The 113,598-nt window shown below is 54.6% G+C and carries 108 protein-coding genes, 1 other RNA gene and 1 riboswitch (2 of these 110 cut by a window edge); of the genes, 75 read left to right on the forward strand and 34 right to left on the reverse strand.

Annotated elements, in window-relative coordinates; genetic code table 11:
* Positions 1-93, reverse strand: partial view of a putative urea ABC transporter substrate-binding protein gene (locus tag ACXUPB_RS08150; RefSeq protein WP_179914792.1) — the 5' portion only. Its footprint begins 999 nt before the window's first position; only the first 93 of its 1,092 coding nucleotides appear in the window; its start codon is at positions 91-93; the stop codon falls past the left edge of the window.
* A gap of 57 nt (positions 94-150) precedes the next feature.
* Positions 151-273, reverse strand: a riboswitch (guanidine-I (ykkC/yxkD leader).
* Positions 274-484: 211 nt separating this feature from the next.
* Positions 485-1,519 (reverse strand): EF-P beta-lysylation protein EpmB, encoded by a 1,035-nt coding sequence (gene epmB, locus ACXUPB_RS08155; RefSeq protein ID WP_179914793.1) that lies wholly within the window; start codon positions 1,517-1,519, stop codon positions 485-487.
* Positions 1,520-1,669: 150 nt separating this feature from the next.
* On the opposite strand from epmB, the gene efp reads away from it, so the two are divergent.
* Together efp and epmA are read left to right on the forward strand one after the other, a co-directional pair.
* Entirely contained in the window at positions 1,670-2,236 is a 567-nt protein-coding gene (gene efp, locus ACXUPB_RS08160; protein ID WP_133730405.1) for an elongation factor P, read from the forward strand.
* 87 nt (positions 2,237-2,323) lie between these two features.
* Positions 2,324-3,304 (forward strand): EF-P lysine aminoacylase EpmA, encoded by a 981-nt coding sequence (gene epmA / locus ACXUPB_RS08165; RefSeq protein ID WP_179914794.1) that lies wholly within the window; start codon positions 2,324-2,326, stop codon positions 3,302-3,304.
* Here the strand turns inward: epmA and asd are convergent.
* Genes asd through rsgA form a run of 3 tightly spaced genes read right to left on the reverse strand, consistent with a single transcriptional unit; the run spans position 3,301 to position 6,025 of the window.
* Positions 3,301-4,134 carry an archaetidylserine decarboxylase gene (gene asd, locus ACXUPB_RS08170; RefSeq protein WP_179914795.1) on the reverse strand — a complete coding sequence of 278 codons (834 nt, stop codon included), beginning with the start codon at positions 4,132-4,134 and terminating at the stop codon, positions 3,301-3,303. The two genes, epmA and asd, sit on opposite strands and share 4 nt — an antisense overlap.
* Positions 4,135-4,144: 10 nt before the next feature.
* Entirely contained in the window at positions 4,145-4,987 is an 843-nt protein-coding gene (locus tag ACXUPB_RS08175; protein ID WP_472956177.1) for a sulfurtransferase, read from the reverse strand.
* Positions 4,988-5,005: 18 nt separating this feature from the next.
* Entirely contained in the window at positions 5,006-6,025 is a 1,020-nt protein-coding gene (rsgA, locus tag ACXUPB_RS08180) for a small ribosomal subunit biogenesis GTPase RsgA (RefSeq protein ID WP_472956178.1), read from the reverse strand.
* Positions 6,026-6,189: 164 nt separating this feature from the next.
* Here rsgA and orn point away from each other — a divergent pair, with 164 nt between their 5' ends.
* Complete coding sequence (gene orn / locus ACXUPB_RS08185) at positions 6,190-6,795, forward strand: oligoribonuclease (RefSeq protein ID WP_472956180.1); 606 nt, start codon at positions 6,190-6,192, stop codon at positions 6,793-6,795.
* 4 nt (positions 6,796-6,799) lie between these two features.
* Here the strand turns inward: orn and queG are convergent, their stop codons facing one another.
* A complete protein-coding gene (gene queG, locus ACXUPB_RS08190; RefSeq protein ID WP_472956182.1) occupies positions 6,800-7,927 on the reverse strand; it encodes a tRNA epoxyqueuosine(34) reductase QueG in 1,128 nt (375 codons plus the stop codon).
* A 97-nt stretch (positions 7,928-8,024) separates the two neighbouring features.
* Between queG and ACXUPB_RS08195 the strand changes: the two genes are divergently transcribed.
* The 11 genes from ACXUPB_RS08195 to ACXUPB_RS08245 all read left to right on the forward strand — a co-directional run bounded on the left by ACXUPB_RS08195 (position 8,025) and on the right by ACXUPB_RS08245 (position 21,169).
* On the forward strand, positions 8,025-9,497 hold the full coding sequence (locus tag ACXUPB_RS08195) for an NAD(P)H-hydrate dehydratase (RefSeq protein WP_472956703.1): 1,473 nt from the start codon (positions 8,025-8,027) through the stop codon (positions 9,495-9,497).
* An 11-nt stretch (positions 9,498-9,508) separates the two neighbouring features.
* The gene (gene tsaE, locus ACXUPB_RS08200; RefSeq protein ID WP_472956184.1) at positions 9,509-10,024 is read left to right on the forward strand and encodes a tRNA (adenosine(37)-N6)-threonylcarbamoyltransferase complex ATPase subunit type 1 TsaE; all 516 of its coding nucleotides are present in this window, start codon (positions 9,509-9,511) and stop codon (positions 10,022-10,024) included.
* Positions 10,015-11,478, forward strand: a complete 1,464-nt coding sequence (locus ACXUPB_RS08205; protein WP_472956186.1) for an N-acetylmuramoyl-L-alanine amidase — start codon at positions 10,015-10,017, stop codon at positions 11,476-11,478. Before tsaE ends, ACXUPB_RS08205 begins: the two co-directional genes overlap by 10 nt.
* Positions 11,479-11,496: 18 nt before the next feature.
* Positions 11,497-13,404: a DNA mismatch repair endonuclease MutL gene (gene mutL / locus ACXUPB_RS08210; protein WP_472956705.1), complete on the forward strand. Its 1,908-nt coding sequence runs from the start codon at positions 11,497-11,499 to the stop codon at positions 13,402-13,404.
* A 54-nt stretch (positions 13,405-13,458) separates the two neighbouring features.
* Positions 13,459-14,397 (forward strand): tRNA (adenosine(37)-N6)-dimethylallyltransferase MiaA, encoded by a 939-nt coding sequence (gene miaA, locus ACXUPB_RS08215; RefSeq protein WP_035566416.1) that lies wholly within the window; start codon positions 13,459-13,461, stop codon positions 14,395-14,397.
* Positions 14,398-14,562: 165 nt separating this feature from the next.
* Entirely contained in the window at positions 14,563-14,811 is a 249-nt protein-coding gene (hfq, locus tag ACXUPB_RS08220) for an RNA chaperone Hfq (RefSeq protein WP_007114649.1), read from the forward strand.
* 37 nt (positions 14,812-14,848) lie between these two features.
* Positions 14,849-16,159 (forward strand): ribosome rescue GTPase HflX, encoded by a 1,311-nt coding sequence (hflX, locus tag ACXUPB_RS08225; RefSeq protein ID WP_035566413.1) that lies wholly within the window; start codon positions 14,849-14,851, stop codon positions 16,157-16,159.
* A 147-nt stretch (positions 16,160-16,306) separates the two neighbouring features.
* Positions 16,307-17,581: an FtsH protease activity modulator HflK gene (hflK, locus tag ACXUPB_RS08230; protein WP_035566412.1), complete on the forward strand. Its 1,275-nt coding sequence runs from the start codon at positions 16,307-16,309 to the stop codon at positions 17,579-17,581.
* Positions 17,582-18,478: a protease modulator HflC gene (hflC, locus tag ACXUPB_RS08235; RefSeq protein ID WP_035566410.1), complete on the forward strand. Its 897-nt coding sequence runs from the start codon at positions 17,582-17,584 to the stop codon at positions 18,476-18,478.
* Between the two features lie 199 nt (positions 18,479-18,677).
* Positions 18,678-19,874, forward strand: a complete 1,197-nt coding sequence (locus ACXUPB_RS08240) for an ATP phosphoribosyltransferase regulatory subunit (RefSeq protein ID WP_179914799.1) — start codon at positions 18,678-18,680, stop codon at positions 19,872-19,874.
* Positions 19,874-21,169 (forward strand): adenylosuccinate synthase, encoded by a 1,296-nt coding sequence (locus tag ACXUPB_RS08245; RefSeq protein ID WP_008958623.1) that lies wholly within the window; start codon positions 19,874-19,876, stop codon positions 21,167-21,169. Before ACXUPB_RS08240 ends, ACXUPB_RS08245 begins: the two co-directional genes overlap by 1 nt.
* A gap of 83 nt (positions 21,170-21,252) precedes the next feature.
* Here ACXUPB_RS08245 and cobO read toward each other — a convergent pair whose 3' ends face one another.
* A complete protein-coding gene (gene cobO / locus ACXUPB_RS08250) occupies positions 21,253-21,852 on the reverse strand; it encodes a cob(I)yrinic acid a,c-diamide adenosyltransferase (protein ID WP_472956189.1) in 600 nt (199 codons plus the stop codon).
* Between the two features lie 254 nt (positions 21,853-22,106).
* Between cobO and ACXUPB_RS08255 the strand changes: the two genes are divergently transcribed.
* The 4 genes from ACXUPB_RS08255 to ACXUPB_RS08270 all read left to right on the forward strand — a co-directional run bounded on the left by ACXUPB_RS08255 (position 22,107) and on the right by ACXUPB_RS08270 (position 27,155).
* Positions 22,107-22,592, forward strand: coding sequence for a YajQ family cyclic di-GMP-binding protein (locus ACXUPB_RS08255; protein WP_035566403.1), 486 nt, complete (start codon positions 22,107-22,109; stop codon positions 22,590-22,592).
* Between the two features lie 74 nt (positions 22,593-22,666).
* Positions 22,667-25,297 (forward strand): aminopeptidase N, encoded by a 2,631-nt coding sequence (gene pepN / locus ACXUPB_RS08260; RefSeq protein ID WP_472956190.1) that lies wholly within the window; start codon positions 22,667-22,669, stop codon positions 25,295-25,297.
* Between the two features lie 56 nt (positions 25,298-25,353).
* On the forward strand, positions 25,354-26,313 hold the full coding sequence (gene yegS / locus ACXUPB_RS08265) for a lipid kinase YegS (protein WP_472956192.1): 960 nt from the start codon (positions 25,354-25,356) through the stop codon (positions 26,311-26,313).
* A 44-nt stretch (positions 26,314-26,357) separates the two neighbouring features.
* Positions 26,358-27,155 (forward strand): hypothetical protein, encoded by a 798-nt coding sequence (locus ACXUPB_RS08270; protein WP_472956194.1) that lies wholly within the window; start codon positions 26,358-26,360, stop codon positions 27,153-27,155.
* An 80-nt stretch (positions 27,156-27,235) separates the two neighbouring features.
* Here ACXUPB_RS08270 and ACXUPB_RS08275 read toward each other — a convergent pair whose 3' ends face one another.
* Positions 27,236-27,439: a cold-shock protein gene (locus tag ACXUPB_RS08275; protein ID WP_007114660.1), complete on the reverse strand. Its 204-nt coding sequence runs from the start codon at positions 27,437-27,439 to the stop codon at positions 27,236-27,238.
* 135 nt (positions 27,440-27,574) lie between these two features.
* Between ACXUPB_RS08275 and ACXUPB_RS08280 the strand changes: the two genes are divergently transcribed.
* The gene (locus tag ACXUPB_RS08280) at positions 27,575-28,231 is read left to right on the forward strand and encodes a LysE family translocator (RefSeq protein ID WP_472956195.1); all 657 of its coding nucleotides are present in this window, start codon (positions 27,575-27,577) and stop codon (positions 28,229-28,231) included.
* Between the two features lie 30 nt (positions 28,232-28,261).
* Here ACXUPB_RS08280 and ACXUPB_RS08285 read toward each other — a convergent pair whose 3' ends face one another.
* Complete coding sequence (locus ACXUPB_RS08285) at positions 28,262-30,211, reverse strand: transglycosylase SLT domain-containing protein (protein ID WP_472956196.1); 1,950 nt, start codon at positions 30,209-30,211, stop codon at positions 28,262-28,264.
* A gap of 137 nt (positions 30,212-30,348) precedes the next feature.
* Here ACXUPB_RS08285 and ACXUPB_RS08290 point away from each other — a divergent pair, with 137 nt between their 5' ends.
* From ACXUPB_RS08290 to sixA, 4 genes are all read left to right on the forward strand, one after another.
* The gene (locus ACXUPB_RS08290) at positions 30,349-30,681 is read left to right on the forward strand and encodes a YkvA family protein (RefSeq protein ID WP_071692793.1); all 333 of its coding nucleotides are present in this window, start codon (positions 30,349-30,351) and stop codon (positions 30,679-30,681) included.
* A gap of 135 nt (positions 30,682-30,816) precedes the next feature.
* On the forward strand, positions 30,817-32,751 hold the full coding sequence (gene htpG / locus ACXUPB_RS08295; protein ID WP_472956198.1) for a molecular chaperone HtpG: 1,935 nt from the start codon (positions 30,817-30,819) through the stop codon (positions 32,749-32,751).
* 166 nt (positions 32,752-32,917) lie between these two features.
* Positions 32,918-34,021, forward strand: a complete 1,104-nt coding sequence (locus ACXUPB_RS08300) for an NAD(P)H-dependent glycerol-3-phosphate dehydrogenase (protein ID WP_472956200.1) — start codon at positions 32,918-32,920, stop codon at positions 34,019-34,021.
* A complete protein-coding gene (gene sixA, locus ACXUPB_RS08305) occupies positions 34,014-34,496 on the forward strand; it encodes a phosphohistidine phosphatase SixA (RefSeq protein WP_472956202.1) in 483 nt (160 codons plus the stop codon). Before ACXUPB_RS08300 ends, sixA begins: the two co-directional genes overlap by 8 nt.
* Before the next feature lie 71 nt (positions 34,497-34,567).
* Here sixA and gatB read toward each other — a convergent pair whose 3' ends face one another.
* From gatB to gatC, 3 genes are all read right to left on the reverse strand, one after another.
* Complete coding sequence (gene gatB, locus ACXUPB_RS08310; RefSeq protein ID WP_335596846.1) at positions 34,568-36,022, reverse strand: Asp-tRNA(Asn)/Glu-tRNA(Gln) amidotransferase subunit GatB; 1,455 nt, start codon at positions 36,020-36,022, stop codon at positions 34,568-34,570.
* On the reverse strand, positions 36,022-37,482 hold the full coding sequence (gene gatA / locus ACXUPB_RS08315) for an Asp-tRNA(Asn)/Glu-tRNA(Gln) amidotransferase subunit GatA (protein ID WP_472956203.1): 1,461 nt from the start codon (positions 37,480-37,482) through the stop codon (positions 36,022-36,024). The genes gatB and gatA overlap by 1 nt, the downstream gene beginning before the upstream one ends.
* Before the next feature lie 71 nt (positions 37,483-37,553).
* The gene (gatC, locus tag ACXUPB_RS08320) at positions 37,554-37,841 is read right to left on the reverse strand and encodes an Asp-tRNA(Asn)/Glu-tRNA(Gln) amidotransferase subunit GatC (RefSeq protein WP_008958637.1); all 288 of its coding nucleotides are present in this window, start codon (positions 37,839-37,841) and stop codon (positions 37,554-37,556) included.
* 228 nt (positions 37,842-38,069) lie between these two features.
* Between gatC and ACXUPB_RS08325 the strand changes: the two genes are divergently transcribed.
* From ACXUPB_RS08325 to tldD, 7 genes are all read left to right on the forward strand, one after another.
* Positions 38,070-39,107: a rod shape-determining protein gene (locus tag ACXUPB_RS08325; protein ID WP_008958638.1), complete on the forward strand. Its 1,038-nt coding sequence runs from the start codon at positions 38,070-38,072 to the stop codon at positions 39,105-39,107.
* A 23-nt stretch (positions 39,108-39,130) separates the two neighbouring features.
* Complete coding sequence (mreC, locus tag ACXUPB_RS08330; RefSeq protein WP_339933884.1) at positions 39,131-40,060, forward strand: rod shape-determining protein MreC; 930 nt, start codon at positions 39,131-39,133, stop codon at positions 40,058-40,060.
* A complete protein-coding gene (gene mreD, locus ACXUPB_RS08335; RefSeq protein ID WP_008958640.1) occupies positions 40,060-40,548 on the forward strand; it encodes a rod shape-determining protein MreD in 489 nt (162 codons plus the stop codon). Before mreC ends, mreD begins: the two co-directional genes overlap by 1 nt.
* Complete coding sequence (locus tag ACXUPB_RS08340) at positions 40,545-41,126, forward strand: Maf family protein (RefSeq protein WP_472956205.1); 582 nt, start codon at positions 40,545-40,547, stop codon at positions 41,124-41,126. Before mreD ends, ACXUPB_RS08340 begins: the two co-directional genes overlap by 4 nt.
* Positions 41,127-41,193: 67 nt before the next feature.
* The gene (gene rng / locus ACXUPB_RS08345) at positions 41,194-42,657 is read left to right on the forward strand and encodes a ribonuclease G (RefSeq protein ID WP_176303076.1); all 1,464 of its coding nucleotides are present in this window, start codon (positions 41,194-41,196) and stop codon (positions 42,655-42,657) included.
* A 2-nt stretch (positions 42,658-42,659) separates the two neighbouring features.
* A complete protein-coding gene (locus ACXUPB_RS08350; RefSeq protein WP_472956209.1) occupies positions 42,660-46,514 on the forward strand; it encodes a YhdP family phospholipid transporter in 3,855 nt (1,284 codons plus the stop codon).
* A complete protein-coding gene (tldD, locus tag ACXUPB_RS08355) occupies positions 46,511-47,962 on the forward strand; it encodes a metalloprotease TldD (RefSeq protein WP_176303078.1) in 1,452 nt (483 codons plus the stop codon). The genes ACXUPB_RS08350 and tldD overlap by 4 nt, the downstream gene beginning before the upstream one ends.
* Before the next feature lie 37 nt (positions 47,963-47,999).
* Here the strand turns inward: tldD and yjgA are convergent, their stop codons facing one another.
* On the reverse strand, positions 48,000-48,521 hold the full coding sequence (gene yjgA / locus ACXUPB_RS08360; protein WP_008958645.1) for a ribosome biogenesis factor YjgA: 522 nt from the start codon (positions 48,519-48,521) through the stop codon (positions 48,000-48,002).
* A gap of 108 nt (positions 48,522-48,629) precedes the next feature.
* On the opposite strand from yjgA, the gene pmbA reads away from it, so the two are divergent.
* A complete protein-coding gene (pmbA, locus tag ACXUPB_RS08365; RefSeq protein ID WP_472956211.1) occupies positions 48,630-49,970 on the forward strand; it encodes a metalloprotease PmbA in 1,341 nt (446 codons plus the stop codon).
* 3 nt (positions 49,971-49,973) lie between these two features.
* Here the strand turns inward: pmbA and ACXUPB_RS08370 are convergent, their stop codons facing one another.
* The 10 genes from ACXUPB_RS08370 to ACXUPB_RS08415 all read right to left on the reverse strand — a co-directional run bounded on the left by ACXUPB_RS08370 (position 49,974) and on the right by ACXUPB_RS08415 (position 57,157).
* Positions 49,974-50,243: an HPr family phosphocarrier protein gene (locus ACXUPB_RS08370; protein ID WP_008958647.1), complete on the reverse strand. Its 270-nt coding sequence runs from the start codon at positions 50,241-50,243 to the stop codon at positions 49,974-49,976.
* Positions 50,244-50,288: 45 nt separating this feature from the next.
* The gene (gene rapZ, locus ACXUPB_RS08375; RefSeq protein ID WP_472956213.1) at positions 50,289-51,221 is read right to left on the reverse strand and encodes an RNase adapter RapZ; all 933 of its coding nucleotides are present in this window, start codon (positions 51,219-51,221) and stop codon (positions 50,289-50,291) included.
* Between the two features lie 89 nt (positions 51,222-51,310).
* Positions 51,311-51,781, reverse strand: a complete 471-nt coding sequence (locus tag ACXUPB_RS08380; protein ID WP_008958649.1) for a PTS sugar transporter subunit IIA — start codon at positions 51,779-51,781, stop codon at positions 51,311-51,313.
* A gap of 4 nt (positions 51,782-51,785) precedes the next feature.
* The gene (gene hpf, locus ACXUPB_RS08385; protein WP_007114683.1) at positions 51,786-52,094 is read right to left on the reverse strand and encodes a ribosome hibernation-promoting factor, HPF/YfiA family; all 309 of its coding nucleotides are present in this window, start codon (positions 52,092-52,094) and stop codon (positions 51,786-51,788) included.
* A 98-nt stretch (positions 52,095-52,192) separates the two neighbouring features.
* Positions 52,193-53,608, reverse strand: a complete 1,416-nt coding sequence (locus ACXUPB_RS08390) for an RNA polymerase factor sigma-54 (RefSeq protein WP_472956217.1) — start codon at positions 53,606-53,608, stop codon at positions 52,193-52,195.
* A gap of 123 nt (positions 53,609-53,731) precedes the next feature.
* The gene (lptB, locus tag ACXUPB_RS08395; protein ID WP_472956218.1) at positions 53,732-54,481 is read right to left on the reverse strand and encodes an LPS export ABC transporter ATP-binding protein; all 750 of its coding nucleotides are present in this window, start codon (positions 54,479-54,481) and stop codon (positions 53,732-53,734) included.
* An 11-nt stretch (positions 54,482-54,492) separates the two neighbouring features.
* A complete protein-coding gene (gene lptA / locus ACXUPB_RS08400) occupies positions 54,493-54,984 on the reverse strand; it encodes a lipopolysaccharide transport periplasmic protein LptA (protein ID WP_335597201.1) in 492 nt (163 codons plus the stop codon).
* A gap of 11 nt (positions 54,985-54,995) precedes the next feature.
* Complete coding sequence (gene lptC / locus ACXUPB_RS08405) at positions 54,996-55,565, reverse strand: LPS export ABC transporter periplasmic protein LptC (protein ID WP_336272951.1); 570 nt, start codon at positions 55,563-55,565, stop codon at positions 54,996-54,998.
* On the reverse strand, positions 55,565-56,107 hold the full coding sequence (locus tag ACXUPB_RS08410) for a KdsC family phosphatase (RefSeq protein ID WP_472956220.1): 543 nt from the start codon (positions 56,105-56,107) through the stop codon (positions 55,565-55,567). The genes lptC and ACXUPB_RS08410 overlap by 1 nt, the downstream gene beginning before the upstream one ends.
* 63 nt (positions 56,108-56,170) lie before the next feature.
* Positions 56,171-57,157: a KpsF/GutQ family sugar-phosphate isomerase gene (locus ACXUPB_RS08415; RefSeq protein WP_179914817.1), complete on the reverse strand. Its 987-nt coding sequence runs from the start codon at positions 57,155-57,157 to the stop codon at positions 56,171-56,173.
* Between the two features lie 317 nt (positions 57,158-57,474).
* Between ACXUPB_RS08415 and ACXUPB_RS08420 the strand changes: the two genes are divergently transcribed.
* The 9 genes from ACXUPB_RS08420 (at position 57,475) to hisD (ending at position 64,370) form a co-directional block, all read left to right on the forward strand.
* Entirely contained in the window at positions 57,475-58,296 is an 822-nt protein-coding gene (locus ACXUPB_RS08420; RefSeq protein ID WP_336272949.1) for an ABC transporter ATP-binding protein, read from the forward strand.
* Positions 58,297-58,332: 36 nt separating this feature from the next.
* Positions 58,333-59,133: a lipid asymmetry maintenance ABC transporter permease subunit MlaE gene (gene mlaE / locus ACXUPB_RS08425; protein WP_336272948.1), complete on the forward strand. Its 801-nt coding sequence runs from the start codon at positions 58,333-58,335 to the stop codon at positions 59,131-59,133.
* Positions 59,134-59,149: 16 nt separating this feature from the next.
* On the forward strand, positions 59,150-59,614 hold the full coding sequence (gene mlaD, locus ACXUPB_RS08430; protein WP_179914819.1) for an outer membrane lipid asymmetry maintenance protein MlaD: 465 nt from the start codon (positions 59,150-59,152) through the stop codon (positions 59,612-59,614).
* Between the two features lie 74 nt (positions 59,615-59,688).
* On the forward strand, positions 59,689-60,330 hold the full coding sequence (locus ACXUPB_RS08435; protein WP_339886034.1) for an MlaC/ttg2D family ABC transporter substrate-binding protein: 642 nt from the start codon (positions 59,689-59,691) through the stop codon (positions 60,328-60,330).
* Positions 60,327-60,665, forward strand: a complete 339-nt coding sequence (locus ACXUPB_RS08440; RefSeq protein WP_472956224.1) for an STAS domain-containing protein — start codon at positions 60,327-60,329, stop codon at positions 60,663-60,665. Before ACXUPB_RS08435 ends, ACXUPB_RS08440 begins: the two co-directional genes overlap by 4 nt.
* Positions 60,666-60,773: 108 nt before the next feature.
* A complete protein-coding gene (locus ACXUPB_RS08445) occupies positions 60,774-61,025 on the forward strand; it encodes a BolA family protein (RefSeq protein ID WP_007114696.1) in 252 nt (83 codons plus the stop codon).
* Between the two features lie 10 nt (positions 61,026-61,035).
* On the forward strand, positions 61,036-62,298 hold the full coding sequence (murA, locus tag ACXUPB_RS08450; protein WP_472956225.1) for a UDP-N-acetylglucosamine 1-carboxyvinyltransferase: 1,263 nt from the start codon (positions 61,036-61,038) through the stop codon (positions 62,296-62,298).
* A 76-nt stretch (positions 62,299-62,374) separates the two neighbouring features.
* A complete protein-coding gene (gene hisG / locus ACXUPB_RS08455) occupies positions 62,375-63,028 on the forward strand; it encodes an ATP phosphoribosyltransferase (RefSeq protein ID WP_472956226.1) in 654 nt (217 codons plus the stop codon).
* A 13-nt stretch (positions 63,029-63,041) separates the two neighbouring features.
* The gene (gene hisD, locus ACXUPB_RS08460) at positions 63,042-64,370 is read left to right on the forward strand and encodes a histidinol dehydrogenase (protein ID WP_472956228.1); all 1,329 of its coding nucleotides are present in this window, start codon (positions 63,042-63,044) and stop codon (positions 64,368-64,370) included.
* A gap of 41 nt (positions 64,371-64,411) precedes the next feature.
* Here hisD and ACXUPB_RS08465 read toward each other — a convergent pair whose 3' ends face one another.
* On the reverse strand, positions 64,412-65,677 hold the full coding sequence (locus ACXUPB_RS08465) for a Do family serine endopeptidase (protein WP_176303093.1): 1,266 nt from the start codon (positions 65,675-65,677) through the stop codon (positions 64,412-64,414).
* 129 nt (positions 65,678-65,806) lie between these two features.
* Between ACXUPB_RS08465 and ACXUPB_RS08470 the strand changes: the two genes are divergently transcribed.
* The gene (locus ACXUPB_RS08470; protein ID WP_472956230.1) at positions 65,807-66,568 is read left to right on the forward strand and encodes a Nif3-like dinuclear metal center hexameric protein; all 762 of its coding nucleotides are present in this window, start codon (positions 65,807-65,809) and stop codon (positions 66,566-66,568) included.
* A 62-nt stretch (positions 66,569-66,630) separates the two neighbouring features.
* On the opposite strand, the gene ACXUPB_RS08475 is transcribed toward ACXUPB_RS08470, so the two are convergent.
* Positions 66,631-67,089: a ZapG family protein gene (locus tag ACXUPB_RS08475; RefSeq protein ID WP_035587068.1), complete on the reverse strand. Its 459-nt coding sequence runs from the start codon at positions 67,087-67,089 to the stop codon at positions 66,631-66,633.
* Between the two features lie 208 nt (positions 67,090-67,297).
* Here ACXUPB_RS08475 and zapE point away from each other — a divergent pair, with 208 nt between their 5' ends.
* From zapE to ACXUPB_RS08515, 8 genes are all read left to right on the forward strand, one after another.
* Positions 67,298-68,482, forward strand: a complete 1,185-nt coding sequence (gene zapE, locus ACXUPB_RS08480) for a cell division protein ZapE (protein WP_336272944.1) — start codon at positions 67,298-67,300, stop codon at positions 68,480-68,482.
* A gap of 185 nt (positions 68,483-68,667) precedes the next feature.
* The gene (rplM, locus tag ACXUPB_RS08485) at positions 68,668-69,096 is read left to right on the forward strand and encodes a 50S ribosomal protein L13 (RefSeq protein ID WP_008958668.1); all 429 of its coding nucleotides are present in this window, start codon (positions 68,668-68,670) and stop codon (positions 69,094-69,096) included.
* A 13-nt stretch (positions 69,097-69,109) separates the two neighbouring features.
* Positions 69,110-69,499 (forward strand): 30S ribosomal protein S9, encoded by a 390-nt coding sequence (gene rpsI / locus ACXUPB_RS08490; RefSeq protein ID WP_008958669.1) that lies wholly within the window; start codon positions 69,110-69,112, stop codon positions 69,497-69,499.
* Positions 69,500-69,708: 209 nt separating this feature from the next.
* On the forward strand, positions 69,709-70,308 hold the full coding sequence (gene petA / locus ACXUPB_RS08495; protein WP_176303096.1) for a ubiquinol-cytochrome c reductase iron-sulfur subunit: 600 nt from the start codon (positions 69,709-69,711) through the stop codon (positions 70,306-70,308).
* On the forward strand, positions 70,308-71,567 hold the full coding sequence (locus ACXUPB_RS08500; RefSeq protein WP_176303097.1) for a cytochrome b: 1,260 nt from the start codon (positions 70,308-70,310) through the stop codon (positions 71,565-71,567). Before petA ends, ACXUPB_RS08500 begins: the two co-directional genes overlap by 1 nt.
* A complete protein-coding gene (locus ACXUPB_RS08505; RefSeq protein ID WP_008958672.1) occupies positions 71,567-72,334 on the forward strand; it encodes a cytochrome c1 in 768 nt (255 codons plus the stop codon). Before ACXUPB_RS08500 ends, ACXUPB_RS08505 begins: the two co-directional genes overlap by 1 nt.
* 149 nt (positions 72,335-72,483) lie before the next feature.
* Positions 72,484-73,110: a stringent starvation protein SspA gene (gene sspA / locus ACXUPB_RS08510; RefSeq protein WP_008958673.1), complete on the forward strand. Its 627-nt coding sequence runs from the start codon at positions 72,484-72,486 to the stop codon at positions 73,108-73,110.
* A 67-nt stretch (positions 73,111-73,177) separates the two neighbouring features.
* Positions 73,178-73,669 (forward strand): ClpXP protease specificity-enhancing factor, encoded by a 492-nt coding sequence (locus tag ACXUPB_RS08515; protein WP_472956235.1) that lies wholly within the window; start codon positions 73,178-73,180, stop codon positions 73,667-73,669.
* A 51-nt stretch (positions 73,670-73,720) separates the two neighbouring features.
* Here the strand turns inward: ACXUPB_RS08515 and ACXUPB_RS08520 are convergent.
* The 5 genes from ACXUPB_RS08520 to ACXUPB_RS08540 form a co-directional block, all read right to left on the reverse strand.
* Positions 73,721-74,940 (reverse strand): IS3 family transposase gene (locus ACXUPB_RS08520; RefSeq protein WP_336274203.1). Its coding sequence is split into 2 segments (ribosomal slippage): positions 73,721-74,590 and positions 74,593-74,940, totalling 1,218 coding nucleotides; the frame shifts between segments, so codons are not numbered across the junction.
* 127 nt (positions 74,941-75,067) lie between these two features.
* Entirely contained in the window at positions 75,068-75,640 is a 573-nt protein-coding gene (locus ACXUPB_RS08525; RefSeq protein ID WP_336269319.1) for a BON domain-containing protein, read from the reverse strand.
* Between the two features lie 86 nt (positions 75,641-75,726).
* Positions 75,727-76,317 carry a phosphoheptose isomerase gene (locus ACXUPB_RS08530; protein WP_008958676.1) on the reverse strand — a complete coding sequence of 197 codons (591 nt, stop codon included), beginning with the start codon at positions 76,315-76,317 and terminating at the stop codon, positions 75,727-75,729.
* 48 nt (positions 76,318-76,365) lie between these two features.
* The gene (locus ACXUPB_RS08535) at positions 76,366-76,737 is read right to left on the reverse strand and encodes a YraN family protein (RefSeq protein WP_336269317.1); all 372 of its coding nucleotides are present in this window, start codon (positions 76,735-76,737) and stop codon (positions 76,366-76,368) included.
* A complete protein-coding gene (locus ACXUPB_RS08540) occupies positions 76,727-78,232 on the reverse strand; it encodes a penicillin-binding protein activator (RefSeq protein WP_472956239.1) in 1,506 nt (501 codons plus the stop codon). The genes ACXUPB_RS08535 and ACXUPB_RS08540 overlap by 11 nt, the downstream gene beginning before the upstream one ends.
* Positions 78,233-78,346: 114 nt before the next feature.
* On the opposite strand from ACXUPB_RS08540, the gene rsmI reads away from it, so the two are divergent.
* The 17 genes from rsmI to lpxC all read left to right on the forward strand — a co-directional run bounded on the left by rsmI (position 78,347) and on the right by lpxC (position 97,402).
* Entirely contained in the window at positions 78,347-79,204 is an 858-nt protein-coding gene (gene rsmI / locus ACXUPB_RS08545) for a 16S rRNA (cytidine(1402)-2'-O)-methyltransferase (RefSeq protein ID WP_472956241.1), read from the forward strand.
* Positions 79,205-79,236: 32 nt separating this feature from the next.
* Positions 79,237-79,607, forward strand: an RNA gene (gene rnpB / locus ACXUPB_RS08550) — RNase P RNA component class A.
* A 67-nt stretch (positions 79,608-79,674) separates the two neighbouring features.
* Entirely contained in the window at positions 79,675-80,631 is a 957-nt protein-coding gene (rsmH, locus tag ACXUPB_RS08555) for a 16S rRNA (cytosine(1402)-N(4))-methyltransferase RsmH (protein WP_336272939.1), read from the forward strand.
* 14 nt (positions 80,632-80,645) lie between these two features.
* Positions 80,646-80,981 (forward strand): cell division protein FtsL, encoded by a 336-nt coding sequence (gene ftsL / locus ACXUPB_RS08560; protein ID WP_101146228.1) that lies wholly within the window; start codon positions 80,646-80,648, stop codon positions 80,979-80,981.
* Positions 80,978-82,684 (forward strand): peptidoglycan D,D-transpeptidase FtsI family protein, encoded by a 1,707-nt coding sequence (locus ACXUPB_RS08565; RefSeq protein ID WP_176303104.1) that lies wholly within the window; start codon positions 80,978-80,980, stop codon positions 82,682-82,684. The genes ftsL and ACXUPB_RS08565 overlap by 4 nt, the downstream gene beginning before the upstream one ends.
* Positions 82,685-82,702: 18 nt before the next feature.
* The gene (locus tag ACXUPB_RS08570) at positions 82,703-84,196 is read left to right on the forward strand and encodes a UDP-N-acetylmuramoyl-L-alanyl-D-glutamate--2,6-diaminopimelate ligase (RefSeq protein WP_179914832.1); all 1,494 of its coding nucleotides are present in this window, start codon (positions 82,703-82,705) and stop codon (positions 84,194-84,196) included.
* Positions 84,196-85,548 (forward strand): UDP-N-acetylmuramoyl-tripeptide--D-alanyl-D-alanine ligase, encoded by a 1,353-nt coding sequence (locus ACXUPB_RS08575; protein ID WP_179914833.1) that lies wholly within the window; start codon positions 84,196-84,198, stop codon positions 85,546-85,548. The genes ACXUPB_RS08570 and ACXUPB_RS08575 overlap by 1 nt, the downstream gene beginning before the upstream one ends.
* 14 nt (positions 85,549-85,562) lie before the next feature.
* The gene (gene mraY / locus ACXUPB_RS08580; protein ID WP_472956244.1) at positions 85,563-86,645 is read left to right on the forward strand and encodes a phospho-N-acetylmuramoyl-pentapeptide-transferase; all 1,083 of its coding nucleotides are present in this window, start codon (positions 85,563-85,565) and stop codon (positions 86,643-86,645) included.
* 58 nt (positions 86,646-86,703) lie between these two features.
* Positions 86,704-88,092, forward strand: a complete 1,389-nt coding sequence (gene murD, locus ACXUPB_RS08585) for a UDP-N-acetylmuramoyl-L-alanine--D-glutamate ligase (protein ID WP_179914834.1) — start codon at positions 86,704-86,706, stop codon at positions 88,090-88,092.
* Positions 88,089-89,270 carry a putative lipid II flippase FtsW gene (ftsW, locus tag ACXUPB_RS08590; protein WP_281662129.1) on the forward strand — a complete coding sequence of 394 codons (1,182 nt, stop codon included), beginning with the start codon at positions 88,089-88,091 and terminating at the stop codon, positions 89,268-89,270. The genes murD and ftsW overlap by 4 nt, the downstream gene beginning before the upstream one ends.
* Before the next feature lie 36 nt (positions 89,271-89,306).
* On the forward strand, positions 89,307-90,401 hold the full coding sequence (murG, locus tag ACXUPB_RS08595; protein WP_472956707.1) for an undecaprenyldiphospho-muramoylpentapeptide beta-N-acetylglucosaminyltransferase: 1,095 nt from the start codon (positions 89,307-89,309) through the stop codon (positions 90,399-90,401).
* 53 nt (positions 90,402-90,454) lie between these two features.
* Positions 90,455-91,867 (forward strand): UDP-N-acetylmuramate--L-alanine ligase, encoded by a 1,413-nt coding sequence (murC, locus tag ACXUPB_RS08600; RefSeq protein WP_472956709.1) that lies wholly within the window; start codon positions 90,455-90,457, stop codon positions 91,865-91,867.
* Positions 91,864-92,805 carry a D-alanine--D-alanine ligase gene (locus ACXUPB_RS08605; protein ID WP_472956245.1) on the forward strand — a complete coding sequence of 314 codons (942 nt, stop codon included), beginning with the start codon at positions 91,864-91,866 and terminating at the stop codon, positions 92,803-92,805. The genes murC and ACXUPB_RS08605 overlap by 4 nt, the downstream gene beginning before the upstream one ends.
* A gap of 24 nt (positions 92,806-92,829) precedes the next feature.
* On the forward strand, positions 92,830-93,543 hold the full coding sequence (locus ACXUPB_RS08610; RefSeq protein ID WP_101146220.1) for a cell division protein FtsQ/DivIB: 714 nt from the start codon (positions 92,830-92,832) through the stop codon (positions 93,541-93,543).
* A gap of 314 nt (positions 93,544-93,857) precedes the next feature.
* Positions 93,858-95,147, forward strand: a complete 1,290-nt coding sequence (gene ftsA, locus ACXUPB_RS08615) for a cell division protein FtsA (RefSeq protein ID WP_101146219.1) — start codon at positions 93,858-93,860, stop codon at positions 95,145-95,147.
* A gap of 34 nt (positions 95,148-95,181) precedes the next feature.
* A complete protein-coding gene (gene ftsZ / locus ACXUPB_RS08620; RefSeq protein ID WP_101146218.1) occupies positions 95,182-96,357 on the forward strand; it encodes a cell division protein FtsZ in 1,176 nt (391 codons plus the stop codon).
* Positions 96,358-96,490: 133 nt separating this feature from the next.
* Complete coding sequence (lpxC, locus tag ACXUPB_RS08625) at positions 96,491-97,402, forward strand: UDP-3-O-acyl-N-acetylglucosamine deacetylase (RefSeq protein WP_101146217.1); 912 nt, start codon at positions 96,491-96,493, stop codon at positions 97,400-97,402.
* A 178-nt stretch (positions 97,403-97,580) separates the two neighbouring features.
* Here lpxC and ACXUPB_RS08630 read toward each other — a convergent pair whose 3' ends face one another.
* Positions 97,581-98,045, reverse strand: a complete 465-nt coding sequence (locus tag ACXUPB_RS08630) for a DUF721 domain-containing protein (RefSeq protein WP_176303110.1) — start codon at positions 98,043-98,045, stop codon at positions 97,581-97,583.
* A 113-nt stretch (positions 98,046-98,158) separates the two neighbouring features.
* Between ACXUPB_RS08630 and ACXUPB_RS08635 the strand changes: the two genes are divergently transcribed.
* The 4 genes from ACXUPB_RS08635 (at position 98,159) to ACXUPB_RS08650 (ending at position 103,719) form a co-directional block, all read left to right on the forward strand.
* Positions 98,159-98,521, forward strand: coding sequence for a hypothetical protein (locus ACXUPB_RS08635; RefSeq protein ID WP_101146215.1), 363 nt, complete (start codon positions 98,159-98,161; stop codon positions 98,519-98,521).
* Between the two features lie 104 nt (positions 98,522-98,625).
* The gene (gene secA, locus ACXUPB_RS08640) at positions 98,626-101,358 is read left to right on the forward strand and encodes a preprotein translocase subunit SecA (protein WP_176303111.1); all 2,733 of its coding nucleotides are present in this window, start codon (positions 98,626-98,628) and stop codon (positions 101,356-101,358) included.
* Between the two features lie 54 nt (positions 101,359-101,412).
* Entirely contained in the window at positions 101,413-102,642 is a 1,230-nt protein-coding gene (gene argJ, locus ACXUPB_RS08645; protein ID WP_176303112.1) for a bifunctional glutamate N-acetyltransferase/amino-acid acetyltransferase ArgJ, read from the forward strand.
* Positions 102,643-102,762: 120 nt separating this feature from the next.
* On the forward strand, positions 102,763-103,719 hold the full coding sequence (locus ACXUPB_RS08650; protein WP_472956249.1) for a Nudix family hydrolase: 957 nt from the start codon (positions 102,763-102,765) through the stop codon (positions 103,717-103,719).
* Positions 103,720-103,815: 96 nt separating this feature from the next.
* Here the strand turns inward: ACXUPB_RS08650 and ACXUPB_RS08655 are convergent, their stop codons facing one another.
* Positions 103,816-104,718, reverse strand: coding sequence for a carbon-nitrogen hydrolase (locus tag ACXUPB_RS08655; protein WP_472956251.1), 903 nt, complete (start codon positions 104,716-104,718; stop codon positions 103,816-103,818).
* Positions 104,719-104,728: 10 nt separating this feature from the next.
* Positions 104,729-105,796 (reverse strand): agmatine deiminase family protein, encoded by a 1,068-nt coding sequence (locus ACXUPB_RS08660; RefSeq protein ID WP_472956252.1) that lies wholly within the window; start codon positions 105,794-105,796, stop codon positions 104,729-104,731.
* 180 nt (positions 105,797-105,976) lie between these two features.
* Here ACXUPB_RS08660 and ACXUPB_RS08665 point away from each other — a divergent pair, with 180 nt between their 5' ends.
* Entirely contained in the window at positions 105,977-107,218 is a 1,242-nt protein-coding gene (locus tag ACXUPB_RS08665) for a lipoprotein-releasing ABC transporter permease subunit (RefSeq protein WP_472956253.1), read from the forward strand.
* A 25-nt stretch (positions 107,219-107,243) separates the two neighbouring features.
* Positions 107,244-107,972 carry an ABC transporter ATP-binding protein gene (locus ACXUPB_RS08670; protein ID WP_101146208.1) on the forward strand — a complete coding sequence of 243 codons (729 nt, stop codon included), beginning with the start codon at positions 107,244-107,246 and terminating at the stop codon, positions 107,970-107,972.
* A gap of 23 nt (positions 107,973-107,995) precedes the next feature.
* Here ACXUPB_RS08670 and ACXUPB_RS08675 read toward each other — a convergent pair whose 3' ends face one another.
* Positions 107,996-108,547 carry a DUF2062 domain-containing protein gene (locus ACXUPB_RS08675; RefSeq protein WP_008956819.1) on the reverse strand — a complete coding sequence of 184 codons (552 nt, stop codon included), beginning with the start codon at positions 108,545-108,547 and terminating at the stop codon, positions 107,996-107,998.
* Positions 108,548-108,644: 97 nt separating this feature from the next.
* Between ACXUPB_RS08675 and ACXUPB_RS08680 the strand changes: the two genes are divergently transcribed.
* The 3 genes in view from ACXUPB_RS08680 to lpxK are tightly spaced (at most 56 nt apart) and all read left to right on the forward strand, a layout consistent with a single transcriptional unit that may run on beyond the window.
* The gene (locus ACXUPB_RS08680; protein WP_472956255.1) at positions 108,645-110,912 is read left to right on the forward strand and encodes a DNA internalization-related competence protein ComEC/Rec2; all 2,268 of its coding nucleotides are present in this window, start codon (positions 108,645-108,647) and stop codon (positions 110,910-110,912) included.
* Between the two features lie 56 nt (positions 110,913-110,968).
* Entirely contained in the window at positions 110,969-112,705 is a 1,737-nt protein-coding gene (gene msbA / locus ACXUPB_RS08685) for a lipid A export permease/ATP-binding protein MsbA (protein ID WP_176303118.1), read from the forward strand.
* Positions 112,702-113,598, forward strand: partial view of a tetraacyldisaccharide 4'-kinase gene (lpxK, locus tag ACXUPB_RS08690; protein ID WP_339885555.1) — the 5' portion only. It continues 132 nt past the right edge of the window; 897 of the gene's 1,029 nt are visible here — the first part of the coding sequence; the start codon lies at positions 112,702-112,704; its stop codon lies beyond the right edge, outside the window. The genes msbA and lpxK overlap by 4 nt, the downstream gene beginning before the upstream one ends.

The raw sequence follows: 113,598 nt of genomic DNA on the forward strand, positions 1-113,598 counted from the left end.
GACAAGGGTCGTTGCCAGCAGAGTGGTAGAGAGCGCGGCTGAAAGTGTAGCGAGGGGGAAGTGCTTTGGGGAAGTATGATTGCAACGGGTCATGGCAGCCTCCAGCGGCTAAGGGAAAACTCGGGGGCATCGGCGCATCACTGCACCTTGTCCTCCCGGGCTTTTGTCCCGCCGTGTAACCTAGCGCCTTGGCGTTAGGTCGATTGCTCTCGGACCAGCCACATCCATCAGGGGTTATGCGTTGATGGTGTCGGAACCCTAGCGATCTATTGGAAGCTAAATTGTCTAGCAGCGTTCGCTGCCGATACCCCGTTTGTAACACTTAGATATGGAGCAAAATCGTGACCGTTTCGAAGTAACTTTTTTTGTTTCAGAGAATTACAGTACATTCGCCTTCAAAGCAGCTGCGACACTAGCTCGCTTCATGCATCTTGATGGTGCGCAAAAGTCGCTATCTGCACTGATTTGTACCGTTTAATAAGCGCTATAGCGGCGTTTTGCTCGCTTTGCCGGGAATTTCACGTACCAGGCGTGGCATTAAGAAACCCGGTAAGTGATCGCGCAGTCTAGCAACAAGCTCGCGGGCTTCACTATCCGGCACATCAAAATGGGCGGCACCCTGCACCGGGTCTAATACATGTAAGTAATAGGGCAGAATGTCTGCTTCAAATAGCCGTTCCGACAGTGTCGCTAAAGTTGCCACGTCATCATTGACGCCGCGCAGCAGCACGCTTTGATTAAGCAGCGTAGCGCTTGTTTGTTTAAGGCGCGCGCAGGCATCTACCATGGCTTGGTCGACTTCATTGGCGTGGTTAATATGCAGCACCACCACTTTTTGCAGGCGTGTGGCGGAGAGCCAACCAAGCAGGGCGTCATCGACCCGGTCGGGAATTACCACCGGTAGGCGGGTATGAATCCGCAGCCTTTTAAGATGCGGGATGCTTTCTAGCTGTTCTACCAGCCATGCCAGCTGGCGATCGCTGGCAGCCAGCGGGTCACCGCCGGAGAGAATCGCCTCGTGAATAGTGGTGTCGCTTCGTAAGTAGTCGAGTGCTTCCTGCCACTGTGCTCTGGAGGGGGAGTTGTCGCTATAGGGAAAATGGCGGCGAAAGCAGTAGCGGCAGTTGATGGCACAGTTAGGGCTGGCGATAAGCAGCACCCGGCCAGCATACTTATGAATCAGTCCTTTAGCGGGCCGGTGGTCGGCTTCTGCGAGCGGATCGACGACGTATCCATGCGGCGTGAACGCTTCTTCGCCCAGCGGCAGCACCTGGCGCAGCAGTGGGTCGTCTATGTCAGCATAGGCTATTCTGTTGAGATAAGCCTCAGGCACACATACGTCAAACAGGTCGTGACCTGCTTGGGCGCCCGCCAACCAGTCGTGGCTTAGGCCCAGCCGGTCACAAAGTGTTTGCGGATCGCGAATGGCATGAGAAAGCTGCTGCTGCCAAGTAGGTTGCACCAGGGAGTCGCGATGGCTTTGCGTTTCAGACGCGGCGATAATGATGTTCTCCTGCAAAAAAGCCCTCCTTCGGGTTATCATGCGCACACTTATTTAACGACGCCATTTGCAACGCTGCTGGTATATAAACCTGCTGACGGCGGCAAAGTATGGTTTCGCGCACCACCTGTTGAAACAAATAACTGAAATGGATGATTGAGAGACATTATGGCGAACTATTCTACCAACGAATTCAAGGCCGGTCTGAAAGTAATGCTCGACGGCGATCCTTGTTCGATCGTTGAGAACGAGCTGGTCAAGCCCGGTAAAGGGCAGGCGTTTAACCGCGTTAAGCTGCGGAATCTGATGACTGGCCGCGTAGGTGAGAAGACTTTCAAATCCGGTGACTCGCTGGAAGGTGCCGATGTCATGGATTTAGAGATGGAATATCTCTATACCGACGGTGACATGTGGCACTTTATGAAGACCGATGGCTCGTTTGAGCAGTATGCGGTAGAGAAAAAAGCGCTAGGCGATACCGTTAAGTGGCTGAAAGAGCAGGTGCCTTATATCATTACGCTTTGGGATGATAAGGCCATTTCCGTGACGCCACCTAACTTTATCGAGTTGGAAGTCGTGGAAACGGATCCCGGTTTGAAAGGCGATACCGCCCAGGGTGGTTCTAAGCCTGCGACCTTGTCTTCTGGTGCTGTGGTGCGTGTACCGCTGTTTATCAACCAGGGTGAAGTGCTGAAAATTGATACGCGCAGTGGGGATTACGTTTCCCGCGCTTGATCGCTTTTTAGGGCGCTTGCATGTCTTAATGGCTACGCTATGTGCGTGGCCATTATTGTTTAAGGTGGTTTTTTTCAAGGAGTCGTTATGGCCATTGATTGGCAACCCTCAGCGTCTATTGAGACGCTCCGTGAGCGAGCGCGGTTAATGGCCAAAGTGCGCGCTTTTTTTGCCCAGCGTGACGTGCTAGAAGTGGAAACACCAGTGCTGGGGCAGGGGGGCAGCACGGATGTGCACTTGGTCTCGCTACACACCTTGGCGCGCACGGACAAGGGGCAGCGCCGTCTATGGCTGCAAACCTCCCCTGAATTCCATATGAAACGCTTGCTCTCAGCGGGCTGTGGGCCGATCTTTCAGCTTGCGCGCAGTTTTCGCGATGGTGAGATCGGCGCCCGGCATAATATCGAGTTCACTATGCTGGAGTGGTATCGGCCACAGTTTACGCTGGATCAACTGATTGATGAGACCGCGACGCTCATTATGTCACTGCTGCCCAGTTTTCCCGGCCCGCTTGTGCATTACCGCTACCGGGAGCTGTTTCATACTTACGTAGAGGTTGATCCGTTCACCACCTCGCTGGATAGACTGCGGGCGATAGCTGCCGAGCGTGCGCAAATGCCTATCCAATCCTTAGCCGATGAAAGCCGCGAGACGTGCCTTGACCTGTTAATGAGCGTTGTAATCGAGCCACAGTTAGGCCAGCAAGAGCTAAGTGTGGTGATTGATTATCCTGCTAGCCAAGCAGCTCTGGCGCGACGCCATCAAGACGTAGACGGTGAGTGGGTGGCTTCCCGCTTTGAGATCTATCTGAACGGTATTGAGTTGGCTAACGGCTACGATGAGCTGACCGATGCAGAGGAACAGCGCACACGCTTTGCTGAAGACAACGTTGAACGCCGCCGCTTAGGCTTGCCTGAGGTAGACGTTGATGAGTACCTGTTGGCCGCACTTGAGCATGGGATGCCTGAAGGTGCTGGTGTCGCCCTGGGGGTTGATCGTCTTATTCAACTGGCACTGGGTAAAGCACGCCTGGAAGACGTGCTTACATTCTCAACGCCTAATTGCTAGTGATTACCTAACGACTCTCCCATGCTGACCATTGTCGCCAGAGGACGCTCTTCAAAGTTGACGGGGTTAGCAAAGCACATCACGACCGTGGAGCCAAGCTTGAAACGGCCCATCTCAGCGCCTTTTTCCAGCACTATGGGCTGCCCAAACTGCATGCGCTGTGGGTAACCAGAAAGCGGCGTCACCTGCCCTGACCAGACGGTTTCGATAGCGGCGACGATCATCGCACCAACCAGTACCATCGCCATAGGGCCGTGCTCGGTATCAAAGATACATACTAAGCGCTCGTTGCGGGCGAAGAGGCCGGGCACGTAGTTGGCGGTGGCTTGGTTGACCGAGAAGAGCCGCCCCGGCACGTAGATCATTTCCCTAAGCGTCCCCGTCACCGGCATGTGCACCCGGTGGTAATCCCTTGGCGAGAGATAAACGGTGGCAAAGCTGCCGCCTAAGAACTCTTCTGCCAGTGCCGTATCGCCGCCGAGCAGGGTTTGCGCGGAGTAGGTGTGGCCTTTGGCCTGCACCAGTTGTCCGGCCTGTAGGCGTCCGTATTGGGAAAGCGTGCCATCGGCGGGGCTGAGGATGCCTTCTCCCACGGGCCGCGCATCGGCTTTAAGTGCACGGGTGAAAAAGTCGTTAAATGTGGCGTAAGCAGTGGGGTCTGGTTCCAGCGCCTGGCTCATATCAACGTTAAAGCGTTTTATAAACGCTTTAATCAAGGTGTTTTTTACCCAGGGATTATCACACTGGGCAAACTTGCCGGTCAGGCGCGATAGCGCGTGCTGGGGCAGCGGATACTGGAGTAGCGAAAAGGCTTTTTGGGAAAGAGTCACAGTAATATTTTCACTTCTCAACCGGTGTGTCGTCGCGGTTGCCCCATTCACCCCAGGAGCCCGCATAGCCGCGCATATTAAAGCCTAGCGCCTTGCCCACCAGCCAGGTAAAGCTGCTGCGGTGATGGCTTTGGCAGTGGGTAGCAATTTCCATGTCGGGCGTGAGGCCCAAGGCGCCTAGCTCGGTGATGAGCTCGGCGTAATCGCGTATACGTAGCGCACGGGTGCGGTCCATGGCGAGGAGCCAATCCATATTGACCGCTCCTGGGATATGGCCCAGGTGCTTGTTGTTGCCACGTACGCCATCGTACTCCTCTTTGGAGCGCGCATCCCATACCGCAAACTGCTTATCGTCGAGCTTCTGTTTGATTTCGTCGCAGGTAATCAGGGCTTGGGGGTTGAGAACCTCAGCATGGTATTCGCTGGGGGTTGGGGCGGTCGGTTGAGTACTCTCTTCCAGGCCCGCATCGCGCCAGGCGTGAATGCCGCCGTTTAAGTAGGAGTAGCGAGTATGGCCGATCAAATCGAGTGTCCAGAGTAGCCGCGCTGCCCAGCCGCCGCCTTCGTCGTCGTAAGCTACTACGTGAGTATCGCGGGTTAGTCCCAGTGTACTGAACAAACGTGATAGTGCCTCAACGCTGGGAACGTCGCTGGGTACCGGCCCTTCACCACGCATCAAATAGCGGAAATCGAGAAAAATAGCGCCCGGCACATGGCCCTGGCGATAGCTGTCGCCGTTGACCGGCACATCGATAATCAGTAGTTGCGGGTCATCTAAGTGCTCTTGCAGCTGCTCGGGTTCAACGATCAGCGGTAGCTGGTTGGATTCCGACGATTGGCGCTCAATACTCATGGGTAACTCCTGTCAACGTTAGCCATCCAAACTATCGAGAATGCGCCGATAGCTGGCAAAGCGGGCTGGATGAATCTTGCCTGCATCCACGGCGGCGAGTAAAGCGCAGCCGGGTTCATTACGGTGGCGGCAGTCGCGGAAGCGGCAATGACCAATATAGTCGTGAAACTCAATAAAGCCGTCGGTAACTTCCTGCTCGTTGAGGTGCACCAGGCCAAACTCGCGAATACCCGGTGAGTCGATGACATCGCCGTCGGCCACTTCAGCGCGACTCATGGTATAGAGGCGTGCCGTGGTGGTGGTGTGAGTGCCTTTGCGGGAGTCTTCCGAGAGCGCGCCAATGCGCAGGGTTTCATCAGGTAGCAGCAGGTCGATAAGCGAAGACTTGCCCACGCCGCTTTGACCGACAAAAACCGAGGTGCGCCCTTCGAGCTGGCTGCGCAGATCATCCAGTCCGGTTTCGGTGGCGGTGGTGGTGCGCACTACGGGGTAACCCAAGTCGCGATAGCGCTCTAATAATTTGCCCAGCTCGCCACCATCTTCTGGCAGTAGATCGGTTTTATTCAGCACCAGCACTGGCGCTATGCCGGTGGCTTCGGCGGCAACCAAATAGCGGTCGATAAGGTTGGCGTGAGGCGCGGGTTCGACTGCAAATACAATCAATAGCTGATCAATATTGGCGGCCACCGGTTTGAGCAGGCCGCGAGCGTCGGGGCGCTTAAGTACGCTATTGCGCTCTTCACGGGCCACCACTACGCCGGAGCCTTCTTGCCCTGCGCGCCATATCACTCGGTCGCCGGTGACCAGACCGTCCAGATTGGCGCGCAAGTGGCAGCGCACAGGTTCATTATCGCTATTGCGCACTTCAAGGGTGCGTCCAAAGTGAGCAACGACACGGCCCGGCTGTTCGGCACCGTATTCGCCGGCGGCAAGTTTTTCAGCGTCTTGCACGTCGCGCTTTTCAGCGCGCTGGGCACGTTCCGCCTGGACTTTATCGACTCGCCACTGCTGCTGACGACTTAATTTACGTTTGCTCATGTCTACCCGATGCTAGGTACAATAGGCTCCATTGTACCTAGCAAAGGTGTCATTGTATTTATCTAGACGCCTAGACGCCAAGTAGGCCTGTCTAGCTGCTTGACGGGCCAAATTAAGGCACACTTGCTAGATGTTATACGCATTTAGGCAAAGGAATAATGGTAATGAGCAACGAAACGACGGGTGCAACAGAAGGAAAAACGGCGCCACGGGATGATCTGCTGGTGTGGATTGATCTCGAGATGACCGGTCTCGACCCAAATAAAGAGCGCATAATTGAAGTAGCCACACTCATTACGGATGCGGGTTTGAACGTGGTGGCGGAAGGGCCAATCATTGCGGTGAAACAGCCCGACAGTTTGCTGGCGCAAATGGATGACTGGAACCAGAAAACCCACGGCGATTCAGGCTTAGTTGCACGGGTGAAAGCCAGCCAAGTGGAAACCGCTGAAGCTGAGCAGCAAACCCTGGCATTTCTGCAGCAGTACGCGGTGGCGGGTTCATCGCCCATGTGCGGCAATAGCATCCACCAGGATCGTCGTTTTCTGGAGCGTGAGATGCCTGCGCTGCTCAATTTTTTCCACTACCGCAATCTCGATGTTTCGACATTGAAAGAGGTGGCTAAACGCTGGAACCCCGGCGCGTTAGCGGGCTTTAGTAAGCAGAATGTGCACCTGGCGATGGACGATATTAAAGAGTCGATTGCTGAGCTAGCCCACTATCGCAGTACTTTTTTACGCGTTGAGCAGAGCAGCGATGAAGAAGAGTAAGCGTTTAAGCCCCGTCAGTAGTAATTAGCTCACCGCGTTTGAGGCGCTGCTCCTTAAGCGCCCAGGCGACGTGTTCACGCACCAGCGAGCTTGGGTAGGCTCTGCGCGCCCAGAGTGCGGCTTCAACGGCCTCGCTCCAGGGCGCGTTGCCCAGGCCAATGGCGATATTGCGCAGCCAGCGCTGGTAGCCAATGCGCCGAATGGGGCTGCCGGCGGTTTTATCCAGAAATTCCGCTTCGCCCCAGCCAAACAGGCTAATAAGCGATGCGCGGTCTAAGTCATGGCGCGGCGCAAAGTCATCTTCCTGGGTGATATGGGTAAAGCGAGTAAAAGGGCAGACCAGTTGGCAGTCGTCGCAGCCGTAAATACGGTTGCCCATGGCGCGGCGAAACTCAACCGGAATCGCCCCGTGAAGCTCAATGGTGAGATACGAAATGCACTTGCGGGAGTCGACCACTTTATCGTCGACGATGGCGCCGGTGGGGCAGGCGGTGCGGCAAGCGCTGCAGCTACCGCAGTGTTCGTGCTCAAACGGTGCGTCAATGGGGAGCGGCAGGTCGGTATAAAGTTCGCCAAGAAAGAACAGCGAGCCCGCTTTAGGGTTGAGCAGCATGGCGTTTTTGCCAAACCAGCCTAACCCCGCTTTTTGGGCCAGAGCGCGCTCCATGACCGGCGCTGAGTCGACAAAAGCGCGATAACCAAAGTCACCGACTTCTTGCTCAATTTTTTTTGCTAATAGGGCTAACCGTTTGCGGATTAGCTTGTGATAATCACGGCCAAGGGCGTAGCGCGATACATAGGCGCGGCTGGGCTGACCGAGCACCTTGGTGCTCTCGACCTCGGCGGGCAAGTAATCCATACGTACGCTGACAATGCGCTGAGTACCGGGCTCCAGCTCCTCAGGGCGAGTGCGCTTGGTGCCATGCTTGGCCATAAAGCCCATTTCGCCGTGATAGCCTTTTTCCAGCCACGCGTTGAGATGGTCTTCATGAGCAGACAGCTCGGTATCGGTGATGCCCACTTGCTGAAAACCCAGCTCTCGCCCCCAGATTTTAATCAGGTCGGCAAGGCGAGCAAGTTTCTGGTCAGTCATTGCACCATCAGAACGTGCAAAGGCAGTGGAATTCGACATAGTCAATCAACAGCAAGGTATTAAGCGCGCTATGCTAACGCATTGGTAGCCATCAAAACATGTGAAAGGAGCGATCGTGACAGTCCCGAGTACTTCCATGCTACGCCCTCTATATAAATCCGCCCAGGTGCGGGAACTGGATCGTCGCACCATTGCCGGCGGCATTGATGGTTTTGCGCTAATGCAGCGCGCTGCTTCAAGTGCCTGGCATAGTTTCCGCTCCCGCTGGCCACAAGTGCGTAGTTTAACCGTGATGTGTGGGAGTGGTAATAACGGTGGCGATGGTCACGTGTTGGCAGCGCTGGCCATGCAGTCCGGCCTTAAGGTACAGCGAATTACGCTGAAGCCCCTAGTCGAGCTAAGCGGCGATGCGGCCCGTGCAGCAGAGTTGGCAACATCCGCTGGGGTGGGCTGCGAGGAGTGGCACGCTGGGATCGAGCTCACCGGCGAAGTGATTGTCGATGCGCTGTTGGGTACCGGTTTGACCGGTGAGGTAGAGGGACGCTTCAAGCGTGCTATCGAAATGATCAATGCCGCGCAGCGGTCGGTACTGGCAATTGATATTCCCTCAGGATTAGTCGCAGACACCGGTGCTGTGCTGGGTATTGCTGTTAAAGCCGCCTGCACGGTGACCTTTATTGGCGATAAGGTGGGCTTGCATACAGGGGAGGCGCCGGCCTATACCGGCGAGATCGATTTTCGCCCCTTGGGCGTCAAAGCCCAGGCCTATTTTGACATTCCCCCCACAGCTTGGCGTCTTGATGATTCGCTATTGGCAGATGCCTTTGCGCCACGCCTGCGCACTAACCACAAAGGTGACATGGGACACGTGCTGGTGATGGGCGGCGCCCCTGGTTTCGGTGGTGCGGCGCTGCTGGCCTGCCAAGCCGCCGCCCGCTTGGGGGCGGGTAAAGTAAGCTTAGCAACAGCCCCGGAGCATATCACTGCGAGTTTGGTACGTTGCCCGGAAGTGATGGCCCATGGCGTACGCGGTGGCGCTGAGGCCGCAGAGCTGCCTAATAACGCTGACGTCGTGGTAGTGGGGCCCGGGCTGGGGCAGGCTGCCTGGGGGCAGGCGGTGCTTCAGAGTGCGCTTCAGTCAGATGCGCCGCTGGTGGTAGATGCTGATGGGCTTAACCTATTGGCGCGTCAGTGGCCGGAGGTTCGTCGCGATAACTGGATATTGACCCCGCACCCTGGTGAAGCCGCACGACTGCTGGGCTGTGAGGTGGCCGATATTCAGGCAGATCGACCTGCCGCTGCTCAGGCATTGCAACGCGCCCGGGGCGGCGTGGTGATTCTAAAAGGCGCGGGCAGTTTAATCGCTGGCCCCTGTGGTTTGGTAGTGTGTCCTTACGGCAACCCGGGCATGGCCAGCGGCGGGATGGGCGATGTACTTAGCGGCATGCTGGGAGCGCTGGTTGCGCAGCGCGGTGATGTTGAATTTAGCGCTTGGCTAGCCACCATGGTGCATGCGTTAGCAGCTGATCGAGCGGCAGAACGAGAAGGCGAGCGTGGCCTGCTGGCCAGTGATCTGGCATCCTATGCGCGAATATTGATTAACCCGTGAAGGCAGCTCAGATGCAGGTGCAATTAGACAATGAAGAGGCTCAGGTCGCGTTTGGCGAAGCGCTGGGGCACATGTTGCAAGGTCGGGGGTTAGTGTATCTGGAAGGTGAGCTAGGTGCGGGTAAAACCACGTTAACACGCGGTATTTTGAGGGCTTATGGTCATCAAGGGGCAGTTAAAAGCCCCACTTATACCTTGGTAGAGCCTTATGAGCTGGGCTCCCAGCGAATTTATCATCTGGATTTGTACCGCTTGTCAGACCCTGAAGAGCTGGAGTTTATCGGTGGTCGTGATGTGTTAGCTGACGATGCACTCACCATTATTGAGTGGCCAAGCCGCGGGGAAGGGTGGTTGCCAATGCCTGATCTTCGCGTCTATTTAGAAGTGACGACTCAAGGGCGCTTAGCCTCCTTATCAGCGTGTAGTGATCTAGGCACTCACATGTTGGCGTTATTGCAGAGCCAGATCAGGGAGGCAAGTAAGTCAAGTGACGATCATCTGGAGAGTGGTGTGATTCAATGGAAATGAAGGCCGCAGTGGCCCGCGTATATCGATTATTAGCCGTCAGTTTCCTTACTTTGGCGGCGTTTAACGTCCAAGCATCGAGCGTTGAGAGTTTGCGTCTTTGGGCGGCACCTGATCATGCGCGTCTGGTATTTGATCTGTCCGCTGCTACCAACGCTAATGTGTTTTCGTTGGAGAACCCTGCGCGGCTGGTGATCGATTTAGACGATACGCAAATGGACACCGACCCGAGCACGCTGCCGTTGCACGATAGCGCCATTACGTCGGTACGCACCGGCACTCGGGAAGGCGGTGGTTTGCGGGTGGTGCTTGAGCTTAATCGGACAATAGAGCCGCGGCATTTTACGCTGACCCCGAATGACCAATACGGCCATCGCTTGGTTGTTGATCTTGAATATCCAGGCGAAAGCGCCGTTGAGAACCCTATTGACCCCATTGAGGCGATGATTCGTGAACAGGAAATTCAGGCCCAGCGCGCCTCGGCTCAAACTCAACTACCGGGTAACGTAGAGCCTCCTCGCAACGAATCGCCGACTCAGGTGCAAGAAGCCCGGCCCCATCCGCGTCGGGATATTATCATTGCCGTCGATGCCGGCCATGGTGGGGAAGATCCAGGCGCTATTGGGCCTTCGGGCACGCGCGAGAAAGATGTGGTGCTGGAGATAGCCCGCCGTTTGGCGTCTGAAGTTAATAACACCGAAGGTTTTAAAGCAGTATTAGTGCGGGATGGCGACTACTACATTGGATTGCGTCAACGTACCGCGTTGGCGCGTGAGCAAAAAGCTGACTTTTTTGTCTCGGTGCACGCCGATGCCTTTACTAGCCCACGCCCTCAAGGCAGCTCGGTTTATGCGCTCTCTCAACGAGGCGCTACATCGGAAACCGCCCAGTGGCTGGCGGACAGTGAAAACCGTTCTGATCTGATTGGCGGTGTTGATGGCAACCTGTCGTTACGTGATAAGGATCAAGTGTTGCGCGGTGTACTGTTAGATTTGACCATGACGGCCACATTGAACGATTCGCTGTCGATCGGCGGTCAGGTATTAGAGCAACTGGGCCGAGTAAATCGGTTGCATAAAACCCGCGTCGAGCAGGCTGGCTTTATGGTGCTGAAGTCTCCCGACATTCCCTCGCTGTTGGTTGAGGTGGGTTTTATCTCCAACCCGGACGAAGAGCGTCGCCTACGCGACCCGGTTCACCAGGCGGGGCTGTCCCAGGCCATTTTCAGCGGTCTGCGCGACCACTTCCAGCGCTACCCACCGCCCGCCAGTTTGCTTGCCTGGCAACGGGATAATCAGCGTAGTCCTTCAGGTAATGAGTACCGTATCCAGTCAGGCGATACCTTGTCAGCGATTGCCGTACGCCATGGCGTGCCGGTCAATCAGTTGAGACAAGCCAACGATTTGAATGGTGACGTGATTCGCGTTGGCCAAGTATTACAAATTCCCAGTTCCTGAGGTGTCGCGTTGACTGAAATGACCGCTACCGCGCCGCGTATTCATGTGCTCGACCCACGGTTGGCCAACCAGATTGCCGCTGGTGAGGTGGTGGAGCGCCCTTCATCGGTCACTAAAGAGCTGATTGAAAACGCGATTGATGCGGGAAGTCAGCGCATCGAAGTGGAGATCGAGCAGGGTGGCACACGGCTGATTAAGGTGCGCGATGATGGTATTGGCATTGGCGAAGAGGATTTGCCGTTGGCCCTGGCCCGCCATGCCACCAGTAAGATCGGAAGCCTGGAGGACTTGGAAGGCGTTAGCTCGTTGGGTTTTCGGGGGGAGGCGCTGGCATCCATTAGCTCTGTCGCTCGGCTAGAGCTGATTTCCAACGCCGAAGAGGACCCCCGTCATGGTTGGCGGGTGGTCGCGGAAGGGCGCGGAATGGAGGCCCGGGTTACCCCTGCGCCGCACCCCCGTGGTACTAGCGTCGGCGTGCGAGATCTATTTTTTAACACTCCCGCTCGTCGCAAGTTTCTACGTACCGAAAAGACCGAATTTGCCCATGTGGAAGAGGCGTTTCGCCGTCAGGCGCTATCGCGTTACGACATCGCCTGGGTATTGCGCCATAACCAAAAAGTCATTCACCAGCTGCCCTCAGGTCACTCCGCGGCGGCCCGGGAGCGGCGTATTACCTCGCTGCTGGGCAAAAAATTTATCGAGCACGCCCGCTATATCGAACGCGAAGCGGGCGGTTTGCGGTTAAGTGGTTGGGTGGGGCTGCCGACTCACTCCCGCTCTCAGGCTGATCAACAATACTTTTTCGTTAATGGCCGTGTGGTGCGTGACCGCTTGGTGGCCCATGCGGTGCGTCAGGCGTATCGCGATGTGCTGTTTAACGGTCGGCATCCGGTGTTTGTGCTCTATCTGGAGCTTGATCCAGACGTTGTGGACGTAAACGTCCACCCCACCAAGCATGAAGTGCGCTTTCGTGATGGTCGTATGGTTCACGATTTTCTCTATTCGAGCCTCCACCACTCCCTGGCGTCCGCTAAACCCGCCGAGACCCCAGGGGAGGGGGGGGGCGAGGTGGCTGACACGTCAGGCGCATTGGCACAGGGCGCGGCTTCAGAAGCGAACGCTGAACAGCCCCGTTGGCAGCAGCAGGGGATTGCGCTGACCCACTCGCCGGATCGTCACCCTGGTGCAGAGCGTGTGCGCCGCTTTATGCAGGGTTATCAGGCGCTCCATCCCAATCACGAAGAGACGCTGTTAACACCGCAGACGAGCGCTCCTGGTGAGCGAGGTAGCGAGGTGCGTGAAGCGCCCCTGTCCATGCCCGACAACGATCCCACTGCACCACCGCCGCTGGGGTTTGCGTTGGGACAGTTGCACGGCATTTATATTCTGGCTCAAAACGCTGAGGGGTTGGTGCTGGTGGATATGCATGCCGCTCATGAACGAATTGTCTATGAGCGTATGAAAACACAGCTAGCGGCTGCTAAAGGATTAGATGCCCAGCCGCTGCTAGTGCCGGTTTCTATCGCCGCTAGTCGGGCAGAAGTGGCGACGGCTGAGAGCGAGCAAGAGGCCATTGCCAAGCTGGGCATTGAGCTGGATGTTGCCGGACCGGAAACACTGCTGGTGCGCCAGTTGCCAGCGTTGCTCTCTCAGGCGGACCCTGAGGCTTTAGTGCGACAAATGCTAGAGGAGTTGGCGCGCTATGGGCGCACTCATCAGGTCGAGGCGCGGCTACATGAGCTACTCTCTACCATGGCGTGCCATGGCAGCGTACGTGCTAATCGGCGGCTTACGATCGACGAAATGAACGCGCTGTTGCGCGACATGGAGCGCACGGAGCGCAGTGATCAGTGCAATCACGGCCGACCCACCTGGACACAGATGGGGCTAAAAGCACTTGATCGGTTGTTCTTAAGAGGCCAATAGCAGCATGACGAACGACAATTTAATTTCTGAAAAATAGTGGAGCACTACCCGCGCATGGCTGATACGCGCCCTTGGGCAATTTTTTTGATGGGTCCGACTGCGGCCGGGAAAACCGATACCGCGATCGCGCTGCATGAGCGCTTAGGGCATGAACTGATCAGTGTTGATTCAGCTATGGTGTATCGCGGTATGGATATTGGTAGCGCCAAACCTAGTGCCGCTGAACTTGCTCGCGCACCCCATCACTTGATTGATATCCGCGATCCTGCAGAGCCCTATTCAGCGGCTGACTTCCGTGAAGATGCGATAGAGCTGATGCGACAAATCAGCGCGGCGGGCCGGGTTCCTCTATTGGTTGGCGGTACCATGCTTTATTACAAGCGGCTGATAGAGGGGGTGGCCAGTTTACCTTCTGCTGATCCGGTCATACGGCAACAACTTGAAACACAATGGCAATATGAGGGGCTGGAGTCGCTGCATAAACGGTTGTCCGAAGTGGATGCAGTTTCTGCTCAGCGTATCCATCCCAATGATCCTCAACGCTTAATACGTGCGCTAGAAGTGTATTATGCCAGCGGTCGGCCAATGAGTGAGTTATGGGCGGAGCAACAGCCTGAAACCTTTCCATGGCGCGTGTTGTCGATAGCGTTGGCACCTAGTGATCGTGCCCTTTTGCACCAACGTATCGCTAAGCGCTTTGAGCTAATGATGGATGAGGGCTTGATAAATGAAGTCACTGCCCTCAAAAAGCGTAATGACTTACATTTAGGCCTACCGGCGATGAAGAGTGTTGGTTATCGTCAAGTGTGGGAGTATCTGGAAGGTGAGTATGATTACGCCACGCTTGTAGAGCGGGGTATAATCGCGACTCGCCAGCTCGCAAAGCGTCAGCTAACGTGGTTAAGAAGCTGGCCATCGCTTGAATGGGTGGATTCGCAGCACCCTGACGCGCTTGATAAGGTGTTGAAACTCGTGCGTGAAAGCGGTGCTTAGCGTAAGATAGTTCTTCAAGATAGTAATTTAGTAAGCGTATGTTTTCGAATGGCCACTTGGCCTTTTCGACAACATTAGGCCTTTCGGGCAAAAAGATTGCGGCGTAGCACTAGTAGGGCACGCCATTTGATAATTAACCCCAACGACAGTTTTAGGGAGAGCAACATGTCCAAAGGGCAGTCCCTTCAAGACCCGTACTTGAACATTCTGCGCAAAGAGCGCATTCCGGTCTCCATCTTTTTGGTCAACGGCATTAAGCTTCAGGGCCAGATCGAATCGTTTGACCAGTTTGTTATCTTGTTGCGCAATACCGTCAGTCAGATGGTTTATAAACACGCTATTTCTACGGTGGTTCCGTCTCGTAACGTACGCTTGCCTGCGCAAGACCCGGCAGAGCAAGACGCGGAGATTTAACACTGCTGGATAAGCAAGAGATTCCACGAGGTATTGATTGTTTTTCGAACGCCCAGACGCCGGTGAAACGGCAGTTCTTGTTCATGTCGATTTCCATGATGAGCAAAAACGTGAAGACCCGGGTGAGTTTCTAGAGCTCGTGCGCTCTGCGGGTGCAGAGCCTGCGACTCTACTCACTGCCAGCCGCCACCGGCCTGACTCACGTACATTTATTGGGTCAGGAAAGCTGGAAGAGTTGCGGGCACTGCTCGCGGCTCACGCGGCAGAATTGGTGATCTTCAATCACAGCTTAAGTCCCTCTCAAGAGCGCAATGTTGAGCAAGAGCTCAAGTGCCGAGTGCTTGACCGTACCGGTCTTATTCTCGATATTTTTGCGCAGCGGGCGAGAACGCATGAAGGTAAGCTGCAAGTAGAGCTTGCTCAGCTTGAATATATGTCGACTCGCCTAGTGCGCGGGTGGACGCACCTTGAGCGCCAAAAAGGCGGGATTGGCCTGCGCGGCCCGGGCGAAACTCAGCTTGAAACCGACCGACGCCTGCTGCGTGGACGGATTAAATCGATTCACAAGCGGCTGGATAAAGTGCGCAGCCAGCGCGACCAGAATCGTCGCGCCCGTGCTCGCGCTGAAATCCACAGTGTATCGCTGGTGGGCTATACCAACGCGGGTAAATCGACGTTGTTCAACGCGTTAACTAACTCTGATGTTTATGCCGCTGATCAGCTGTTTGCCACACTAGACCCAACGCTTCGGCGGCTTGAAATTGAAGACGTCGGACCTGTGGTAATGGCGGACACCGTCGGGTTTATCCGTCATTTACCGCACAAGCTGGTTGAGGCGTTTCAAGCAACCCTTCAAGAGGCTTCAGAAGCGTCGTTGCTGGTACACGTGATTGATGCAGCAGATCCTGACCGCGAATTAAATGTGGAGCAGGTGGAGCTAGTGCTAAAAGAGATTGGTGCAGATGATGTGCCAGTGCTCAAAGTCATGAATAAAATTGATAAGCTCGACAGCGTGCCGCGTATTGAACGTGATGGTCATGGTGTGCCAGAGGTGGTTTGGCTCTCAGCGCAGCAGGGCCAGGGGCTAGAATTGCTTCATGAAGCACTGACTGAACGCTTAGCAAACGATGTGATTGGCTTCTCGCTGACACTTAATCCTGAGCAAGGTAAGCTGCGTGCTGGTCTTCACGAACTGAATGCAGTTCGTGAGGAAGCTTTTGATGAGCAGGGACATTCGGTGCTGGATGTGCGCTTGCCGCGGCGCGATTTTAATCAGTTGATGGCTCAGTTAGGCGAGCGTGCCAATACTTATTTACCGGTAGCATTACGTGAATCCGATGAGTGGTAGGCTGCTTATTACGAATCTTAAAGCGCTGCTTGTATTCTGCTTTGTATAAAAATGGTACAAGGTTTATAGAGCAATAATATCAAAACGCGATGCTATCGTTTAAAACGTTGGCATTTGCGTTAGCGAATACCTTAGTGGAGACGAAGTATGGCCTGGAATGAGCCTGGTGGTGGCAACCAGCACGACCCTTGGAGTAGTGGCGGCCGACGCGGTGGAAATGATAATGATGGAAACCGTGGCAGTAATAATGGTGGCAACAACGGCAATAAAGGAGGTAACAACCAAGGCCCTCCTGATCTGGATGAAGCGCTGAAAAAATTTCAGGATAAGCTCAACAGTATGCTGGGTGGCGGTAAAAAAGGCGGCAGCAAAAAAAGCGATGGTGGTGGCGGTGGCGGTAAAAGCCGTAACCCTTTCGCTTTGCCTGGCTTACTGATTATTGTTGCGCTGGCGATTTGGGCTGCGATGGGTTTTTACCTAGTCGACCAATCCGAGCGTGGTGTTGTGCTTCGTTTTGGCGAATTCCAGGGCATAGTAGAGCCCGGCCTGCAGTGGAATCCGCCATTGATTGACGAGGTGCGGATGGTGAATGTGACCCGCGTTCGCTCATTGACACAAACGCAGTCCATGCTGACCCGCGATGAAAACATTGTTGAAGTTGAAATTTCAGCACAGTACCAAGTTGCTAATCCCCGTGATTTCGTTCTAAACGTGCGTGATCCCGCTATCTCAATCGAGAATGCGTTGGATTCGGCGCTGCGTCACGTGGTGGGCGGTACTGATATGATCGATATTCTGACCTCGGGTCGTGAGATCCTGGGCAGCTCTGTCTCTAGTCGCCTGCAGTCCTATCTTGATAACTATGGTGCTGGTATTCGTTTGCAAACCATCAACATTGAGTCGACATCTGCGCCTGCGCCGGTAATTGATGCCTTTGATGACGTTATCCGTGCCCGTGAAGATCGTCAGCGTACGATCAACGAAGGTATGGCTTACGCCAATGCGATTATCCCTGCTGCCCAGGGTCAGGCCCAGCGTGTGGTTGAGCAGGGCCAGGGTTACCGTGAGTCGGTAGTGGCTGAAGCGCAGGGTCAAGCCAACCGCTTTAACTCGCTACTCTCCGAGTACGGTAATGCGCCGGATATCATGCGCGAGCGTATGTATCTAGACACAATGGAAGAAGTGTTTAGTAATTCGCCGAAAGTACTGCTGGATGTGAGCGAAAACGCCCCCTTAATGTATCTCCCGCTGGATCAAATGCGCGGCGGTACTAGTGGCAATCGCAGCAATTCATCGTCGAGCGATAGTGCGAACAACAGTGATGACTCGTTAGACCCTGATGTGTTGGAGCGTTTGCGTAGCACCCAGGGCAGTTCATCATCGAATACCAATAGTAGCTCCATCCGCAGGGAGGGCCGTTAAATGATTAATAATCGATCCCTGCTAATCGTTGGTGGTCTGGCTGCCGTTGCGTGGCTGGCGAGCAACACTCTGTACGTGGTAGACGAAACTGAACGCGCCGTTAAGCTGCGTTTTGGTGAAGTCATCGAAGAGAATATTCAGCCTGGTTTGCACGCAAAAGTGCCGATCGCGCAAACGATTCGTAAGTTTGATACGCGTTTGCTAACGCTGGATACCGATACTAGCCGTTATCTGACGCTTGAGCAGAAAGCGGTGATCGTTGACTCCTACGTTAAGTGGCAAGTTATTAACCCAACGCGCTACTACGAGGCGACGGCTGGCGATGAGCTGATGGCTATTCGCCTGATTCAACCGCGTGTGGATGAAAGCCTGCGTAATGAGTTTGGTCGTTTGAACCTGCAAGAGATTATTGCCGAGCGACGTGATGATCTGATGACAGGCCCCACCGCCGAACTCGACGAGTTGATGCGTGAGGAATTAGGTGTAGCTATCCGCGATATTCGTATTAAGCGGATCGACCTGCCTGAAGACGTCTCGGCAGCTGTTTTTGAACGTATGCGTTCCGAGCGTGAGCGTGAAGCTCGCGAGTGGCGTGCTCAAGGTCAGGAAGAGGCTGAGCGTATTCGGGCCAATGCAGATCGCCGCCGCCAGGTGTTGCTTGCGCAAGCCAATGAGCGCTCAGAAACCCTGCGCGGTGAAGGTGATGCCCAGGCGGCTGCGATCTTCTCTGAAGCGTATGGTCAGGATCAGGAGTTCTTTTCCTTCTGGCGCAGCCTAGAAGCTTATCGCGAAAGCTTTGCTGACGATGGCAATCTGATGGTGCTGGAGCCAAATAGCGATTTCTTCCGCTATTTGCGTAACCCAGAGCCGAAAGGAAGCGACAGCGACAGTGAGTAAGTAGCGTTTGACCGGTATTCCTCGTCTCGTCATTCATAGGGCTTGGCGGGGTTTATCCGGCCAATAAACGTGATAGAATTTATCAACCGGGCGTCGCCCGGTTTTTTTGTGGCCCTCATTTAACGCTGGCGTCGGCAATCATATTGCTTCGTTACTGCTTGAGTTTGTTGGGCCTTCATCGTCTTGCAGGATTGTTCACATGACCATCGCTGACCGCTGGCTACTGCCCGACGGCATGGATGAGGTACTTCCGCCTCAGGCAAGCCGCATGGAAGAGCTGCGCCGCGCGCTGCTCGATCTTTACCATTGCTGGGGCTATGACCAAGTAATGCCGCCGCCGGTTGAGTTTCTGGACTCCTTGTTAACAGGTACGGGTACAGATCTCGATCTACAGACTTTTAAGCTGACCGACCAGCTAACCGGCCGCATGATGGGCGCCTCCGCTGACGTAACGCCGCAAGTGGCGCGCATGGATGCCCATTCGCTTAAGCGACAGGGGCCAGTGCGCCTTTGTTATTGCACCAACGTATTGCGTGCAAAGGCGGATCAGCACCAAGGCGGGCGTAGTCCCGTGCAGGTAGGTGCTGAACTGTTTGGCCATGCTGGGCTTGAGGCTGACAGTGAAATTATTCACTTGGCGCTGGCCAGTATGAAAGCGGCCGGCGCTCAGGAGATCCACCTAGCGCTTGGGCACATCGGTATTTACCGCAGCCTAGTTGAAGCAGCAGTGCTCAGCGATGAGCAGGAAAGCGCGCTATTTGAAGCGTTGGCGCTCAAATCGCCTACCCAATTAGCACAGCTTGTAGACGCTAGTGTTAGTGATCCGGCATTAGCGGATATGCTGTTGGCGCTTGGTGAGCTGCATGGCGGGGCGGATATTCTAAGCCAGGCGCGCGAGCGTTTTGCCGGCGCTCCAGCCTCGGTCACGGCGGCATTGGATCAGTTGGATGCGCTCTATCAAGGCGTACTGGCACGCTTTGATGTGTCGCTCTACTTTGACTTGGCTGAGTTGCGTGGCTATCAATACCATACCGGTATGATGTTTGCCGCCTACGTGCCGGGCTATGGGCATGCGCTTGCTAAAGGCGGGCGTTATGACGATACAGGGCGTGCCTTTGGTCGCGCTCGCCCCGCTACCGGTTTCTCGATGGATCTTAAACAACTGGCGTCGTTGGCGCTGGCTGCCCCGAGTTGCGGTAGTATTTGGGCACCCGCCCAGCAGGATGAGTCGCTCAACGCTGCCATTGTTGCACTGCGTGAGCAAGGGGAACGCGTGATTCAAGCGCTGCCTGGGCAGCGTACTGGGCCGGCGGAGCATGAATGTGACCGCCGTCTTGAGCTTATCAATGGTCGTTGGCAGCCAACGGCCCTGACACAAGAGACGAGTGCATCATAATGGGTAAGAATGTCGTAGTGCTGGGCACCCAATGGGGTGACGAGGGCAAAGGTAAGATTGTTGACCTGTTGACTGAATCAGCATCCGCCGTGGTGCGTTTCCAAGGTGGTCACAATGCTGGCCATACGCTGGTCATTGACGGTGAAAAAACCGTTCTTCACCTGATTCCTTCCGGCGTTTTGCGTCCAGGCAAAACCTGCGTGATTGGTAATGGCGTGGTGCTTTCCCCGGAAGCGCTGATCAAAGAGATCCGTGAGCTGGAAGCTAAAGGCGTACCGGTGCGTGAGCGCCTGCGTCTTTCACCCGCTTGCCCGCTGATCCTGCCTTATCATGTGCGCCTGGATCAGGCCCGTGAAAAGGCCCGTGGTATCGCTAAAATTGGCACCACCGGCCGGGGCATTGGTCCCGCCTACGAAGATAAAGTGGCACGCCGTGGCCTGCGCTTAGGCGATATGCTTCATCGCGAGCGCTTTGCTTCCAAGCTGGGTGAAGTGCTCGACTACCATAACTTCGTGTTGGTGAATTACCACGGCGAACCGGCAGTCGACTTCCAGGAAGTGCTGGATACCGCGATGCAAATGGCGGAAGAGCTTCGCCCAATGGTCTGCGACACCGTCAGCATGGTGCACGACCTGCGTAAAGCCGGTGAGAACATCCTATTTGAAGGTGCTCAAGGCTCGCTGCTGGATATCGACCATGGTACTTACCCTTACGTCACCAGCTCGAACACCACTGCAGGCGGCACCGCCACTGGTTCTGGCGTCGGTCCGCTCTATTTGGATTACGTGCTGGGTATTACCAAGGCATATACCACTCGCGTGGGTTCAGGCCCATTCCCCACTGAGCTATTTGACGTTGATGGCCGCCACCTCGCCGAGCGTGGCCATGAGTTTGGTGCCACTACTGGCCGTGCACGACGCTGCGGTTGGTTTGACGCCGTAGCACTGCGTCACGCGGTGCAGATCAACTCGGTCTCTGGCATCTGCTTGACCAAGCTGGATGTACTGGATGGACTGGAAAATATCCGCGTCTGCGTTGGCTATCGCAGTAAAGATGGCGACGTGCTGGATAATCCTGTGGATTCGGAAGGCTATGAAGCTGTCGAACCGCTTTATCAGGATTTACCAGGCTGGAAAGAGTCCACGTTGGGCGCTAAACGGGTCGAAGATTTGCCTGCCAATGCCCGCGCCTACATCAGCTTCCTCGAAGAGCAGGTGGGTACGAGTATTGACATCATTTCTACTGGTCCAGACCGTATGGAAACCATCGTGCTGCGTAACCCGTTCGATAGTTAATAACGGTTCAAGCTGGCTATTAATGAGCAGATGAGCAAAAGGGGCAACGGAGTTGCCCCTTTTCTGTATGTATCAGCTTATATTTAAAAGTCGATGCCACGGCGCGCTTGTAAGCCGTTATTGAAGGCATGACGAACTTCCTGCATTTCGGTCACCGTATCGGCCATGGCGACTAGCTCGCGATGGGCATTTCTTCCCGTAATAATCACCGTCTGTTCCATCGGGCGTTTCTCCAGCGCTTGTTTAACGGTTTCAATGTCCAAGTAACCAAACTTGAGCATATAGGTAATTTCATCAAGCACCACCAGATAGATCTCTGGGTCCGCTAGCATACGCTCGGCGTCTTTCCATACTGCGTGGCACGCCTCTGTATCCGCTTGGCGATTCTGGGTGTCCCAGGTAAAGCCGGTGGCCATTATCGCCACCTCAAGATTGGTGTCTTCCTCTAGACGGTTACGTTCGCCGCACTCCCAGAGACCTTTAATAAACTGCACCACGCCAACTTTATAGCCATAACCCAAGGCACGGGTGACCGTCCCCCAGGCTGCGGTGGTTTTGCCTTTGCCGTTACCGGTATTAACAATGATTAGGCCGCGCTGTTCGTCGGCACTGGCGACTTTCTCATCTACGCGTGCTTTCAACTTCTGCATGGAGGCTTTATGGCGGGTCTCGCGGTCACTCATGATGTCTCCTGGGTAACGTTTTTTAAGATGGCAAGAAGCTTGTCGCGCTAGCCTAAGTCATCTAACAGGGGTTGAACATCTTTTTGAAGGGCTTGAAGGATAACTTTTGTATAGATTTGGGTGGGCAATAATCAAGTTTTGGTTCAATAAAACAAGCTTTAACACCGAAAAGAACAAGAGATAAACAACAGAATTGGCCCCTAGGGGGCTGGCTGCTCTAGAATAGGTGGTCATGTCTTGTCAGGAATTACATCATGCCTTCATTTGATATTGTCTCAGAGTTCGATAAGCACGAAGGTGCTAACGCCGTTGATCAAGCCAACCGCGAAGTGCAGTCGCGTTTTGATTTTAAAGGCGTCGATGCAAGCTTCACTTTGGAAGGCGACAAAGTGCAGCTAGAGGCGGAAGTTGATTTCCAGCTTAAGCAAATGCTTGATGTGCTGCGAGCCCGTCTTATCGCCCGTGGCATCGATGCCCGCTGTATGGACGTTCAAGACCCGGTGCTCTCTGGCGTGAAAGCGCGCCAGGAAGTCGCTTTAAAAGAAGGGCTCGATGCGGCGGAAGCCAAAGATGTGGTTAAGCGCATCAAAGCTAGCAAGCTCAAAGTACAGGCACAAATTCAGGGTGAGAAGGTGCGGGTAACGGGCAAAAAGCGCGACGATTTACAAGCTGTTATGACGCTGCTGCGGGGCGAAGAAGGGCCGGATTTGCCGCTCCAGTTTGATAACTTCCGCGACTAGCAGGGCAGCGCCACTCGCCGCCGTCACCCGGTGTTAACTATATAAATATTCGTTTTATACAGGAGTCACGCACTATGTCTGATCCGCAGCCGGTTTATTTAAGCGACTACCAGCCACCCGCTTACCGGGTAACTCATACCGAGCTGACGTTTGATCTTGACCCCGCCGCGACCCGTGTGAAAGCGCGACTGTTGATGGAGCGACATGCGAAGGCTGACGCGAATGCGCCGCTGGTATTAAACGGCGAACATTTAAAGCTCATCTCCTTGTCAATTGATGCAACGCCGCTGAATGAATCCGCGTATCAAGTAGATGCAGAGACCCTAAGTATTGCCAATGTTCCAGAGCGGTTTGTGTTGGAGAGTGAGGTAGAGATCGCACCGCAAGAGAACACGGCGTTAGAGGGGCTATATCAGTCCAACGCTATGTACTGCACCCAGTGCGAAGCTGAAGGCTTTCGACGTATTACCTTTTACCCCGACCGCCCCGATGTCATGGCGACCTTCAAGGTCACGGTGATCGGCGATCAGCAGCGTGAACCAATATTACTGGCTAACGGTAACCCGTTAGAGCGCGGCGAGCTGGAAGGCGGTCGTCATTTCGTCACCTGGGAAGATCCGCATCCCAAGCCCTGTTACCTATTCGCTCTAGTGGCAGGCAACCTGCATCGCGTAGAAGACCACTTCACCACCATGAGCGGGCGCGAGGTCAAGCTGCAAATTTGGGTGGAGCAAGAGAACCTGGATAAAACTGAACATGCTATGGCCTCGTTGAAACGGGCCATGGAGTGGGATGAGCAGGCGTACGGTCGTGAGTACGATCTGGATCTATTTATGATCGTGGCCGTCAATGATTTCAATATGGGGGCGATGGAAAATAAAGGGCTTAATATCTTTAACTCCGCCGCGGTGCTGACGCATCCCCATACCGCTACCGATGCCGCCTTTCAGAATGTTGAAGGCATCGTTGCCCACGAATACTTTCATAACTGGTCGGGCAACCGTGTCACCTGTCGCGACTGGTTCCAGCTTTCGCTGAAAGAGGGCTTTACGGTCTTCCGTGATCAGAGCTTCTCGGCGGATACTAATTCTGCACCGGTTAAGCGCATCCAGGATGTCTCCTTTTTCCGCACGGCACAGTTTGCCGAAGATGCTGGTCCTACGGCGCATCCGATTCGCCCAGACCACTTTATTGAAATTACCAACTTCTACACCCTGACTATTTATGAGAAGGGGGCAGAAGTTGTACGCATGCTGCGTAATTTAGTGGGGGAAGAGAATTTCCGTCGCGGCTCAGATCTTTACTTTGAGCGATTCGATGGCCAAGCGGTGACGATTGAAGACTTTGTAGGCTGCATGGCGGAAACTTCCGGCGAAGAGTTAAGCCAGTTTATGCGTTGGTACTCCCAGGCAGGTACGCCGGATATTGATGCTCACGGCGAGTATGACTATGTGCATGGCGAATATCATTTAACGTTGCGTCAGCGCACGCCCGCGACACCAGGCCAACCGGATAAACTGCCGCTGCATATTCCAGTACGTATGGGGTTAGTCGGTACAAAATCAGGCCAAGACCTAACATTAACCCTCAATGGCGAAAAAATAGGCAAAGATGCCGTTATTCACCTGCGTGATGATGAGCAGACCTTTGCCTTTACTGATGTCGCTGAAGCGCCGGTGCCGTCTTTACTGCGTGAATTTTCAGCGCCCGTTAAGTTGCACTTCCCCTATTCACGAGAAGATCTTGCCTTTTTGTTGACCCACGACAGCGATGGCTTCAACCGCTGGGATGCTGGCCAGCGCTTGGCGCTCTTGGCGTTGGATGACTTAATTGCTGCCCACCGTAACAGTGTCGAGAAGGTGATGGACAGCCGTGTTGTTGATGCCTTTAAAACACTTCTGAACGGCCCAATGAGCGATAAGGCGGTATTAGCTGAAATGCTGACACTTCCTTCAGAAGCGTATATAGCGGAGCAGCAGCCTATTGTGGATGTCGACGCCATACACGCGGCACGTGAATTTGTGCGCCAGTCGCTGGCGTTAGCCCTACGCGAAGAGTTTATGGCGGTCTATGAGGCCAATGTGACAGAGGAGCCCTACGCACCGACGCCTGAGCAAATTGCCCAACGTAGTCTGAAAAATGTGGCGCTCTCCTATCTCATGTCGATCGAAGATGAGCAAGGTTTAGCACTATGTGAAGCGCAATTTTCCGCTGATCATAATATGACCGATGTGCGTCAAGCGCTGACGTTACTGGTGCACAGCGATCGCAATGATTTGGCCTCACCAGCATTGAAATCATTTGGCGAAAAATGGGCTCATGACCCCTTAGTGATGGATCAGTGGTTTACCATTCAAGTCTCACGCCCGCAGGAAGATGTGCTTGAGCGCGTGAAGTACCTGATGCAACATCCTGCTTTTTCACTTAAAAATCCCAACAAAGTGCGTGCCCTCATTGGGGCATTTGCCCAGAACCGAGTCAATTTCCACCGCTTAGATGGTCAAGGCTACCAGCTGCTGGCCGATGTGGTGATTGAGCTCAACCGGCTTAATCCAGAAATTGCCGCGCGGCTTATCACGCCGCTAACGCGCTGGCAGCGTTTTGATGAAACCCGCCAAGCATTAATGCGGTCGCAGTTAGAGCGTATTAAGCAACAGCCGCTGTCTTCAAATGTGTATGAGGTGGTCGAGAAAGCATTGGCATAGGTACAGGTAGAAGCATAGTGGGCAAAAGCAGTTAACCAAGGAAAGGAACAACAACGGTGACAGATTCGCAGCAACACTATTTACTTATTATTAATGGTAAATCTGCCGGTAATCCGGCATTGCGTGAAGCAGTCAATGAACAACGCCAAGCAGGGATGCAAATTACTGTTCGAGCTACCTGGGAAGGGGGCGACGCTGCTGATATTGCTGAGCTATCTGACACCATGGGTATTACGCATGTGATTGCCTGCGGTGGCGATGGCACGGTTAGCGAAGTCATGAACGGGCTGATGCGTTTGCCCCATGACCGTCGGCCGACATTAGGTATCGTGCCATTAGGTAGTGCCAATGATTTTGCCACTTCAGTTGGTTTGCCATTAGAGCCAGGCCCTGCTTTAGCCGCCGCAAGAGCGTTAAGTGCCTACCCCATTGACGTTGTGCGTGTGACGGCTGGTGCGGGTGGTGAGTCCGCAACCAGCTACTATATCAATATGACGACCGGGGGATTTGGCGCTGAAATTACCTCATCAACGCCGAAAACCCTAAAGCGACTATTGGGGGGCGGCGCGTATTCACTGATGGGCGCGCTCAAAGCATGGCGACACCGTAGCTATCGCGGCACGCTGCATTGGGATGAAAAAGAGGAGAGTGCATCGCTACTGTTGCTAGCACTAGGCAATGGCCGGCAATCAGGTGGAGGGCAGGTACTGGGGCCACGGGCCAAGCTTGATGATGGTCGTCTGGATGTGCTTCTGGTCAAGGACTTTCGTTCGGTGACAGAACTGAGCAAGCTGATCAGCGAGCTGCAAAATTTTCCCGCTGAGGGGCGATTTGTGCGCTATTTCACCACAACTCAACTAACGCTGACGACACCAGCGGGTGATCCGCCCTGGCCATTAACGTTGGATGGTGAGGCGCGCTGTTATGACCATTTTTGTGCCGAAGTAGTGCCTCTAGCGTTGCGTGTGCTGTTACCAGAGGAGTGCCCCTTACTCTCTTCCAGCAACCGGCCTTAACTGGTTTGACTCAGATTTTAAACGTTATAAAGGAGAAGTATCTAATGGCAAATCGCGTGTGGATACCTGCAGTTGCCGCAATGGCTCTACTGCTGAGTGCCTGCGGTGACTCCCAGGAAGATCCCACCGTAACACCAGATGATAATTCTGAGGTGACGGATGATGAAGCAGTGCGCGAAGAGGAGTCCCCAGCAGCGGCTGAAAACGCGGCAGAAATGTCTAGCCCCGAAGAAGTAGAGGATGACATTGAGGCACAGCAAGCCGCTGAAGAACTTGAGCAAGCGGAAGCTCTACGTGAAGGTAGTGGCAGCCAAAACGGTGATAATTCTGCTGCTGATGCTGCGACGGTAGAGGCCGAAGAAGATACGCTGGCAGCCGACCCTGACGATGTGCTCAATGAGGAAAGCGCAATGCCGGGGGAAGCAACCCGTTCTGATGTCGATGAGATGATTGCCGAAACTGAACGCCGCTTTGAAGAAGCGGAAAAACGCCTTGAAGAGCAGTTTCAAGAGGTAGAGCAGCAGGCGCCCACGTTAGAGCCGATGGAAAATGAAGATTTTTCGTCTAGCTGGGACGAAGACAACAGCTTGCCAGAGCGAACGCCGCTGGAAGATAACCGTGAAGCTACCGACGTTGAGGCTTTGATTGAGGATACAGAGCGTCGCTTTGAGGAAGCGCAGCAGCGTCTTGAAGAGCAGTTTCAGGAACTGGAGAGTCGAGAGGCCGAGACTGGCCCAGCGATCGAGTCAGACGCGAGTGATAGTGATATAGGCGCTAGTGAGATGGATGAGCTTGATACCAGTGAAGATAGCCAATCAGCTAATCGTAATCGTGAGGAATAAACAGTTGCGGCTAAGCTGAGCCTTAAAAATCAGCCATAAAAAAGGCCCGCGTTAGCGGGCCTTTGTCCATCCGGTAGCAATTAAGCTGGGCGGATGTTGGAAGCCTGAAGGCCTTTTTTACCCTGAGTCACTTCAAAGCTGACTTTTTGACCGTCTTGCAGGGTCTTGAAGCCTTCAGCTTGAATTTCGGAGAAGTGGGCGAACAGATCGTCTCCGCCGTCATCAGGAGAGATGAAGCCGAAGCCTTTAGTATCGTTGAACCACTTAACTGTGCCAGTTGCCATTTTCTATTTCCTTAACGTGCTTAATATTCAAACGGGCAACTCAATTGTCCACCCGCTACAATTACTCTAGATGCAAACGCGGCTGTCGTCCAGCCACATACCTAAGATTTTTTATTTCTTTGCGAGCAAGCACAAATGATGCAGTTGGGTTTTGTTGATGCGCAGTTTATTTCCTTTCTGGTGGCGATCACGCTGCTCACGATTAGCCCAGGAGTCGACACGCTGCTAGTCATCCGTAACACGGCTCGCGGAGGCATTCGCGATGGTGTGACTACCAGTGTAGCTATCTGCTGTGGGCTGTTTATTCATGCCACCATCTCTGCGTTAGGCATCTCGCTTATTCTGCTGCAATCAGCCTGGGCGTTTCATATGTTGAAGCTGGTGGGGGCGGGGTATTTGATTTGGTTGGGGGTCACCAGTTTATTGGCAGCACGGCGAGGGCAGCCGCTGCCCGTTAATGGCGTACTAAAAGAGGCGCCTGCTGTTTCTCGCTGGCAGCCAGTCAAAGAGGGCTTTTTTTCTAATGTGTTGAACCCTAAGACGGTAGTCTTCTATATGGCGTTTTTGCCTCAGTTTATCGCTCCAGGCGATCCTGCTTTGTTGAAATCACTTTGGCTGGCAGGCGTACATTTCATTATTGCCAATATTTGGCAGATCAGTGTGGTAATGATGGTGGGGAGTGCTGGTAAATGGCTTGCCAATGCGCGTTTTGCGCAAACCTTGAACGCTGCAACGGGAACCGTGTTGGTTATCTTTGGTATCCGACTGGCGCTTACTCAGCGCCCGGTTTAGACCGGGCGCCAAGGCTAGTGGGTAGCAAGCCTAACGGCGGGCGAGCAGCGCTCGGTCGTAGCGTACCTGCTGTTCGTTATCGCTCAGCAGCGAAACGCCTTCACTATTGCCACCGTTAGCAAGGCTCTCGAAAATTACACGATAGCTCAGGACGGCCTGTACGTAGTCGCGGGTTTCGCGGAAGGGGATGCTTTCCACAAATAGGTCAAACGCCTCTACGCCATCGCCTAGCCATTGGTCGACTCGGCCTGGGCCAGCGTTGTAAGCCGCAGCAGCTGCTAAGCGATTGCCCTGGTAGCGTTGCAGTTTGTCACGCAAGTAGGTGCTTCCCAGGCGAATATTAAGCTCCGGGTCGAGGACGCCGTAAGGGCCAGGATCACTAATGCCGAGTTCGCGGCTGACTTGGCTGGCGGTGCCAGGCATTAGCTGCATTAATCCACGCGCCCCTGCGGGTGAAAGAGCGTTAGGGTTGTAAGCGCTTTCACGCCGGGTAATGGCCATCAGCAGGTACGGGTCTACGCCAGTGAGACGGCCCCAGTGCTGAAAGCTGTCGTGATAGGCCTGGGGGAAACGCCAATCCAGGGCGTCCCACATTTCAGCAGCAATGGTGGTCTGCACCAGGCGCGCATGCCACTGCTGCTGAGCGGCATAGTCGGCCAGCGCTCGTGCCTGTTGCGGAGAGCCGCTCTGCACCGCGTGCAGCCATTCGCTGTTGGCGAGACCATCCTCGCCAATGCGTAGCAAGGCCTCGGTGCGCTGAATGGCGGGGAGTTGCGCTATACGCTGGCGCGACGCTTCGTCAAAATGATTGCGCTCAAGATTTAACTGATAGGGTTGGCCGAGCTTTTCTGCTGCCGCAAAGCCGTAAAAACTGCGATCCTGCGCAGCCTGTCGGTAGCGGGCTTCGGCGGCCGCCTGATTGCCAAGCTGCCCATTGGCGCGGCCCAGCCAATACTGCCAACGACTACTTTCTTGCTGGGTCGCTGGCATTTCGGCAATCCAGTGGAGCACGCCGTTCCAGTCTCGGTTTGCCAGGGCATGGCGAACGCGAAGCTCTGAAACGCGCTCGCTCTCAAGTGTTGGTAGCACGCTGTCGACCCAATTGAGCGTGCCGGGTACATCGCGTACTAAGGCATAAAATGCCAGCTCTTCCTCGATGGCTGCACGGTCACTGGGCAGCAGGGTCAAGCGTGGTGATAATGTCTGCCAAGCGGCAAACGCAGCGGGGGTGTCTTCACGTGTAAAACGCTGCATGGCCGCTCGGTAAAAGCTAGCGGTTGCGGCACACTCTGGGCCCAGGCAGGTGGGTGCCTGAGTAATGGCACTGCTGCGTTCAGTTACGCTACCCACGGTGTCCAGAGCAGTTTGCCACTGACCGCTTAACAACCCGTCAAGGTAGTTTGCAAGGCCTGTTTCGCCCGCCTGCCAAGCCAGCATCTTGCGTTCCCAAACAGCCGTGGCATCGATAGTACCGTTGGCACGCAGGCGATCAAATAGCGGGTCGCAAGCGTTGGGCTGCGAGCTGCCTACCCGCCATAAAGCTAACCCCGCCTGGCTCGCCTGCTGAGGCTGCTCATCCAGCAGCGCCGTGTAGTAGTAGCACTGGCGAGCGGTGCCTGTTGGTTCGCCATTGGCTACCGCGAGAAGGTCACTATAGCGCCCTGCATGACCATACTTTGCAATCGCTTGCCCACGCAGCCATCCCGCTAGGGGAGAGTCTGCGTGCTGGTCGATAAATTGATGCACGCGGTTAGGGGAAACGTTAGGCAATTGCCTCCTTAAGCGGTGGTATTCCACGTAGCCGCGCAGTGGGTGGTTTTCAATTGAGCGTTCATCAACCTGGGACCACTGCTGCTCCCTTGCGGCAGCGAGCGCATCGCGTAACTCACTATCGGATGCGGCCCACGAAAACGCAGGTAATCCCGCCAGCAGTGCTGTACACAGCACACGGGCGGTATGGCGAAATGGCAAAACCAACATGGTGCTCTCTCTCTATAAATCGATGTCACTTAGTCAGGGTTCAAGTCAGCCCATTTAGTTTGCGGGGTACCCGCTATACTGAACGAATAGTCGCAATCATGATCTGACAGCCCAGACACTCAAAGGATTTAATGTTAATGGCCCCATTATCCACTTGGTGGTTGCTGCGTCGACTCAAATCCCGCGTTTGGGCGACAAAACGTATTGTGCGCGCTTTAAAACTGTTTATCCCTATGACGCGTGATGTGATTCGCGGCGACTTTCGGCCGATTCCCTGGTCGGCCTTCGGCATGATGGCATTAGCGCTAGGCTACTTGGTAATGCCGTTTGACCTGATTCCCGATTTTTTGATGCTCATCGGCGTGGTCGACGACGTGCTGATTGTCGGATGGCTGCTCAATCGTATCGATCAGCGCCTGGAAGGTTATCGAGCGTGGAAGTATGCCGATCCTGATATGACGCCTTCTTAATTCCACTTGTTTCTTAATCCCCGGCTGCTTGAAAAATCGCGGCCTATCCCCATATCAAGTCCACGAAACCATTTTATCCCGCTGCATGTAAACGCAGAGGGATATGACTCAACGTGATTGATAAGGGCTAAGCGCATGACTACAGCTACCCACGAACAAGCAACTGATAAATCGGCTAACCACGAAGAAACGCTCGGCTTTCAAACGGAAGTTAAGCAGCTGCTGAATTTGATGATTCACTCCCTGTACTCCAACCGGGAGATTTTCTTACGCGAGCTTATCTCAAACGCTGCCGACGCCTGCGATAAGCTGCGCTACGCGGCCCTCGATAACGATGCGCTCTACGAAGGTGACAGCGAGCTACGCATCGAAATCGAACATGACCACGATGCCAACACCATCACCCTACGTGATAACGGTGTCGGCATGAACCGCGAAGACGTGATCGCCAACTTGGGCACCATCGCCCGCTCCGGTACCGCTGAGTTTCTCAAGCAGCTTTCCGGCGAGCAGCAGAAAGATGCCAAGCTGATCGGCCAGTTCGGCGTTGGCTTCTACTCGGGCTTTATTGTCGCTGATGAAATTTCGGTGCGCACCCGCAAAGCGGGTACGCAAGCTTCCGAAGGCGTTGAATGGCGCTCAAAAGGCGAGGGTGAGTTTACCGTTGCCGATATCGAGCGAGCCCAACACGGTACCGAAATCACTCTGCACTTGAAAGAAGACGCCAAAGAGTTTGCCGACGACTATCGTCTGCAGGGCTTGGTGCGGAAGTACTCGGATCATATCGAAGTGCCCGTGCGCATGCCGAAAACCGAAACGGCCAAAGACGATGAGGGCAACAGCATCGAAGGTAGTGAAGTGACTACCTGGGAAACCGTTAACGAGGCGACGGCGCTATGGTCGCGCCCCAAGAGCGAAGTTTCCGACGACGAGTACAAGGCGTTCTACAAGCACGTTGCCCACGATTTCTCTGACCCGCTGACCTGGAGTCACAACAAGGTCGAAGGCAAGCTCGAATACACCAGCCTGCTCTATGTACCGGGCCGCGCGCCGTTTGATATGTTTGACCGCGACGGCGCCCGGGGCGTTAAGCTCTATGTGCAGCGCGTCTTTATTATGGACGACGCCGAACAGTTCCTGCCGCTCTATCTGCGCTTTATCAAAGGCGTGCTGGATACCCGCGAGCTGTCGCTAAACGTATCCCGTGAACTGCTCCAGCAAGACCCCAACGTCGATAAGATCAAATCGGCGCTCACCAAGCGCGGCTTGGATATGCTGAAAAAGCTCGCCAAGGATAAAGAGCAGTATCAAACCTTCTGGAATACCTTCGGTAGCGTATTGAAAGAGGGGCCGGGTGAAGATCCGTCTAACCGCGAGAAAATCGCTGGTTTGCTGCGCTTTGCCTCAACCCACACCGATACGGCTACCCAGGAACATGCGTTGGCTGATTATGTCGAGCGCATGAAAGAAGGCCAGAAGAAGATTTACTACGTCGTGGCTGATAGTTTCAATGCGGCGAAAAATAGCCCGCATCTGGAGATCTTCCGTAAAAAAGGCATCGAAGTTCTGCTGCTGTCTGACCGTATTGATGACTGGCTGATGAGCCATCTGACTGAGTTCGATGGCAACACCTTTGCCGATGTCGCCAAGGGCGAGCTTGATCTTGGCGATGTAGAAGATGAAGCAGAGAAGAAAGCCCAGGAAGAGACCGCTAAAGCGAAAGAGGATCTGGTTAAGCGCGTCAAAGAAGCGCTAGGCGACGGCGTGCAGGAAGTGAAAATCACGCATCGCCTGACCGACTCGCCAGCCTGTGTAGTGTTACCCGAGCATGAGATGGGCTATCAGATGCGGCGTATTATGGAAGCCGCAGGGCAGCCGCTGCCCGAGGTGAAGCCGATCCTTGAGCTGAACCCCAGCCATGCGCTAGTGGCCCGCTTGGAAGGGGCTGAAGGTGATCTGTTCACGCAGCTTTCCTACATCCTGCTGGATCAAGCCATCATTGCTGAAGGCGGTCATTTGGATGATCCTGCCGCCTACGTGAAGCGTCTTAACAGTGTGCTGACCGCCTAGTAGGTTCTTACACTAAGGCGCTATTGCTTAGGCGTTAGTTACTAACGCTCATATTTATCAGCGCCCAAGACGGCCCGTTTGGTTACCCAAGCGGGCCGTCTGTTTTAGTAGGCTAGTTTTGATAAAGTGGGCGTGCACGTTCTGCGAGACTTATTAGGACATCATCATGGCTGAGCAGCAAATCAAGGTCGCCGTACTTGGAGGCGGTAGTTTCGGTACAGCATTAGCGAGTATTGCCGCCGACAATGGCGCCCGCGTCCGTCAGTGGATGCGTGACGACACGCTGGTCGCGCAAATAAATAATGAACACCGTAACGGGCGCTATCTGCCTCATTACGCAATGAATCCAGCCGTAGAAGCCTCAACCGATATGCAGGCTGTATTGACTGATGCCTCCCTGGTGCTGATTGCGATTCCCTCAAAGGCCTTTCGCAGCGTGGTGCAAGCAGCAAAAGCGTGGCTGAGACCCGAGCAAATTCTGGTAAGTACCACTAAAGGGATTGAGCAGGACGGCTTCTTGCTCATGAGCCAGGTGCTTGAGCAGGAGACAGGCTTTAGCCACATTGGTGTGATTGCAGGGCCTAACTTGGCGTCTGAAATTGCCGATAAACAGTTAACCGCTACGGTCATTGCTAGCGCTGACCCGTTAACCCGCACGCGGGTTCAGCAAGCGCTGGGCTGCCGTTATTTCCGCGTTTACGCCAGCGATGATCGCCACGGTGTTGAGTTAGGTGGCGCACTAAAAAATATTTACGCCATTGCGGCGGGCATGGCGGCGGCGCTGGGTATGGGTGAAAACACCCGCAGTATGTTGATGACCCGCGCACTGGCTGAAATGAGCCGCTTTGCGGTTGCTCAGGGTGCTAACCCCATGACTTTTTTAGGCTTGGCAGGCGTAGGAGATTTGATCGTTACCTGCTCGTCTAATTTATCGCGTAACTACCGGGTGGGTTATGCCATGGGAGAGGGGCGGACGCTGGAGGAAGCCGTTGATTCACTTGGTCAAGTGGCGGAAGGCGTTAATACAGTGAAGTTGGTATGTGCCAAAGCGAGCGAGATGGGTGTTTATATGCCGTTGGCGGAAGGGCTTCACCACGTACTGTTTGACGGCGTGCCTGCTCAAGATATGGCGCGCACCCTGATGATGGGGGAGCAGAGTAGTGATGTAGAATTTATCCTGCCCCGTGAGGCCGTTCAGCAGGCTCATCGCGACCAAGCCCACCATGACCAGGCTCCTCCCTCTCAAAAAAACGGAGGCTCGGATGCCTGATATGTTGATCATGCGCCATGGTGAGGCTGGGCCAGGGTATCCTGATCATGCGCGCCGCTTAACGCCCCGCGGTGAGCGTGAGACCGAAAAAATGGCGCGCTGGCTGGCCGAGCGTGTGGCTGCTGGTGAACTGTCAATGCCAACGCTTTATGCCAGCCCCTACGCACGAGCGCAGCAAACCGCGCTAGCGCTGTGCGATGCGCTGGGTACTCCCCTTGAGACGCTAGATTTTATCACCCCTGAGGACTCGCCCAGCGCTGTGAGCGACTGGCTGCTTGAACAGCCTGAGGGCACAACACCGATTATGCTGGTTAGCCATATGCCGCTGGTGGGCGATTTAGCGGGGCTGTTGGTAGAGGGTAGCCCTGCCCAAGGCATTGGTTTTCCTACCGCCGCCATCGCTGAGTTTGAAGCCGAGGTCTGGGCGGCAGGCTGTGCGCAGCTGAAGCGTTTTACCCAGCCCAGCCAGCTTTGATGGCCATAAAGACCAAAAAGCGGCTGCCGGGGCAGCCGCTAGTAGTTAGTAACTTTCAGATAAAATTACCGTTACAACAGCGCGTCTAGCTTCTCCTTTAGCAAGCCATTCACCTGTTGCGGATTGGCGGTGCCCCGCGATGCTTTCATTACCTGACCGACAAAGTAACCGATCATTTTGCCGCGTTTTTCCGGCTCCGAATCACGATACTGGGCGACCTGGGCGGGACTGTCGGCGATCACTTGATCGATCATCGCTTCAATCGCGCCAGTATCCGTTACTTGTTTGAGCCCTTTGGCATCAATAACATCGTCGGCGGATTCGCCCTGGCCATTCCACAGCGCCTGAAAAACCTCTTTTGCCGCTTTGCCGTTGATGGTGTCGTCCAGCACGCGACTGATCAGCTCGCCTAGCTGGCGCGCCGAAATCGGGCTGTTGGCAATGCTCAGGTTTTCGCGATTAAGGGCGCCGGAAAGCTCGCCCTGTACCCAGTTAGCCGACTGTTTGGCATCGCCACACTCGTTATGCACGGCCTCAAAGAACTCGGCCATATCGCGGCTGGCTGAAATGACATTGGCGTCATAAGCAGAGAGGCCCAGCTCGTTTTGGAAGCGTTCGCGCTTATCGGCAGGCAGTTCAGGCAACTGGCTGCGTAAGTGATCCAAGTAGGCTTGATCAAGCACTACCGGCAGCAGGTCAGGGCAAGGGAAGTAGCGATAGTCGTTGGCTTCTTCCTTGGTGCGCATGCTGCGGGTTTCATCGCGATCCGGGTCGAATAGGCGCGTTTCTTGAATCACGCTGCCGCCATCTTCGATCAGTTCAATCTGCCGCTCAACTTCAAACGCAATCGCACGTTCGACGAAGCGGAAAGAGTTAACGTTTTTAATCTCTGCGCGCGTCCCAAAGGCCTCCTGGCCCGTGGGGCGTACTGAAACGTTAACGTCGCAACGCATTGAGCCTTCCGCCATATTGCCGTCAGAAATGCCCAGGTAGGTGACGATCGAGTGAATCGCCTTGAGATACGCCGCGGCTTCTTTCGCGCTACGCATATCGGGCTCTGAAACGATTTCCAGCAGCGGTGTGCCCGCCCGGTTCAGGTCAATGCCGGTCATGCCATGAAAATCTTCATGCAGTGACTTGCCAGCATCCTCTTCAAGATGAGCATGGTGAATGCGGATACACTTGGTGCTGCCATCTTCCAGGGTAATCTCAATGTCGCCAGGCCCTACGATGGGGTGGTACATCTGGCTGGTCTGATAGCCCTTGGGTAGGTCGGGGTAAAAGTAATTCTTACGGTCAAACACCGACACTTCAGCGATATCCGCATGTACTGCCAAGCCGAACTGGACGGCCATCGCCACCGCCTGTTCGTTAAGCACCGGCAATGCGCCGGGCAGGCCTAAATCGACCGCGCACGCTTGGGTATTAGGCTCAGCGCCAAACGCCGTTGAGGCACCGGAGAAAATTTTTGAACGCGTTGCGAGCTGAACGTGGACTTCAAGCCCAATCACGGTTTCCCATTGCATTAGGCGTACTCCTCGGCAAAGGCAGGACGTTGTAAGTGCCAATCGGTCGCTTGTTGAAACTGGTGAGCGACATTCAGTAGCTGCGCTTCGGCAAAGTGGGTGCCGAGAATTTGCAGGCCCACCGGTCGACCATTGGAAAAGCCAGCCGGTACGCTGATGCCGGGGATGCCCGCCAGATTAACCGCGATGGTGTAGATGTCCTGAAGGTACATTGATACAGGATCTTTTTTAGCGCCTAGGTCGAAAGCTGGCGTGGGAGAGGCCGGGCCCATCAGCACATCCACATCTTCAAAGGCGTCTAGGAAGTCCTGGCGGATCAGGCGGCGTACTTTTTGCGCCTTGGTATAGTAGGCGTCAAAGAAACCTTCCGACAGCGTGTGGGTGCCGATCAGAATGCGCCGCTTGACCTCTTCACCGAAGCCTTCAGCCCGCGAGCGGGTATACAGATCAATCAAATCGCTGGGATTGTCGCAGCGATGGCCAAAGCGCACGCCGTCGTAGCGCGACAGGTTCGAAGAGGCTTCGGCAGGGGCGATAACGTAGTAAGCCGGAATCGCATAGTGCGTATGCGGTAGGCTGACCTCGCGTACCGTCGCGCCCAGGGATTCGTACACTTTCACTGCTTCGCGGACGGCCTTTTCAACATCGGAATCTAAGCCATCGCCAAAATACTCTTTAGGCAGACCAATCTTTAAGCCTGAGAGCGGAGCGTTAAGGCTTTCCACGTAGTCCGGTACGCCGCGGGTGACGCTGGTGGAGTCGCGTCCATCGTGACCGGCAATAACGCCAAGCAGGTGCGCGCAATCTTCGGCGCTGCGCGCCATGGGACCTGCCTGATCAAGGCTTGAAGCGTAGGCAATAATGCCAAAGCGTGAAACACGGCCGTAAGTAGGCTTTAAACCAGTGATGCCGCAAAACGCCGCCGGTTGGCGGATGGAGCCGCCGGTATCGGTGCCCATGGCGGCAGGTACCAAGCCAGCCGCGACTGCTGCCGCGCTGCCGCCTGAGCTGCCGCCCGGCACCGCGGTCAAATCCCAAGGGTTTTTGACTGGGCCGTAGTAGCTGTTTTCGTTGGACGAGCCCATGGCGAACTCATCCATATTGGTTTTGCCCAGACTAATCGTGCCCGCTGCGTTCAGCTTTTCAACGACGGTGGCATTGTAGGGGGCGATAAAATTATCCAGCATTTTTGAGCCGCAACTGGTTTTTACATCGCGAGTACAAAAAATATCTTTAAGCGCCAGAGGAATGCCCTCCAGCGGCCCTGCAGTGCCCCCTGCCCGGGCGTTATCTGCTATTTCAGCATGCTTCAGCGCTTGCTCAGCGGTCACGCTGATAAAACTGTTCAATTTGCCGTCTGCTTTTTCAATGCGCTGCAAATAGTGAGCGGTCAGCTCTCGACTTGAGAACTCGCCGCTTTTTAAGGCAGCAGCGAGTTGCGTTAATGTTTTCTCATACATGACCCGGAAGCTCCGTTCAGAGGCGAAAAAAAGAGGCGGTGTGGGTGGCTCGGGTTAGCTCGGCAACGTTATTATTCAACGACGCGAGGCACCAGATACAAGCCGTTTTCCACTGCCGGAGCACAGCGCTGAAAAGTGTCGCGCTGGTTAGACTCGGTGACTTCATCGGCGCGCAGTCGCTGGGTCGCATCTAACGGATGGGCTAGCGGCTTAACACCTTCAGTATCAAGGCTTTGTAGCTGATCGACCATGTCCAGAATCCGGCTTAGGTCTTCTACAAAGCCGCTGGCTTGGTCATCGCTGACGGCGAGTCGGGCCAAGTGAGCGGCCCGGCGCACATGAGATTCTTCAAGCGCCATGATCGATATTCCTCGTAAACGTAATTGAACAATATCCGCTTTAAGCGGTATACATACCGATATCAAAAAAACGTCTTGTGTAGCAGACGTGGAAAATAGCCGCAAAAGGTACCACATATTGGCCTTAACGGGCAGTATTAGGCACGACTCGTGCTTGCTGCCAGGGGGTTGCGGTGATACCGTTTGCATCCGCACAGGGTTCCCGGTCTGCACTAGGTAACAACATCCATGTTTAAACGTTTAAGGGGGCTGTTTTCCAGCGATCTATCGATTGATCTGGGTACAGCCAACACACTGATTTATGTACGCGGTCGCGGCATCGTGCTTGATGAGCCGTCCGTGGTTGCTATCCGCCAGTCAGGCAATATGCGTAGCGTCGCGGCAGTCGGTACTGATGCCAAGCGAATGCTGGGGCGTACGCCTGGCAACATTACGGCAATTCGGCCGATGAAAGATGGTGTCATTGCCGACTTCACCGTCACCGAGCAGATGCTTCAGCACTTTATCCGTAAAGTTCACCAAAGCACTTTCCTAACCCCCAGCCCACGAGTGCTGGTGTGCGTTCCTTGCATGTCAACGCAAGTCGAGCGTCGGGCGATTCGCGAGTCAGCGGAAGGTGCTGGTGCTCGCGAGGTGTTCTTGATTGAAGAGCCCATGGCAGCGGCTATTGGTGCGGGTCTTCCGGTTGATGAAGCGCAAGGGTCGATGGTGGTCGATATCGGTGGTGGTACCACTGAAATCGCGATTATTTCTCTCAATGGCGTGGTCTATTCCGAGTCTATCCGGGTGGGCGGCGACCGCTTTGATGAAGCGATCACTGCTTACGTGCGTCGTCACTACGGCAGCTTGATTGGTGAAGCGACGGCTGAGCGCATCAAAGAAGAGATCGGCTGCGCCTACCCAGGGGGCGAGCTACGTGAAATTGATGTGCGTGGCCGTAATCTGGCTGAAGGTATCCCGCGCAGCTTTACGCTCAATTCCCACGAAATCCTGGAAGCATTGCAGGAAACGCTGGGTTCCATTGTAGCAGCGATCAAAAGCGCGCTTGAACAATCTCCCCCTGAATTGGCGTCCGATATCGCCGAGCGTGGCTTGGTGTTAACGGGTGGCGGTGCTTTGTTGCGCGATTTGGATAAGCTCATTGCTGAAGAGACAGGTTTGCCGGTGATTGTGGCTGAAGATCCGTTGACCTGTGTTGCTCGTGGCGGTGGTAAAGCGCTGGAAATGATTGATCAGCACACCTTTGAGTTGCTGTCGAGCGACTAATCGCAGCGGTTAATTGCGGGGGATTGCCTATTAAGCCGCTGTTTTCGCACGGGCCACTGCCGGGCTATCGGCTGTTTTTTTGCGTATTGGCTGCCAGTGCTTTGATGTTTGTCGACCAGCGTTTCACGCGTATGGAACAAGTGCGTGCGCAACTGTCGACAGTTGTTGCCCCTATCCAATGGGTGGTTAGCGTGCCTAGTGACCTGTTGAATTGGGGGTCGCTGGCACTTTCTGATCAACAGGCCCTGGTGGATGAAAACCGTCGCCTGCGTGAGCAGATTCTTACCCTTTCCCATCGTGGTCAGCGAATGGCGAATTTAACAGCGGAAAACAGCGAGCTGCGCGAATTGCTAAGGGCCGCTGAACGTCGTGATATTCCCTATATCACGGCGGAGCTTTTATCGCTGGATAATGACCCTTTTAGTCATCAAATGGTAGTCAATCGTGGGCACCGTAACGGCGCCTACGTGGGGCAGCCGGTTATCGACGCCTCTGGTTTGGTGGGCCAAATTACTGCTGTCTCTGCCTATTCCAGTCGCGTTTTGCTATTAGCGGATGCCAGTCATGCCTTGCCGGTCCAGCTAAACCGTAATGGGTTACGCTTTATTGTTCAGGGGGCCGGGCGTTACAGCAGTGTTAATGTGATGCATGTCCCCGATACAGCGGATATTCGTGAGGGTGACTTGCTAACCACTTCAGGGTTAGCGGGGCGTTTCCCGCCGGGGTATCCCGTCGCACGCGTAACAGAGGTTTTCCACGACCCTGGTAAGCCCTTTGCGCGTGTAACGGCCGAGCCCATGGCGCAGTTACAACGCTCGCGCCACTTTTTGCTGCTTTTCCCGCCTCCGCGTGTGGAAGTGGAAGAGCATGCGTGGGATGAAACGCTGGATATCTCGGCAGAGGCGTTACGCTCCTCGCTACGGCTTGCTAATCCCGATCAAGAGGTGCCCTGATGGCGCGTGCACCGGTTGTGCCTATTTTAGCTATTTGGCTAAGCCTGCTATTGGCGTTATGTTTGCAAGTCATGCCGCTGGCCGATGGCTGGCAGGTATATCGGCCTGAATGGCTGGGGCTTATGCTAATTTACTGGTGTATGCGAGCTCCCGACAGAGTCGGCGTTTTTCATGGCTTTGTACTAGGCATTTTGATGGATTTAATCGAAGGCACCGCGCTTGGGCAGCATGCTCTCATCTATTCGCTCTTAGCGTTCCTTTGTGCATTGGTGTACCCACGCTTCCGGGCTTATTCACTGGTACAACAGTCGGCTCTCGTGTTGGTGTTGCTCGGCTTAGTGCAGCTCGTCGCGCAGTGGCTGCGCACCATCGTGGGTGATTTTTCGATTCACCTGGCCTTTTTAATTCCCTCGCTGATCAGTGCATTTTTATGGCCGTGGCTATCTACCATGTTCCAAGCATTTGAGCGTCGGTTGGCCGCTTCATGACTGCACCTGTCTTATGCTTAGCGTCTGCCTCACCACGCCGTCGGGCCTTGCTGGAATCTATTGGTGTATCGGTTACGGTTCACCCCTGTGATATTGATGAGACACCGCTGGTTGGTGAGTCGGCCCAAGCGTATGTACAGCGCTTAGCGATTGCCAAAGCCAAGGCGGCATCCCCCCTAACGGACTTACCTACGTTAGGGTCAGATACCGCTGTCGTCGTTGATGGGCGAATTCTAGGTAAACCGGTGGATGCCGAGCAGGGGGCTGATATGCTGCGGCTGCTTTCCGGTAGGCAGCATGAAGTGCTGACCGCCGTGGCGGTGAGTGGGCCTGAAGGTATGCTCTCCTGCTGCGTGACCACCCAGGTGACCATGCGAGAAATAGAAGCACATGAGATTGTTGCCTACTGGCGTACCGGCGAGCCCGCTGATAAGGCAGGTGGGTACGCAATACAGGGATTAGCAGCCATATTTGTAAAACAGATTCATGGCAGTCATTCGGCGGTGGTAGGGCTACCACTGTTTGAGACGACACACTTGCTACGCCGACAGGGAGTCCCCATCTGGCAGCGCGTTTAACTCCCCTTGGATGAGAGCGCCACCTGAGTCGCTGGCAAGGAATACGTCAACCAACAAGGAATTTTGCATGAGCGGTGAAGTTCTCATCAATTTAACGCCAATGGAAACCCGCGTCGCGCTGGTTGAAAATGGCGTTTTGCAAGAGGCACTGATCGAGCGTTCCCGTCGGCGTGGTATCGTGGGCAATATCTACAAAGGCAAAGTAGTGCGTGTACTGCCTGGAATGCAGGCTGCTTTTGTTGATATTGGCTTAGAGCGGGCGGCGTTTATTCATGCCCATGAAGTAATGCCGCCAGGCACGCCTCCTGATGAACAGCAAACCATTGGGCAGTTGCTCCATGAAGGGCAGGCACTAGTCGTGCAGGCCACTAAGGATCCCATTGGTAGCAAAGGGGCGCGCTTAACCACGCATCTTTCGATCCCTTCCCGTTATTTGGTATACATGCCGGACTCGCCACACCATGGCGTATCGCAGCGCATTGAAGATGAGCGTGAACGTGAGCGCTTAAAGGCACTGCTGGATAGCAGCGTGGCAGAGCAAACGCTGGAAGTGACGGGTGGCTTTATTGTTCGCACCGCTGCTGAAGGGGTGGGCGATGAAGAACTGAAAGGCGATATGTATTTCTTGTTGCGTCTATGGCGCAAGGTGAGTGAGCGTAAAGTTACCGCGACACCACAGAGCGTGATTTATGATGATTTACCGCTCTTTATGCGTACGCTACGCGACGTTATGCGCGACGATATCGAAAAAGTGCGTATCGATTCACGGGAAAACTTCGTCAAGCTGGTGGAGTTCGCTGAAGAGTTTATGCCAGATGCGGTCGAGCGTATTGAGTACTACCCCGGCGAGCGCCCTATCTTTGATCTCTATAGCGTCGAAGATGAGATCCAGAAAGCGTTAGGCCGTAAGGTACAGCTTAAGTCTGGCGGCTATTTGGTTATTGACCCCACTGAGGCTATGACCACCATCGATGTGAATACCGGTGGTTATGTGGGGCACCGCAATCTTGAAGAGACTATTTTCAAGACCAATCTTGAAGCAGCGACGGCGATTGCCCGCCAGCTTCGGCTGCGTAATCTGGGCGGCATTATCATTATCGACTTTATCGATATGATTGACGTTGAGCATCAGCGGCAGGTATTGCGGGTGCTGGAAAAAGCCTTAGAGCGCGATCACGCCAAAACCAAGTGTACCGGCGTCACTGAACTAGGCCTTGTTCAACTTACTCGTAAGCGTACCCGGGAAAGTTTGGAGCAGACGCTCTGTGAAGCCTGCCCCACCTGCAGCGGCCGTGGAACACTGAAAACCCCGGAAACGGTCTGTTATGAAATCTTTCGCGAGATTCTCCGAGAGGAGCGCGCCTACAGTGCCGAAACTTACATGGTGCTTGCCTCGCAGTCCGTCGTTGATCGTCTATTGGATGAGGAGTCAGCTGCGGTAGCAGACCTGGAGACATTTATTAATAAAACGATCCGCTTCCAGGTTGAACAGCACTACTCCCAAGAGCAGTACGATATCGTACTGATGTAATCATGCAGACTCGTTCGCTGGTGCGTTGGAGTTTACTGATAGCGGCCTGGCTGCTAGGCAGCACCGCTATGTTGCTGCTATTTCTCCGCTTGGCCTTCAGTCAATCCGACGCTCTTACCCCTCGCATTGAAGCGCTGCTTGAAGCGCGTATTGGTGTGCCGGTCACTATTGAGCGGTTATCGCTTTCCTTTGCCCGGAGCGACCTGCTGTTAAGCCTTGATGGGTTGAGCGCAGAAACGCCCGATGGCCAAGCACTGTTTTCCCTGGACCATGCAGGGCTGCGTTTGGATACCTGGGCGTCGCTTGTCAATAGGGCGCCGATTTTTAGCGACGCACGCATAAGCGGAACTGAGTTTCATCTCTATCAAGGCACGGGAGCTTCTTGGCAATGGCCTGAGCCTGCCGAGTTGCCGCTATTAATGGCGTCTGAACCGGATGTCGATCTGGCCGCTATTGATGACTGGGCCGGACTCATATTGCGCCAGCGGCTATGGGTAGACGACACCCGCGTGGTGCTGCATGGTAGGCACGACACCGTGATGTTACATGCCGAGACACTGCTGCTGACTGGCGATGAGCGGCGCACACGGCTGGAAGGCGCGATCAATATTGCGGAATCTTTACAGCAAGCGCGCAAGGTTGCCCTTCCCGCGGCTGAAATGAAGGTTGAGATGCAGCCCGGTCAACATGGCTTTAGCGACTTTTCTGCAGCACTACAGCTGGATATTCAGCTTGATCAATTGGTAGTGTTGGCCGCTATGTTCCGTCCTGATCATGCCGCCTATTTAGAGCAGGCTGGGGGGAGTGCGCGGCTATGGGGCCGCTGGAGCGCTGGGCGTCTTGAGGAGGCCCGTGTTGCCGTCGATGTGCCCCAGTTAACCCTTCGCCATAATGTTCAGTACGCGGTGCTAAGGGATATTGAAGCGAATGGCTTATGGCAGCGTGACGGCGACGGAGGCGAGGCATGGCTGAGTGGTGACGCTGATAGCGTCGAGTGGGCGCAACCCCCCGGGGGCAGCGTTGGCCCGGCCTTGCCGCGATACTGGCACGCCACCCATCAACCAGGGAGGTGGGAAGTTCGCACCAGTGCCTTTGAACTCGCCTCGCTGACAGCCTGGCGCGATTATGTATTGCTACCTGAGTCAGTAACGCGAGTATTGCAAACCCTTGCCCCCCGCGGGCAAGTCCAGGGATTGCACGTTGGGCAGCAAGAAGGTCGCTGGGGAGTCGATGCGGCCCTAACCGGTGTCGAGGTCTCGCCTTGGCAGCAGGCCCCTGGCGGCGGCCCGTTGGATGCCTGGGTGCAGGCGCGGGATTTTCGTGGCCGTGTACTATTTAGTAGCGACGGCGACAGTACCCTCTATTTCCCCGAGTTTTTTACCGCTCCCATGCAGTTAAGACGTGCCGAAGGCGAAGTGGAGTGGGTATACGATGGCCCCAATACCATGGTGAGTGGCAAGAACCTCAGCGTTGACTGGGATGGCGCTCAGGTGTCGGGTGGTTTTGGTTTAGTCACCGGTAATCAGCGCGGCCATTTTGGCTTAGATCTAGATTTTAGTGAGGTGGACGCGCTAGACCGACCGCTGGCTCAGTGGCTGCCGCTTAGCGTGATGGATAAAGGACTACGCGATTGGCTGCTCAACGATATCGGTGGCTATGTCACCGAGGGGTCGTTACAGCTAAGCCAACCCTTAGGAGAAACGGTAACCGCTGAGGATTTTACCGCCACACTTGCGCTGGCAATTACACAAGGCCATTTACCGATTGCGCCAGGCTGGCCACGTCTTGATGACGTTGAAGGCCGTCTAAAATGGCAAAATAAGGTGTTAGAGGCTGAAGTTGAACATGCCCAAAGCCATGGTGTGACTGCTTCAGAGGGTGAAGTGGTGATGGAGAATGAGATACTTAATTTATCGGGCCAGCTGCAGGCGGATGGTTCAGCGTTAACGACCTTTTTACAGGCGATGCCCGATATTGATCTTTCCCCACTGAGTGATTTGCGCGTAACGGGCGATGTTAATGGCGATATTGCCTTGTCGCTGCCGCTGGAAACGCCTGATGCGCTGCAGCTGGAAATTAATGCCTTGCCAAGCTTCTCCGAAGTGGTTTATCAGCCGTTGGATTTACGGCTTCAGTCGGTCGAGGGTGACCTCGCTTGGCTGCAGGACGGAGAGAGCAGCGGGCTGGTGGGTGACGCCAGTGGCCAATTGCTAGGCGGGCAAATAGCCGCAGATTTTCACACCCAAGACGACAGAATAGAGCTGCAGGGTAATGTAGCGACCTCGGCACTTTTTGAGCTCGCTGGGTTGGATGACAGCCAGGGGCGCCTGCCGCTAGAAGGGCAGCTACAGTGGCAAGGCAATGTCAGCTTAATGCCCACGCCAACCCTGCGCCTGGAAAGCCGTCTACTCGGTGTCACCAGCCATTTACCGGCACCGTTTGCCAAGTCGGCCCAGCAGCCATGGCCCTGGAGTGTGGCGGCTGACATTGAAGCTGGACGGATCCAAAGCCGTTTGGCTGATATTGCTTCCGCACGACTTCAGCAGCGTAACGGCTCTCTTGCCGGGTCGCTATATCTAGGTAATGAGGCAGCGCGCACGCACGCTTGGCCTACGAAGGCTGGGTTAAGCATTGATGCCGATGTGCCGCGTATTGACCCGCTGGCTTGGCAGCAGGCGATTGCACCGTTAATGGCAGAAGGCGCGTCTACGCCCAGCAATGGTAACGGCCAGGTGCCCTTAACAGTAGCGTTATCGACACCCTGCGTGGTTTATCAAGATGAGTGTTTAGGCAGCCTTAGTGCCACCGGTGGCATGAACGGTGACCTCATCGATATGGATTTAAGCGGTAATCTTGTGACCGGGCGCTTACAGTACAATGCGCAATCGCCGCAGCCCTTGGATATGACGATTGAAGCGTTGTCACTTGATCGTTTGCTGGCGTTAGCTAACAAGCAACATGACAGTGATGCGCCTACGCCAGACTCCTGGATGCAAGCGGTTAAAACCCAGCGCCAGGCGCCAGCCGCCATTCCCGATTGGCTGGCCGATGTGCCTAATGGGCGATTGCGATTATCCGAAATTTCCATGGGGCCACGCCGTTTCGGTCCGTTGACGGCCTACTGGCAAACCGATGGAGAGCGCTTTTCGCTCACTCCGGTTGGGTTGACCCTTGGCCAGCTCTCAGCGCGAGGCGAGTTGTACTGGGAGGGTAATGCCTCTTCCAGCCACACCCGTGCGGATATCTCAATTCAAGGTGGGGATATCGGCACCGCCCTTGAGCGCCTAGACCAGCCTGTGGCCATGCGCAGCCGCAGCACCGATGTGGTGGCCTCGCTGGATTGGCCAGGCGCCCCCTGGCAACTTGCGTTAAGGCATGCCGATGGCTATATCAGCACCGACATTCGTGACGGCAGCTTCGTCACCCTGGAATCGGCACCGGCGCGGTTAATCGGCTTGCTCAATTTCGATAACATCTTACGACGGCTGCGCTTGGATTTTTCTGACGTTACCGGCCAGGGCACTGCATTTGACCGGGTAAACGGTACCGCCGATGTAACCGGTGGACTGCTAACACTTCGCGGCCCATTGCAAATTGACGCCCCGGCCACCACCCTAACGCTAACAGGCAACGTCGATCTTGTAACGCGTGAACTTGACCAGCGGCTTGGCGTCACACTACCAGTGACGCAAAGTTTGCCGATCGCGGCCATTGCCGTTGGTGCGCCCATCGTCGGCGGCGCGCTATTTCTCGCCGATCAACTGTTTGGCGACGCCCTTGATCGCGCCACAACGCTTCATTATCGCGTGCGAGGCCCATGGACTTCGCCGCAGGTTACTTTAGAAGGCCCCCAATGACCGCATATAAAAGTGATGTAGATACCGCTGCAGCCATCCTGTTGACTCCCGGAGGGTTGGATTTAGACGCTCTGGAAACAGGGTTGGGCTACGCCATGGGCGCGGGTATTGACTACGCCGACCTTTATTTCCAGCGGACTTGGCAAGAGGGCTGGGTGCTGGAAGATAGCGAGGTAAAAGAGGCCAGTTATAATATCGATGGTGGTGTCGGCGTGCGTTCGCTGGCGGGTGAGAAGACTGGTTTTGCCTACTCCAACCAAATTACCGCCGATGCATTGATGGATACCGGCCGCACCGCGGCTGGCATTGTGCGCAGTGGTAAGCGCTTGCCTGGGCAACTGGTTAGTCCGGTGTCCGCCATGTCGCGCTATGCAGGGATTGATCCCTTGGCTGGCCTGAGTGCTGAAGAGAAAGTCGCCATGCTGAAACAGGCTGACCGTGTGGCGCGTGCTGCCGACCCCAGTATTAGTCAGGTAAGTGCCTCCTTATCGGGCACCTATGAAGTGGTGTTGGTGCGGGCTAGTGACGGCACGTTGGCGGCCGATATCCGCCCGCTGGTGCGCTTCAATGTCAGCGTGATTGCAGTTAAGAATGGGCGTCGCGAACGCGGCAGCGCCGGTGGCGGCGGTCGTTACTCCATGGCTAAACTGCGTGATGATCAAGTGGCGGAGCAGTACGCCAAAGAGGCGGTGCGTCAGGCGTTGGTTAACCTGGAAGCCATTGATGCACCCGCAGGGCAAATGCCTGTGGTGTTGGCATCCGGCTGGCCGGGAATCTTGCTGCATGAAGCGGTAGGGCACGGCCTTGAAGGTGATTTCAATCGTAAAGGCAGTTCCGCCTTTGCTGGCAAGATGGGCGAGCGTGTGGCCGCTAAAGGCGTCACCATTGTCGACGATGCGACGATATCGGATAGCCGTGGCTCAATGAGCGTGGATGACGAAGGGACGCCGGGTCAGTATACGCCGCTTATTGAAGACGGCATTTTAACAGGCTATATGCAGGATAAGCTCAATGCCCGATTAATGGGCATGGCGCCCACAGGAAACGCGCGGCGTGAATCTTTCGCCCACTTGCCGATGCCACGCATGACCAACACGGTCATGCTGGCTGGTCAGGATGAGCCTAGCGATATTATCAAAAGCGTTAAGCGCGGTATTTACGCGGTCAGCTTTGGCGGCGGCCAGGTGGATATTACCTCGGGTAAATTCGTGTTCTCCGCCAGCGAAGCCTACCTGATTGAAGACGGCAAGGTGACCGCGCCTGTTAAAGGGGCCACTTTAATCGGCAATGGTCCGGAAGCCATGCAGCGCGTTTCCATGATTGGCCACGACATGGCGTTGGACACCGGGATTGGTGTGTGTGGTAAAGAGGGGCAGGGCGTGCCGGTCGGTGTCGGCCAGCCCACCCTGAAATTGGATGAGCTGACCGTTGGCGGCACGCAGTCTTAAAAAGCTTTTTTCAAGAACTGCTTTTAAAGCGCCTGTTTTAAAGCGCTAAGGTTTCGCGAAGGTGTTTGAAGAGCTTACGCGAGCTGGTCGGTGGTTTGCCCTGCTCGCGTTCGCGCTGGGCGTTGCGAATTAATTGACGCAGCGTTTGGCGGTCCGCATCGGGATGCTCCGCCATGAACAGGTCAACAGCATCATCGCCTTCGTCAATTAAGCGTTCACGCCATTTTTCGAGACGGTGAAACGCGTGGTCGCGCTGTTCCTGCTCTTGATCAATGGAATCGAACACGCCTTGGATGGCGGCGAGGTCCTCTTTACGGATAAGTTTGCCGACGTACTGCATATGGCGGCGGCGGCCTTCATGAGAACGAATGCGCGAGGTTTCCTCGATAGCGCGCAGCATATCGTCAGAAAGGGGAAAGCGGGCGCGCTCTGCCGGTCGCATGGCGATTAACGTTTCCCCAAGTGCCTGTAAGGCATGCATTTCGCGTTTGAGTTGCGACTTGCTTGGGCGTTCTTCCTGCTCTTCTACTTCAACGGGGTCGGGACGTTGCTTACGCATAGTGTGGCTCACAGATAAAATTCGTTGCGGCATTATACCAGCTGCGAGTACAACATTGATTCGCCGAAGACATTCTCTTGGAGACATTCGGTTGAGAAAGGAGGCCATATGGCACAGGCATTTGATGCATCCGCGCAGCAGTCGTTACTGACCGCGCGGGCCGAAGAGGCGCTAGCGCTGGCAAAGCGCTTGGGCGCGGATGCTGCCGAAGTAGGCGCAAGCGTCGATCAGGGAATAGGTGTGAGCGTACGCCAGGGCGAAGTTGAAACGGTTGAGTTATCCCGAGATCAGGGCATCGCCGTGACGCTTTACGTAGGCCAGCGTAAAGGTAGTGCCTCATCAACGGATGCTAGCAGCGCCTCGATCCAGGCTGCGGTAGAAAAAGCGCTGGCGATTGCCCGCTATACCGGAGAAGATCCGGCCGCCGGGTTGGCCGATGCATCGTTGATGGCCACCGAGTTACCCGATCTGGAAGTGCATTACCCCTGGGCACTCACAACCGATGAGGCGATCGAGCTAGCGCTTGCTTGCGAGCAGGCGGGGCGTGATGTTGACGGTATCTCGCAGTCAGATGGCGCATCACTTTCGAGTGGCGAAGGCGTGCGCGTTTATGCCAATAGCCACGGCTTTTTAGGTACCCAAAAGGGCAGTAGTCACTCTCTTTCATGCATGCTGATTGCCCAGGATGCGAGCGGTATGCAGCGCGACTATGACTACACTTCTGCACGCGATCCCAAGGCACTGCGCGACCCCGCCGAGGTGGGCCGTGAGGCCGCCGAGCGTACGCTGCGCAGGCTCGGCGCAAAACGTCCGCCCACGGGCACCTTTCCAGTGCTATTTGACCCGTCGCTGTCCAGTGGATTGATTGGTCATTTACTGAGTGGTTTAGCAGGTGGTGCTTTATATCGCCAAGCCTCTTTTCTGTGTGATCGGCTTGGCACGCCGCTGTTTCCCGATTGGTTCAGCCTTGAAGAACGTCCAATGGAAATCGGTGCCACAGCGAGTTCGCCGTTTGATGGCGAGGGCGTGCAAACCCGTAATAATCGTTTTATCGATCAGGGCAGCATTGCCAGCTATATGCTCTCTTCCTACAGTGCTCGTCGGCTGGGTTTGCAAACCACGGGCAATGCTGGTGGGGCACGAAATGTGCGTTTAGTGGCACCACTGCAATCCCGTGACAGTCTATTAAAAGAGATGGGGCGGGGTATTTGGGTAACCGAGCTGATGGGGCAGGGCGTTAACGGCGTGACCGGTGATTACTCACGTGGCGCTGCAGGGTTTTGGGTAGAGGATGGAAAAGTACAGTACCCGATCGAGGAGTTTACGATCGCTGGGAACCTGGAGCGGATGTTTGCCGGGTTAGTGGGGATTGGCGATGACACCGATACCCGTGGCAGTGTTCACACGGGTAGTTGGTTAATTGATGCCATGACCGTAGCGGGAGATTAAAAGCTACTGATCTTCCTCAAAACGAGCATCGAACAGCGCTTGAATAGCATCAAGCGCCTGTTCGGCGTCATCGCCTTCAGCGTTGATGGTTAGCTCGGTACCGCAAGGGGCCGCGAGCATCAGCAGTGACATGATGTTGGCGGCGTCAGCGACCTGTTGCTGTTTTTGAACACGTATTGTCGCCGTGAACTGTTGGCCGCATTTTACCAGTTTGGTCGCCGCGCGTGCATGCAGGCCGCGTTGATTGGTAAGTGTGAGAATTCTTTCTGGCACCCTGGTTCCTTTTCGCCGAGTGGTGTCATTAATGGATAGAAGCGCTTAAGAAGTTGCTTGCTGCTCGTCGGTTTGGGATGTGCTGGCAGGCGGAGCAGCTAGCTGTTCATTTAATGTGTACTGCAAGCCTAACTCGCGATGACGTAATTGAATTTCGCCCATACTGTGTACTAATCGCTCTGCTAGCTGTTCGACCATATAGACCGAGCGGTGTTGCCCACCGGTGCAGCCAATCGCGATAGTCATGTAGCTACGCTGGCTATCTTGGTAAGCGGGCAGCCAGCGCTCAAGCCAAGCCTGAATATCGTTAGTCATGGCGTCTACGATGGGATAACCGCTTAAGAAGGCCACTATGTTCGCATCGCGGCCTGTGAATTGGCGTAGCGTTGGATCCCAATATGGGTTTGGCAGGCAGCGCACGTCGAAAACCAAATCAGCATCCAGCGGTACACCGCGCTTATAACCAAACGATTCAAGCGTCAGCGTGAGCTTATCGCGTCTCTGATGGGCGACCTGGTCAGTAATGCGACGACGTAAATCGTGAACCGATAGACGCGAGGTATCGATCAATAAATCAGCCAGATCACGAATATCGTGTAGCGTCTCTTCTTCTTTATTGATGGCTTCTTCAAGTGTCATTTCGCTGTCGCGCGTGAGCGGGTGGCGACGACGAGTGGCGGAGTAACGCTCAAGCAATATGCGGGCGTCCGTGGTCAGATAGATCACTTGAAAATCAATTTTACGTTGCCGCAGCTCCTCTAGCATAGAGGGCAGTCGCTCTAGCGCGCCAGGCAAGTTACGGGCGTCAATGCTGACCGCTAAATGGGCACGGTCGCCTTTGTCGCGTAGTTCGTCCACCAACGAACCCAGCAGCATGGCAGGAAGGTTATCAATCGCATAATAGCCAAGATCTTCAAGCGCTTGTAAGGCGATAGATTTACCTGACCCAGAGCGGCCGCTAATGATCACAAGTTGCATAGGGTCTCTCTTTGCTTTGATCAAGCTGCGTTAAGGGTGGCGAGCGCAAAACAACCTGCCGTTGAGTACCGCTTGGCAGGTTTAGGCTTTCAGGAGGTTGTTTGCTCACGAATTTTAGCGGTAAGCAACTCAAGTAGTTCGCGCTGGCTGCCTGCTTTACGCAGTTTCTGACGCGTATCCGCATCGTTCATGATGGTCGCTACCTGGCCGAGCAGAGAGAGATGTGTGTCATCAGCCTCTTCTGGAACTAGCAATACAAATACCAGATCCACCGGGTCGCCGTCGATAGCATCAAAATCAATCGCTTCTGCGAGTTTTAAAAAACCAGCAATCGGGGCCGAGCAGTGAGGACTACGCGCATGGGGAATAGCCACGCCGTTACCAATCCCGGTACTGCCTAAGCGCTCACGGCCAATTAAACGGCTAAACACTTCTTGGCTGTCCAGACTGGGGATATTTTGGGCAATAAAGGTGCTGAAAAATTCCAGCACCCTTTTTTTGCTGCCCCCGGGTACGTCAAAGAGAACACGTTCCGGGGGGAGTATGGTTTCCAACGTCATTGAATTAACGCACGCCTGCGCCTTGGGCGCGAGCTTGTGCTTTTTCCTTATGTTTAACGAGTTGCCGATCAATTTTGTCCGCTAATGCGTCAATAGCGGCGTACATATCACTGTCTAGGGCTTCCGCATGTAAATCAGCACCTGCTGCGTGCAGCGTACAGGCGGCCTGCTGGCGCTCTTTCTCCACAGATAAGGTGACTTGCACCGTGGTTATGTTGTCGTAATGGCGCTCTACACGTTCAAGCTTTTCGTTGACATAGTCACGCAAGGCGTCAGTCAGTTCTACGTGATGACCAGTGATATTAACTTGCATTGACGTACTCCTTATCCATCGGACTGTACTTCGATTGTAACCCTTTTTGCCGCGTTGCAAAGCCCTTGTCGAGAGTTTCCCTAAAACGTTGATTTGTGCTAGCGCAAACGACGTCGCTCGCTAGAGGAGGGAATGCCCATGGCTTCACGGTATTTAGCCACCGTTCGACGCGCTACTTGAATTCCCCACTCTCCTAATAGCGTGACTAAGCGGCTATCAGAAAGCGGCTTGCCTGGCGGCTCCTCTTGAACCAATTTCTTAAGCCGAGCGCGAATAGCGGTGCTTGAATGGCTGTCACCATCCTGGCTGCTGACTTGGCTTGAGAAAAAGTATTTGAGTTCAAATACGCCGCGAGGCGTATGAATAAATTTCTGAGTGGTTACCCGGGAAATAGTCGATTCGTGCATTTCCACGGCCTCGGCGATATCGGCCAATATGAGCGGCTTCATGGCTTCTTCGCCGTGTTCTAAAAAGCCAATTTGCCGGGTGATAATCTCGCGTCCAACGCGCAGTAGCGTATCGTTGCGGCTAGAGAGGCTCTTGATCAGCCAGCGTGCTTCCTGCAGGTGTTCTTTTAAAAACTGATTGTCCTGACTTTTATCCGCACGCTTTATTAAGCTTGCGTAGTCGGGCTGAATGCGCAGCCTTGGCAATGCCTCAGGATTGAGCTCTAAGTGCCAGCCTTCGTGGTCATGGCGTACGACCAGGTCGGGCGTTACATAACTATCATCGGTATCGCCATAGGCGCTGCCCGGGCGTGGATCAAGGCTACGAATGAGGAGAATGACATCAGCCAGCTGGTCATCATCGAGTCCCAGGCGGCGTTTTAGTAAGCGCATGTCATCTTTGCCGAGCGCTTCCAGAAACTGCCGTACTAAGCGGCGGGCAGGAACCAGCAACGGCGTATCATCGGGAAGAATGGCCAGCTGCAGCATCAGGCACTCCCGCAGGTCGCGGGCGAATATCCCTGTTGGCTCAAATTGCTGAAGTTTAAGCAGAATAGTTTCCACTTCGCGCTGGCTAAGCCCATCGACACCTTGGGCGCGAAGCCCTTCACGGATATCGTTGAGCGGCTGAGTTAAATAGCCATTAGCATCTAACGCGTCGATAAGACTTTCTGCGACAAGTTGCTCTCGCGCGCCAAAATCAGTCATGGCAAGCTGCCACAGCAAGTGCCCATGAAGACTCTGGCCAGCCGCTTGGCGCTCAAAATCAGGTCCTTCGCTGCTGGTGCCACCGTGACTGCCCATATCTTGGTAGGTATCAGACCAGTCACTATCTACCGAGAGCTCGGTGGGAATGCTCTCTGACCACTCTTCCTCTTTGGGCTCGCTGACAGCCTGTTCGCCAAATTCATCCTCTTGGTCCAGCATGGGGTTGGCATCTAGGGCCTGCTGAATTTCTTGACGTAAGTCCAGCGTTGATAGCTGTAGCAGGGCAATGGCCTGCTGCAGCTGAGGTGTCATGGTCAGCTGTGTGCCCATGCGCAGTTGAAGAGAAGCTTTCATGACCATCTGAGAACCACTCGTTAATCAGAATGCTCCACCCTAGTGCGAGTAGGTCTCAGGTGCAAGTGCAATAAGCATGCCATTGGTAGTAAAGTTGTTGTAGAGCGCTAATTAGAAGTGAAAAATAAGCTAGAGGCGGAAATCAGCGCCTAAATAAACCTCCCTCACTTTCTGGTTAGTGAGTATCGAGGCTGGAGAGCCGCTGGCGATGATTTGACCATCGCCCACGATGTAGGCGATATCACAAATATCCAGGGTTTCGCGAACGTTGTGGTCGGTAATCAGTACGCCGATGTGGCGCTGTTTTAATGCCCGAATAATGGTTTTGATCTCGCCCACCGAAATGGGGTCTACGCCAGCAAAGGGCTCGTCCAGCAGAATGAATGCGGGTTCTGTCGCCAGTGAGCGAGCAATCTCCACACGCCTGCGTTCACCGCCTGAAAGGCTCATGCCCAGGTTGTCGCGAATATGGGTAATGTGAAAATCTTCAAGTAGCGCTTCCAGGCGCTGCTCGCGGTCGCGACGGCTGAGCTCTTTGCGCGTTTCGAGTATCGCCATAATATTATCGGCAACCGATAATTTACGAAAAATAGACGCTTCTTGCGGAAGGTAGCCGATACCCGCCGCAGCGCGTTCATGCATTGGGGCGCGGGTTAGATCTACATCGTCGATACCCACTTTGCCAGCATCGGATTTCACCAGCCCCACAATCATATAAAAAGAGGTGGTTTTGCCTGCACCGTTGGGGCCGAGCAAGCCCACAACGCTGCCTTGGGAGATCTCTAAATTGATGTCTTTAACGACTCGGCGTCGCTTATAGCTTTTGGCCAAGTGGTGGGCATATAGGGTTTTGATTGGCGCAGTGTCTGTAGTTGCCAAGGCTTGGCTCCCTATTGTTCGGGCTGAAGCGTCATACGTATGCGCTGGGTTTCGCTGCCGTCAACGTCAGAGCGGGCCTGAATCACTTCACGGTCAATGAAATATTCAAGGCGACCGCCGGTGAAGGTGTCTTCTTGTTGCGTTAATTCGGCTTGGTCGATCAGCTCAACGCGGCGTTCAGCGACATGATAAATAATGCGCCTTGCCCAACCTTCTGTAGGGCCTTCTTGCCCTTCAGCTTGATGACGTAAGTAAGCGCGCTCACCGGTGGAGGTCGCGCGGGAGAGCTCGCCTGCCTCGTTGCGTTCGATCTCTACTCGCTCGCCACGTAATTGCATTCCGCCTTGGCGAATATCGACATTGCCTGTATAGACAGCGGTTCCCGCTCGCTGGTCAAGGTCTAAACGGTCGGCTTCAACTTCTACCGGGGCCTGGCTGTTTTGGGCCAGTGCCGAGAGTGGTACCGCAAGGGCAAAAAGGGCGGTATATAGCAGTGATTTCATGGCAAATCCTGTTAGCGTTGCGTGGCCGGAGGGTGCGTGCCACGCACATTATCAGTTAAGCGCACTTGGCTTTCGTTAAGCCAGACGTCCATGCGCGACGCGTTCATTTGCTGGGGCGGCTGTTGTAGCACTACCGGTGTTTCACTCCACGCATGCTGTTTTAGCCCGTCATAGTGCAATAATTCAGTGTCTAACTGCCAACCTTCATCCGGTGCGATCAGGCGAGCCGCGCCTGACATCAGCAAGGCCTGAGTGGACGTGTTAAGCGTGCCTACATCAGCGCTAGCTAGCCACTGGCGGTTTTCGCTATCGTATAAAATAGCTTCGGGCTCTTCCGTCCAGGTTTCACTACGCTGCGGCGTATGGATCAGGCGTGGGGTTTTAAGCGCCTGTAATACGCTGCCATTTTCACCGAAAAGGGTGATCTCAGCGTTTTCCAGTACGTGGCCTGGCTCCTGGGCCTGCGCTTCAGGGTCAATGGCCGTGTCTTGAGGCCCCCGTGGGTCAAGCCACACCAGTAGAGCCCCCAGGGCTACGACCAGCCCGGCTAACCAAATGCGTACTTTTACCTGCTTCACCATTAGGTGCGACCGTGAAGATAGGTGTCTAGCACCGCGCCCCAGTGCCCTTGAGATTCAAGCACTGTGTCACAGATTTCACGTACGGCGCCGTGGCCACCTAGACGTTCCGTGGTCCAGTCGGCGTGGGTATGCATGTAATCTGGCGCATTAGGGACGGTAATGCCGACACCGCAACGCTTAATAGCGGCCAAGTCAGGCAGGTCGTCACCACAGTAGGCCACCTGCTCTAACTCTATATCGAGACGCTGGCAAAGCCCGCGCAGGGTGGCAAGCTTGTCTTCACAGCCTTGATGGACCAGGTCGATGCCCAGTGATGCGGCGCGCTGGCTCACCATGGGAGAGTCGCGGCCCGTCACCAGCGCTACATGTATACCCACTCGCTTGAGAAGCTTCAGCCCATGACCATCCTGAGTATGAAATGCTTTGATTTCGATACCGTCAGCCTGGAAGTAGAGGCGGCCGTCGGTCAGTACGCCGTCAACATCCAATGCTAATAGGCGCACGCGGCGGAGTCGATCAAGTAGCGCATTAGGTAAGGTCATAGAACCTCCTTATCATTAAATTCGTAAAGCGGGTCGGTAATATTGCTGAATGACGCCGCTGTCTTAAATAACGCCGCTGGCAAGCAGGTCATGCATATGTAGCGCCCCGATAGGACGCTGTTGTTCATCAACCACTGCTAGCGCCGTAATGCGGCTCTCTTCCATGATACGTACCGCTTCCGCCGCCAGGATGTCGGGGGCGATGCGCTTGCCCGGCCGGGTCATTACATCGTCAACGATGACATCGCGCAGGTTGTGAAACTGGTCGAGCGTGCGTCGAAGGTCACCGTCAGTGTATACCCCGGCTAGGCGGCCATCGCTATCTACCACGCAGGTAAAGCCTAGCCCTTGACGGGTGATTTCCAATAACGCGTCGCGCAGCGGGCTTCCCAGGGGGACTTGGGGCAGTCGCTCACCGTCGTGCATAAGATCTCTAACGCGCAGCAGCAAGCGTTTGCCTAAGCTGCCACCGGGGTGGGAAAGGGCAAAATCTTCAGCGGTAAAACCGCGCGCTTCCAGCAGCGCCACAGCGAGGGCGTCGCCCAGGGCGAGCGCTGCCGTTGTTGAGCTGGTGGGGGCCAAGTCGAGCGGGCATGCCTCACGCTCTACGCCGCTGTTCAGGTGCGCATCAGCGTGTTTAGCCAGCGTGGAGTTGGGGCGGCCTGTCATACTGACTAGCGGCGTACCCAGGCGTTTAAGCAGCGGTAAGAGCGCAGTGACTTCGGCGGTTTCACCCGAGTTAGACAGCGCCAATACCACATCGGAACGGGTAATCATGCCTAAATCGCCGTGGCTGGCTTCACCAGGGTGAACGAAAAAAGCTGGTGTGCCTGTGCTGGCAAGTGTGGCCGCCAGCTTACCAGCGATATGCCCCGACTTGCCCATGCCGGTCACCACCACGCGGCCTTGGCAGGCGAGAATTAGCTCGCAGGCACGGTCAAAACTTTCGTCTAGTTTGGCTTGAAGGCCGCCAATGGCTGCCTGCTCAATTTGCAGCGTACGCAATGCACTTTCGCGTAGTAGGCTGGGTGGAGCGAGAGGCTGGCGCATAGCGTTTTCTCTTAATCATTGAACATATAAAAAGTAGTAACCGCCAAGAATAACATCTTGACGCCCTTTATAGGCAGTCGTTCAGCTAGTACTTAAGACCGTTAGCCCGGATGCGTTTTGACAATAAGGCGGCCTGCTACCGATTCGCTAACAATAAATGGTTAGACCAGTAGAAATACTCAAGCGTGCCGTCGTGTTTTGTAGCGTTATAGTACAATGTTTGATAATGTTTTAGAAACACTGTTTTATAACCGCGATAGCCGCAAATAGGGTATGATGGCTAACCCAAGTGCGCCTCGTTAAGAGTCAACTGATCCATGACAGATGCTCCATTTATTGAAATTGAAGACCTCCATTTTTCACGTGGCGATCACGAGATTTTTCGCGGCATAAATATGACGATTCCGCGCGGCAAAGTAACCGCGATTATGGGGCCAAGCGGTACTGGTAAAACCACGCTGCTTAAGCTAATCGGCGGGCAGTTGACTCCAGAGCGTGGGCGGATAGTGATTGATGGGCAGGATGTTCATCGGCTGTCTCGTAAGGCGCTATTTACGCTACGCAAGCGGATGGGGATGCTATTTCAAAGTGGCGCACTGTTTTCCGATTTAGATGTATTTGAAAACGTTGCTTTTCCGTTACGCGTACATACTGATTTGCCCGATACCATGGTGCGCGATCTAGTGCTGCTGAAGCTGCAGGCGGTCGGGTTGCGGGGGGCGCGTCACTTGACGCCCGCAGAGCTGTCGGGAGGCATGGCGCGGCGGGTCGCTCTGGCTCGTGCCGTGGCGCTGGACCCGGAGTTGATCCTGTATGACGAACCTTTCGTTGGTCAGGACCCCATCTCGATGGGCGTTTTAGTGCAGCTTATTAAGCGCCTTAATCAAGCGCTGCAACTCACCTCTGTGGTGGTGTCTCACGATATTAAGGAGACGCTGAGCATTGCAGACTATCTCTATTTAATTGCTGATGGTCAGGTGGTTGCCCATGGTACGCCGCAAACCTTAGATACGAATCAAGACCCCAGGGTTAGCCAGTTTATTCATGGCGAGCCTGATGGCCCAGTGCCGTTTCACTATCCCGCTGAGGCATTTTATCGCGATATTTTGGGCGAGCCCCCGATGACAAAGACAGGCTAATGGCTTCAATGCAGGGTAAATACAGGGCAGGGACACATGCAGTCAAAATTTTCTAACGGCACCGCGCGTATTACCCGATTGGGGCGTCGAGGGTGCGATTTAATGGAAGCATTAGGCCGCGCGGGGGTGTTTCTCTTCCAATCCGCTATCGGTGTGCCATCCCGTGAGGGTTGGCGCTTATGGTTGCATCAGATGCATTTTGTCGGTGTGCTCTCACTCGCCATCGTGTTGGTGTCTGGGCTGTTTATCGGCATGGTGCTGGCACTGCAGGGCTATACCATTCTGGTCGATTTCGGCGCTGAGCAGGCGCTTGGGCAGATGGTGGCGCTGTCACTGCTGCGTGAGCTGGCGCCTGTGGTGGCTGCGTTGCTGTTTGCTGGCCGTGCGGGCTCGGCATTGACCGCTGAGATTGGCTTGATGAAAGCCACCGAGCAGCTCACCAGTATGGAGATGATCGGTGTTGATCCGCTGCGCCGGGTGGTCGCTCCGCGGCTATGGGCGGGCTTTGTGTCGCTACCCATTCTAACCGTAGGTTTTAGTGTGGTGGGTATCTGGGGTGGCTACTTGGTGGGCGTGGAGTGGTTGGGCGTTTTCGAGGGCTCTTACTGGAGCAACATGCAGGCCAATGTGGCTTTTGTCAGTGATATTGGCAATGGGATGATCAAAAGCGCTGTGTTTGCGCTGGTGGTGACCTGGATTGCTGTCTTTCAGGGCTACGACCTGGTGCCGACCTCAGAAGGCATATCTCGTGCTACCACACGCACGGTAGTGTATTCGTCGCTTGCAGTTCTGGGGCTTGATTTTGTGTTGACTGCCGTCATGTTTGGCGGCCTTTAATGGGTGGAGCAGTTTCATGAGACGCAGTAAAACCATGGAGTTCGGTGTTGGCCTGTTTATGATTGCTGGCATTTTGGGACTTGTATTCCTCGGCTTGCGTGTTAGTGGACTGACACTCTCCGCGCCCGCTCAGTCGTTTCAGTTGGAGGCCAATTTTGCCAATATTGGTAGCTTAAAACCTCGCGCTCGGGTCACTATGGCGGGGGTGACGGTGGGGCGCGTTGAATCTATTGAGTTGGATACGCAGTGGTTCGATGCACGGGTAGTGCTAAGCCTGGACAGCGAGTTGGAAGGCCAGCTCTCCAGAGACACGATAGCTTCTATTCTTACTGCCGGCTTGTTAGGCGAGCAGTATATCGGCCTTAGCGCAGGCGGTGACCCTGAGATGCTGGAGGAGGGTGACACGATTCGTGATACTCAGTCGGCGCTGGTGCTGGAAGAACTTATCCAGCAATTTGTGTCCAACATGGCAAGTAATTAATGTTTCAACTAATGAGGCACGAGCCCAGTGCATTAACGGGTCGGGAGATAATGGTTATGAAGGGAGTAAACGGGATGGTAAGTCGTTGGTTGCTGGTGGGTATGATCATGGTGGGGTTAGTGTTGCCGCTACAGGCCCTAGCACAGAGCCAGTCCCCTGAAGCATTGGTTCGCGATAATGTTGAATCACTAATGGAAGACCTTGATGGTCGCCAAGATTATTACGCTAATAATCTGGGTGAGCTTGAGGCGTTAGTGGATAGAAATCTCGACCAAGTGGCTGATTTTCGCTATATCGGTGCCAGTGTGATGGGTAACTATTTCCGCAACGCGACCCCAGAACAGCGCAGCCGTTTTGCCGATGTGTTTCGTCAAACGCTGATTGATACCTATACCCGTGGGCTGGTGACATTTGATTATGACGAGCTACGAGTGCTGGATGCCCAGCAAGCGCAGCGCTATGACGATCAAGCTAGTGTCGCGATGGAAGTGGTGGCGAATAATGGTCAAGTGTACCCCGTGAGCTATAGCTTAAGGCTTTCTAATGGCGAGTGGCGGGTGGTCAATGTGATCGTAAATGGCATTAACCTGGGTTTGACGTTCCGCAATCAGTTCGACCAGGCCATGCGCGATAATAATCGCGATTATGATGCTGTCATCGACGGCTGGTCGCCTGAGGTGGGTGTTGAAGAGCTTGAACAGGGAGGCGATGCGTGACAACGCTTTTTACACGCCCCGGTGTCACGGTGGATGCTGAAGACGCTACCCTGCAAGTAGTCGGTGATGTGGATGTGACGTTGGCGGCTGATTTGGCCGCCAGCGGTGTTACGTGGCTCAAGCAAGCCGACTTAACCTCACTAACACTGGATTTTAGCCGCGTTGAAAAAGCCAGCAGTGCTGCCATCAGCGTGCTGTTTGAATGGTTGCGCACGTGTCGGCAGCGCGAAATCCAGGTTCAGGTTATCCGCTTTTCAGTTCCTCTACGCCGCCTTGCCTCATTAGCCGAACTGGATGCATTGATTGATCATCCATCAGCGACCTTGGCTGTTTAGAGCTAGGCCATTTAAAACTACGCCATCGCCAAGCGCGCTACTTTTCTTTATTATGTCGCCCCAATTACGTTTATTAATATTGACGACCCCAAAGGAGTTTTTTGCGCCATGCAACCCAACGAGGTAAAAGCACTGCTTGAATCCCGTATAGACGGATGCCAGTTCCATATTCAGGGTGAAGGCTGTAATTTTCAGGTGATTGCGGTTGGCGATGCCTTTGAAGGTCTCTCTCCGGTCAAGCGTCAGCAGCTCGTCTACGCTGCTCTCAGTGATGAGATCGCCTCTGGCGCGCTCCACGCCATTAGTATCAAAACGTTTACTCCGGCGCAGTGGCAAACTGCACCGGAAAACGTCCAGTAACGGTCGCTCCATGGATAAATTAATCATTACCGGCAATGGTTCGGTAGACGGTGAAGTGTGGGTGAGCGGTGCCAAAAATGCAGCGTTACCCATCTTGTGTGCCAGCCTGCTGGCCGACGGCCCCGTAGTGATTGGTAATTTGCCACACCTGCAGGATATTACCACCACCTTAGAGTTGCTTGGGCGTATGGGGGTTGAGCCGGTAATGGGTGAGAAGCTGAGTATCCAGTTAGATGGTTCTCAGGTGACACAATGCCACGCACCTTATGAGCTGGTTAAGAAGATGCGCGCTTCCATCTTGGTGTTAGGGCCACTGCTTGCCCACTTCGGTAAAGCCGATGTGTCGTTGCCCGGTGGCTGCGCGATTGGTTCGCGGCCGGTGGATTTGCACATCCGCGGTTTAGAGGCCATGGGTGCTGAGATTCGCGTTGAAGCGGGCTACATCCGTGCGCGGGTCGATGGCCGCCTGAAAGGCGCGACGATTTACTTTGATACCGTGACGGTAACCGGTACCGAAAACCTACTGATGGCGGCGACGCTGGCCGATGGCAAAACCGTTCTGGAGAACGCTGCTCGCGAGCCTGAAATCGTCGACTTGGCAGAGTGTTTGATCAAGATGGGCGCTAAAATCAGCGGCCAAGGTACTGACACTATTACCATTGAGGGCGTTGAGAAACTCCACGGCTGTGAACACGATGTCATGCCCGACCGTATTGAAACGGGCACGTTTCTGGTAGCCGCTGCCATGACAGGCGGGCGAGTGAAGGTTAAGCGTACCCGGGCGGATATCCTGGATGCGGTCATCGCTAAGCTGGAAGAGGCGGGTGCTGAGATTACCAGCGGTGACGATTGGATTGCTCTGGATATGCACGGCAAGCGCCCCAAGGCGGTAAATATACGCACGGCTCCTTATCCAGCGTTCCCCACCGATATGCAGGCGCAGTTCGTGGCTATGAACTCAGTGGCCGTGGGGCACTCTCGAGTGGTCGAAACGATCTTCGAGAACCGCTTTATGCACGTTCAAGAGCTTAACCGCATGGGCGCCAATATTGTGCTGGAAGGTAATACCGCTTTGATTGAAGGGGTTGAGAAGCTATCCGGCGCGCCTGTCATGGCGACCGATCTACGCGCTTCCGCTTCGCTGGTGATTGCAGCGATGATGGCCGAAGGGGAAACCCTGGTCGATCGTATCTATCACATTGACCGTGGCTACGAGTGCATCGAAGAAAAATTGCAGTTACTGGGCGCGCGCATTCGCCGTATTCCTGGCTAAACCATGCGACCAAACTCGCTTGCTACGAATTCTGCATGCTACCGGCGGTGCATGCTATTAACCACTGGCCTAAACGATGAGTAAGCAACTGATTTTAGCCCTCTCGAAGGGCCGCATTCTGGAAGAGGCGCTGCCACTGCTGGCCGATGCGGGCATCACGCCCGCCGAGGATCTAAGCAAAAGCCGTAAGCTGCTGTTTGACACCAACTTGCCAGACGTCAAGCTGGTGATTATCCGCGCAACCGACGTGCCCACCTACGTTCAGTTGGGTGCCGCGGATGTGGGTATCGCTGGGAAAGATGTACTGCTTGAGCACGGCGCTGAAGGGCTTTACGAGCCGCTGGATTTGGAGATTGCTCGCTGTAAGTTGATGACGGCGGGCGTTACCGGCCAGTTGCCAGCGCGCGCCCGGCGTCGGGTGGCCACCAAGTTTGTTAACGTGGCCCGCCGTTACTACGCCGAGCAGGGCATTCAAGCCGAAGTGATCAAGCTTTATGGCGCCATGGAGCTTGCGCCCCTGATGAACCTAGCGGACGAAATTGTCGATATCGTTGATACCGGCAATACACTGCGGGCGAATGGAATGGAGCCGCGTGAGTTAATCGCCCATATTAGCACCCGACTAGTGGTGAATAAGGCAGCCATGACCATGAAGCATGAGCGCATTAAGCCGTTACTGGCCCGCCTAGACAGCGCGGTCAAAAAGCGTCAGGCACAGCTTGCCGAATGACATGAGGTGACCCATGAGCGAACCCAATAGCAAACAACGTAATGCCACCATTTCACGCCTGTCGACAAGCGATGCAGACTTTAACCATCAGCTTGATGCGCTGTTAGATTGGGAGGGGGTGTCAGACAAAGCAGTTCAGGCACGCGTAGAAGAAATTCTTGCCAGTGTTAAACAGCGAGGCGACGCCGCAGTAATTGAAGCTACCAACCGCTTTGATAGGCTTTCTGTTAGCTCAATGGACGAATTGCAACTCACACCTGAGCAGTTGAAGAAGGCGTTTGATCACCTGCCTTCTGAGCAGCGTGAAGCGCTTTCCAGTGCTGCCGAGCGCATTAAGCAGTACCACGAGCGCCAAAAGCCCAGCTCCTGGCAATACGAAGAGGCTGACGGCACGGTGCTGGGACAGAAAGTCACCCCACTGGATCGCGCCGGTATCTATGTGCCGGGGGGGAAGGCGGCTTACCCCTCCTCGGTGCTGATGAATGCGATTCCTGCCCATGTGGCCGGTGTCCGAGAGATTGTCATGGTAGTGCCTACGCCGGATGGCGTGCTCAATGAGTTGGTATTGGCTGCGGCCCACCTGGCCGGGGTCGATTATGTCTTCACCATCGGTGGGGCTCAGGCGGTGGCTGCGCTTGCTTATGGCACAGAAACGGTGCCTCGCGTCGACAAGATAGTTGGCCCAGGCAATATTTATGTCGCCACCGCAAAGCGGGCGGTATTTGGACAGGTGGGAATCGACATGATTGCCGGCCCCTCGGAAATCATGGTGGTGTCCGATGGGCTGACTGATCCTGATTGGTTGGCGATGGATCTGTTCTCCCAGGCCGAACACGACGAAGACGCGCAGGCGATCTTGGTGAGCTGGGATAAGGCGCACTTAGCTGCCGTTGAGGCTGCGATTGAGCGCCTGCTGCCGACACTAGAGCGCGAAGAGATTGTGCGTGAATCGCTACGCCGGCGTGGGGCGTTAGTGCTTTGTCAGGACGCCCAAGAAGCGATTACGCTGATTAACCGGATTGCCCCTGAGCATCTGGAACTTTCGGTCGCTGAGCCAGGCACTTGGTTGGACGATATCCGTCACGCCGGGGCGATCTTTATGGGGCGTTACACTGCTGAAGCGCTGGGAGATTATTGCGCGGGGCCCAATCACGTGCTGCCTACCTCTGGAACGGCACGTTTCTCGTCACCGCTAGGTGTCTACGATTTCCAGAAGCGATCTTCGATTATTCACTGCTCGGCAGGCGGTGCATCTGAGCTGGGCAAAATTGCCTCGGTATTGGCGCGAGGCGAGTCATTAACCGCCCACGCCCGTTCAGCTGAGTACCGTATTCGCGATTGAGGCCCACCAAATATCGTGCCAACGCGTTCAAACTGTTACCGCTATGAGTCGCGTTGGCCGGGCACCTCTTCATTAATCGGAATAGCGGGAAGCGGGCGTTCGCCCACTTCTAATGTCATTTCCATGCGCTCGCCGCTGCGCACAATGGTTAACGGCAGCGACGTGCCGGGGGGGATTGAGGCGATTTCGCTCATCGTGGAGCGAGCATCCAGAATGGGCTCTCCGTCCACGGCGAGTAGTACATCGCCAGGCTCTAGACCTGCTTGCGCAGCCGGACCACCGCTGACGACACCGGCAACAATGACGCCTTGAGGTGTTTGCAGCCCAAAGGAGGCCGCGAGTTCGCGTGATAGCGCTTGTGCCTCTATACCCAGCCAGCCACGAATCACACGTCCTTGAGTAACCAGTTCATCTAGGATGCTGTGGGCAAGGTTGGCGGGGATCGCAAAGCCAATACCCTGGGAACCCCCTGAGCGTGAGAAAATGGCGGTATTAATACCCACCATGGCACCGTCAGGGTTGACCAGCGCGCCGCCAGAATTACCTGGATTGATCGCAGCATCTGTCTGAATAAAATCTTCATAGGCGTTGAGCCCTAGGTGATTACGTCCCGTGGCGCTAATAATGCCCATGGTGACGGTCTGGCCCACCCCAAAAGGGTTACCAATGGCTAGCGCTACGTCGCCCACTGCTACGTCGGCAGAATCGGTCAGTTCAATAACCGGCAAGTCGTCCAAATTAATGCGCAGCACGGCTAAATCACTTTCAGGGTCGGTGCCAATCACTTCGGCCAACGTTTCGCGCCCATCACGTAACGCCACCTGAATTTCGTCGGCGCCATTGATAACGTGGTGATTGGTTAATACGTAGCCGTCTTCACTCACAATAACCCCAGAGCCTAGGCTGGAAAGCATCCGCTGGTGAGTCGTCGCATCGTCGCCCTGGCTATCAAAAAATTGCTGGAAGAAGGGGTCCGACATCAGTGGGTGCTGATCGCGTTCCACAATACGTGATGAATAAATGTTAACCACGGCCGGCGCTGCTTGTTCGACTGCTCGTGAATAGCTCACCGGGCCCTTATTGCGGGATAGAGGTGCAGCCTGGTGTATTTCTGGAGCTGGGCGATTAGGGTTGGGTTCCACTGCCGCTGGGACCGTAGAGATCACCGGGGCCGGAGATTGAGGCGCCTGTGGCGGTGAATCACGAAATGGGTTGGGAAGTTGCTCGGGGAGCGCAAACAGGATCACCACAGCGAGCAGTACGCCAGTAACAACAGGCCATAGGTAAGGCAGCACATAGCGTCGCATGTAATAAATTCCTTAACGAGTCAGTCTCACTGTTCGCGATAAAAAGCAGCGAGTTTTACAATGGTTTAATGGTAACACTTTCTTAGCAAGTTCCTCACGGGTGCATTTAAATCAATAAAAGGACGCAATATGATTCATCGTGACCAATTAGTGGCAGCCTGTGACCATCAGCTGCGGGCTGCTCAGTTTAAAGATTATACGATTAATGGTTTGCAGGTAGCGGGTAGTGAGCACGTTAAACGCGTTATAACGGGAGTGACAGCCTGTCAGGCTTTGCTGGATGAAGCCGTTGCTTGGCAGGCGGATTTGGTGTTGGTGCATCATGGCTATTTCTGGAAAAACGAGCCCGTTGCGATCACCGGCATGAAGCAGAAGCGGATTAAAACACTGCTTGATAACGATATCAGCCTGCTGGCGTACCACCTACCGTTGGATGCTCACGCCGAAATGGGCAATAACGCCGAATTGGCTAGGCGTCTAGGCTGGAAAGTGGAGGGGTGTATTGATGGCGAGCTAGGAGAAGGGCTTTTATGGTCAGGATGTTTAGCGCAGCCACTTTCTGTACAGGATCTCGCAGTGCAAATTGCGCACACCCTTCAGCGTGAGCCTTTGGTCATTGAAGCCCCGCAGGTGGGCGATATTGAGCGCATTGCCTGGTGCACCGGTGGGGCGCAAGACATGATTACGGCAGCCTTTGAGGCGGGGGCGCAGGCCTTCGTATCGGGTGAAATATCCGAGCGAACTACCCACTTGGCGCGCGAAATGGGGATCCATTATATCGCCGCTGGCCATCACGCTACAGAGCGTTATGGAATCCAGGCCATGGGTGAGTGGTTAAGCGATGAGTATGATGTTGAGCATCGCTTTGTGGATATTGATAATCCTGCTTAACACATTAAGCGCCCCGAAAGATCGTTGACGAGAATCGGGGCAGCTTATTGACGTTTGGTTACTTAATAGCGGGGCGGTTGAGGCGTTGCCACCTCGTTACTTTTCAAGCCAAAGTCCTCAGATAACGTTCCGCCTTTACCGTCGGCGTAGTCGCGCGGGGTAGCGGGAGCCGCTGTATCAGCCTGTGCCTGCTGTTCAGAGGTAGAATTGATGCCAGAAAGATCAAGGCTTGGCTGAATCGCCGCATCGCGAATGTCCCATTCCTCAGCATCCTCTTTTAGCTGAAGTTCTAGTTGGTTGGCTTCATCGCGAATATTGCTGAGCCGCTGATAGATCCCGGTCAAATGGCTGCCCACGCTGTTCTTCATTTCAGCGATTTGATGTTCGCGTTCGAGTAGCTTTTGACGCATGGAAGCAGCCTCACGCTGGCTTTTGCTGAAGAGGCGGTAACTGCCCAATCCAACGATTAAGCCGACGATAAAACCGATAATGGCAAAGGTTAATGGTGAGCTTGCGTCCACAGTGTTCTCCCTGGCGCCTTGAATATAACCGCAGACTGCATTAGCCAGCAGCTTTTGAATTAAACAGGCTGCCATTATAGGCGTCAGTCTGCCGGTTGGGTCAATCCACTCATGCGCTTAGACGTCTCTACGGGTATAATCACAGCCTTTCTTAGGGTTGCCAGTCGTTGTGCTGGCTACTGCCTTACATGCTGAGGGAGGCGATTGCATGTCATCAACATCTGCGGATAGGGCAATGTCTAAAACACGCCCAGCATCGCCTATTGAGCGCTACCGCGCGGATTTAGAGCGTGAGGATTTTCAATATGATGCGGCGCAGGAATCAGCAGTAAAACATTTGCAGCGGCTTTATGATGAGCTTGTAGCTGCACCGACGACCGTGCCGAAGACCTTGGTTGCCCATAAGGGCTTGAAAGCCAAAATGGCCGGCTTAATGGGTAAAAAATCTTCCTCTGCCGATAAACCGGTCTTGCCTCAGGTAAAAGGGCTCTATTTTTGGGGAGGGGTAGGACGTGGCAAAACCTATTTAGTTGACACGTTTTACGAATCCCTTCCTTTTCCTGACAAAATGCGTACCCATTTCCATCGCTTTATGCAGCGCGTCCATAACGAGCTGACACACTACAAGGGTGAAAAAAATCCCCTCACGCTAATTGCGGGTAAATTTGCCACTGAGGCGCGTGTGATTTGCTTTGATGAATTTTTTGTCAAAGATATTACCGATGCCATGATACTTGCCAACCTGCTGGAGGCGCTTTTTGAGCGCGGGGTGGTGCTAGTGGCAACCTCAAATATCGTGCCTGATGACCTGTATAAAGAGGGTCTGCAGCGGGCCCGTTTTCTGCCTGCCATTGAGCTTGTCAACCGGCATTGCAGCGTGGTGAACGTCGATTCAGGCGTTGATTATCGTCTGCGCGCACTTGAGCGGGCTGCTATTTTTCACTCACCGCTGGAAGAAGCGGCTGAGCATGAACTTTCGCGTAGCTTTCGTGAAATAGCGGGGCAGGCGGGCGAAGTAGATGCGTCGCTAGAAATTAACCATCGTGTGCTCAAAGCCCGCCGTTTGCATGATGATATTGCTTGGTTTGAATTTCTTGAGTTGTGTGACGGTCCGCGTAGTCAAAATGACTATATTGAGCTGGCCCGTGAGTTTCACACCGTGTTGGTCTCCAATGTAATGCGAATGGATGCCAAAAAAGACGATCAGGCGCGACGTTTCATCAATATGGTCGATGAATTTTATGACCGCGGTGTGAAGCTGCTAATGTCGGCAGAAGTGCCGATTGAGCAACTTTACAGCGATGGCAAGCTGACGTTTGAGTTCCAGCGTACGCTTTCCCGGCTACAGGAAATGCAGTCAAAAGAATACTTGGCGTTGGCGCATAAACCCTAGAAGGCAAAGAGTCTATCGGGCAAGTAAAAAAGTCACGATACGGCTTAACTTGTCGCTGTCCTTACTGTAGAATGCCGCCTCGCTACATGTTGCTTGCGTAAGCTGGCAACCAAAAAGAATAGGGATGGTGCTTCGCCGTATAGCGGTGTGAGTCACCCAATACATTTAATCTGGTGATTTTATCCATGAAGACGTTCAGTGCTAAGCCGCAGTCCGTCCAGCGCGACTGGTATGTTGTCGACGCTAAGGACAAAACGCTCGGTCGCCTGGCAACCGAGATTGCTCGTCGCCTACGCGGCAAGCATAAGCCCGAATTTACCCCTCACGTTGATACTGGCGACTACATCGTTGTTATCAACGCAGAGAAAGTCCATGTGACCGGCAACAAGGCGAAGGCTAAAACCTACTACCGCCACACTGGTTACCCGGGCGGTCTGCGCTCTATGACATTCGACAAGATGCTTGATCATGCGCCTGAGCGCATCATTGAGTCTGCCGTTAAAGGCATGTTGCCGAAAGGTCCTTTGGGTCGCGCCATGTACACTAAGTTAAAAGTGTACGCCGGTGCCGAGCATCCGCATGCTGCCCAACAGCCGCTTGAACTAGACATCTGAGGAAATCTTCGCCATGACACAGCAGTATTACGGTACCGGGCGCCGCAAGACTTCCACCGCTCGCGTGTTTATGAAGCCAGGCTCTGGCAAAATTACTGTCAATAACCAAGACCTAGACCTTTACTTTGGTCGCGTTACTGGTCGTATGGTTGTTCGTCAGCCGCTTGAGTTGACCGAAACGCTAAGTCAGTTTGACATCTTCGTGACTGTCGCTGGCGGCGGTGGTTCATCTCAAGCAGGTGCTATTCGTCACGGCATTACACGTGCCCTGATGAACTACAATGAAGACCTGCGTCCTTCGCTACGTGCCGCTGGCTACGTAACGCGTGATGCACGTCAAGTTGAACGTAAGAAAGTCGGCCTGCGCAAAGCACGTCGTCGTCCGCAGTTCTCTAAGCGTTAATTCTTTACGCTATGCGGCAAAACGCCCAGGTCATCGACCTGGGCGTTTTTTATTGAAATATCATAAAATTATATTGCTCGTACCACTATGGTCACGGGCGGTTGTTCTTGTGCATAGCGCTTTGTTTTTTTACCATAGAGCGTATTTGATATTCGTCGCCGCAAGACGCCTTTGCGGCGAAGCGGGTAAGCTGATGGGAGAAACCTGAAATGGCAGATAACGGCGTAAACAAAGGCCGACGCCGTTTCCTCGTAGGCGCCACCTCCGTTGTGGGTGCGGTAGGTGCTGTCGGGGTTGCGGTACCCTTTGTGGCTTCTTGGCAGCCTAGTGCCAGGGCAAGAGCGGCGGGTGCTCCTGTTCAAGCGGATATATCGAGGCTTGAACCAGGACAGCGTATGACCGTTGAGTGGCGTGGTCGTCCTATATGGATTATCAATCGTACACCAGAGATGATTGAGCGCACTGAATCGCTGGGTAGTGACCAGTTAGCTGATCCTGATTCGGAAGTGCCGCAACAACCCCCGTACATCGATGGTGGGTTGCGGTCGATTCGACCTGAGATTGGGGTGCTGATTGGTATCTGTACGCACTTAGGTTGCTCGCCACTTTTTCGCCCTGAGCCTGATGCAGAGGGCGTAGGCGTCGATAATTGGCCGGGTGGTTTCTTCTGTCCTTGCCATGGTTCTCGCTTTGACTTAGCTGGTCGTGTGTTCAGTAACGTTCCTGCGCCGACTAACCTCGAGGTTCCACCCTACCGCTTTGAGAATGACGACATCATTGTCATCGGCGAAGATGAGGAGAGTGCCTAATGGGTAACCCGAATAAAGCCAAAGCGGAAAAGGGCGTCATGCGGTGGGTAGATGATCGCTTTCCTGCGACTCAAATGTGGCAAGAGCATCTATCTAAATATTACGCGCCAAAAAACTTCAACTTCTGGTACTTCTTTGGCTCGTTAGCGCTGCTGGCGCTAGTTAACCAAATCCTAACCGGGGTTTGGCTGACGATGAGCTTTAATCCCTCGGCTGAAGGTGCGTTCGATTCTGTCGAATACATCATGCGAGATGTGGAGTGGGGCTGGTTGATTCGCTATATGCACACCACCGGCGCCTCTGCTTTCTTCCTCGTTGTTTACCTGCATATGTTCCGTGGCCTGTTATACGGTTCTTACAAAGCCCCCCGCGAGTTAGTGTGGGTCTTTGGCATGACGATTTACCTGGTGCTAATGGCGGAAGCCTTTATGGGCTACCTGCTTCCTTGGGGCCAAATGTCCTATTGGGGCGCGCAGGTTATCATTTCGCTATTCTCTGCCATTCCCGCTATTGGCCCTGATTTAGCGCAGTGGGTGCGCGGTGACTTCCTGATCTCAGGGATTACCCTTAACCGTTTCTTTGCGCTGCACGTGGTGGCCCTGCCCATCGTTATTTTGGCGCTTGTAGTGCTGCATATCATTGCCCTGCATGAAGTCGGTTCAAATAACCCCGACGGTATTGATATCAAGCAGAAGAAGGATGAGGCCGGTGTTCCGTTGGACGGGATTCCTTTCCATCCCTACTACACGGTTAAAGACTTGGTAGGTGTTGCGGTATTCCTGTTTGTTTTCTGTGTGGTGGTGTTCTACTTCCCAGAAGGCGGAGGTTACTTCATTGAACGGCCTAACTTTGATCAGGCTAACCCACTGCAAACACCTGATCACATTGCGCCCGTTTGGTACATGACGCCGTTCTACGCCATTCTTCGCGCTATAACTTTCTCGGTGTTTGGCTTAGACGCTAAGTTCCTGGGCGTTATCTTTATGGGCGCGGCGATAGCAATATTGTTTGTTCTGCCCTGGCTGGATCGTAGTCCGGTGCGCTCTATGCGTTATAAAGGCTGGATGTCGAAAGTGATGTTGCTGCTGTTTGCCATCAGCTTCGTTATTCTCGGTATTTTAGGTGTGTTGCCATCAACGACAGGGCGAACCATTCTGGCGCAAACATGCACCGTGATTTATTTCGCCTTCTTTGTCTTGATGCCTGTCTACACCAAGCTTGAGAAGACTAAACCCGTTCCAGAAAGGGTGACTGGCTAATGAAAAAGCATCTATTAGGACTCCTTTTCGCCTTAGTGCCAGTAACCGCGATGGCTGCAGGAGGCGCAAGTGTGCCTCATTCGATGGAGCCTGATCTTCACGATCAAGCCTCGCTGCAAAACGGCATGAAGCTCTACGTTAACTACTGCATGGGTTGCCACTCGCTTCAGTACCAGCGTTTTGCCCGTGCGGCTGACGACTTGGGGATGCCTCAGGATCTGGTGGAAGAGAATCTGATTTTCTCACCTGAGTTGGCCTATAACGACCAAATGCACATTGCTATGGACAGTGGCGATGCAGAGGGTTGGTTTGGTGCGCCGCCGCCTGATCTATCGCTGAAAACACGTGTGCGAGGAACCGATTGGATCTACTCCTATCTGCTCGGTTTTTATAAAGATCCCAGCCGTCCAACCGGCGTCAACAATACGGTATTCGATTTGGTAGCAATGCCTAACGTGTTGGAGCCTCTGCAGGGCGTGCAAGAGCTGGTGTGCGCTGAAACGGATCATCCGGTAGAAGGGCAAGAGCCGGATGCGCTATCAGGTAAGTATCAGTCTTGTGACGTGCTGCAAGTCACAGAGCCTGGTGAACTCGAGCCTGCTGAGTTTGAGGAAGCGGTGTATGATCTTACTAACTTCCTGGCTTATGTAGGCGAGCCCTCCAAGCTTCAGGCCCAGGCACTGGCGCCTAAGGTGCTGATCTTTATTTTCATTTTTGGTGTGATTGCTTACCTGCTCAAGCGTGAGTATTGGCGAGATATCCACTAATTAGTAGTAGCTGATCGTCAGTAGGGCGCACGGCGTGAGCTGTGCGCCTTTTTCTTGTCAGCATGACAATAAAGCAAAGCAAGCTAGCTTCCCCTAAGGGTGTGCTGGCGTGTTATTATCCAAGATTGTTTTGAAGTGAGGATGCTTTCATGGGTGTTGTGGCCAAGCGGTCGTCGATGATCTTTTACTCAGGTGGTGATGATCATTTCAGTCATCGTGTGCGCATTGTGCTGGCCGAGAAGGGGGTCGCCGTTGATATCGTCGATGTTCTCGACGAAAAACCACCAGAAGAGCTGGCAGACCTCAATCCGTACAACAGTGTACCGACACTGTTAGATCGTGACCTGGTGCTTTATGAGTCCAAAGTCATGATGGAGTATCTGGATGAGCGTTTCCCGCATCCTCCGTTGTTGCCTGTTTACCCAGTGGCTCGGGCGCAAAGTCGTCTATGGATGCACCGCATTGAGCGTGAGTGGTGTCCAATGGTTGATCAGATTCGCAGCGGTGGAAAGAAAGAAGCGGATAAAGCGCGTAAAGAGTTACGCGAAAGCTTAATTGGTATATCGCCAATTTTTGAAGATATGCCGTATTTCATGAGCGAAGAGTTTACGCTGGTGGATTGCTGTTTAGCGCCTGTGTTGTGGCGTTTGCCGGATCTCAATATTGAACTGCCTGAAAAACAGGTTAAGCCGTTGCTGGCATATATGTCACGTGTATTTGAGCGTGAAGCGTTTAAGGCATCTTTAAGTGAGCGTGAAAAAGAGATGCGCGCTTGAATTCATTCGGCTCCCGTTCGCTTGTTTAGAGGCAGGGAGCCTTACTTGTAAGGAGGAGGGAGTCTAGATGAAATCGAGTCGCCCCTATCTCGCCAGAGCGCTTTATGAGTGGCTGCTGGATAATGAGCTAACGCCTTATCTAGTAGTGGATGCTACTTTGCCAGGCGTCGAGGTGCCTCGCCAGTTTGTCCAGAATGGCCAGATTGTTTTGAACGTGGCACCTACTGCCGTGCGCGATCTTTTTATGGAGAATCAGGCAATAGGCTTTAATGCCCGCTTTGGTGGGCAGCCGATGCAGGTGATGATTCCGACGCCGGCTTTGATTGCTATTTATGCCCGGGAAAATGGCGCTGGAATGGTTTTTGGCCATGAGCCTGAGCTGGGTGAAGACACCGAATCTTTTGGGGATATTGAGGACGACGAGAAAGCCTCTGGTAAGCCTGAGCTTTCGGTCACTGAGCCAGTTCATGATGAACATGGCGATCCCAAAACTTCAGCCGAAACCTCTGATAAAGCTTCTAGCACTAAGAAAAAACCAACACTGCGGGTTGTTAAATAACGCTAGTTAAATAACACCTGTGGTATGTCTAGTCCTAAAATAGATTGACACTTATTTCATCTCAAACGCCCAGTGCACTGCATTGGGCGTTTTGTATTTCAGCGCTAGGTGCGGCCGCTGACTGTTATATATCTCGACGGACTCATTCACCATCGTACGCGCCTGACAAACATCTCCTGGCTGAACCAAGAGGAATTCAGTCTTCAATATTCCGTTTACACGTTCTGCGAGAGCGTTTTGATAACAGTCATAACCGTCTGTCATTGAGCACTGGATACCGTACTGGCGATGTATCTTCTGATAGCTGTCACAGCAGTATTGGATGCCTCGATCCGAGTGGTGGATTAACGGCTCGCTTCCTAACCGTTGGCGTAGAGCGTTGCGTAACGCTTGCTCTACGTCCTGGCTACGTAAGCTCTCATGGACGTGATGACCGACGATTTTGCGGGAGTAAGCATCGGTGACCAGACTTAAATAGCTCATCCCGTGACGCGTCGGTAGATAGGTAATGTCAGCGACCCAGACCTGATTAGGGCGGCAGGCAACCACCTGCTCGGGGCCTGGCTTGAGCAGGTTCGGATGTCGCCGGAAGCGATGATGGCTGTGCGTCGTCTTATGATAAGCTCGGCGTATGGGCACCAGCAGACGCCGCGTACGAAGGACCTGAAAGAGCTGATCTCGTCCCACGTGCAACTCTTGATCTGCTTGGCGGTGCAGCAAGTGATGCAGCTTGCGGGTGCCTAGTCGAGGCTGGGTAAGTCGTATGTCTCGAACAAAATCGACGATCCGCTGCTCCCGGGCCTCTCGCGACTGCTGCGCTTTTTTGGCCTGATACCAAGCCTGGCGGCTGATGCCGAGAAGGTGGCATACCCTGCTGATGGTTAATCCGGCAACACGTTCTTGCGTGAGGACTTGTCTGGCTGCTTTTTTACGGACACCCCGTAATCCTTCTCCATCACCTCCACAACAGCTTCGAAGAACTGAGCCTTTTGCTCAGCAAGCCGCAACTTCTCTTCAAGCTCTTTGATCCGTTGTTCAGGGGTAAGTGGCCGGGGCATGTCGGGACTCCTTCTAGAGCGCTGTGTGGCACCGGGACTCCAGTCCTGATGACCATATCGACGTAACCACTTTAATACCGTCGTGCGACCTTGAATACCGTAACGACTCTGCGCCTGTTTATAGGTCATCTCGCCACGTTCCACTTGCTCTACCACGGCCTGTTTAAAGGCCAGTGTGTAGTCTTTCTGTGTGCGCTTAACTCGTTGACTCATCACGCTCTCCCAAAATAAGGACGGGAACGTGTCAACTCTATTCAGGACGGGTCAGTATGTATTAAAAAGCCTCGCTTTTATCAAGCGAGGCTTTTTTATGCGAGCTGGCAATAAAAGCACGTACAGATTAGTCGATGTAGTCAAACACCTTGACGATTCGCTGTACGCCGCCAACTGCGGAGGCTGCATTGACGATGCGGTCGGCTTCTTCACGCGTCACGCTGCCCATCAGGTAAACGCTGGCGTTTTCTGTAGTCACTTTTAGTTTAGAGGAATCAATGTGATCATTAGTTGCCAGGTGGCTGATGACGTTGGTGGTTAGCCATGTGTCCGTCAGGCGCTGGCTGGCCGGTAGGCGAGCGGCAATGGTGAGTTCGTTATGAACTTCATTGACCCCACGTAAACTGCTGGTGACTTCGCCTGCCATCGCGCGTAACTCTTCACTAGGCACTTGTCCCACCAATAGCACCACACCGTTATAGGCATGGGCGCGGATGCGGGCGTCGCCTAGTCGCGCATCGGCACGCTCAAGTGCGTCGTCAACTTCACGCTCTATGGTGGCATCAATGGCTTCAACGTCGTCGCTACGTTGGGCATAGTTTGACTGATTGGAAGCGGAGTTATTGGCACAGCCGCTGATAAACATTACCGCGCAAAGCGCAGCAGCGATAAAACCGCGAGAGGAGAGGTGCTGGGGCATCGGTATGGCTCCTTGGTGCTAGCTAGCTGTTAAAAAATTAATCAAAGTCCGTTTATGTTAACGCTATAAACAAGGACTGCTGGTGTTTAAGCGCTGCCAAACAGTTGTTCGTCGATAAGATCGCATAGGCAGTGAATTACCAAAAGATGAACCTCTTGGATGCGCGCCGTCGAGGTAGCAGGAACGCGGATTTCACAATCATCCTGGCCTAGCAGCGAGGCCATATCGCCGCCATCGCGACCGGTAAGGGCAACAACGGTCATATCACGATCATGCGCCGCCTGGATAGCTTGCACAATATTGCCTGAATTGCCGCTAGTTGAGATAGCCAGCAGCACGTCACCCGGCTGGCCCAGTGCGCGGATCTGCTTTGAAAATACCTCATTATAGCTATAGTCGTTAGCGATAGACGTTAGCGTGGATGTGTCGGTGGTGAGCGCTAACGCAGGCAGGCTTGGCCGTTCGCGTTCGAAACGGTTGAGCAGTTCAGAGGAGAAGTGCTGGCTGTCGCCTGCACTTCCGCCATTGCCGCAGCTAAGTATTTTTCCTTCGCTAACAAGGCACTGCACCATCATTTGGCTTGCCACTTCAATAAAGGGCGGAAGCACTTCGCTGGCATACGTTTTAGTGTCGATGCTGGCGTTAAAGTGGCCGAGTATCCGAGATTGAAAGTCCATCAGGGCTTCCTGGTTAAATTAAAGTGTAAAGACCGTTTTTAAAGACAGTCAAAAGGCATCAAAAGCAGCTTTCACCCAGTGAAACTCAAGATCGGGGGACTTGCCGGTAATCGCCAGGATATCAAAGCGGGATGGCGATGAAAGTCCACCGCGAGCGATATATAACCTAGCTGCACGAACCAATCGCTGCTGTTTCTGGTGGGTGACCGTTTCTAGAGGATGTCCATAGCGCGTCGTCGTGCGATGTTTAACTTCGACAAAGACGAGAATATCGCCATCTCGCATTACCAAGTCAAGCTCACCCCCTTTCACGTGATGATTTTGCGTGACGAGGGTGAGTCCCTGTTGGCGCAGCCATTGAGCAGCTATCTGCTCAATGGCTGCGCCGCGGGCACGAGCGGTATGGGCGTTATTCGTCACTGACGTTACGGTTAGGGATCAAAATAGGCGATGGAACACCGTTTTGGAATTTTGCCCAAGGCAGCTCACGGTAAATGCGGCCGTCGTCGTTTAAGTAAAGCATGCCGGTACTGCCGTTCAAGCCGTTGAGCTCGTTAAGATTTGAGAAGCGAATCGCCAGCTCGTAAGCATCAACACCCATGGCCATTAGGCGGAACATAGAGGCATCCGATTCATCGCGTAGGCTCTGATAGGTGGATGCAAAAGGAAGCGCTTCTTCACCACCAACCGCAGCATCGGGGATTTGCCAGGGGATATCCATAAACATGACATCGTTTAAATCTTGATCAAGGCGCGTTTGCAAGCGGCCTTCATGTAAATGCGATGTGGCATAAATTGGCAGATCAGGGGCGTAATAATAGTCCATGGTGGGCGGCACTTGGCGCGCATATTCCGGTAACGCGAGTAGGAAAAGTGCGTCAATATTGCTTAGGCGGGCGCGTTCGCCGCTGACATTGAGAGCGGTTTGTACCGCATTAGAGACTGAGCTATCAGGGTTATAGCGTACGGCGTTGGCAACTTCACCGCCTTGGCTATGCCACTCATTCCAAAAGGCTTCACCTACGCGGCGCCCCCAGTCGTTATCAGGCACCATCATGGACATTTGGCGGTGGCCATCCTGCCACGCACGGCGAGCCGCTTGGCGTGCTTCATCTTCAGCGGAGAGGCCGTACTGGAATAGCCGCTGTGCTTGGTTGTTATCGCCACTGCCATAGTTGAGCGCCAGCGTAGGAAGGGGAACACTATCGCGTTGCTCTAGCTGGGTGACTTGGCTTTTATCTAATGGGCCAATCATTAGTTGCGCGTTCATTTGCTGGGCGCGGTCATAGAGCTCATCAAGTGAGTAGCGCGACGCGTCGAGAAAGCTGAGTTCGGTATTGCCCCCTTTAACATCATGGTGCTGGCGCATGGCGGTAGCGATGGTGTTAGCGACGCTGCTAAGTGGGCCAGATTCGGGCAGTGCAACCACGATACGGCGTATTGCCTGACCTTCAAGCTCAGGCAGTGCGACCGTTACCGCGCCAGTTTGGTCAAGCGCTTCACGAGCCCAGCGCTGACGCTCTGCAAGCCTCTCTTGCTGGCTAGCCTGCATTGGCAGTTCGTCGTCGAGTACTTGTGTGGCGCGTAACACGGCGCTTGGTTCGTCCAGTGCGCGGGCAAGTTCGGAAAATAGCAACGCCCAGCGCACACGATCAGGCTCTGATAGCAGGCTTTCATCGATTCCGTCGGCGGTTTCAAAGGCTCTGTCGCGCTCACCCTGTCTCGCAAGAATGTTGGCTGCTTCCAGGCGCGTTTTAGCTGCTTGTTCGGGTGCCTGCTGTTCCGCTTGGTTGAGTAATTGACCTGGGTCTTCAACAGGCACGCGGTCTACCACGCTTGGTGACTGCATCGCACAGCCAGCAACGAGAAATGCCACAAGGGCTGCGGCGAGTAAGCCACGTAATGACTGTTTCATGTATCCTTCCTTAAGTTTCCATTTGCGCTGTCGCTGCTTGCCAACGATTGCCGAGGCTACGGCACAAGCATAGCGCACCGATAGAGCAAGCCATCAACGAATTGAGAGTCAACAATGCCAGACCATAATCCGGGTACATTGTACGTGGTTGCCACGCCAATTGGGAATTTGGACGACTTAACCGCACGTGCCGCTCGGGTATTAGGGCAAGTCGCGCGGGTTGCAGCTGAAGATACCCGCCATAGCGGCCGCCTGTTGGCGCACTTAGGCTTGAATAAGCCGATGGTCTCCTTACACGAACACAATGAAGCGCGTCGTGTGGATACCTTGGATAGCTATCTCGCCGCAGGAGAAGATATTGCCTTAATCAGCGATGCAGGAACACCGTTGATTAGCGATCCAGGTTTTGTGTTGGTTCGTGAGTTGCGGGCGCGAAACCGCCATATCGTGCCGATTCCTGGCCCCTGTGCGCTGATCACCGCGCTGTCAGGAGCCGGGCTGCCCACCGACCGATTCGTATTTGCTGGTTTTTTGCCCGCTAAGCCAGGCGCTCGACGTCAATCGCTAGAGGGCTGGAAAACCCGTGAAGAGACGTTGGTGTTTTACGAGTCGCCTCATCGCATCGTGCACACCCTTGAGGCGCTGCAGGAGCAAATGGCCGGGCGGGATGTGGTATTAGCGCGTGAGCTAACCAAAACGTTTGAGACATTTTTGCACGGAACGCCTGAGAGTTTACTTGAGCAGTTGGCGGCTGACCCTAATCAAGCTCGCGGCGAATTCGTCATTATTGTGGCTGGCGCTCCGCCGGTTGAGCAGAGTGAATATCAGAATATATCAGCGGAGGCCTTGCTAGAGGCACTGCTGGCAGAGGGCGTGGGCGTTAAGCAGGGCGCTGCGATTGCCGCGCGAATGCTCGGTGGCCGCAAGCAAGTTTGGTATGCTCGTTTGCAAGCAATTAAAGGCGAGCATTGAGGCAAGTCGAGGGCGCTGGTATGCTTGCCGCCGGAGTTGGCCAGACAGTCGCCGCTAATACCCCTCAAAAGGTGTTGGGGGAGGAAAGTCCGGGCTCCATAGGGCAGAGTGCCAGGTAACGCCTGGGCGGTGTGAGCCGACGGAAAGTGCAGCAGAGAGTAGACCGCCTAAGCCCCAGAAATAAACCGCTGGGGCCGGTAAGGGTGAAAGGGTGCGGTAAGAGCGCACCGCGCGCCTGGTAACAGTGCGTGGCATGGTAAACCCCACTCGGAGCAAGACCAAATAGGGACCCAATGGCGTGGCCCGCGCTGGGTCCGGGTAGGTTGCTTGAGCGCTGTGGTAACGCAGCGCCTAGAGGAATGGCTGTCCACGACAGAACCCGGCTTATCGGCCGACTCCCCCATTTCCACATCAGGGCGTGCATGCACGCTCTTTATTACGTTGTCTCTAACATCTTGTGTGAGAAAAAAATGCCTTCTCCTGACGCTGAACAGGTTGCTTCCCGCTTTCGCCATACCAGCGTACTACTGGAAGGTGCTATTGATGCCCTGGTGCATGACGATCAAGGCGTCTATTTAGACGGTACTTTCGGGAGAGGCGGTCACTCACGGGTAATTCTTGACCGTCTGAGCGAGCAAGGTCAGCTGCTCGCCATGGATCGCGACCCCCAAGCCATTGCCGCAGCGGCTGACATTGATGATTCGCGTTTCCAGATTACCCAGCGTGAGTTTGCCCAGCTTGCCGAATTTGCTCGTGAGCAAGGCGTGTTCGGTAAGCTTTCAGGGGTGCTGCTTGATGTAGGCGTTTCCTCCCCTCAGCTTGATGATCCCGAGCGCGGTTTTAGTTTTATGCGTGATGGCCCGCTGGATATGCGCATGGATCCTACCCAGGGACAAAGTGTTGCTGAATTCTTGGCGCGTGCCAGTGAGGCTGATATTGCCTACGTGTTTAAAACCTATGGTGAAGAGCGTTATGCCAAGCGTTTAGCCCGGGCGGTGGTCACTCGTCGAGTCGAGAAGCCATTCACCCATACGGTGGATTTGGCTGAAGTACTTAAAGTTGCTCACCCCGCCTGGGAAAAAGGGCGTCACCCAGCCACCAAAGCGTTCCAAGGGCTGCGTATATTCGTCAACGGCGAGCTTGAGCAGTTAGACAGTGCGCTTGATGCGGCGCTTGAGGCGCTTGCCCCCGGCGGTCACTTAGTGGTTATCAGTTTTCACTCGCTGGAAGATCGCCGCGTGAAGCGCTTTATCCGTCATCATGTGCGCGGTGACACTGACCTTCCGCGTGGAGTGCCTATTCGCGACGATCAATTGAATCGGCGTCTTGAGGCGTTAGGCAAAGGCGTGCGGCCAAGTGAGGAAGAAGTGGATGCTAATCCTCGCGCACGAAGTGCCGTCATGCGGGCTGCACGCAAACGGATGTAATCACGGATGTAATCATGAGCATGGATCGGATTGAGCAGTGGGCAACCACGCTACGCACCGAATGGCCTTTCAAGCTACGCCTGCGCGCCTGGCCAGTGGTTATTAGCCTGTTATTTTTACTCTGCATGGCCTCTGGGTTAGCTGTTGTCATTACTACGCATATGACGCGGGTGCAATTTGCTCAGCTGCAACAGCTAGAGCAAGAAGAAAACCAACTGCAAACAGAGTGGGGGCAGCTGCTACTTGAAGAGGGCGCATGGTCAACCCCAGCCCGCATTGAGCAAATTGCCACTGAGCGCCTGGGCATGCGAATCCCCGATGTCCATGATGTTGAGGTGATTAGGCCATGAGAGGTGAGCGTCGAGGAGGTACCTCCCGCCAAGCGCCAATTGCGCCCCCTTTGGGTGGTGGTCGGTTCCTGTTTATCTTGTTTGCGATTGGCCTAGCATCCGCTATTTTAATCGGCCGCATTACGCTGCTTCAGGTAATTGACCGCCCCTTTCTGCAAAGCCAGGGGGATGCACGTACCCTCCGCCATGAAGCGATTCCCGCCCACCGCGGTATGATTACCGATCGTAATGGAGAGCCACTGGCTATTTCTACGCCAGTCGTCACACTCTGGGCGAATCCCCAGGAGTTGCCCGAGGATGCCATACAGCGCGTTATGCTAGCCCAAGCGTTAGGGATGACGCTGGATGACTTTGAGTCGCGTGTAGCACGCTTTAGCGAGCGTGAATTTATGTATTTACGCCGCCAAATGACACCCGCCGCCGCTCAGCAGATCCTTAATCTACGGACCCCCGGTGTTTATCCCCAGCGTGAATACAAGCGTTACTATCCTGCTGGCGAAGTGGCGGCGCAATTATTGGGCGTCACCAACGTTGATGACATTGGGCAAGAAGGTTTAGAGCTCTCCTATCAGCCCTATTTGGCCGGCCACCCTGGACAGCGGCGGGTAATTAAAGATCGCCGTGGGCGTCTGGTGCGTGAGCTTGGCGTGATTAACGAGGCCCAGCCGGGTGGCGAGCTCACCTTGGCTATTGATCAGCGTATTCAGTATATGGCGTACCGAGAGCTGCGTGCGGCGGTCGCTGAGAATGAGGCTGATGGTGGCGTGCTGGTAATGATGGATGCGCGCACGGGAGAAGTGTTGGCAATGGCGAACTTGCCCTCCTATAACCCTAATAACCGGGCAGGACTCGATCCGCGTGGGTTGCGTAACCAAGCACTGGTGGATGTATTTGAGCCTGGTTCGGTCATGAAGCCTCTGGCCATGGCAGCTATTTTGGAAAGCGGGGTGGTAGACCGCGATGTCATAGTGGATACATCGCCCGGTTGGATGCGGCTGGACCAATTTACAATTCGCGATTTTCGTAACTATGGTGAGTTGGATCTGGCCGGTATCCTGGAGAAATCATCGAATATCGGTATGTCACGTTTAGCGTTGCAACTGAGCGATACCGCTATTTGGGAAAAATATAACCAGTTAGGATTAGGGCAAGCGCCCGGTACAGGTTTTCCTGGTGAGTCAACGGGTAGTTTGCCCGCACCGGTGCGCTGGTCGCGCAGTGAGCGAGCAGCGCTCTCTTATGGTTATGGACTCTCTGTTTCCGCGGTGCAGCTAGCGAGTGCTTACACGGCGTTAGCTAATGATGGTGTTCGTTTGCAGCCCTCTCTTTTACGCCTTTCTGAGCCCCCTCAGGGCATTCCTGCTATATCGCCCACGGTTGCGAATGATCTGCTCAATATCTTGGAAACCTCGGTAGCCGCTTATACCGGTGGTCGGCGAGCCCGGGTGGAAGGTTATCGCGTGGGAGGGAAAACGGGCACCGTACGTAAGACCGGACAGCAAGGCTATACCACCGATGCTTATCGCAGTGTGTTTGCGGGGATTGCGCCTATTTCTGATCCGCGTATTGTCACTGTAGTCATGATTGATCACCCCAAGGCTGGCGAATTTTATGGTGGTGCTGTCGCCGCCCCGGTTTTTTCCAGCGTAACGGGTAATGCTTTGCGCTTGTTGGATGTTCCGCCGGATCACGATGCTGAGTAGTTTTTCTAAGGAGTTTGCATGACGCTGAGTTCAGTCGATGTGGTGTCGGCGCTTGCGCACGTATGGCCTAATTCACCACTGCCCGTCGATTTGCCTGAGCTGCCGGATCTAGTACGCATAGAAATGGATTCCCGCAAACTACAAACGGGCGATGTTTTTGTGGCAGTGCCGGGCAGTCAGCGTGATGGCCGCGATTTTATTGAGCAAGCGCTCAATGCGGGTGCTGCGCTTGTGTTAGCGCAAGGCGAGCCCGGTCAGGTGCTGCTTGAAGGCCGCGTGCTGAAACTGCCGCATCTTTCGGTGCGCTTGGGTGAGTTAGGGCGCGCCATGTTTAAAGTGCCTAATGATCTTGAAGTGATTGGCGTGACCGGTACCAACGGTAAAAGCTCCGTCACTAATTATATCGCTGCACTTAGCGAGACATTAGGAACGCCCACCGGACTGATTGGTACGTTGGGTGTAGGGCGTCCCGGTGAGTTGCGCGATAGCGGCTTAACCACGCCTGGCGCCTTAGCGCTGCAGGCGACACTGGGTGAGCTTGCCAGCCAGAGTGTGCGGCGTGTGGCGCTTGAGGCCTCTTCCCATGCGCTGGATCAGTACCGCTTAGAAACGGTAAACGTAAGCGTAGGCGTGTTTACCAATCTGACGCGCGACCATTTGGATTATCATGGCAGCATGGCCGCCTATGCAGCATCCAAAGCGAAGCTTTTTCGGCGCTCGGAGCTCCGTCTAGCGGTAGTCAATGGCGATGACCCCTTAGCACGCTTAATGCTGGCAGGTTGCAACAGTAATGTACGGGTGCTGGCGACGGGTAAAGATGAAGCCGTTACCTTGCGCGTGCTGGACTGGCAGCCCTCTGAGCAGGGGCAGCAGGCAATGATTGCGACTCCCGAGGGCGAGAAAATGCTTAGCTTAGGTTTAATGGGGCGTTTTAATTTAGATAACGTGCTGTTAGCGATGGCTGTGTTGTACGGATTAGGCGAATCACTCGACGACCTCTTCTCAGCCGCGTCTTCGCTGACGCCGGTGCCGGGCAGGATGGAGCGCTATGGTGGTGACGGCACGCCTACCGTGGTGGTGGATTATGCGCACACGCCGGATGCGCTTCATAGCGCGTTACAAGCGCTGCGTGCCCATCTGGGTGATGCTGGCAAATTGTGGTGTGTATTCGGCTGCGGGGGAGAGCGCGATACAGGTAAGCGAGCCGAAATGGCTAAAGCTGCCGAGGCGCTGGCAGACCACATTATCGTTACCGATGATAATCCTAGGCACGAGTCCGCTGAGCAAATCCGCCAACAGATTTTGTCTGGGTTCTCTGACACCGCGAACCCTATTGAAATCGGGGATCGTCGTGAGGCTGTGGCCACCGCTATTAAGCAGGCGGCTTTACAGGATGTCGTGCTTATCGCCGGAAAAGGCCATGAGGCGTATCAGGATATCCAGGGAGTGCGCCATGCCTATGCCGATAGCGAAGAGATCCAGCGTGCCTTTGCTGGGCGGAGAAGTCACTAATGCAGTGGACACTTGGCCAGCTCGCCTCTGTGCTGGGTATTGAGGCGCCTGTTGATAAAGCGCAGCTGTTAGTCAGTTCAGTCGTTACCGATAGCCGCAAGATCGAGTCTGGCTGCCTGTTTGTTGCCCTTAAAGGCCCTCGCTTTGACGGTCATGATTTTGTTGCGCTTGCCAGCGAGCTCGGTGCCGTAGCGGCATTGGTCGACGCCCCCGTTGCTGCCGACTTACCCCAGCTGGTGTGCCCGGATACACGTTTGGCCCTTGGGCTGATTGCCGGCGCGCACCGGCGCGCATGGCATGGCCCCGTGGTAGCCGTCACCGGCAATAGCGGTAAGACGACCGTTAAAGAGATGTGTGCTGCTCTGCTAGCGCCTTTAGGCGACGTATTAGCCACTCAAGGTAATCTGAATAACGACTTTGGCGCGCCGCTGACCTTATTGCGATTGCGGCCGCATCATCAAGCCGCGGTGATCGAGCTGGGCGCTAATCATTTAGGTGAAATCGCCTGGACAGCCCCGCTGACCAAGCCCGATGTGGCGATTATCACCAATGTCACCGGTGCCCATGTGGGCGAGTTCGGTGGCATGGGGCAGATTGCCCAGGCGAAAAGTGAATTACTGGTCGGGCTGGGCGAGCAGGGTACTGCTGTTCTGAATAGGGATGATCACTATTTTACGTTTTGGGCTGCTTGTGCGGCTCCGCGGCGGGTGGTGAGCTTTGGTTTTCACCCCGAGGCGGATGTGAGCGCCGCAGCGCTTTCCTGTGATTCGCAAGGGCGGTATGCTTTCACGCTATTTCAGCATGGTCGAGCGCTGGGCCAGGTGCGTTTGCCGTTACTGGGCAAGCACAATGTCAGTAATGCGTTGGCTGCTGCAGCTGCAGCATTAACGCTAGGCGTGCCGGAAGAGCAAGTGATATCACGCTTGGAATCGCTGCAAGCGCTTGCCGGTAGGTTGGCCGTGGTATCCGGATGGCGCGGTGTCACTGTGCTGGATGACACTTACAATGCCAATCCTGGCGCGGTCAAAGCGGCCCTGGATACCTTGGCCAGCTTTCCTCCGCCACGCTGGTGTGCGTTAGGGGCGATGGGCGAACTGGGGGAAGCATCGGCTGCGCTGCACGCCGATATCGGCCGCTATGCCGCCGAGCTTGGTATTGATGAGCTGTTAACGCTGGGCGAGGCCGCACGTGCCGCCAGCGAAGCCTTTGGTCGTGGGCTGCACTTTAACGATCACGAGACGCTAACGCGTTATGTCACTCATACTTTGCCGCCTGACACTACGTTGCTGGTGAAAGGGTCGCGCAGTGCGGGCATGGAACATGTCGTTAATGCACTGCGTTCGGATAAATAAGGTAAACGCCGTTCATGTTACTTCACTTGGCGAATTTTCTGTCGCAGTACCAATCTGATTTTCAGGTCGTTAACTATTTAACCCTTCGCGTAATTTTAGGCGCTCTCACGTCGTTAATGCTCTGTTTATGGCTGGGGCCATGGATGATTCGGCGCCTCGTGGAAGGCCAGATCGGGCAATCCGTGCGTGACGATGGGCCGCAATCCCACCTCTCAAAAGCGGGCACCCCCACCATGGGGGGGGCAATGATTTTGCTGGCCATTGCCATCAGCACCTTGTTATGGGGTGACTTAACCAATCTCTATATCTGGGTGGTGCTGGGTGTCACGCTCGGCTTCGGCGCCATCGGCTGGGTCGATGATTACCGCAAAGTAGTGGAAAAAAATCCGCGCGGTTTACCCGCTCGCTGGAAGTATTTCTGGCAGTCGGTGGTGGGTTTGGGGGCGGCGCTATTGCTCTATTTAACCGCCTCCACGCCGGTCGAGACCAGCCTGCTGGTGCCGCTGTTCAAAGAGGTTGCTCTGCCGCTCGGTGTCTTCTATATCGTGCTTACCTATTTTGTGATTGTAGGCAGTTCCAACGCCGTCAATCTAACCGATGGATTAGATGGCCTGGCTATTATGCCGACGGTACTCGTGGCCATGGGCTTATCAATATTCGCTTATGCCAGTGGCAACACGGTTTTCGCCGAATATCTGCATATTCCGTTTATTGCTGGAACCGGCGAATTGGCCGTGTTCTGCGCCACGATTGCTGGCGCTGGGCTGGGATTTTTATGGTTTAACACTTATCCAGCCCAGGTCTTTATGGGCGATGTAGGTGCCTTGGCGTTAGGGGCTGCGCTGGGTGTGGTGGCCGTGATCGTACGCCAGGAGATTGTGCTGTTTATCATGGGCGGTGTTTTTGTCATGGAAACGGTTTCGGTCATCCTTCAGGTGGGATCCTACAAGCTTACCGGGCGTCGCATCTTCCGAATGGCGCCTTTGCATCATCACTATGAATTGAAAGGCTGGCCTGAGCCGCGGGTCATTGTCCGCTTTTGGATTATTACCGTGGTGCTGGTGCTGCTTGGCCTCGCAACGCTCAAAGTTCGTTAATGCATCTGACCATGAGTGCATCGACGGATCGTTGGCATGATGCGAGAGGGAGCTTGTAATGGTTCAAGTAGCTAAGGGAGTAACGCTGGTTGTCGGGCTGGGGCTTTCCGGTCGGGCTATCTGCCGTCATTTAAGTCGCTTAGATGTACCTTACATGGTAGCGGACACGCGGGCCGAACCGCCGGGGCTTGATGATTTTCGCACTGCGCATCCCGGGGTGGAAATTCACTGCGGCTCGCTTGCCGCTCTGGATCTGCGCGATGTGGAAGAGGTGGTGGTAAGCCCTGGGCTTGACCCGAGAATGCCGGGCTTGAAAGAGCTGGCGGATCAGTTAAATCCTCGCACTGGGGAGCCGATGGTAGTGGGTGAGATGGCCCTGTTCGTGCGTGCCGCGAAGGCGCCCATCGCAGCGATTACCGGTTCTAATGCGAAGTCGACGGTGACCACGCTGCTCGGTGAAATGGCAGCGGAGGCAGGCGTGAATGCGGCAGTGGGTGGTAATTTGGGCACCCCCGCGTTGGACTTGTTGGCCAGCCACCCGGATGCCGCGCTCTATATTCTTGAACTCTCGAGCTTTCAGCTGGAGACGACACCTTGTCTGGGGGCGAGCTGTGCCGCGTTCCTGAACCTGTCCGAAGATCACCTTGATCGTCACGGTGATATGCACGGTTATCGAACTGCAAAACAACGTATCTTTATCGGTGCCCAGCACGCGGTGGTGAATGGGGATGACCCTCTGTCATGGCCTGACTATCCCGTTGACCAAGTGGCCTACTTTTCCCATGACGCTCCGGTGGAGGGCCAGTGGGGGCTGGCGCGTGATCAAGGTAAATTAATGCTGATGCAGGGCGACACCCCCTGGTTGTCCATTGATGAGTTAAGCATGACTGGGCAGCACAATTACCTTAATGCACTGGCTGCGCTAGCGATGGGGCAGGCGTTAGGGTTTGCAGCGGCGCCCATGTGTCGCGCACTGCGTGACTTTAAAGGGCTGGCACATCGCAGCGAAATGATAGCGCGTATCAACGATGTCACCTGGGTTAACGACACCAAGGGCACCAATGTGGGCGCTACTCTGGCAGCCATCAATGGCATTGGCGCTACGCTGGAAGGACGTTTGATTTTATTGGCAGGCGGGGTTGGTAAGGGCGCGGATTTTACCCCGCTGGCCGAGCCTTTGAAGAAGTGTGCGCGTCATGTGCTGCTGTTTGGGTTGGATGCTCCGCGATTGGCGGAGGCGTTGGATGGTCACGTGACGACTCAGCAAGTAGACGATCTAACTCAGGCCATGCAAGCAGCGTTTAAAATCGCTCAGCCTGGAGACTGTGTGCTGCTATCACCTGCCTGTGCAAGCCTGGATCAGTTTGCTAATTACCAAGAACGCGGCGAGGTATTTCGCCGTTGGGTGCATCAACAGGCAGCGTCCACTACTGGGGGAGCGTCATGAGCCGGCTTCAGCGTCTGCGTACTGTTCTTACCACGCGTGATTTGCCTTGTGATATCTGGCTGGTGATGGCGGCAGTAGCCTTAGCGGGTTTGGGCTGGGTAATGGTGAGTTCCGCTTCAATTGGCTTACTGGAAGATACTTACCACTACTCCCGCCAGCACGGCATTTTCCTAGTACTCGCTATCATGGCATGTGTATTTATGCTCTGTGTGCCGCTGGAAGCCTGGCGCCAGAATGCTGCGCTTATTCTGCTCGCCTCTATCTTTCTGTTGTTTCTAGTACTGATTATTGGCCAGGAGATCAACGGCAGTAAGCGCTGGATAGCGTTGCCGGGGCCATTGCCTAGTTTGCAGGTCTCTGAATTTGCCAAAATTGGGCTGATTTTTTATATGGCGGCATTTATGTCGCGTTTTACCTACGATTTGCGACGGCGCGCATTCAGCATGTGGCGCCCATTAGCCGTGCTGGCGGTTCCTGCCGGGCTGCTGTTTCTAGCCCCGGATTTTGGCGGCATGGTGGTCTTTACCGTTTGCGTCATCGGTATGCTGATGATGAGTGGCGCATCGCTAGTACTGCTTGTGGGCAGTGGCGCGCTGCTTGGCTCAGGGGCGGTTATGATGGTGGTGATAGAGCCCTATCGACTGGCGCGTTGGACTAGTTTTCTTGACCCCTGGGCAGATCAATTTGCGACAGGTTACCAATTAACCCAGGCGCTGATTGCCTTCGGGCGAGGGCACGTGACTGGCACCGGCCTGGGCAACAGTGTGCAAAAACTACACTACCTGCCGGAAGCGCATACCGATTTTATCTTTGCGGTGATCGCCGAGGAGCTCGGAATGATCGGCGCGATTATTGTCGTGCTGCTGTTTACGCTATTTATTGCGCGCGCTATGTGGGTAGGGCGCAAAGCGGAGATGGCCGGGCATCTTTTTGGCGCTTATGTAAGTTACGGCATCGGGTTTATTGTGGCTGCGCAGGCGTTTATTAATATGGCGGTAAGTTCCGGGCTGTTGCCAACCAAGGGTTTAACATTGCCGCTAATGAGCTATGGCGGTTCAAGTCTATTGGTGACTGGCGTGATGGTGGGGCTGCTGCTGCGCACGGATGCCGAAACGCGTCACCGCCCCCGACGTGCGTCCACCCCGTATAAATCGCGCCATGAACCGCGTTTATCGTAACGTTATGCCGCTTGGTGCTATCAGGAGTTTGATGTGATGACTAATGTTAGGCGACGAGTGCTGATAATGGCAGGTGGCACCGGCGGCCATGTGTTCCCGGCGCTTTCCCTCGCCAACGCACTGCAGAAGCAGCAGGTGGATGTTGAGTGGCTGGGCAGCCCCAGGGGGATTGAGAACCGTCTGGTGCCTGAGGCGGGTATTAGATTGCATACTATTGCCATCAGCGGGCTGCGCGGTAACGGCATAACCGGCTGGCTAAAGGCGCCGGTGAATCTCACCCGTGCAGTCTTAGTAGCGCGGACGGTGATTCGAGAGTTCAAGCCGCATGTCGTGGTTGGCCTGGGTGGCTTTGCCAGTGGCCCCGGCGGGTTGGCGGCTTGGTTGACTCGCATCCCCCTGGTTATCCATGAACAGAACGCTGTGGCAGGGCTGACAAATCGCGTTTTATCGCGACTGGCTAAGCGTACCTACGCCGCCTTCCCAGAAGCCTTTGGCTCGCGCGCCGAAGTGATTGGAAATCCCGTGCGTGACGATATCGCTGCCTTGGGTAGCACGCCACGAAATGCTGGCACGCTCTCTGCACGGCCACTGCGTCTGCTAGTGGTTGGAGGCTCGCTTGGCGCAGTTGCACTAAACGAACGCTTGGCGACAGCGCTTGCTGCACTGCCAGTTGAGCAACGACCCGAGGTCCGCCATCAGGCGGGTAAAGATCGTGATGTTGCTACTGCCGAAAATTATCAGCAGCACGGCGTAAACGCTGAGGTTTGTCCCTTTATTGATGATATGGCTGCTGCTTATGAGTGGGCCGATTTAGTGGTATGCCGCTCTGGTGCGCTCACCGTGGCCGAGCTGGCCGCCGCCGCCAAGCCTGCATTGCTGGTGCCTTTTCCCTTTGCGGTCGATGACCATCAGCGTATCAACGCGCAGGTGTTAGTTAAGGCGGGGGCCGCCAAGTGCGTTGTACAGTCTGAGCTGACGGTTGAGCGTTTAAGCGACTTTTTAAATGAATTGCTCGTCCCCAATACCCTGGCTGCGATGGCGGCGAACGCCCGTCAGGCCGCGCATTTGGATGCGACTCAGCGCTTGGCTGAAGGGTGTTTGGCGATGATAAAGCTAGGAGATTCTGCGTGATCGATAAAGACAAACCCACGACACCCTCACGTGGCACTCCCGCTGGCCCAGGCATGCGTCGCATTCGACGCATTCATTTTGTGGGTATTGGTGGCGCCGGTATGTGCGGTATCGCAGAGGTGCTGGCCAACCAGGGCTACATCGTCAGCGGTAGTGATATGAAAAACTCTTCAGTCGTAGAGCGGCTGCGCCAATGCGGCGTATGCGTGGCGATCGGTCATGCTGAAGCAAATGTGGAAAACGCCGACGTAGTGGTGGTGTCTAGCGCAATCGATGAAACCAACCCTGAAATTCGCTGGGCCCATGAGCATCGTGTACCGGTTGTGCGCCGGGCTGAGATGCTCGCTGAGCTGATGCGCTTCCGTCACGGTATTGCCGTGGCGGGTACCCATGGCAAAACCACCACGACCAGTTTGACGTCGACACTGCTGGCAGAGGGAGGATTAGACCCGACCTTTGTGATCGGCGGCAAGCTGACCAGCGCCGGTACCAATGCTCGCCTGGGCGAGGGCGACTACCTCGTTGCCGAAGCCGATGAGTCCGACGCCTCGTTTCTGCACCTGCAGCCAATGGTATCCATCGTTACCAATATTGATGCTGACCATATGGCGACCTATGGTGGTGACTTCGAGCGGCTGAAAAGTACCTTCATCGAATTCCTGCATAATCTACCGTTTTATGGCCTAGCGGTACTGTGTATTGATGACCCGCATGTCCGCGTACTGTGCGATCAGGTGAAGCGGCAGTTTGTGACCTATGGTTTTGATAGCGATGCTGACTATCGCATTGTCGATTTTGCCCAGCGAGAAGGAGAGGTCTCGTTTACTGCGTTACGCCCAGGCGGCGCTGAGCCGCTAGCGGTACGTTTGGCCATGCCGGGTCGCCACAATGCTCTTAACGCCATGGCGGCGATTGTTGTGGCTACTGATGCGGGTGTCAGCGATAGTGCGATTTTGAGTGGGTTGGCGAGCTTTGCAGGCGTGGGTCGGCGGTTTCAGGTGCATGGGCATTTCCCTGCACCAAAAGGCGGCGGCGACATCATGCTGGTGGATGACTATGGTCACCACCCACGTGAAGTCGACATGGTTATTCAGGCCGTTCGCGCTGGGTGGCCCGAGCGCCGCCTGGTGATGCTTTACCAGCCTCATCGCTATAGTCGTACCCGCGATTTATATGAAGACTTTGTACGCGTGCTTTCCCAAGTCGATACGTTGGTGCTGCTCGATGTTTACAGCGCCGGTGAAGCTATTATTCCTGGTGCCGAGGGGAGAACCCTGGCTGGGTCGATTCGCCAGCGTGGAGAAGTCGATCCGCTCTTTGTCGAGCATAAGCACGAGTTGCCGGTGCTGTTAGCCAATGTGTTACGGCCAGGCGATATTTTAATTACCCAGGGTGCTGGTGATGTGGGAGGGATTTCCCAGCGTCTTGCACAGGCACAGCTAGCGATGAACGAGGTAGATCTGTGAGCGTTGACGTAACAACCCCTGAGTCGCACGGAAAAGTCGTTGTCGTTTACGGCGGTACGTCTGCTGAACGCGAGGTATCGCTTAAAAGCGGGGCGGCAGTACTTGAGGCCCTTCAGCGTAAGGGCGTCGATGCCTGTGGTTATGACCCCCGCGACAACGGCCTGGTGGGATTAGAGCAGCTGGCTCCTTCGGTGGTCTTCGTTGCCTTGCATGGACGCGGCGGTGAAGACGGCACGCTTCAGGGCGCGCTGGAGCTGCTCAATATTCCCTATACCGGGAGTGGCGTGCTTGCCTCAGCGTTGGGCATGGATAAGCAGCGCACCAAGCAGGTATGGAGTGCGGTTGGCTTGCCGACGCCAGAGAGCATCATGCTGGATGCCGGTTCGGATTGGTCAGCCGTGGTCGCTCAGCTTGGCTTGCCGCTGATTGTGAAACCCGTGCATGAAGGCTCAACGCTAGGTATTAGCATTGTCAAAAGCCAGGCGGCGCTTGAGGCTGCGTATCACGAGGCGGCGCAGTTCGACGCACGCGTCATGGCAGAGCGCTTTATCGTCGGCGACGAGTACACGGTCGCGCTGCTTGGTAGCCAGGTATTGCCAGCGATTCGCGTTGAAGTGCCGGGCGGTTTCTACGACTACGAAGCGAAATATATCGCCAATACCACTCAATATCATTTGCCGTGTGGACTGCCCACAGAGCAGGAAGCGGCGCTTGCGGATCTATGCCAACAGGCGTTTGCCGCGATTGGCGGCGTTGGCTGGGGGCGGGTGGATGTCATGCGCGATAGCGAAGGGCGTTTCTGGCTACTGGAAGTTAATACGGTGCCTGGGATGACCGACCATAGCTTGGTTCCTCAGGCAGCGGCACATGCGGGTATCTCTTTTGACGAGCTAGTGATGGAAATATTGAATACCGCTGGCAGGCAGTTATCGCTATGACGAGTTTGTTATGAAGGGTGCCTTATGAAAAGGCGTAATGCTTGGTTGGGCGTTATTCTATTAGCCTTGCTGATGGGCGCCGGTGGCCGGGCGCTTTGGCTGTGGCTAGACCGCCCGATTGAGCGGGTGTCAATCCGCGGTGAATGGGAGTATGTCAGCGCTGACTATCTGCGTACCCAGCTGGCGCCCTTGGTGGTCGATGCCACCTGGCTTTCGGCGGATCTGGGTGAGCTGCGCGACCGCGCTCTAAAAGTGGGCTGGTTGAATGAAGTGCGTATTACCCGTGAGTGGCCCAATGCACTAGTCTTTGAACTAATTGAACAACAGCCGGTCGCACGCTGGAATGATGATTTTTTACTTAACCCAGAAGGGGAGCCTTTCGCATTTGCCCCCTTAAACCCGCCATCAGGTTTGCCTGATTTGGCTGGCCCCGGCGGTAGCAGTGAAGAAGTGTTAACCTACTATCATCGGCTTAAACGTCACTTTGAGCAGCTATCACTTGAGCTTACACAACTTCGTTTAGAGCCGCGCGGCGCATGGCGGCTGCAGTTAAACGAAGGCGCTTGGGTGATGTTAGGACGTCGGCAGCATGAAGTCCGTTTGGCACGTTTATCGGCGTCATGGCAACGCGAGTTGAATTCGCTAAGCGAGCAAATTCGCTATATAGATCTGCGTTACCCTAATGGTGTCGCTGTCGCTTGGCACGGAGAAAGTGAATTTGCTGTGCAAGATGAGTAACTCTTCTATTACTTGACGCAAATAAGGTGTAAAAGTGAGTGACTGCCATCGTTGAAAAAGCCAGTAATCGGCTTTAAATTGCTTTCTATGCCTATTATTGTGGGTTCGTGCTAGTCGTATTGCGACTATTGTTTCTATACTATGGGCCAGACGCTGGTTAAGTGGTTTTTAATTTCAGCTATTTGTACTTAGTGAGTGTCAGAAAACAACCACTGTTTATTTTGGATAGCACGCTTTCAATGTTAAGCGTTGGATTAAGCGGCTCCCAATTAATATTTATTTTTTAACAATGACGCAAGGAGATTTCCCGACTCATGGCAGGCTCACCCAACGCATCCAATATGGTGGTCGGGCTGGACATTGGAACGTCCAAGGTCGTCGCGATAGTCGGTCAACCCACCGATGACGGCGGAATTGAAATTGCCGGTATTGGTTCGCACCCTTCGCGCGGTATGAAGCGTGGTGTTGTAATCAATATTGAATCAACGGTGCAGTCTATCCAGCGCGCAGTTGAAGAAGCCGAGTTGATGGCTGGCTGTGATATCCATTCAGTGTATGTTGGCGTGGCTGGTAGTCATATCAGTTCAATGAACTCTGATGGTGTTGTGGCTATTAAAGAGCGTGAAGTGACACCTTCTGATATTGAACGCGTTATTGATTCTGCTCGGGCGCGCGCTATTTCTGAAGGCCAGCGTGTATTGCATGTATTGCCTCAAGAGTTTTCGATTGATGCTCAAGGGGGGATACGCGAGCCACTAGGCATGTCTGGGGTGCGCTTGGAAGCTCAAGTGCATTTAGTGACGGCCGCCTTAAACGCGGTGCAGAATATAGAAAAGTGTGTACGTCGCTGTGGGCTGGAGGTAGATGCTATTATTTTAGAGCAGCTAGCCTCAAGCATGGCGGTGCTGACCGAGGATGAGCGTGAGCTGGGCGTCTGTATGGTGGATATTGGCGGCGGCACTACTGATATGGCGATTTTCAGTGAAGGCGCCATACGTCACACGGCGGTTATACCTATTGCCGGTGACCAAGTCACTAACGATATTGCCATGGCCCTGCGTACGCCGACCCAACACGCTGAAGAGATTAAAGTTAAATACGCTTGCGCGCTCACTCACTTAGCGTCAAGCGATGAAATGATTAAAGTACCTAGCGTAGGTGATCGACCTGCGCGTGATCTATCGCGCCAAGCACTGGCTGAAGTGGTAGAGCCGCGCTACGAAGAACTGTTTACGCTAGTAAGAGATGAGTTGCGCCGAAGTGGCTATGAAGACATGGTGGCTGCTGGGATTGTGCTTACCGGTGGAACCTCGCGCATGGAAGGGGTTAGTGAATTGGCGGAAGAGATTTTTCATATGCCAGTTCGCATCGCATGTCCACAGAATGTAAGAGGTTTGGCGGACGTCGTACGCAACCCAATTTATGCGACGGGCGTTGGGCTGCTGCATTATGCCTTGCAAGAAACGCGTCATGGGCAAGGCCTAAAAAGCCACGGGGGAGTGGTTGCTGCCCATAAGGGCCGCAATGAGCTTGCCCGGCGTGATATCAAGGAAGACCATTCGGCGCTAGCTAGAATTAAAGGCTGGTTCAAAGGAAATTTCTGACAGGGCCGCAAGCGCGGTTCAGGAGACGGGGCTTATGTTCGAATTGGTAGATAACGCACCCTCGAGCAGTGCGGTCATCAAAGTGGTTGGTGTTGGCGGCGGTGGCGGCAATGCTGTTAACCACATGGTCGAAAGCAATATTGAAGGCGTTGAGTTTATCTGCGCTAACACTGACGCCCAGGCGCTTAAGCGCTGTTCAGCAAAAACCGTGTTGCAACTGGGTAGCGAAATCACTAAAGGATTGGGCGCAGGTGCCAATCCCGACGTGGGTCGTCAGGCAGCAATGGAAGACCGCGAGCGTATTGCGGAATTGCTGGTAGGCGCTGATATGGTGTTTATCACTGCCGGTATGGGCGGTGGGACCGGCACCGGTGGTGCTCCTGTAGTGGCACAGGTCGCCAAAGAGCTAGGGATTCTCACCGTCGCGGTGGTGACTCGCCCCTTCCCCTTTGAAGGGCCGAAGCGAATGCGTGCCGCCGAGGAGGGTATGAAAGAGCTCTCCGAGCATGTTGATTCGTTGATCACTATCCCTAACGAGAAGCTGCTTTCCGTATTGGGCAAAAACGCCACACTGCTTACAGCCTTCAGTGCGGCAAACGATGTGCTGTTGGGCGCTGTTCAAGGTATTGCAGAACTGATTACCAGCCCAGGTATCATCAACGTCGATTTTGCTGATGTGCGCACCGTGATGTCTGAAATGGGTATGGCGATGATGGGTACCGGTGGGGCGACGGGCGAGAATCGTGCTCGTGAAGCTGCCGAGAAGGCCATCCGCAGCCCGTTGTTGGAAGATATCGATCTTCATGGCGCGCGGGGTATTCTGGTCAACATCACTGCTGGTCCTGATTTGTCCATCGGCGAATTCAATGACGTCGGTGCCACTGTTCAAGAGTTTGCGTCTCCGGATGCGACTATCGTGGTGGGCACCTCCATTGATATGGAAATGTCCGACGAGCTGCGTGTGACCGTTGTGGCTGCTGGTTTAGATGGGCAGAAACCTAAGACAGCTGCGCGCGAGCCTGCCCGCCGGTCAGCTGCAGAATCCTCGGATTACCGTAAGCTGCAACAGCCAACGGTAATGCGTCAGCAGGCGACAGCACGCGCTGAAGCAACCGAAACAGCCGCTAAACCTCGTCCTGAAAAGCGTCGCTCTACTGAAGCCGATGACTATTTGGACATCCCCGCGTTTTTACGCCGTCAGGCGGATTGATTCTACAAAACAGCTTTATTGCAACAGTCGGCGAGCGTTTTATTGGCTAAAACGCTCGCTTGCTGTTAAAGTGAACACTGTTTGATAACTTTTCTCTACGGTCACTACCGTCACCAGAGTACGATTACTGCCCATGATCAGACAACGCACCCTACAAAACGTCATACGCGCCACCGGAGTGGGCCTGCATTCTGGCAAAAAAGTCCACTTAGCGCTGCGTCCGGCGCCCGCCAATACTGGGATTGTGTTTGTTAGAACCGATCTGGATCCTGTCGTACACGTGCCAGCGCGCGCTGAATTGGTTGAAGATACCAAGCTATGCACAGCACTCTCCAGTAACGGGGTTAAGGTCGCTACCGTTGAGCACCTTATGTCGGCTTTTGCAGGGTTGGGCATTGATAACGCTTATGTGGACGTAAGCGAACCTGAAGTGCCGATTATGGATGGTAGTGCTAGTCCATTTGTTTTTTTGATTCAGTCAGCGGGTATTTTGGAACAGAATGCCGCGAAGAAATTTATTCGCATCAAGCATCGTGTAGCCGTTACCGATGGTGATAAAGAGGCCGTTTTCTTGCCCCATCAAGGGTTTAAAGTCTCGTTTGCGATTGATTTTGACCACCCCGTTTTTGAACAGCAGAAACAGACGGCGTTGATCGATTTTTCGACCACATCTTTTGTCAAAGAAGTGTCACGTGCGCGTACCTTTGGTTTTATGCGTGATTTAGAGTTTTTACGCTCTAACAATTTGGCATTAGGCGGTAGTTTGGATAATGCGATCGTGGTAGATGATTACCGCATTGTTAACGAAGGTGGTTTGCGCTACGAAGATGAATTCGTCAAGCATAAAGTATTAGATGCCATCGGGGATTTATACCAGTTGGGCTATAGCTTGATTGGCGAGTTTCGTGGTGTTAAGTCAGGGCATGCGCTGAATAATCAGCTGTGCCGTGAGCTGATGGCTCAGCCTGACGCTTATGAAATAGTGACGTTTGAAGAAGATAAGGCCGTGGCGCCGATTTCTTATGCTGCACCCGCAATGGCATAGTACAGCCGCTAATAGACAAGCTGTTATTGGCTAATAGGGTAGACCGAAGGGTTGTCGTAGCAATGGTAATATCAATAAAGCATCGCTTAGGCGGTGCTTTATGCATTTTGCCGCCAGCATTCACTTTACGCCTAGAGCGTTAATAGCCGGTAAGTTTGCCTAACCCTTATGGCAGCTATTACTCGTTGGGTGGCCGAGCATGAGAGGCAAGCCGTTCAAGGGCGCGCTTTAACGTGGGATTGGTCGTATCTTCAGCGCATTCAGCCAGGGTTTTGCCTGCATCTGCTGAAAGACTGCGTGTATTACGTGGCGGGGCGACGATAGGGTGCACAGGGCGCACTTTAAAGGTAAAACCGCTCACGCTTTCAAAGCCAGGCAACTGATGAAGCAGCTCTAATAGGCGACGCTGCTCAAAACGTAACCAGGTTAGCCAGCCCGCTTGACCACTGATCAATGTTAAGCGACCTTCGCGAAAGCCACCGACAAAAATATGTGCTCGCATCTCTTCGGGCAGATGCGCGCGAAGATGCTGCTGCGCCTGGTCAATTAAACGAGATAGGCGCATTAACTGACTAATATCGCCGGACTTTGAGAGTAGGCGGGCAATGGGCTGTGCGCGAGAACGCTTAACCTTTATACTCATACGCTTAATTCCTAGGGCACCGCTATCCTAGGGTGCCGCTAATGATGATGTCGGAGACATTAACCGATCTCAACTTTAGCAGATTTTACCACGCTCAGGAGCCGGTCTACAGCATGTCACCTACGCTTGATGTTCAATCAGCTTTGCCGCGGCGCCATCGCCGGTATGGCTTAGCGCGTTGGTGGCTGGCCGGCTTATTAGTAAGTTGCCTATTACCCGCGAGTTTAAGCCCTGCGGATGCTTTTCGCAGTGGCGAACGCAGCGTTACTATCTGTTTATGGGTACCCGCGATTTTACGTGCGCAGTCGCACTGGATTGCTAAACGGCAGCGCGCTCTGCGCCGTTGGGCTCAACGCCCTAGGCGCTTTGCCCCGATGCGGCGTCTCAGCAGTTGGCTTGCGCCGATGGCCCTGCTGGTGGCGGCGCGTGATGTTTTGACCCAGCGCGGCCCTCCTGCCCATCAAGTATGCCGTTAAGATACTTACTTTGTCCCTACGCTGGTAGGTAGAAGACCTGCAGAAAAAGGTCTGCCGTATATAGGCAAAGTCCGATGGGTTGTTCGTGAATACTTGGATATTTCATGCTTAATAATTTATTACGTAAAGTCGTTGGTTCTAAAAATGACCGCGATGTAAAACGCATGCATAAAAATGTGCCTCAGATTAATGCCCTAGAAGCAGAATTTGAGGCATTAAGTGACGCTGATTTGCAGCAAAAAACAGCGCAATTGCGCGAACGTCTCGCGTCAGGTGAGTCCCTAGATGCGCTGTTAGCTCCCGCCTTTGCAATCGTCCGAGAGGCCAGTAAGCGCGTGATGGGCATGCGTCACTTTGACGTGCAGATGGTGGGTGGTATGACCCTGCACCGTGGCCGTATTGCAGAAATGAAAACCGGTGAAGGTAAAACCCTGGTGGCAACGCTGGCGGTGTATCTGAATGCGCTAACGGAGAAAGGCGTTCACGTGGTGACCGTGAACGACTATTTGGCCCGTCGTGATGCTGAGTGGATGCGCCCGCTGTATGAATTTCTAGGCCTTTCCATTGGTGTTATTTTCTCCGGTCAGTCTGGCGAAGAGAAGCGCCATGCCTATCAGTGCGATATTACCTACGGCACCAATAACGAGTTTGGCTTTGATTATCTACGCGATAACATGGCGTTTTCGTTAGAAGACAAAGTGCAGCGTGGCCTGCATTTTGCGATTGTCGATGAAGTTGACTCGATTCTTATCGATGAAGCGCGTACACCGCTGATTATTTCGGGCGCGGTAGACGAAAATACGGATCTCTATAAAGTCGTTAATCAGTTGGCCCAGCAGCTTGAGAAAGGCGAAGAGAGTGAAGATGAAGATGCCCCGGTGGTCGGCGACTTCTTAGTTGACGAAAAGCAGAAACAGGTAGAGCTAACGGAGCAGGGTCATAACAAAGTTGAAGAGCTAATGCGCGGCGAGGGTTTATTGGGTGATGAAGAATCACTCTATGCAGCGCAAAACCTCAATTTGCTCCAGCATATGCATTCGGCCCTGCGCGCCCGCTACCTCTATAATCGTGATGTCGATTACATCGTTTCTGAAGGTCAGGTAGTCATCGTCGACGAACACACTGGCCGTTCGATGCCAGGGCGCCGCTGGTCGGAAGGCTTGCACCAGGCTGTAGAAGCCAAAGAGGGCGTTACGGTACAGCGCGAAAGCCAAACGCTTGCCTCCACCACCTTCCAGAATTATTTCCGTCTGTATGAGAAGTTAGCCGGTATGACCGGTACAGCGGATACTGAAGCCTTTGAATTTCGTCAAATTTATGGCCTCGACGTGGTGGTTATTCCTACCAACCGTCCATTGGCACGTAAAGACCTGAACGATCTGGTCTATTTGAGCGCTGAAGAGAAATACGAAGCGATCATTAAAGATGTCAAAACTGAGACAGAAGCTGGGCGCCCTGTGCTGGTTGGTACGGCCTCAATTGAAACATCGGAGTACCTTGCCAACCTGATGCGAGAGGCCGGCCTCGCGTTCAACGTACTTAACGCCAAACAGCACCAGAGTGAAGCCGAAATTATCGCTCAGGCAGGCCGCCCAGGGGCAATTACTATCGCCACCAACATGGCTGGCCGGGGTACCGATATCGTGCTGGGCGGCAATTGGGAGGCTGAATCGGCCAAGCTACAAAACCCAAGCCAAGAGCAGGTTGATGCGTTAAAGGCTGAGTGGCAGGCACGCCACGATGCTGTGTTGGCCGCCGGCGGCTTACATGTGGTGGGGTCTGAGCGCCATGAGTCTCGGCGTATAGACAATCAGCTGCGTGGCCGTGCTGGTCGCCAGGGCGACCCCGGCTCCACGCGGTTCTTCTTGTCGCTTGAAGACAGCCTGATGCGTCTGTTTGGCTCTGATCGCGTTAAACGCTTGATGCAGGCGTTAGGGCTTGAGCATGGTGAAGCCATTGAGCATAAAATGGTCTCCAATGCGGTTGAGCGTGCCCAGAAAAAAGTCGAAGGACGTAACTTCGATATTCGTAAGCAGCTGCTTGAGTACGATGACGTTGCCAACGACCAGCGCCGGGTGATCTACGACCAGCGTAATGAAATTCTCGCCGCAGACGATGTGGCTGATGCCGTTATCGGTATTCGTGAAGAGGTAATGGAAACGGCAATTAGCAGCTATGTTCCTCCTCAGAGCCTGCCCGAGCAGTGGGATTTGCCCGGTTTGGAAGCGCACCTGAAAACAGAGTTTAATCTTGATGCGCCCGTGGTTAAGTGGGCTGCTGAGGATGATCGCTTTAGCGAGGAGCAGTTGCGTGAGCGGCTGCAGACCATGCACCGTGAAGCCTATGCGGCAAAAGTGGCTGCAGCGGGCGAGAAACTGATTCGTCGCTTTGAGAAGCAAGTCATGCTGCAGGTGCTGGATACGCGTTGGAAAGAGCACCTTCAGTCAATGGATCATCTACGCCGTGGTATTCACCTGCGTGGCTATGCCCAGAAAAACCCCAAGCAGGAGTACAAGCGTGAATCGTTTGAGCTCTTCCAACACCTGCTTGACCATATTAAAGAAGATGTAACGCGCATTCTGAGCCACGTTCAGGTTCGCCAACCCGAGGAAGTGGATGCCCTTGAGCGTCAACGCCGCGAAGCGCTGGAGCGCGAAACCGCCACCGCCGCTAGTCGCCATGACGCCCCGGCTCCTGAGCAATCTGAGAGCGATCAAGAAGCGCCTGGCAGTGAAGGGCGTCCAGTGCGTCGCGAAGGCCCTAAGGTGGGCCGTAACGACCCCTGTTTTTGTGGTTCAGGTAAAAAGTACAAGCAGTGCTGTGGAAAATTAAGCTAACGGCGATTGTGTCTGAGATAACGTCTGACCAAGGTTTGCCTAAAGGAGAGAATCATGGCAGTGGGAAACACTCCCTTTCCAGAGTTGCCACCCCTGAAAGGGGTGCGCCTTGGGGTTGCAATGGCGGGTATCAAAAAGCCGGATCGTCGTGATGTGGTGGTGATTGAACTGCCCAACACAACGACGGTATCGGGGGTTTTTACCCGTAACGCCTTTTGTGCAGCGCCGGTAATAGTGGCCAAGCAGCACCTTGAACAGTGCCGTGCGGAGCACCGCTCGCCGCGTTATTGGTTGATCAATACCGGCAACGCGAACGCAGGCACTGGCGAGGCAGGCTTGCTCGATGCGCGGGCATGCTGTGCTGAACTTGCCAAACAGGTGGGAGTTGCGGCTGAGGATATCATGCCGTTCTCAACCGGCGTGATTGGTGAACCGCTGCCAATGGAGAAACTGCTAGCGGGATTGGCACCGGCGCTTGAAAGTTTGTCCAGCGCCAGTGTTGCCTGGGAGCACGCAGGCCAAGGCATTTTAACCACCGACACCCGGGCCAAAGGGGCCAGTGTCACGGTTGAAATAGGTAATCAACAGGTAACGATTAACGGCATCACGAAAGGGTCGGGCATGATCAAGCCCAACATGGCGACCATGTTGGGCTTTGTGGTGACCGATGCAGCTATCGAGGCACCGCTACTGGATCGGCTATTGCGTGAAACCGTCGATCGCTCGTTTAACTGCATCACGGTGGATAGCGATACCTCTACCAATGACGCCTGTATGTTGGCGGCGACCGGCACTGGCCCTCGAATCGCTGATGAAGCGCAGATAGCCGCGTTCAGTAACGCTTTACAACGGGTAATGACCGAGCTGGCGCAAGCGATCATTCGTGATGCTGAAGGGGCGACCAAGTTCGTCACCCTGCAGGTTGGCGAAGCGCAAAGTCGGCAAGAAGCGCTTGATGTAGCCTTTACCGTTGCTCATTCGCCGCTAGTCAAAACAGCGCTGTACGCTTCTGATGCCAACTGGGGGCGTATTCTAGCAGCCGTCGGGCGGGCACCGGTGAACGATTTTGACGTTAACCGCGTGGTGATTGACCTGGGCGATGTGCGTCTAGTCGAACAGGGCGGACGCGCGGCAGGCTACACCGAAGCAGCAGGAAGCGCTGTGATGGCGCAGCCAGAAATTACCATTCGCATTAACTTGGGGCGCGGCGAAGAGAGTGCCACGGTGTGGACCTCTGACCTCTCTCATGACTATGTGTCTATCAACGCGGATTACCGTAGCTAGTCAGCCTCTCTCCATTGGGGGCGGTGGTTGGCAGAGATATGGACACACGCAGCGAGATAGCGCCGATGGCAGAAGCGTTGGTGCGCGCAGTGGATCAAGACGTAACGAGTATATGAGTATATGAGCATAAAGGTAAAACGACGGGTTCACGTCGCGGCAGCTGCGATTATCAGCGCCGATCAACAGCAAGTACTGATCGCCCGTCGGCCGTCAAACGTTGATCATGGCGGACTGTGGGAGTTTCCAGGTGGCAAACTAGCACCTTATGAGACCGGTCTTGAAGGATTAAAGCGAGAACTGCATGAAGAGCTGGGCGTCGAGATTGTTTGTGCTCAGCCCTTGATTCGCGTTCACCATGAGTATCCTGACAAGCATATCCTGCTTGATGTCTGGCAGGTGCATGAGTTTGCCGGAGAGCCTTTTGGCCGTGAAGGGCAGGCCGTGCGCTGGGTGCCTATGAGCGAACTCTCCAACTATCCTTTCCCGGCAGCAAATTTACCGATACTGCGGGCGGTAAGGTTGCCTACCGAGTATTTGATCACCAACGAAGAGGCTGACGAAGCGCGTTTTGATGCGTTTTTGGAGCGCGCGCTGCGTGAAGACAAGATTCGCTTGGTGCAGCTGCGTGCCAAGCAGTTGGACGAAGCGGCTTATCTCGCCCGTGCTCAGCGAGCTCTGACTCTATGCCGTGAGCACGGCGCGCGGCTGCTGCTGAATGGTGAACCCACGCTGCTGGATCATATTGACGCTGATGGCATTCATTTGACCAGCGAGCGTTTGATGCAGCTTGAGCGTCGTCCGATTGCTGAAAATAAATGGCTTTCCGCATCGACGCACAACCAAAAGCAGCTTACCCAGGCAGCCGTATTAGGCTGTGACTTTGTCAGCCTGTCGCCGCTGCGCACCACGCCATCGCACCCTGAAGTCGCTCCGCTCGGTTGGCATGACTTTCAACAGTTGGTCGAACGTGCCGGCATGCCGGTGTTTGCATTAGGTGGTATGACGCGCTTTGATGCCAATCACGCCCGTGCCGTAGGCGCTCAAGGGATAGCCTCAATACGTGACTTCTGGAAGTAATCGGTCGCGTTAGCCCGCTCTATACCATCAACAACGCCTGCCTGAGTATTTATCCCAGGCAGGCGTTTTGGTTTGTTGGCGTTTTATCGAGGTTGGCTAGTCGCGGTAACGGCGAGTTAGATCCCCGTAGGCATCTATTCGGCGATCCCTCAGATAGGGCCAAATGCGGCGAGTATTTTCACTGCGCGCCATATCAAGCTCAACGACTAACTGTTCGGTCTCTTCTCCCGCATGCGCCAATAGTTCACCTTGCGGCCCACAAATAAAGCTGCCGCCCCAGAACTGAATGCCATCGCCGACTTCGGAGTGATCTGCCTCAAAACCAACCCGGTTAGCGACCAGCACGGGTAAGCCGTTGGCGACACCGTGGGCGCGCTGAATCACTGTCCAGGCATCTTTCTGGCGTGCCTTCTCAGCGGCATCGTCATTGGGGTCCCAGCCAATCGCTGTGGGGTAGAGCAGTAAGTCCGCACCGGCCAGGGCCATCAGCCGGGCGGCTTCCGGATACCACTGATCCCAGCAAACCAGCACGCCGAGACGACCTACGGATGTCTCAATGGGTGTAAAGCCTTCGCCGCGGGCGCTGTCATGATCACCCGGCGTGAAGTAAAACTTCTCATAAAACCCAGGATCATCGGGAATATGCATCTTACGATACTGGCCAATACGGCCTTTGGCGCGGTCATAGACCACGGCGGTATTGTGGTAAAGCCCTGGGGCGCGGCGTTCAAACAACGAACCGACCAGGACAATGTCCAGCTCCTTAGCGAGTGCTGCAAGACGCTGGCCGGTCGGGCCATCCAACGGCTCCGCTAGATCAAACAGCGAAGGGTCTTCGAACTGGCAAAAGTAGTGAGTGGCATGCAGCTCTTGCAGCAGTACCAACTGAGCGCCTTGTTTAACGGCACTGCGAATACCTGCTTCACTGGCGGCCAGGCTTTGCGCTTTATCAGGCCACGCAGGTTGCTGCACAACAGCGACGGTTAGCGTCGTCGACATGGTGACTCCTTTAACAAATAGCGGTCGCGGGAAACGTACTCTGGGTAAGCGTGCCTTGTGGAAGCTGCATGGTTAAGCAGTGCAGGCTGCCATGTTGGCGAATAACGCTGACGCACTCAATCGGAATTAGGGTGTGTTCGGGAAATGCGATTGCCAGCGCGTGTAGCGCGGTGACATCCGCCGGGTCGCCGTAAGTAGGAACCAGTACGGCTTGATTGATGATCAGAAAATTAGCGTAAGTGGCTGGTAGGCGGTGGCCGTCATCAGGGTCGAAGCAGGCCTGGGGCCAAGGCAGCGCGATCAAACGGTAGGGTTCACCATTGCGTTGTCGAAACGCCTGTAACTCCTGCTCCATCGCCGCCAGTGCCGGATAATGAGGATCATTGGGATCATCGCAGCGTACATAGGCGATGGTGGTTGGGTCGCAAAAACGGGCAAGCGTATCGATATGGCTGTCGGTATCGTCGCCTTCTAAATGCCCATTGGCCAGCCATAATACGCGGTCAACGCCAAAATCTTGGGCGAGCTGTGCTTCTATATCCTCTCGCGATAGCGTGGGGTTGCGGTTGGGATTAAGCAGGCATGCTTCTGTAGTGAGTAGGGTGCCTTCTCCGTCGGTTTCGATACCGCCACCTTCCAGCACTAAATTCCGTGTCGCTACCGGGCAAGCCCAAACGCCCGCCTCGGCAAGCCACTGGGTAAGCAGATTATCACGCTCAGCGGGGAACTTACCGCCCCAGCCGGTAAAAGTGTAATCGAGCATCATCATCTGGCCCTGCTCATCGATAACACTGATGGGGCCATGGTCTCTCGCCCAGGTATCATCAGTGGGTGCGACAATAAGCTGCAGCCGGGAAGCAGGCACGCCGTAAGCGTCAAATGTAGTGGCTAAGCGTTGTTGTGTTGACTCATCGGGCACGCAAATCAGCACGCGCTGAAAGCGTGTCGTGGCGATCACAATGCGTTCCAGGGTGGCTTCGATGCGAGCAAGCAAGGGCGCCCAATCGCCGTCTGGCCGCGGCCAGGTCAATTGTATTCCGTCTTGGGGATACCATTCGGGTAACAAACGATAAGTCATAAAAGCGCAGGCCCACGGTCAGCAGTAAATCGGCGCAATGTAGGTGGTGGCGGGGCAAGTTGCAAGCGTAACGTTTTTAATCTGAACGCTCGCAGGGCTGATAGCTCTAATGGCCGTTTGGAACATGCAGTGAGACTAAAAAAACCGTACCATGAGCGCTTATTGATAAGGAATGACGCCATGCTTGATCGTTTGCCTTTTCTGGTGGGGCTGCGCTACGTGCGCGCTAAACGCCGGAACCATTTTATTTCGTTTATTTCGCTTACCTCAATGCTGGGGTTAATGTTAGGGGTCGCCGTACTTATTCTGGTGTTGTCGGTAATGAACGGCTTTGACCATGAGCTGAGGACGCGCATTTTAGGCATGGTTCCCCACGCTAAAATTGAGTCCCGTGTGGGAATGGTCGAATGGGAGTCTCTGGCCGAAGAGTTGATGCAGCGAGAGCGGGTCATTGGCGCGGCGCCTTTTGTCGAACAACAGGGCATGTTTTCGGTCGGTGGCCACAATCAGGGTGCCATGGTGAATGGTATTAATCCCGATTGGGAAGACCGTGTCTCCATTATTGGCGAACATATGAGCCAAGGTGCATTAGCCGATTTGGTGCCCGGTGAGTGGAATGTAGTGCTGGGGTCAATGCTGGCGCGCAGCCTGGGCGTTGGCGTTGGGGACCGAGTGACGCTGTTGGTGCCTGAGGCTTCGATTACCCCGGCTGGGGTGTTCCCGCGCTTAAAGCGCTTCACCGTTAGCGGTATTTTTAGTGTCGGTGCTGATTTAGACGCCAACCTGGCCTACGCCAATATTGAAGATATGCAGACGCTTGCCCGCTTGGGTGACGCCATTGGCGGGCTTCGCCTACAGCTCGACGACCTGTTTGCTGCTAGTAGCGAAACTCAGGCCATTCTCAACGAGCTTGGCCCTGAGTACCTTGGCAGCGACTGGACGTTCTCTCATGGCAATTTGTTCCAGGCGATACAGATGGAAAAGCGCATGATTGCGCTCCTATTAACCGTCATTATCGCCGTGGCAGCGTTTAATATCGTCTCTACGCTGGTCATGGTAGTCACCGACAAAAGCGCGGATATCGCCATTCTGCGTACGATAGGTGCTAAGCCGAGCTCGATTATGGGGATTTTTATTGTTCAGGGCATGGCCATTGGGCTGATTGGTATCGCCATGGGGGTGGCCGTTGGTGTACTGCTGGCGCTGACCATCGCTGATCTGATTGGCTGGGTGGAAGGGACATTGGGCATTCAGTTCTTGGATGCTGGGGTTTACTTCATTAGCGATTTACCTTCTCGCTTACAGTGGGATGATGTTAGCCGTATCGTATTGGCAGCCTTTGGGCTGACATTCCTGTCCACGCTCTATCCTGCTTGGCGTGGGGCGCGGGTTCAGCCAGCGGATGTATTGCGCTATGAATAATGGCTTCAGGAATAAGGATGACATGATGTCTACGAATACGGTGTCTACCCACGCACAACCAGACGCAGCCATTATGCTCGATTGCCAAGCGCTGACTAAGACTTACAGCGAAGGCCCACAGGATCTAACGGTGCTCGATAAGCTCAGCCTGCAAGTGCGCGCTGGAGAGCGGGTGGCTATCGTCGGCAGTTCGGGCTCCGGTAAGACCACATTGCTGAATCTGCTGGGAGGGCTCGACCGCCCCAGCGAAGGCAGTGTGGTGATCGCTGGTGAGCCGCTATCGGGTTTGAATGAAGCGGCGCTGGGCAGCTTTCGGAACCGCTACATTGGGTTTGTGTATCAGTTTCACCACCTGCTGGCGGAGTTCACCGCCGTAGAAAATGCGGCGTTGCCGCTGATTATTCGCGGCCAGTCGAAAAAGGCGGCCGAGCAGCGGGCGATGCAGATATTGGAGCGAGTGGGCATGCAGCCGCGTGCCGACCATAAGCCAGGTGAGCTTTCTGGTGGTGAGCGTCAACGCGTGGCGATTGCCCGGGCACTGGTTACCGACCCCAGCTTGGTGCTGATGGATGAACCCACGGGCAACCTTGATCAGACCACTGCAGCGACTATTTTGGCGCTGATGGATGAGCTGGCCAAAGAGAGCGCCTGTGCCTTTGTGATTGTGACCCACGATGTGAGCCTTGCCGCTCATCAGGATCGTGTGCTTAAGCTGGATGCAGGTAGGTTGGTCGAGCAAACGCCAGCGCGTTAACGATGGAGATAGGCTCTTAAAGCTTAATCATCAAATTCTGCTTCAATCTGCGCACGCCGCTGCCGACGTTTTTGGCGGCGGCGTTTCCAGTTATGGGAGACGTGCCAGCGCCAGATTAAGCGGATACCGATATTGACGACGATCGCTAATATCAACGCGGTCACCAGCGAGCCAACGATCAGAGGCGGCATAATGTCGTGCATCTGCTCGGCAATCCAGCGCGTTGAAATACGCGAGGGGGCTTCTCGTACAGGCGCACCGAGGATGAAAGTGCCAATCCGATAATTGCCGTAAAAAATGAGCGGCATTGTTAAAGGGTTAGTGATCCATACCAAACCGATCGAAAGGGCTAAGTTGCAGCGCGTTAAGCGAGCACCCAGCGCAGCGACCACCATCTGAAAAGGGATGGGCAGCATGGCGCAAAACACGCCCACGCTAAACGCATTGGCAACGCTTCGGCGAGTTAGTAGCCACAAACCCGGGTCTGCAATCAGCGGTGCCATAAAGCGTAGCGAGCGCTGTTTTCTGATGGTGTCGGGTTTGGGCATGTAGCGCTGCAGGAACCTGCGCGGCATGACGGATACTCTTACCTATCGATGCTGCCCATTATCCATATAGCGTTGCCCTTCGGCTATGCTAGGCCATCAATGAACATTCGCCAGGGAGGGTTCTATGCGGTTAGGGGTCGCCATGCCCGCTGCACTTGCAGCTCTCGCTGGAGGGATTTTGGCATGGTACAGCCATGCCGCAGGAGTGACCTCCAATGCGTTCGGTTGGGTGCTGGTCGCCGCATTGTTGATAGTGGCGTGGCAACCCCGCCGAGTTATATGGCTACTGATGGGGCTATGGGTATTTGCTGGCGTTCAGCAGGAATGGACGAGCCGTTTGCCAGCAGGGCTGAGTGGCGAGGATATAGCCGTTGAAGCCACTGTGCTGAACGCTCAGTCGTCGGGGGACGCAACGCGTCTGATGCTGCGTGTTGATAGCTGCCAAGGCCCGGCACAACGACCACGTTGCTCGGTGATAAACAAGGTGCGGGTAACGGCTTATAGCGATGAAGCGTTTTATCCCGGTGAACAGTGGCGAATGACGCTCCGTTTGCGGCCTCCCAGTGGTTTTGCCAACCCCGGTACGTTTGATTATGAGCAGTGGCTATGGCGTGAGGGAATTCACGCCACTGGGTATCTGCGCCAAGATCCACCGCCGGTTCGGCTAGCTTCCGCCGGGCCATCGCTGCGTCAGCTGGGGGTGAGTTTTTTAGCTCGGCAGGCGCTGGATGAGCGCACTAAACGCTGGTTGGCGGCGCTGACACTGGGTGATAGCGAACAGCTTACCCAAGATGACTGGTCATTGTTGAATGCGACCGGTACAACCCATCTGGTCGTTATTTCAGGCTTACACGTTGGGCTGGTGACGTCATTTGTATTGATGCTTGCCAAGTTCGGAGCGCGCTTAACGACGCCTACCAACTGGCGCATGCGCGCTTGGCCTTGGTGGGTAGCGGCGGTAGCCTGCATCAGTTACGCCACGCTTGCCGGGATGGCACCGCCCGCTATGCGTGCCATGGTGATGACGTTGATTGGCCTGTGGGTGCTTAGTGGTCGACATGCACCAAGCCCATGGCAAGGATGGTGGCTGGCCATTGCGCTGGTGCTTCTCGTTGATCCGTTGGCTCTGTGGCGGCCCGGTATGTGGCTGTCATTTGTGGCGGTGGCATGGTTAATCACTATTTGGCAGGGGCGGCGGCGCCCCCAGGGTATTAAAGGCTGGTGTTGGGCGCTGGTCAGATCGCAGTTGCTGCTTGCACCGCTAATGGCCGCCGCTGTGCTGGTAGCATTTGGGCGCATAGCGCCCGCCGCTCCACTGATTAACCTGGTGGCCGTGCCGTGGGTGAGTTCCATCATGGTGCCTACGGCGTTACTGGGTTGGTTATTATCGCCGGTGCCTTTTCTAGGTCATGCTTTGTGGTGGCTGTTTGAGGCCGCACTTAATATTTTCCATTGGCTGTTGAGCCTCTCTGTTCAGCATTGGCCGCTATGGGAGCCTGATCGGCCATTAACCTATCCGCTGGCCTTTGCGCTGTTGCTACTGTCACTCTGTTGGGGGTTGCCTGCGGTGCTGCCGGGGATGCGGCTAGCCGCTACAGCATTGGTGGTGGCGCTGCCTTGGTGGTCGCTATCGTCGATGACTCCCCAGCAGGGGCTTCGAGTGAGTGTGCATGATGTGGGGCAAGGGCAGCTGATAGAGCTGCGCAGTGAACATTATCGACTGCTTTATGACACTGGACCCCGCTTTCGCGGCGGTTTTATGCCGCTGGAAACACTGTGGTCGCCGGGTCAGCGCTTTGATCAGGTGATCGTTAGTCACGCCGATAACGACCATGCGGGTGGCGTTAATGCGCTATTAGCGGAGCATCAGGTTACTCAGTGGACTGCCCCTGCGGGTGAAACGCTGCCAATAGCGAGTCGGGCGTGCCAACGAGGTCAAACCTGGCAGCGCGATGGTGTTAATTATCGCTTTTTATGGCCGCCAGCGGGCGCTAATGCGTTATCACCCAATGATCGATCCTGCGTATTGGAAGTCAGTGTAGGCGAGCATCAGCTGCTCATCACGGGGGATGTAAGTACCGAGATAGAGCGGCGCTTTTTGCTTGAAGTGGATTCGCCTGTCTCTATGCTTGTCGCGGGGCATCACGGCAGTGGAACGAGCTCGGGTGTTCAGTTCGTACGTCATACCGCCCCTGAACATGTTATTTTTAGCGCAGGACGTGATAACCCTTTTCAGCATCCGGTAGATGCCGTCGTGCGCCGTTTTCGTGATCAGGAAAGCTGTTTGTGGAGTACGGCCCTCGACGGCGCACTGCGTTTTTGGCTGGAAGCAGCTCGTCCTTTTGAGGTCAAAACGACGCGACCACGGTCAGGTCGACGCAATCGGTGTTGAACCACGTCGCCATCAGGTAGAATTCACCGCATTGCACACTATTGCCGGGAGCGCGTGTGGCTGATTCAAGTTGGGGTATTTACAAGCGGTTATTGGGCTATGTTAAGCCACATTGGCGCGCGTTTTCGCTGGCGCTGGTGGGGTTTGTGGTATACGCCGCGTCGAGTACCGCACTGGCGGAAATGATGAAGCGGCTAATTGATGGCATTCAAAACCCGGATGCGGCCTTCCGGTTCTTCTTGCCACTGTTTGTCATTATTATGTTCTCCGCCCGCGGGGTAGGTACTTTTTTAAGTACTTACTTTATGGCTTATGTGGGTCGCTACGTGATTCATACTCTGCGCTGCGATGTATTTGCTCATCTTCTTCATCTGCCTGGCCGGTTTTTTGACCACCACTCCAGCGGTCAACTGGTATCGCGGGTGACCTACCACGTCGAGCAAGTGGCAGGGGCGGCCACCAAGGCGGTGACGATTATTTTGCGTGAAGGCTTGTTCGTCGTCGGCCTGGTGCTTTATCTGCTCTGGACCAACTGGATGCTCACGCTACTGTTTTTAGGCGTGACGCCGATTATCGCCGTCGTAGTGAGTTACGTCAGTAAGCGGTTTAGGCGTATCTCCAAGCGCATTCAGCACTCTATGGGCGATGTGACCCATATTGCGTCGGAAGCGTTGTCTGGCTATCGCGTAGTACGCACCCATGGCGCAGAAGATTATGAAAAGCAGCGCTTTGAGCGAGTGAGTGAAGAGAATCGTCGCCAAAGTATGAAAGAGGCCATGACCCGGGCGGTTAGCTCGCCGGTAATTCTGATGCTGGTGGCTATCTCTATGGCGCTGCTGGTATGGCTGGCGATGGCGCCCTCCCTGATGGAGAACATGACCCCCGGTGAGTTCGTCGCCTTTATTACGGCAGCCGCCCTGATGATCAAACCGGTGCGACAATTGACTGAGATTAACGGTGAGATTCAGAAGGGGTTGGCGGCTGCGTCAGAGCTTTTTGGACTACTGGATATGACGCCGGAGCAGGATAACGGTAAGCGTATTGCCAGCCGTTTAAGCGGTGAGGTCGTTATCGATAAGGTTAGCTTCCGCTATGCCGACGACCAACCTGAAGTATTGCACGATATTAATCTACGGCTGGCGCCAGGTGAACTGGTAGCGATAGTCGGTCGCTCGGGAAGTGGCAAATCTACGCTGGTGAGCCTATTGCCGCGCTTCTACCGGCCTAGCCAAGGCATTATCACCATTGATGGCGTCAATGTTGATGAGTACGCGCTTGGGCCGCTGCGCCAGCAGATTGCCTTGGTCTCCCAGCAGGTGACGCTATTTAATGCCTCAATTGCCGATAACATTGCCTATGGGGTGGCTAATCCTGATCCACAGGCTATTCAAGCGGCGGCTGAAGCGGCCTATGCCCACGAGTTTATCGACAAACTCCCCGATGGCTATGCGACCACCGTAGGCGAAAACGGCGTGATGCTCTCTGGCGGCCAACGTCAGCGGCTGGCGATTGCTCGGGCTATCTTCAAGGATGCGCCGCTGTTAGTACTCGATGAGGCCACCTCGGCGCTGGATACGGAATCCGAGCGCTATATTCAGAAAGCGCTAGAACGCGTTTGTGAGGGTCGCACTACATTGGTGATTGCCCATCGCTTGTCCACCATTGAGCGGGCCGACCGGATCGTGGTGATGGATCAGGGACGTATCATTGAAGAGGGCACCCATCAGGCCTTGTTGGATGCCGATGGCGCCTATGCAGCGCTGCATCAGTTGCAGTTTCAAGAAGCATTATGACCCTGCCTAAAAAAGCGCAAAAGACTCGAACACTGGCAGAGCGTTGGCTGCAAGGAGCCTATCAGGGCAGCCGTTGGCTTTGGCCGCTGAAGCCCTTAGGGGCGCTTTACCAATTGGGAATGGCCCGCCGTGAAAAGGCCTACCAGCTCGGAAAGAAGGCCACGTGGAAGGCTCCCGTGCCGGTGATTGTGGTCGGCAATATCACCTTAGGCGGAACCGGGAAATCACCGCTAGTGGCGTGGTTGAGCAATTGGCTGGTGTCGCAGGGCTGGTCACCAGGCATTGTTACCCGCGGCTATGGCGGAACATCCTCGCACTATCCCTTGTTTGTCACCGCCGCTACTAATGTTGCCGAAAGCGGCGATGAACCCTTGATGCTCGCGCAGCAGACAGGGCTACCGGTAGTGGCAGACCCCAAGCGGCCGCGCGGCGTGCAGGCGCTAGTGGCGGCGGGTTGCGATATTGTTTTGAGCGACGATGGCTTGCAGCACTTGGCGCTGGCGCGGGATATTGAGCTGGTAGTGGTTGATGGTGCCCTTGGTTTAGGCAATGGTCGCTGCTTACCCGCCGGGCCGCTGCGCGAATCGCCCAGCCGGTTGCAACGCGTTGATGCCGTGATCGTCAATGGTGATTCACAGCAGGCGTTGCCGGTTGGCTCTGTTACCACTATGCAGTTAGCACCGCGATATTGGCGCCGCTTAGATGACGGTGCTCGGTTTTCGCTAGCGCCGCTGCCGTTTACGCTACCAGTGCACGCAGTAGCGGGGATTGGCAATCCCGAGCGTTTTTTTCGCACGCTTTCCGATTTGGGGGTCAGTGGTGACTGGCATCCGTTGGCCGATCACCAGCATTACAGTGCTGACGCGCTAAAATTTGCAGATATCCGCCCGATT

It is taken from the genome of Vreelandella sp. DA03-1M, assembly GCF_055725665.1.

Bases quoted from the DNA above. Each gene is read 5' to 3' on its own strand.
- ACXUPB_RS08655 (WP_472956251.1), bottom strand. From the start codon at position 104,718: ATGTCGACGACGCTAACCGTCGCTGTTGTGCAGCAACCTGCGTGGCCT.
- ACXUPB_RS08465 (WP_176303093.1), bottom strand. From the start codon at position 65,677: ATGCGACGCTATGTGCTGCCTTACCTATGGCCTGTTGTTACTGGCGTA.
- ACXUPB_RS08340 (WP_472956205.1), top strand. From the start codon at position 40,545: ATGACTGCACCTGTCTTATGCTTAGCGTCTGCCTCACCACGCCGTCGG.
- rng (WP_176303076.1), top strand. From the start codon at position 41,194: ATGAGCGGTGAAGTTCTCATCAATTTAACGCCAATGGAAACCCGCGTC.
- ACXUPB_RS08255 (WP_035566403.1), top strand. From the start codon at position 22,107: ATGCCTTCATTTGATATTGTCTCAGAGTTCGATAAGCACGAAGGTGCT.
- ACXUPB_RS08665 (WP_472956253.1), top strand. From the start codon at position 105,977: ATGCTTGATCGTTTGCCTTTTCTGGTGGGGCTGCGCTACGTGCGCGCT.
- mlaD (WP_179914819.1), top strand. From the start codon at position 59,150: ATGAGACGCAGTAAAACCATGGAGTTCGGTGTTGGCCTGTTTATGATT.
- ACXUPB_RS08500 (WP_176303097.1), top strand. From the start codon at position 70,308: ATGGGTAACCCGAATAAAGCCAAAGCGGAAAAGGGCGTCATGCGGTGG.
- ACXUPB_RS08205 (WP_472956186.1), top strand. From the start codon at position 10,015: ATGGAAATGAAGGCCGCAGTGGCCCGCGTATATCGATTATTAGCCGTC.
- pepN (WP_472956190.1), top strand. From the start codon at position 22,667: ATGTCTGATCCGCAGCCGGTTTATTTAAGCGACTACCAGCCACCCGCT.
- ACXUPB_RS08415 (WP_179914817.1), bottom strand. From the start codon at position 57,157: ATGCGCCAGCCTCTCGCTCCACCCAGCCTACTACGCGAAAGTGCATTG.
- hfq (WP_007114649.1), top strand. From the start codon at position 14,563: ATGTCCAAAGGGCAGTCCCTTCAAGACCCGTACTTGAACATTCTGCGC.
- yjgA (WP_008958645.1), bottom strand. From the start codon at position 48,521: ATGCGTAAGCAACGTCCCGACCCCGTTGAAGTAGAAGAGCAGGAAGAA.
- ACXUPB_RS08410 (WP_472956220.1), bottom strand. From the start codon at position 56,107: ATGACCTTACCTAATGCGCTACTTGATCGACTCCGCCGCGTGCGCCTA.
- epmA (WP_179914794.1), top strand. From the start codon at position 2,324: ATGGCCATTGATTGGCAACCCTCAGCGTCTATTGAGACGCTCCGTGAG.
- secA (WP_176303111.1), top strand. From the start codon at position 98,626: ATGCTTAATAATTTATTACGTAAAGTCGTTGGTTCTAAAAATGACCGC.
- miaA (WP_035566416.1), top strand. From the start codon at position 13,459: ATGGCTGATACGCGCCCTTGGGCAATTTTTTTGATGGGTCCGACTGCG.
- ACXUPB_RS08300 (WP_472956200.1), top strand. From the start codon at position 32,918: ATGGCTGAGCAGCAAATCAAGGTCGCCGTACTTGGAGGCGGTAGTTTC.
- murC (WP_472956709.1), top strand. From the start codon at position 90,455: ATGCGTCGCATTCGACGCATTCATTTTGTGGGTATTGGTGGCGCCGGT.
- ACXUPB_RS08540 (WP_472956239.1), bottom strand. From the start codon at position 78,232: ATGAAACAGTCATTACGTGGCTTACTCGCCGCAGCCCTTGTGGCATTT.
- rapZ (WP_472956213.1), bottom strand. From the start codon at position 51,221: ATGCAACTTGTGATCATTAGCGGCCGCTCTGGGTCAGGTAAATCTATC.
- ACXUPB_RS08650 (WP_472956249.1), top strand. From the start codon at position 102,763: ATGAGCATAAAGGTAAAACGACGGGTTCACGTCGCGGCAGCTGCGATT.
- mreD (WP_008958640.1), top strand. From the start codon at position 40,060: ATGGCGCGTGCACCGGTTGTGCCTATTTTAGCTATTTGGCTAAGCCTG.
- ACXUPB_RS08280 (WP_472956195.1), top strand. From the start codon at position 27,575: ATGATGCAGTTGGGTTTTGTTGATGCGCAGTTTATTTCCTTTCTGGTG.
- tldD (WP_176303078.1), top strand. From the start codon at position 46,511: ATGACCGCATATAAAAGTGATGTAGATACCGCTGCAGCCATCCTGTTG.
- ACXUPB_RS08350 (WP_472956209.1), top strand. From the start codon at position 42,660: ATGCAGACTCGTTCGCTGGTGCGTTGGAGTTTACTGATAGCGGCCTGG.
- ACXUPB_RS08435 (WP_339886034.1), top strand. From the start codon at position 59,689: ATGGTAAGTCGTTGGTTGCTGGTGGGTATGATCATGGTGGGGTTAGTG.
- hisG (WP_472956226.1), top strand. From the start codon at position 62,375: ATGAGTAAGCAACTGATTTTAGCCCTCTCGAAGGGCCGCATTCTGGAA.
- hpf (WP_007114683.1), bottom strand. From the start codon at position 52,094: ATGCAAGTTAATATCACTGGTCATCACGTAGAACTGACTGACGCCTTG.
- ACXUPB_RS08420 (WP_336272949.1), top strand. From the start codon at position 57,475: ATGACAGATGCTCCATTTATTGAAATTGAAGACCTCCATTTTTCACGT.
- hflK (WP_035566412.1), top strand. From the start codon at position 16,307: ATGGCCTGGAATGAGCCTGGTGGTGGCAACCAGCACGACCCTTGGAGT.
- lpxC (WP_101146217.1), top strand. From the start codon at position 96,491: ATGATCAGACAACGCACCCTACAAAACGTCATACGCGCCACCGGAGTG.
- rsmH (WP_336272939.1), top strand. From the start codon at position 79,675: ATGCCTTCTCCTGACGCTGAACAGGTTGCTTCCCGCTTTCGCCATACC.
- ACXUPB_RS08245 (WP_008958623.1), top strand. From the start codon at position 19,874: ATGGGTAAGAATGTCGTAGTGCTGGGCACCCAATGGGGTGACGAGGGC.
- ACXUPB_RS08530 (WP_008958676.1), bottom strand. From the start codon at position 76,317: ATGGACTTTCAATCTCGGATACTCGGCCACTTTAACGCCAGCATCGAC.
- ACXUPB_RS08290 (WP_071692793.1), top strand. From the start codon at position 30,349: ATGGCCCCATTATCCACTTGGTGGTTGCTGCGTCGACTCAAATCCCGC.
- argJ (WP_176303112.1), top strand. From the start codon at position 101,413: ATGGCAGTGGGAAACACTCCCTTTCCAGAGTTGCCACCCCTGAAAGGG.
- mraY (WP_472956244.1), top strand. From the start codon at position 85,563: ATGTTACTTCACTTGGCGAATTTTCTGTCGCAGTACCAATCTGATTTT.
- murA (WP_472956225.1), top strand. From the start codon at position 61,036: ATGGATAAATTAATCATTACCGGCAATGGTTCGGTAGACGGTGAAGTG.
- sixA (WP_472956202.1), top strand. From the start codon at position 34,014: ATGCCTGATATGTTGATCATGCGCCATGGTGAGGCTGGGCCAGGGTAT.
- ACXUPB_RS08175 (WP_472956177.1), bottom strand. From the start codon at position 4,987: ATGAGTATTGAGCGCCAATCGTCGGAATCCAACCAGCTACCGCTGATC.
- mlaE (WP_336272948.1), top strand. From the start codon at position 58,333: ATGCAGTCAAAATTTTCTAACGGCACCGCGCGTATTACCCGATTGGGG.
- ftsZ (WP_101146218.1), top strand. From the start codon at position 95,182: ATGTTCGAATTGGTAGATAACGCACCCTCGAGCAGTGCGGTCATCAAA.
- lptA (WP_335597201.1), bottom strand. From the start codon at position 54,984: ATGAAATCACTGCTATATACCGCCCTTTTTGCCCTTGCGGTACCACTC.
- ACXUPB_RS08270 (WP_472956194.1), top strand. From the start codon at position 26,358: ATGGCAAATCGCGTGTGGATACCTGCAGTTGCCGCAATGGCTCTACTG.
- rsgA (WP_472956178.1), bottom strand. From the start codon at position 6,025: ATGAGCAAACGTAAATTAAGTCGTCAGCAGCAGTGGCGAGTCGATAAA.
- queG (WP_472956182.1), bottom strand. From the start codon at position 7,927: ATGTCGAATTCCACTGCCTTTGCACGTTCTGATGGTGCAATGACTGAC.
- ACXUPB_RS08670 (WP_101146208.1), top strand. From the start codon at position 107,244: ATGTCTACGAATACGGTGTCTACCCACGCACAACCAGACGCAGCCATT.
- petA (WP_176303096.1), top strand. From the start codon at position 69,709: ATGGCAGATAACGGCGTAAACAAAGGCCGACGCCGTTTCCTCGTAGGC.
- lptC (WP_336272951.1), bottom strand. From the start codon at position 55,565: ATGGTGAAGCAGGTAAAAGTACGCATTTGGTTAGCCGGGCTGGTCGTA.
- ACXUPB_RS08240 (WP_179914799.1), top strand. From the start codon at position 18,678: ATGACCATCGCTGACCGCTGGCTACTGCCCGACGGCATGGATGAGGTA.
- ACXUPB_RS08390 (WP_472956217.1), bottom strand. From the start codon at position 53,608: ATGGTCATGAAAGCTTCTCTTCAACTGCGCATGGGCACACAGCTGACC.
- murG (WP_472956707.1), top strand. From the start codon at position 89,307: ATGACTAATGTTAGGCGACGAGTGCTGATAATGGCAGGTGGCACCGGC.
- gatA (WP_472956203.1), bottom strand. From the start codon at position 37,482: ATGTATGAGAAAACATTAACGCAACTCGCTGCTGCCTTAAAAAGCGGC.
- mutL (WP_472956705.1), top strand. From the start codon at position 11,497: ATGACCGCTACCGCGCCGCGTATTCATGTGCTCGACCCACGGTTGGCC.
- orn (WP_472956180.1), top strand. From the start codon at position 6,190: ATGAGCAACGAAACGACGGGTGCAACAGAAGGAAAAACGGCGCCACGG.
- ACXUPB_RS08275 (WP_007114660.1), bottom strand. From the start codon at position 27,439: ATGGCAACTGGCACAGTTAAGTGGTTCAACGATACTAAAGGCTTCGGC.
- ACXUPB_RS08635 (WP_101146215.1), top strand. From the start codon at position 98,159: ATGTCACCTACGCTTGATGTTCAATCAGCTTTGCCGCGGCGCCATCGC.
- ACXUPB_RS08515 (WP_472956235.1), top strand. From the start codon at position 73,178: ATGAAATCGAGTCGCCCCTATCTCGCCAGAGCGCTTTATGAGTGGCTG.
- ACXUPB_RS08195 (WP_472956703.1), top strand. From the start codon at position 8,025: ATGCTACGCCCTCTATATAAATCCGCCCAGGTGCGGGAACTGGATCGT.
- ACXUPB_RS08285 (WP_472956196.1), bottom strand. From the start codon at position 30,211: ATGTTGGTTTTGCCATTTCGCCATACCGCCCGTGTGCTGTGTACAGCA.
- ACXUPB_RS08675 (WP_008956819.1), bottom strand. From the start codon at position 108,547: ATGCCGCGCAGGTTCCTGCAGCGCTACATGCCCAAACCCGACACCATC.
- hflC (WP_035566410.1), top strand. From the start codon at position 17,582: ATGATTAATAATCGATCCCTGCTAATCGTTGGTGGTCTGGCTGCCGTT.
- murD (WP_179914834.1), top strand. From the start codon at position 86,704: ATGGTTCAAGTAGCTAAGGGAGTAACGCTGGTTGTCGGGCTGGGGCTT.
- ACXUPB_RS08610 (WP_101146220.1), top strand. From the start codon at position 92,830: ATGAAAAGGCGTAATGCTTGGTTGGGCGTTATTCTATTAGCCTTGCTG.
- ACXUPB_RS08630 (WP_176303110.1), bottom strand. From the start codon at position 98,045: ATGAGTATAAAGGTTAAGCGTTCTCGCGCACAGCCCATTGCCCGCCTA.
- sspA (WP_008958673.1), top strand. From the start codon at position 72,484: ATGGGTGTTGTGGCCAAGCGGTCGTCGATGATCTTTTACTCAGGTGGT.
- hisD (WP_472956228.1), top strand. From the start codon at position 63,042: ATGAGCGAACCCAATAGCAAACAACGTAATGCCACCATTTCACGCCTG.
- ftsW (WP_281662129.1), top strand. From the start codon at position 88,089: ATGAGCCGGCTTCAGCGTCTGCGTACTGTTCTTACCACGCGTGATTTG.
- gatB (WP_335596846.1), bottom strand. From the start codon at position 36,022: ATGCAATGGGAAACCGTGATTGGGCTTGAAGTCCACGTTCAGCTCGCA.
- efp (WP_133730405.1), top strand. From the start codon at position 1,670: ATGGCGAACTATTCTACCAACGAATTCAAGGCCGGTCTGAAAGTAATG.
- rpsI (WP_008958669.1), top strand. From the start codon at position 69,110: ATGACACAGCAGTATTACGGTACCGGGCGCCGCAAGACTTCCACCGCT.
- rplM (WP_008958668.1), top strand. From the start codon at position 68,668: ATGAAGACGTTCAGTGCTAAGCCGCAGTCCGTCCAGCGCGACTGGTAT.
- ACXUPB_RS08505 (WP_008958672.1), top strand. From the start codon at position 71,567: ATGAAAAAGCATCTATTAGGACTCCTTTTCGCCTTAGTGCCAGTAACC.
- ACXUPB_RS08325 (WP_008958638.1), top strand. From the start codon at position 38,070: ATGTTTAAACGTTTAAGGGGGCTGTTTTCCAGCGATCTATCGATTGAT.
- ACXUPB_RS08570 (WP_179914832.1), top strand. From the start codon at position 82,703: ATGACGCTGAGTTCAGTCGATGTGGTGTCGGCGCTTGCGCACGTATGG.
- ACXUPB_RS08565 (WP_176303104.1), top strand. From the start codon at position 80,978: ATGAGAGGTGAGCGTCGAGGAGGTACCTCCCGCCAAGCGCCAATTGCG.
- zapE (WP_336272944.1), top strand. From the start codon at position 67,298: ATGTCATCAACATCTGCGGATAGGGCAATGTCTAAAACACGCCCAGCA.
- ACXUPB_RS08525 (WP_336269319.1), bottom strand. From the start codon at position 75,640: ATGCCCCAGCACCTCTCCTCTCGCGGTTTTATCGCTGCTGCGCTTTGC.
- ACXUPB_RS08470 (WP_472956230.1), top strand. From the start codon at position 65,807: ATGATTCATCGTGACCAATTAGTGGCAGCCTGTGACCATCAGCTGCGG.
- ACXUPB_RS08575 (WP_179914833.1), top strand. From the start codon at position 84,196: ATGCAGTGGACACTTGGCCAGCTCGCCTCTGTGCTGGGTATTGAGGCG.
- rsmI (WP_472956241.1), top strand. From the start codon at position 78,347: ATGCCAGACCATAATCCGGGTACATTGTACGTGGTTGCCACGCCAATT.
- pmbA (WP_472956211.1), top strand. From the start codon at position 48,630: ATGGCACAGGCATTTGATGCATCCGCGCAGCAGTCGTTACTGACCGCG.
- ftsA (WP_101146219.1), top strand. From the start codon at position 93,858: ATGGCAGGCTCACCCAACGCATCCAATATGGTGGTCGGGCTGGACATT.
- gatC (WP_008958637.1), bottom strand. From the start codon at position 37,841: ATGGCGCTTGAAGAATCTCATGTGCGCCGGGCCGCTCACTTGGCCCGA.
- ACXUPB_RS08380 (WP_008958649.1), bottom strand. From the start codon at position 51,781: ATGACGTTGGAAACCATACTCCCCCCGGAACGTGTTCTCTTTGACGTA.
- ACXUPB_RS08680 (WP_472956255.1), top strand. From the start codon at position 108,645: ATGCGGTTAGGGGTCGCCATGCCCGCTGCACTTGCAGCTCTCGCTGGA.
- tsaE (WP_472956184.1), top strand. From the start codon at position 9,509: ATGCAGGTGCAATTAGACAATGAAGAGGCTCAGGTCGCGTTTGGCGAA.
- ftsL (WP_101146228.1), top strand. From the start codon at position 80,646: ATGAGCATGGATCGGATTGAGCAGTGGGCAACCACGCTACGCACCGAA.
- ACXUPB_RS08660 (WP_472956252.1), bottom strand. From the start codon at position 105,796: ATGACTTATCGTTTGTTACCCGAATGGTATCCCCAAGACGGAATACAA.
- cobO (WP_472956189.1), bottom strand. From the start codon at position 21,852: ATGAGTGACCGCGAGACCCGCCATAAAGCCTCCATGCAGAAGTTGAAA.
- htpG (WP_472956198.1), top strand. From the start codon at position 30,817: ATGACTACAGCTACCCACGAACAAGCAACTGATAAATCGGCTAACCAC.
- ACXUPB_RS08445 (WP_007114696.1), top strand. From the start codon at position 60,774: ATGCAACCCAACGAGGTAAAAGCACTGCTTGAATCCCGTATAGACGGA.